General features: G+C 47.9%; 81 protein-coding genes and 1 pseudogene (1 of these 82 cut by a window edge). 49 read left to right on the top strand and 33 right to left on the bottom strand.

Features of this window, described 5'->3' with window-relative positions; translation table 11 throughout:
• Window positions 1–111: 111 nt before the first annotated feature.
• Window positions 112–819 (bottom strand): helix-turn-helix domain-containing protein, encoded by a 708-nt coding sequence (locus U2F10_RS21855; protein ID WP_499873278.1) that lies wholly within the window; start codon window positions 817–819, stop codon window positions 112–114.
• 974 nt (window positions 820–1,793) lie between these two features.
• Between U2F10_RS21855 and U2F10_RS21850 the strand changes: the two genes are divergently transcribed.
• Entirely contained in the window at window positions 1,794–3,164 is a 1,371-nt protein-coding gene (locus U2F10_RS21850) for a tetratricopeptide repeat protein (RefSeq protein ID WP_499873277.1), read from the top strand.
• Window positions 3,165–3,169: 5 nt separating this feature from the next.
• The gene (locus tag U2F10_RS21845; protein WP_499873276.1) at window positions 3,170–3,400 is read left to right on the top strand and encodes a hypothetical protein; all 231 of its coding nucleotides are present in this window, start codon (window positions 3,170–3,172) and stop codon (window positions 3,398–3,400) included.
• A gap of 255 nt (window positions 3,401–3,655) precedes the next feature.
• On the opposite strand, the gene U2F10_RS21840 is transcribed toward U2F10_RS21845, so the two are convergent.
• On the bottom strand, window positions 3,656–4,333 hold the full coding sequence (locus tag U2F10_RS21840; RefSeq protein WP_499873275.1) for a hypothetical protein: 678 nt from the start codon (window positions 4,331–4,333) through the stop codon (window positions 3,656–3,658).
• 1,021 nt (window positions 4,334–5,354) lie between these two features.
• Between U2F10_RS21840 and U2F10_RS21835 the strand changes: the two genes are divergently transcribed.
• Entirely contained in the window at window positions 5,355–5,987 is a 633-nt protein-coding gene (locus U2F10_RS21835; RefSeq protein ID WP_499873274.1) for a hypothetical protein, read from the top strand.
• Window positions 5,988–6,513: 526 nt separating this feature from the next.
• On the opposite strand, the gene U2F10_RS21830 is transcribed toward U2F10_RS21835, so the two are convergent.
• Window positions 6,514–7,122 carry a hypothetical protein gene (locus U2F10_RS21830; protein ID WP_499873273.1) on the bottom strand — a complete coding sequence of 203 codons (609 nt, stop codon included), beginning with the start codon at window positions 7,120–7,122 and terminating at the stop codon, window positions 6,514–6,516.
• 33 nt (window positions 7,123–7,155) lie between these two features.
• Window positions 7,156–10,095, bottom strand: a complete 2,940-nt coding sequence (locus tag U2F10_RS21825; RefSeq protein WP_499873272.1) for an nSTAND1 domain-containing NTPase — start codon at window positions 10,093–10,095, stop codon at window positions 7,156–7,158.
• A gap of 97 nt (window positions 10,096–10,192) precedes the next feature.
• On the opposite strand from U2F10_RS21825, the gene U2F10_RS21820 reads away from it, so the two are divergent.
• Window positions 10,193–10,546 (top strand): CU044_2847 family protein, encoded by a 354-nt coding sequence (locus U2F10_RS21820; protein WP_499873271.1) that lies wholly within the window; start codon window positions 10,193–10,195, stop codon window positions 10,544–10,546.
• 280 nt (window positions 10,547–10,826) lie between these two features.
• Here the strand turns inward: U2F10_RS21820 and U2F10_RS21815 are convergent, their stop codons facing one another.
• Window positions 10,827–11,402: a hypothetical protein gene (locus U2F10_RS21815; protein WP_499873270.1), complete on the bottom strand. Its 576-nt coding sequence runs from the start codon at window positions 11,400–11,402 to the stop codon at window positions 10,827–10,829.
• A gap of 193 nt (window positions 11,403–11,595) precedes the next feature.
• Window positions 11,596–11,937 (bottom strand): Pepco domain-containing protein, encoded by a 342-nt coding sequence (locus tag U2F10_RS21810; protein WP_499873269.1) that lies wholly within the window; start codon window positions 11,935–11,937, stop codon window positions 11,596–11,598.
• Window positions 11,938–12,719: 782 nt separating this feature from the next.
• Between U2F10_RS21810 and U2F10_RS21805 the strand changes: the two genes are divergently transcribed.
• A complete protein-coding gene (locus U2F10_RS21805; RefSeq protein ID WP_499873268.1) occupies window positions 12,720–12,893 on the top strand; it encodes a hypothetical protein in 174 nt (57 codons plus the stop codon).
• 79 nt (window positions 12,894–12,972) lie between these two features.
• Here U2F10_RS21805 and U2F10_RS21800 read toward each other — a convergent pair whose 3' ends face one another.
• Window positions 12,973–14,280 (bottom strand): SUMF1/EgtB/PvdO family nonheme iron enzyme, encoded by a 1,308-nt coding sequence (locus tag U2F10_RS21800; RefSeq protein ID WP_499873267.1) that lies wholly within the window; start codon window positions 14,278–14,280, stop codon window positions 12,973–12,975.
• A 311-nt stretch (window positions 14,281–14,591) separates the two neighbouring features.
• On the opposite strand from U2F10_RS21800, the gene U2F10_RS21795 reads away from it, so the two are divergent.
• On the top strand, window positions 14,592–15,965 hold the full coding sequence (locus tag U2F10_RS21795; RefSeq protein ID WP_499873266.1) for a hypothetical protein: 1,374 nt from the start codon (window positions 14,592–14,594) through the stop codon (window positions 15,963–15,965).
• 27 nt (window positions 15,966–15,992) lie between these two features.
• Here U2F10_RS21795 and U2F10_RS21790 read toward each other — a convergent pair whose 3' ends face one another.
• Both U2F10_RS21790 and U2F10_RS21785 read right to left on the bottom strand, forming a co-directional pair.
• Window positions 15,993–17,798 carry a CHAT domain-containing protein gene (locus U2F10_RS21790; protein ID WP_499873265.1) on the bottom strand — a complete coding sequence of 602 codons (1,806 nt, stop codon included), beginning with the start codon at window positions 17,796–17,798 and terminating at the stop codon, window positions 15,993–15,995.
• A gap of 128 nt (window positions 17,799–17,926) precedes the next feature.
• Window positions 17,927–18,004, bottom strand: a pseudogene (locus U2F10_RS21785) (helix-turn-helix domain-containing protein); the annotation flags it as partial.
• Window positions 18,005–18,382: 378 nt separating this feature from the next.
• Between U2F10_RS21785 and U2F10_RS21780 the strand changes: the two are divergent.
• Window positions 18,383–18,820 carry a hypothetical protein gene (locus tag U2F10_RS21780; RefSeq protein ID WP_499873264.1) on the top strand — a complete coding sequence of 146 codons (438 nt, stop codon included), beginning with the start codon at window positions 18,383–18,385 and terminating at the stop codon, window positions 18,818–18,820.
• Window positions 18,821–18,833: 13 nt separating this feature from the next.
• Window positions 18,834–20,894 carry an NACHT domain-containing protein gene (locus U2F10_RS21775; RefSeq protein ID WP_499873263.1) on the top strand — a complete coding sequence of 687 codons (2,061 nt, stop codon included), beginning with the start codon at window positions 18,834–18,836 and terminating at the stop codon, window positions 20,892–20,894.
• Window positions 20,895–21,003: 109 nt separating this feature from the next.
• On the opposite strand, the gene U2F10_RS21770 is transcribed toward U2F10_RS21775, so the two are convergent.
• The gene (locus tag U2F10_RS21770) at window positions 21,004–21,210 is read right to left on the bottom strand and encodes a hypothetical protein (RefSeq protein ID WP_499873262.1); all 207 of its coding nucleotides are present in this window, start codon (window positions 21,208–21,210) and stop codon (window positions 21,004–21,006) included.
• Window positions 21,211–21,921: 711 nt separating this feature from the next.
• Between U2F10_RS21770 and U2F10_RS21765 the strand changes: the two genes are divergently transcribed.
• From U2F10_RS21765 to U2F10_RS21750, 4 genes are all read left to right on the top strand, one after another.
• Window positions 21,922–23,052 carry a tyrosine-type recombinase/integrase gene (locus tag U2F10_RS21765; RefSeq protein WP_499873261.1) on the top strand — a complete coding sequence of 377 codons (1,131 nt, stop codon included), beginning with the start codon at window positions 21,922–21,924 and terminating at the stop codon, window positions 23,050–23,052.
• Between the two features lie 415 nt (window positions 23,053–23,467).
• Complete coding sequence (locus tag U2F10_RS21760) at window positions 23,468–23,935, top strand: hypothetical protein (protein WP_499873260.1); 468 nt, start codon at window positions 23,468–23,470, stop codon at window positions 23,933–23,935.
• Window positions 23,932–25,605: a hypothetical protein gene (locus tag U2F10_RS21755; RefSeq protein ID WP_499873259.1), complete on the top strand. Its 1,674-nt coding sequence runs from the start codon at window positions 23,932–23,934 to the stop codon at window positions 25,603–25,605. Before U2F10_RS21760 ends, U2F10_RS21755 begins: the two co-directional genes overlap by 4 nt.
• Complete coding sequence (locus U2F10_RS21750) at window positions 25,602–26,321, top strand: DNA-methyltransferase (protein WP_499873258.1); 720 nt, start codon at window positions 25,602–25,604, stop codon at window positions 26,319–26,321. The genes U2F10_RS21755 and U2F10_RS21750 overlap by 4 nt, the downstream gene beginning before the upstream one ends.
• Before the next feature lie 102 nt (window positions 26,322–26,423).
• Here the strand turns inward: U2F10_RS21750 and U2F10_RS21745 are convergent, their stop codons facing one another.
• Window positions 26,424–27,047 (bottom strand): XRE family transcriptional regulator, encoded by a 624-nt coding sequence (locus tag U2F10_RS21745; RefSeq protein WP_499873257.1) that lies wholly within the window; start codon window positions 27,045–27,047, stop codon window positions 26,424–26,426.
• 105 nt (window positions 27,048–27,152) lie between these two features.
• Between U2F10_RS21745 and U2F10_RS21740 the strand changes: the two genes are divergently transcribed.
• The 3 genes from U2F10_RS21740 to U2F10_RS21730 all read left to right on the top strand — a co-directional run bounded on the left by U2F10_RS21740 (window position 27,153) and on the right by U2F10_RS21730 (window position 30,710).
• Complete coding sequence (locus tag U2F10_RS21740; protein ID WP_499873256.1) at window positions 27,153–27,410, top strand: helix-turn-helix domain-containing protein; 258 nt, start codon at window positions 27,153–27,155, stop codon at window positions 27,408–27,410.
• Entirely contained in the window at window positions 27,361–27,669 is a 309-nt protein-coding gene (locus tag U2F10_RS21735) for a hypothetical protein (RefSeq protein WP_499873255.1), read from the top strand. Before U2F10_RS21740 ends, U2F10_RS21735 begins: the two co-directional genes overlap by 50 nt.
• 365 nt (window positions 27,670–28,034) lie before the next feature.
• Window positions 28,035–30,710: a DUF3987 domain-containing protein gene (locus U2F10_RS21730; RefSeq protein ID WP_499873254.1), complete on the top strand. Its 2,676-nt coding sequence runs from the start codon at window positions 28,035–28,037 to the stop codon at window positions 30,708–30,710.
• 388 nt (window positions 30,711–31,098) lie between these two features.
• Here U2F10_RS21730 and U2F10_RS21725 read toward each other — a convergent pair whose 3' ends face one another.
• The 3 genes from U2F10_RS21725 to U2F10_RS21715 all read right to left on the bottom strand — a co-directional run bounded on the left by U2F10_RS21725 (window position 31,099) and on the right by U2F10_RS21715 (window position 37,231).
• Entirely contained in the window at window positions 31,099–31,272 is a 174-nt protein-coding gene (locus U2F10_RS21725; protein ID WP_499873253.1) for a hypothetical protein, read from the bottom strand.
• A gap of 64 nt (window positions 31,273–31,336) precedes the next feature.
• The gene (locus U2F10_RS21720) at window positions 31,337–33,484 is read right to left on the bottom strand and encodes a ShlB/FhaC/HecB family hemolysin secretion/activation protein (RefSeq protein WP_499873252.1); all 2,148 of its coding nucleotides are present in this window, start codon (window positions 33,482–33,484) and stop codon (window positions 31,337–31,339) included.
• A 246-nt stretch (window positions 33,485–33,730) separates the two neighbouring features.
• Window positions 33,731–37,231: a CHAT domain-containing protein gene (locus U2F10_RS21715; protein ID WP_499873251.1), complete on the bottom strand. Its 3,501-nt coding sequence runs from the start codon at window positions 37,229–37,231 to the stop codon at window positions 33,731–33,733.
• Between the two features lie 557 nt (window positions 37,232–37,788).
• Between U2F10_RS21715 and U2F10_RS21710 the strand changes: the two genes are divergently transcribed.
• From U2F10_RS21710 to U2F10_RS21700, 3 genes are all read left to right on the top strand, one after another.
• On the top strand, window positions 37,789–43,704 hold the full coding sequence (locus tag U2F10_RS21710) for a HEAT repeat domain-containing protein (protein ID WP_499873250.1): 5,916 nt from the start codon (window positions 37,789–37,791) through the stop codon (window positions 43,702–43,704).
• Window positions 43,705–43,734: 30 nt separating this feature from the next.
• Window positions 43,735–45,291, top strand: a complete 1,557-nt coding sequence (locus U2F10_RS21705) for a pentapeptide repeat-containing protein (protein WP_499873249.1) — start codon at window positions 43,735–43,737, stop codon at window positions 45,289–45,291.
• A 171-nt stretch (window positions 45,292–45,462) separates the two neighbouring features.
• Window positions 45,463–45,687, top strand: coding sequence for an element excision factor XisI family protein (locus tag U2F10_RS21700; protein WP_499873248.1), 225 nt, complete (start codon window positions 45,463–45,465; stop codon window positions 45,685–45,687).
• A gap of 306 nt (window positions 45,688–45,993) precedes the next feature.
• On the opposite strand, the gene U2F10_RS21695 is transcribed toward U2F10_RS21700, so the two are convergent.
• Complete coding sequence (locus U2F10_RS21695) at window positions 45,994–46,437, bottom strand: carboxysome distribution maintenance protein McdB (RefSeq protein ID WP_499873247.1); 444 nt, start codon at window positions 46,435–46,437, stop codon at window positions 45,994–45,996.
• Between the two features lie 3 nt (window positions 46,438–46,440).
• Complete coding sequence (locus U2F10_RS21690; RefSeq protein WP_499873246.1) at window positions 46,441–47,205, bottom strand: ParA family protein; 765 nt, start codon at window positions 47,203–47,205, stop codon at window positions 46,441–46,443.
• A 624-nt stretch (window positions 47,206–47,829) separates the two neighbouring features.
• Here U2F10_RS21690 and U2F10_RS21685 point away from each other — a divergent pair.
• From U2F10_RS21685 to U2F10_RS21580, 22 genes are all read left to right on the top strand, one after another.
• The gene (locus U2F10_RS21685) at window positions 47,830–48,348 is read left to right on the top strand and encodes a hypothetical protein (protein WP_499873245.1); all 519 of its coding nucleotides are present in this window, start codon (window positions 47,830–47,832) and stop codon (window positions 48,346–48,348) included.
• A gap of 157 nt (window positions 48,349–48,505) precedes the next feature.
• The gene (locus tag U2F10_RS21680) at window positions 48,506–48,703 is read left to right on the top strand and encodes a hypothetical protein (RefSeq protein ID WP_499873244.1); all 198 of its coding nucleotides are present in this window, start codon (window positions 48,506–48,508) and stop codon (window positions 48,701–48,703) included.
• A gap of 235 nt (window positions 48,704–48,938) precedes the next feature.
• A complete protein-coding gene (ltrA, locus tag U2F10_RS21675; RefSeq protein ID WP_499873243.1) occupies window positions 48,939–50,672 on the top strand; it encodes a group II intron reverse transcriptase/maturase in 1,734 nt (577 codons plus the stop codon).
• 706 nt (window positions 50,673–51,378) lie between these two features.
• The gene (gene ltrA, locus U2F10_RS21670) at window positions 51,379–53,097 is read left to right on the top strand and encodes a group II intron reverse transcriptase/maturase (RefSeq protein ID WP_499870311.1); all 1,719 of its coding nucleotides are present in this window, start codon (window positions 51,379–51,381) and stop codon (window positions 53,095–53,097) included.
• A 281-nt stretch (window positions 53,098–53,378) separates the two neighbouring features.
• On the top strand, window positions 53,379–53,732 hold the full coding sequence (locus tag U2F10_RS21665; protein WP_499873242.1) for a hypothetical protein: 354 nt from the start codon (window positions 53,379–53,381) through the stop codon (window positions 53,730–53,732).
• Window positions 53,662–56,466, top strand: a complete 2,805-nt coding sequence (locus U2F10_RS21660) for a putative type IV secretion/conjugal transfer ATPase (protein WP_499873241.1) — start codon at window positions 53,662–53,664, stop codon at window positions 56,464–56,466. The genes U2F10_RS21665 and U2F10_RS21660 overlap by 71 nt, the downstream gene beginning before the upstream one ends.
• 15 nt (window positions 56,467–56,481) lie before the next feature.
• Entirely contained in the window at window positions 56,482–57,204 is a 723-nt protein-coding gene (locus U2F10_RS21655; RefSeq protein WP_499873240.1) for a hypothetical protein, read from the top strand.
• Between the two features lie 59 nt (window positions 57,205–57,263).
• Window positions 57,264–58,364 (top strand): hypothetical protein, encoded by a 1,101-nt coding sequence (locus U2F10_RS21650; protein WP_499873239.1) that lies wholly within the window; start codon window positions 57,264–57,266, stop codon window positions 58,362–58,364.
• A 24-nt stretch (window positions 58,365–58,388) separates the two neighbouring features.
• Window positions 58,389–59,126: a hypothetical protein gene (locus U2F10_RS21645; protein WP_499873238.1), complete on the top strand. Its 738-nt coding sequence runs from the start codon at window positions 58,389–58,391 to the stop codon at window positions 59,124–59,126.
• Window positions 59,123–60,667 carry a TrbI/VirB10 family protein gene (locus tag U2F10_RS21640; RefSeq protein ID WP_499873237.1) on the top strand — a complete coding sequence of 515 codons (1,545 nt, stop codon included), beginning with the start codon at window positions 59,123–59,125 and terminating at the stop codon, window positions 60,665–60,667. The genes U2F10_RS21645 and U2F10_RS21640 overlap by 4 nt, the downstream gene beginning before the upstream one ends.
• On the top strand, window positions 60,664–61,425 hold the full coding sequence (locus U2F10_RS21635; protein ID WP_499873236.1) for a hypothetical protein: 762 nt from the start codon (window positions 60,664–60,666) through the stop codon (window positions 61,423–61,425). Before U2F10_RS21640 ends, U2F10_RS21635 begins: the two co-directional genes overlap by 4 nt.
• A complete protein-coding gene (locus U2F10_RS21630; RefSeq protein ID WP_499873235.1) occupies window positions 61,418–63,127 on the top strand; it encodes a M23 family metallopeptidase in 1,710 nt (569 codons plus the stop codon). The genes U2F10_RS21635 and U2F10_RS21630 overlap by 8 nt, the downstream gene beginning before the upstream one ends.
• 9 nt (window positions 63,128–63,136) lie before the next feature.
• On the top strand, window positions 63,137–63,676 hold the full coding sequence (locus U2F10_RS21625) for a hypothetical protein (protein WP_499873234.1): 540 nt from the start codon (window positions 63,137–63,139) through the stop codon (window positions 63,674–63,676).
• Window positions 63,677–63,687: 11 nt separating this feature from the next.
• Window positions 63,688–65,421, top strand: coding sequence for a type IV secretory system conjugative DNA transfer family protein (locus U2F10_RS21620; RefSeq protein WP_499873233.1), 1,734 nt, complete (start codon window positions 63,688–63,690; stop codon window positions 65,419–65,421).
• 10 nt (window positions 65,422–65,431) lie between these two features.
• Window positions 65,432–65,833 (top strand): hypothetical protein, encoded by a 402-nt coding sequence (locus tag U2F10_RS21615; protein WP_499873232.1) that lies wholly within the window; start codon window positions 65,432–65,434, stop codon window positions 65,831–65,833.
• Window positions 65,818–67,365: a hypothetical protein gene (locus U2F10_RS21610; protein WP_499873231.1), complete on the top strand. Its 1,548-nt coding sequence runs from the start codon at window positions 65,818–65,820 to the stop codon at window positions 67,363–67,365. The genes U2F10_RS21615 and U2F10_RS21610 overlap by 16 nt, the downstream gene beginning before the upstream one ends.
• A 2-nt stretch (window positions 67,366–67,367) precedes the next feature.
• On the top strand, window positions 67,368–69,635 hold the full coding sequence (locus U2F10_RS21605) for a strawberry notch-like NTP hydrolase domain-containing protein (protein WP_499873230.1): 2,268 nt from the start codon (window positions 67,368–67,370) through the stop codon (window positions 69,633–69,635).
• Window positions 69,559–69,831 (top strand): hypothetical protein, encoded by a 273-nt coding sequence (locus U2F10_RS21600; RefSeq protein ID WP_499873229.1) that lies wholly within the window; start codon window positions 69,559–69,561, stop codon window positions 69,829–69,831. The genes U2F10_RS21605 and U2F10_RS21600 overlap by 77 nt, the downstream gene beginning before the upstream one ends.
• A gap of 144 nt (window positions 69,832–69,975) precedes the next feature.
• Entirely contained in the window at window positions 69,976–73,068 is a 3,093-nt protein-coding gene (locus tag U2F10_RS21595; RefSeq protein ID WP_499873228.1) for an NACHT domain-containing protein, read from the top strand.
• A gap of 491 nt (window positions 73,069–73,559) precedes the next feature.
• Complete coding sequence (locus tag U2F10_RS21590; protein WP_499873312.1) at window positions 73,560–77,654, top strand: strawberry notch C-terminal domain-containing protein; 4,095 nt, start codon at window positions 73,560–73,562, stop codon at window positions 77,652–77,654.
• A gap of 246 nt (window positions 77,655–77,900) precedes the next feature.
• Window positions 77,901–79,379 carry a type I restriction-modification system subunit M gene (locus U2F10_RS21585; RefSeq protein ID WP_499873227.1) on the top strand — a complete coding sequence of 493 codons (1,479 nt, stop codon included), beginning with the start codon at window positions 77,901–77,903 and terminating at the stop codon, window positions 79,377–79,379.
• Window positions 79,376–80,425, top strand: a complete 1,050-nt coding sequence (locus tag U2F10_RS21580; RefSeq protein ID WP_499873226.1) for a restriction endonuclease subunit S — start codon at window positions 79,376–79,378, stop codon at window positions 80,423–80,425. The genes U2F10_RS21585 and U2F10_RS21580 overlap by 4 nt, the downstream gene beginning before the upstream one ends.
• Before the next feature lie 10 nt (window positions 80,426–80,435).
• Here the strand turns inward: U2F10_RS21580 and U2F10_RS21575 are convergent, their stop codons facing one another.
• A complete protein-coding gene (locus U2F10_RS21575; RefSeq protein ID WP_499870216.1) occupies window positions 80,436–81,371 on the bottom strand; it encodes an IS5 family transposase in 936 nt (311 codons plus the stop codon).
• A 291-nt stretch (window positions 81,372–81,662) separates the two neighbouring features.
• On the opposite strand from U2F10_RS21575, the gene U2F10_RS21570 reads away from it, so the two are divergent.
• Window positions 81,663–82,256, top strand: a complete 594-nt coding sequence (locus U2F10_RS21570) for a Uma2 family endonuclease (protein WP_499873225.1) — start codon at window positions 81,663–81,665, stop codon at window positions 82,254–82,256.
• A 52-nt stretch (window positions 82,257–82,308) separates the two neighbouring features.
• Here the strand turns inward: U2F10_RS21570 and U2F10_RS21565 are convergent, their stop codons facing one another.
• On the bottom strand, window positions 82,309–83,511 hold the full coding sequence (locus tag U2F10_RS21565; RefSeq protein ID WP_499873224.1) for a hypothetical protein: 1,203 nt from the start codon (window positions 83,509–83,511) through the stop codon (window positions 82,309–82,311).
• Between the two features lie 274 nt (window positions 83,512–83,785).
• Between U2F10_RS21565 and U2F10_RS21560 the strand changes: the two genes are divergently transcribed.
• Both U2F10_RS21560 and U2F10_RS21555 read left to right on the top strand, forming a co-directional pair.
• Window positions 83,786–87,193, top strand: coding sequence for a DEAD/DEAH box helicase family protein (locus tag U2F10_RS21560; protein WP_499873223.1), 3,408 nt, complete (start codon window positions 83,786–83,788; stop codon window positions 87,191–87,193).
• Between the two features lie 258 nt (window positions 87,194–87,451).
• Window positions 87,452–88,885, top strand: coding sequence for a tetratricopeptide repeat protein (locus U2F10_RS21555; protein WP_499873222.1), 1,434 nt, complete (start codon window positions 87,452–87,454; stop codon window positions 88,883–88,885).
• Window positions 88,886–88,973: 88 nt separating this feature from the next.
• Here U2F10_RS21555 and U2F10_RS21550 read toward each other — a convergent pair whose 3' ends face one another.
• The 4 genes from U2F10_RS21550 to U2F10_RS21535 all read right to left on the bottom strand — a co-directional run bounded on the left by U2F10_RS21550 (window position 88,974) and on the right by U2F10_RS21535 (window position 95,376).
• Window positions 88,974–90,983 carry an McrB family protein gene (locus tag U2F10_RS21550; RefSeq protein ID WP_499873221.1) on the bottom strand — a complete coding sequence of 670 codons (2,010 nt, stop codon included), beginning with the start codon at window positions 90,981–90,983 and terminating at the stop codon, window positions 88,974–88,976.
• Window positions 90,976–92,295, bottom strand: coding sequence for an McrC family protein (locus tag U2F10_RS21545; RefSeq protein WP_499873220.1), 1,320 nt, complete (start codon window positions 92,293–92,295; stop codon window positions 90,976–90,978). The genes U2F10_RS21550 and U2F10_RS21545 overlap by 8 nt, the downstream gene beginning before the upstream one ends.
• 335 nt (window positions 92,296–92,630) lie before the next feature.
• The gene (gene mobF / locus U2F10_RS21540; protein WP_499873219.1) at window positions 92,631–95,048 is read right to left on the bottom strand and encodes a MobF family relaxase; all 2,418 of its coding nucleotides are present in this window, start codon (window positions 95,046–95,048) and stop codon (window positions 92,631–92,633) included.
• 10 nt (window positions 95,049–95,058) lie between these two features.
• Window positions 95,059–95,376, bottom strand: a complete 318-nt coding sequence (locus U2F10_RS21535; RefSeq protein ID WP_499873218.1) for a hypothetical protein — start codon at window positions 95,374–95,376, stop codon at window positions 95,059–95,061.
• 681 nt (window positions 95,377–96,057) lie between these two features.
• Here U2F10_RS21535 and U2F10_RS21530 point away from each other — a divergent pair.
• Window positions 96,058–97,662, top strand: a complete 1,605-nt coding sequence (locus U2F10_RS21530) for a DUF6399 domain-containing protein (protein WP_499870936.1) — start codon at window positions 96,058–96,060, stop codon at window positions 97,660–97,662.
• Between the two features lie 392 nt (window positions 97,663–98,054).
• On the opposite strand, the gene U2F10_RS21525 is transcribed toward U2F10_RS21530, so the two are convergent.
• The 3 genes from U2F10_RS21525 to U2F10_RS21515 form a co-directional block, all read right to left on the bottom strand.
• Window positions 98,055–98,630, bottom strand: coding sequence for a Uma2 family endonuclease (locus U2F10_RS21525; protein WP_499873217.1), 576 nt, complete (start codon window positions 98,628–98,630; stop codon window positions 98,055–98,057).
• Window positions 98,631–98,772: 142 nt separating this feature from the next.
• Window positions 98,773–101,469 carry a cyanophycin synthetase gene (gene cphA, locus U2F10_RS21520; protein ID WP_499873216.1) on the bottom strand — a complete coding sequence of 899 codons (2,697 nt, stop codon included), beginning with the start codon at window positions 101,467–101,469 and terminating at the stop codon, window positions 98,773–98,775.
• A gap of 555 nt (window positions 101,470–102,024) precedes the next feature.
• Window positions 102,025–102,858, bottom strand: a complete 834-nt coding sequence (locus U2F10_RS21515; protein WP_499873215.1) for a cyanophycinase — start codon at window positions 102,856–102,858, stop codon at window positions 102,025–102,027.
• A gap of 227 nt (window positions 102,859–103,085) precedes the next feature.
• Here U2F10_RS21515 and U2F10_RS21510 point away from each other — a divergent pair, with 227 nt between their 5' ends.
• Both U2F10_RS21510 and U2F10_RS21505 read left to right on the top strand, forming a co-directional pair.
• Window positions 103,086–104,156 (top strand): DUF3616 domain-containing protein, encoded by a 1,071-nt coding sequence (locus U2F10_RS21510; RefSeq protein ID WP_499873214.1) that lies wholly within the window; start codon window positions 103,086–103,088, stop codon window positions 104,154–104,156.
• A 213-nt stretch (window positions 104,157–104,369) separates the two neighbouring features.
• The gene (locus U2F10_RS21505) at window positions 104,370–104,723 is read left to right on the top strand and encodes a hypothetical protein (protein ID WP_499873213.1); all 354 of its coding nucleotides are present in this window, start codon (window positions 104,370–104,372) and stop codon (window positions 104,721–104,723) included.
• A 41-nt stretch (window positions 104,724–104,764) separates the two neighbouring features.
• On the opposite strand, the gene U2F10_RS21500 is transcribed toward U2F10_RS21505, so the two are convergent.
• Genes U2F10_RS21500 through clpS form a run of 3 tightly spaced genes read right to left on the bottom strand, consistent with a single transcriptional unit; the run spans window position 104,765 to window position 106,613 of the window.
• Complete coding sequence (locus U2F10_RS21500) at window positions 104,765–105,925, bottom strand: class I SAM-dependent methyltransferase (RefSeq protein ID WP_499873311.1); 1,161 nt, start codon at window positions 105,923–105,925, stop codon at window positions 104,765–104,767.
• Window positions 105,926–105,984: 59 nt separating this feature from the next.
• Window positions 105,985–106,281 (bottom strand): DUF2103 domain-containing protein, encoded by a 297-nt coding sequence (locus tag U2F10_RS21495; protein WP_163662197.1) that lies wholly within the window; start codon window positions 106,279–106,281, stop codon window positions 105,985–105,987.
• A gap of 2 nt (window positions 106,282–106,283) precedes the next feature.
• The gene (clpS, locus tag U2F10_RS21490; protein WP_006516073.1) at window positions 106,284–106,613 is read right to left on the bottom strand and encodes an ATP-dependent Clp protease adapter ClpS; all 330 of its coding nucleotides are present in this window, start codon (window positions 106,611–106,613) and stop codon (window positions 106,284–106,286) included.
• Window positions 106,614–106,950: 337 nt separating this feature from the next.
• On the opposite strand from clpS, the gene U2F10_RS21485 reads away from it, so the two are divergent.
• The 3 genes from U2F10_RS21485 (at window position 106,951) to U2F10_RS21475 (ending at window position 111,273) form a co-directional block, all read left to right on the top strand.
• The gene (locus U2F10_RS21485; RefSeq protein WP_163696853.1) at window positions 106,951–107,901 is read left to right on the top strand and encodes a 2-keto-4-pentenoate hydratase; all 951 of its coding nucleotides are present in this window, start codon (window positions 106,951–106,953) and stop codon (window positions 107,899–107,901) included.
• 319 nt (window positions 107,902–108,220) lie between these two features.
• Window positions 108,221–109,033: a DUF928 domain-containing protein gene (locus U2F10_RS21480; protein WP_499873212.1), complete on the top strand. Its 813-nt coding sequence runs from the start codon at window positions 108,221–108,223 to the stop codon at window positions 109,031–109,033.
• Window positions 109,033–111,273, top strand: a complete 2,241-nt coding sequence (locus U2F10_RS21475) for a CHASE2 domain-containing protein (RefSeq protein WP_499873211.1) — start codon at window positions 109,033–109,035, stop codon at window positions 111,271–111,273. Before U2F10_RS21480 ends, U2F10_RS21475 begins: the two co-directional genes overlap by 1 nt.
• 23 nt (window positions 111,274–111,296) lie before the next feature.
• Here the strand turns inward: U2F10_RS21475 and U2F10_RS21470 are convergent, their stop codons facing one another.
• The 5 genes from U2F10_RS21470 to U2F10_RS21450 all read right to left on the bottom strand — a co-directional run.
• Window positions 111,297–111,752 (bottom strand): peroxiredoxin, encoded by a 456-nt coding sequence (locus tag U2F10_RS21470; protein ID WP_163662201.1) that lies wholly within the window; start codon window positions 111,750–111,752, stop codon window positions 111,297–111,299.
• Window positions 111,753–111,892: 140 nt separating this feature from the next.
• A complete protein-coding gene (locus U2F10_RS21465; RefSeq protein ID WP_499873210.1) occupies window positions 111,893–113,089 on the bottom strand; it encodes an NAD(P)/FAD-dependent oxidoreductase in 1,197 nt (398 codons plus the stop codon).
• A complete protein-coding gene (locus tag U2F10_RS21460) occupies window positions 113,044–113,790 on the bottom strand; it encodes a methyltransferase domain-containing protein (protein WP_499873209.1) in 747 nt (248 codons plus the stop codon). The genes U2F10_RS21465 and U2F10_RS21460 overlap by 46 nt, the downstream gene beginning before the upstream one ends.
• Entirely contained in the window at window positions 113,787–114,890 is a 1,104-nt protein-coding gene (locus U2F10_RS21455) for a type III polyketide synthase (RefSeq protein ID WP_163696860.1), read from the bottom strand. The genes U2F10_RS21460 and U2F10_RS21455 overlap by 4 nt, the downstream gene beginning before the upstream one ends.
• A 120-nt stretch (window positions 114,891–115,010) precedes the next feature.
• Window positions 115,011–115,343: the 3' end of a class I SAM-dependent methyltransferase gene (locus U2F10_RS21450; protein ID WP_163696862.1), read on the bottom strand. 408 nt of this gene lie beyond the right edge of the window; the window shows 333 of its 741 coding nt (coding positions 409–741); its start codon lies off the right edge, out of view — the gene reads right to left on this strand; its stop codon occupies window positions 115,011–115,013.

Here is a 115,343-nt window from a genome sequence, read left to right as displayed (position 1 = left end):
TAAGAGTTTTAGGGCATAACCTGGTGTGTCTTCTTAGGCTCATATAACAATGGTGGATAAGTCGTTTTTTGCCTTTTTGATAGATCAGCTGCATGGGCTGTGATCGCAACCTTAATCCTTGCTAATACCCTCACCCCGATCAGATAGTGAGCTTACCGTTTTAACCAATTCAGAACGTGTTTTCTGCTTAGCATCACCTTCCAAGGTTTCACAAATACTATTAGCTAACAAATACCTTTGTGTTCGGTCTAATCTATTGTGAAAAGATGATAACTGTTGCGTAGTTCGACCATACAAATAAAAGTTAATTCCCGCAATAACTTCTATAAGAGCGCCACTTACCAAAGGAATAACTGCCTTATTTCGAGGTTGATTAGAGATGACAAATACAACAGCTGACAAAAAGAAAAACAAGCCTATAATTGAAGCCATTGAAGCTAAAAAGAAACTTTTCTTAGCTTGCCCTAGTACTTCCTTGTAATAAAAGCCTAAGATTTTTACTTGAGCTGAAGCAATAGATTGAATATCATCAACAGTGGCTTCAGATAACTCTTCAACAGCTCTATTAAAGGAAGGTGATTGATGAATTGGGCCATTGTTTTCTATGCCCACATACTCAAGATAATCGTCTAAATCGATACCCAATATACTCGAAATAATATCCCATGTTTTTTGTTTAGCTGGGGTTCCTTCAAAAAGCCCATAAGCAATACTTTCTGAAATTCTTGCCCTTACACTTAAATCATAAATTCTCAAGTGTTTTTCTTTTAACACAGAATGAAGCTTTGCAATTCCCTCTTGAGTGAGCTTATAACGCATATCAATAACTACAAAATCATTTTCTGGTATTTAATTTTTCATCTTGACTTACTTCATGTTTGGTTGTGTACGTTCTTAGTATTGCTCAACATAATGGAGTTCCAATAGCCCCTGGAAGTTTAGCCAGTTAAGCTAGGGAAAATTCCCAACACAGCTCAATGCGAACAGGAGAAATAATGAATGAGTGCGTGTCATCAAGCCTGATTAACCTTTGACTCTCCATTGGCTTAAATTAGCTCAAAATTACTGAGTAGTTGCTGTAATAAGCAGTAGCGTTCTCTCGTTTTTTGTAATAAGCAAACGGGGCAATCTGGCCTGAGTTCTACTGATAAATTAACTATAAGGGCAATCTCAACACTGAAATCAGCCCGTACTACTCACCATAGTCATCAATAAACCCATACCCCCCCTCCCCTCAGAGATAAAAATGACCTGCCTACTCAACTCCAGAGTCAATCGATTAAGTCATACTATTGGCCAGTAGCCTTATGGGTTTCCATAGGCTACTAAAAGAATATCTAATAAGGCCCTTGTGATTTCACAGGGGCTTTTCGTAAGGCTTTAAGGCTTACAAATCATCAAGACGCCTTGCTGAATCTGGATTAGGCAAGTAATAACAAGGGAAGATATTCTTTCATGCTTCCTGAATCATGTCTGATCCTTTAACTGCGGTTGAGATCGCACGAATCATCGGCATAGCGAGACCTTGATTTGAAGTTGAGATCGCATAAATCATGGACCGATCTATCAAATGCCAACTAGAACGTTGAGCACATTAGAATTCAAATAAGCTGAAACACGCTCTATATAAGTTTTGTCCCTTTTTACGCCTGCTCTAAAGAGGTGAGAGATACTATAGGCAAGAGCAATCCCACAATCATAGAGCTTTGGTATCCGAGTTCTAGGTGGTTTGTGAATGCATTCTTAGCCAGTTCAAGACTCTCCCTCAAGTAGAAAAAAGGAGGGGATGATCAATGAAACGGGTCAAAATTGGTTTATGTCTGACAGTTTTGAGTATCTTACTTAGTTCTGAAATTGCCAACGCTAACATTAACGTTATTGATACCGATCGGAACTCGTCTGATACCGAGCAAATCAAACTATCTCAGAGCAATACTGCGGAACTGATTGAACAACTTGAGCAAGAGGCTGAAGCCGCCTATCAATCTGGTAATTATGTCGAAGCTGAGAAAATCATACGGAGACTTCTACAACTCGACTTCGATAATGCGGATGCCTACTACCATCTGGGACTTGTCTTAGGTCATCAAGGCCGTTACGAAGAAGCTGAAGCAGCGTATCGCCAAGCCATCGAACTTGACCCTAATAATGCGTTAGCATATACCGCTTTGGGAGTTGAATTGGAGTATCAGGGCCGGTATGCAGAAGCTGAAGTAGCTTACCGTCAAGCTATTGAACTTAACCCTGAAGATGCAAATACTTACTACAATCTGGGCGTTGCTTTAAGTTATCAAGGCCGGTATACGGAAGCTGAAGCCGCGTATCGCCAAGCCATCGAACTTAACCCTAATGACGATTATGCTTACAACAACTTGGGCCTTGCCTTAGTGAACCAAGGCCGGTATACGGAGGCTGAAGCCGCGTATCGCCAAGCCATCGAACTTAATCCCAATAATGCTGCTTATTACAATAATCTGGGCCGTGTTCTAGGGTGCTTAGATCTCTACGAAGAAGCTGAAACAGTTTATCGTCGAGCTATCGCCCTAGATCCTAATTATGTAGATGCATACAGCAATCTAGGTGATACCTTAGTTGACCAAGGCCGATATGCAGACGCTGAAGTCACTCTGCGTCAAGCTATCGCCCTAGATCCTAATGATATTTCTATCAACAATACCCTTGTTAGTTTGTTGATGAGTCAAGAACGATACGCATCAGCCGAAGTTGCTCACCGTCGGGCACTTGAGCTTTATCCTGATGATGCTTACGGCAATTACATCTTGGCTAGTTTGTTAGAGAAGCAAGGCCGACCTCAAGAAGGCTTAGCTATTTTACGTCAGGTGATCGCCCGTAATCCGGATGATGTTTCTGCTTATTACTTACTAACGATTTTCTCAGAGAGTCAAGGGCATTATGAAGAAGCTGAGGTTGCCTTGCGTCAACTTATTGAACGCAAACCCGATGATGCTTCTTCCTATTACCTCCTGGCCAATTTGTTGGAGAGTCAAGGGCGAATGGAAGAAGCTGCAGCTGTTCAGCGCCAGGCTACTCAACTGGGCTCACAGCAATCCCTTTCTGTATTTTTTAAGAGCATGTTTACCTCTGTGTTTTTTGGGAACACGGTTCCTTTTCAGGTAACGCCCTTAACTCCTGAGAACCAGTAAAGTTTATGGGACTAGGTAGAGCTGGAGTGTTTGTCAATGTCCAAGCGAAACGCTCCTTTGTCCAATCCACTGCAGAAAAACAGGTTAATCCCCACGTTGATGAATGGAACCTAGCGTTGCCAAAGTGTGATGACGGTCATCGGATTAACATCGTGATCTCAAATCCTTCCTTGGCGATATCCCCAAACTCGCCCCAGCCATTATTTCCCTATCCGGCGGAGACACGAAAGCTTTAGAGTTAGTCGTCGAGGCAATGCGAGACGTTTGCCGTCAATGGCCATGAGACAGATCTCTGAATCGGAAGCCCCATGATCTTTTGCCTTTTTATCTGCCTCTAACTGTGTTCAGGCCATGAGTAGACTATGAGGCAGACCGGTGATCTAGTTGTCTTTCCGAGTGAGATCGCTACTATCCTTTGAAGCCGACTAATTTTCTCACCCCAAATGCACTCGGATGAACACTCACACTATCACCATTGGATTCGAAAAAAATTATTCTTCAGCTGCTTCTACTTCCTCTACTGTTACCCCCTCCTCTTCCTCTACTGTTACCTCCTCCTCTTCCTCCTCCTCCTGGCTTAGAAAAGGGAGCTGAATTACTTTCGGAGCGTCATGTATTAGACCAACTCGAACATTAAACACCCTGTATGCTGCATTATTGAACTCTGGAAACCGATAAAATTCTCCTGAGCTGTGGGTGATCTGCCCAACCTCCGCATCATAGCCCCAGGTATTTTGAGCATAGTTTTGCATACTCTCAGAACTATCAGATAAACACACCGCTCTTCCCCAGTAAGAATTCTGATAGTTGATTACTGAAACGCCAACCACAAAAAAAGGTGAGCATGCAACCGCCCTCTCGCCCCCATCTGTGATTAGCTGAATATTCCCGAATCTATTTTGCAGGTATCGATAGGCAAGCTGAGTTGCTAACCCAGAATTTTCAAACCACGGTGTTTTGCGATAATTGTACCCTGCTCGTCTAAGGCGGTTAAACGTTCCGCCGCCGACTAAAGTAATATCGTACTCTTCTTCATTTAGAGTGATTTTTCCAGCATAATTTTGATAGACATCCTCGGCGTAAGCTATCTTAAATTTTCCAACATCAACAAGAGATATTAAGCTGGTTGCAGCAACTAAAATTACTTTTAATAAGGTTTTATTTATCATTTTTTAGTCCAATAAATTTGGAATTAACTGGCTCAAGCTAACGCTTTTAGCTCATACTAAGCTAAATTTTGCGATGGGATTTAATTCCACATGTAAATCAATGAAGCAAATCTGAAGGAGTAAATCGGGAGTAGCGAGTCGATGAACTGGGGGTAAGGCTAAACGTTCAGAGCTGTCTGAAGTAGAACGTGTTCCTGAATTTTGGCGCGAGAACTCGGGAATGAAGAGACGCTGATATTAGTTGATTCCCATGAACCCGACTCTCCTGGACCGTTAGCCACACCTCCCAGTCTCCCCACCCCCTCTGTTCAAACATGACTAGGTGTCTGTAGAGACGGCGGGAGTAAGCTTCCCTCGATGAACCATAGGGGGATCCCAGAGGATTAACCATAGGGGGATCCCAGAGGATTAACCATAGGGGGGCACCCCAGAGGAGTGAACCACGGGGGGATACCCAAGGGGATACCCCAAATCCTGTGCCCAAGGAGAATACCCGCAACCTCGTTCGCACGAGAACGAAGTTGAAGACACTCCACCCTAATCTCTTGGTTTACCCCAGACCATCGCCATCACCCTACCCTCCTGGCTCACCTCACTCACCCTCACCCCCTATGCCCACCCTCTAGTTCAAATAAGGGGGCCTTCTCATCTCAGAGTGTCAAATTTTTTCTTGCTGGGTAGAATGGCTGAAAATACTCCTTTTTTGAAGCACGGTCACCACATGGCTCTTAGGGCATGTCTATCACCACCCACTCCATGGCTCTAGAACCGTGTCCACCACACGCATAAGAACAAAACACCGATATCAAACCTATATCAATGTGCTGGAACCAATGGGTTGGACGGCTGGAAGCATTCTCCCTCGTGCGATCACACTAGTTCTTGACTGCCAGCTATGATAGCTCCTTTAACCATAGATTAGAGTCTATTTTTAAGGGTTTTACATTTCACCATTTATAAAACTCAATAACTTTTCAGCATCTCTCTCCACCCCTCTATCCCTTCTCCTCTCCACCCTCTCATGAACAACCCTAAGGACTTAAGACGACAACTCGCACAAAAAATCTCAGAACAGGAACACCGTGAGCAACGGGCACAGCTCGTGTTTGATCATCGTCGTAGCGGTGGTCAGATCAACCGCGATTTTGCTCAACAGTTAGCAGACCAAGGCTTTGCAAATAAAGACGGTCGGCCCTGGTCGGTTGAGTGTCTACACCACGACTACCAGGAGTTTGTTAAACACCTAACCATCTTCCACAGAGACACCTACCAGTATCAACAAACGCTCCAGTTGATGCGGCTTGAGCATAACCTGAATTTGCTCAATGGGTACATCCAGGCGTTCACGCTTGATCCCGGCTCTGAGAAAGGACTTGCGGATCTTAAACCTAGCCATGTTCAAATGCTGACTCTTTTGGCTAAAGAAAGTCGTCAAACGGTTGAATCGATTTCCAAACTGACAGGTGCGAATGCCCCGGTTGAAGTGGTGGTGAATCAACGCCTACAAGGGGAGGTTGATAGTATCGTCAGTGTCCTCCGCCAGGGTCTTGATGACGACACGTTCCAGCAGGTAGCCCAGTGCTTAGCTAAAGGGATGGACCTTGTGCAGGAGAAGGCAAACGATCCTCTAGCTGAGAGAGCAGACTTGAATTAGGGTGTGCGGGTGCGGGGTAAGGGATGATCGCGTAACATGCTGTCCACGGGTTTAGGCTCAGGGAGTGGAGTGGTTTTGGCGGATGAGGAACGCCTAAAGGGACTGATATGGGTAGGGTGTTTTACTCCGCTTCCATAAGTAGGTGCCCAAAATAGTTTACATAATGCTTTTTCTAGAACACTTAAGCCACAGTGCTTTTCAATCTAGACATTGCGTAAAACATTTAGATTAGGGACTTAAAAAAGCCTATGACTGTTATCATGGGCTGGCTATGAGCGATACAAAAATATTTTGAGAAATGTCTAGCGGCTGTGGGTCAGGCAATATCTTTTTGTAAATCTCTAATATGAGATTTAGCGATTAGTACAATCCGGACTCGGATTGTACTAATCGATTGCCAGAGAAATCAGCATACCCACCGATTTTGATAGAATTGGGCCGCTGCAAGCCCCATTCCATATTACTCCATGGCTGTTGGATGAAATGGGGCAAAAAACGACGATCTTTGAAATTATCGTGAAAAGAGTTAAGTCATCGTCAAGTCACCGTTGAGACGATAATAACTACTATTCATCTTGCCCGTAACTAGCACAGTAAAATAAGTTGATTCTCCGGAAACAACTGACTTTGAGAAAACTGCCGTTTCTGAAGCTCCAACACTTTTACCACGGATCCATCGCGCTCCTTGATACATATCAGCAATAACTCTTCCACGATCAGAAGAAACATCTAATGAAGCATGGGATGCATCTCTAAAGTAATATCTATGGCTCACATTATGATTTATGGCCGGATCTAATCTAAAAATAATACCTAGATATGGCTTTGAATTTTTATCAGGAACGAACTTAAAACTTATTTCTAAATCATCACTGACTTCCTGAGGTATTGGTTCTTCAGTCGATGTTGGAGAACCTTGCTCCTCGGAATCATCTATTTGTTCAGTAGTTCTGTCCGATTGAATTTCTGTTATCTCTAAATCTAAAACCAGTTCTTCCAAGAATTGTTCTACAGCTGTTTCATTAGATCCGGCAACCTGGACACTGATATATCCTTGCCCATCAACGTTATATTGGGCGGTTCTCTGGTATTTAGTTGCTACCGATTCGAAATCAACTTTTGTTAACATAACCATCTTCGTTATATCTCCTAATTCAAAATGCCTCTATCAATCATCTGCACAACGAATGCCTGTGAATTCATCTGCATGTCCTAGACTTGAGCTAATCCGAACAGTCACGCGCTTAATATCTGTCATTCCACTACCACCACGTAAGACAATTGCTTTTATTTGGGAATCACCTTCCTTGTTGGAAGAATTACCATCCCAAGTAAGGTGTTGATTATAGGGAGGCGAATAACTGTCTTGATAGTAAGATGCAGTCCATTCCCAAGCATTGCCAACTAAATTAAATACTCCTTCTTTACTCACCCCCTTTTCAAAACTATCAACAGGTCGAAGAATTCTTCTGTCAATAAACCTGATATTTGCATGTTCTAGAGTAGGTGGTTCATTCCCCCATGGCCACTGCCTGCCATCAATACCACGAGCAGCTCTTTCCCACTCCAACTCAGTTGGTAACCGTCTACCTATCCACTGGCAGTAATCATATGCTTGATAAGCCGTAACACCGACGACGGGATAATTTAACATATTGCTGTCCTTTATCCGATCTGGAAAGAGTAAAGGAGCAGAACAAGCTCCAGCAGTTTCACATAGACGATATTGACGATTGGAAACCTCGAATTTATCAATGTAAAAAGCAGGCATAAAGACTTTCCATTCAGGTTTTTCTTCTTGATTTGCTTTCGGATCATCTGTGCCAATCACCGCTTCTCCAGGGGGGAAAGATACCATTTCCTCAGAAAGAATCACTCTTCGCCGTAATATTTGGTGCAATAGATATGGGTAGAGAATAATAATTGCCATTATGGCCAAAATAATTACTGCAATACCTAGAGCAAACTGGTTATTGCTTTGCTTTTGGATGCTACGAGCAATAAATTCTTCAGCCAGTGCAGATAATGGAGCGTCAGTTCGATACTTATTCTGAAATTTCCTAGCATCCAACAGTTGGCGTCCCCGGAGCAAATCACTTGCTTGCTTTCCATGGGTTCTCCACTCCTGAGCCGCCATCGCCAATTTTTGGGACTGTCGCAAAAGATCTCGTTTTTCAGCTAGCCAGTGGCGTAATAGAGGCCATTGTCGAATTAAAGCTTCGTGTGCTATGTCCACGACAACAGCTTCCTCAGTGGTAATATCTTCTGCTGTTGCATTATTTGTTACCACTAATTTTTCATCTGCCAGTTTTTTGACGACGACTTCCACCTCGGCAGCTGTATGCAGTGGTGTCACCAGGTCGGCTTGAAACATTCGGCGGCGAGTATCCTCAGCCTCTTCTCCCAGGTGAGTTAAGGATAAAAACACATGTTGTACAGTTGCCCTTTGACCTGTCAAGAACTGATTGTAGACTTCAGTAGCTCGCTGCCCTAGGGTTCCACCAACGCCTCCGATACGGCTATAGGTAGTCAGTCTCAGGCAGTTATCTAGTCGCCGTTTCCACAGTTCAGTTAGAGTGTACTGTAACAGTGGCAAGCTCCCCGGTGCTCCTTCTAATTCCTGAACCATCTTGTCTACTAGCTCAGGCTGTATTTTCAGGCCTACTCGTTCTGCAGGTTTGATGATCGCCTGTCGCAACTCCTTGTGGGACATGGAAGGAATTGTTACCAAGTGCTGCTCAATTTGCTTCGCTAGCCCACTGTATTCTTGTTCCAGGCACTTATTCAAGAAATCAGCTCGCATGGTAATTATTAGACAGAGTTTTTCCGTCAGAGGTAAAGAGTCCAATAGACACTGGAAGAACCGTTGTCGCTCGCTCACGTCCTGACACAAGGTAAAAACTTCTTCAAACTGATCTACTACCACCATTACCCGCTGCCGATCAGAAGTTTGTACCAGACGCCTAATTCCTGCAGAGCCCTGAGCAATCACTTCTTCAGCTTTGCCTAACTGTTCGGCCCGTTCTGGAGGAGGCAAGGCTGGGTCCACAAATGTCTGGGCTAAGTTTTGCAAAGGGTGCTGCCCCGGAAACAAAATGTGTATATCCCATTGGCCACTACCAGAGATGCGTTGACCTAACTTGAGTTGATGCAGCAGCCCGGCACGTAAAACCGATGATTTACCGCAGCCTGACGCTCCTACAATCGCCACAAAATTATATTTCCGCACTTGGTCTAGGAGTTGATCTGTTAGCGCTTCCCGGCCATAGAAATATTTTGGGTCTTGATCATTGCAGTCGAAGAACTCCAGCCCCTTGTATGGACAAATGCCACTATCTACCGGTATCTGCTTCGTTGCCTGGTCTTCAACTTGCCAAGCCCTTGTCAGATTAATCGCTTCACCAAAGTTGGTACAGACCGGCGTTTGCAATTCACCCTTAAGGGCCTGGTTCACATAGTCCACAAGTGCAAAAGTATCAATCCAGCGTCCTGGTAACCGGGATGGTTCCAGCCCTTCCAGCAAAGCTTTGGTCAGCACACTGTAGTGACTATTCAGGTCTTCCCAAGAGGTTTCAAAATCACGAGATGACGCGATAAAACAGCGGTCCCGACTTTCGCTATTGCCTGGATTAGCCGCTCCCACATTGACGATTAAAGACCCACTGTGACAGCAATCGAGCCAGATGATTTGCTGCTTGACCGGACTTTCTGATAGAAGCCACTGCAGCCAGCGCAGAGATAACCCTGCTCGTGGGGTATTAGAGTTTGTATCACTCGCTGCTAGATAGCCTTTGTCGAACCCATCTTTATCGGGGATGCCGTGACCTGAAAAATAAAATAGTGCCGTTTCAGGCGCTTGAGTACTATCAGGTCGAAACAGTTGCTTGAGAGCCTGCTCCAGCTGTACCTGTAAAACCTGCTGGGTCGATGACACCGTAGACCTGTTCCCATTAGCTGGGTCAATCTGCTCTGGCATCCGCTGCACTTTATTGAAATCGCCATCCTGCTCCAGTCGGTGTGCGATCGCTTCAGCATCTTTAGCCGGAGCTTTCAAGGAACTCAAATACTGATAGCGATTGATTCCGACGATCAGGGCATCGCGGCTCATAGATGGCAGCTAATGGCAGGATGTGGTGTCAGTGTAGTATCTGATTGCTGATATAGCAGTACCCGTACTGGTACTTATTCATTCTTCTTTATATGCCATGACCCAACTAGCCCCCATTCAACTTGAAGACGGCACGACCATTTATATCGAGGCTGACGAAACCGTTACGGCTCCACCGCTACCTGCTGATCATGGTCCTACTCGGACTCCAAAAGGTCCTGGTGAGCAAGCAGTCAGAAGTTTTCAGGCGATGCAAAGCACAATCCGCACCTACACAGCCCATACCCTGAATGCTTTTAAGGACATGGCCACTGCCAATGTGGATAAGGTGACGTTGGAGTTTGGCATTAAGGTAGCTGGCGAAGGTGGGGTGCCCTATGTGACGAAGGGCAGTGCTGAATGTAACCTCAAGATCACCGTTGAGTGTTCGTTTCCGGGAGAGGAAGGCTGAGGCTAGCTGTTGCTGTGGGGTGATGCTTGGCTAATTTATGTCAAAGGCTATTAGTCAAAAAATCCTGAACGCTCGAATATCAATATCTTCAGTTACTGTTTCTCAGATTCAGTATTGCTTATTACTGTGAGATGCAGGTGAATATATGGAGACGTATAAAAAAAAATCAGGTTCCTAATTCAAGAATCAAAGCGCTTATTTAAAGTAGTCTTTGTCATTCTTCTTGGTCAAGAAGCTATCCTGTTTTTGATATTTACTTGACTAGTTATTGTTTTTCTAACTAAGCTGGCCTCCCGGAGCTTGAAGAGCCAATATACTTGCTTCTTGCTGCAATGCTTTCCTGAGATTCTACTGTGATTAGATCCTCACCCTTGGACCATGCATCAGACAATTGTTCATCAATGCTTAGAGTAAGCCTTTTATTGGTTGCAGCATTATACTTTTTCCCGCGATGGTCTTTCCAAGAAAGTTTTAATTCATAAGTCCCTGGACGAGGAGTAAAAGATGCCTGAGAACCTGCATCAAAAGCGATATGCTTAGTAAAGCGTAACCTCGGTGGCACTAGAATTGTTTGGAATTTCTCAAATTGCTCTGTTTGAGATGTTGCCATAATCTTATAATCATCTTTCATAATGTAAGGATAAAAGGTGTAGAACTCTGAAATCTGCCTTCTATTCCCTCTCTCATCCATTGCTGAACCAGACTTATAATTAACAAGAAGTAGGACGTCAGTTATTGCTCCAGAGGTAGCTCCACGGTTGTAAGCATCACAGCCAATGATGATGGTGGGCAAGTTATCAAACTTAGTAAGTATTACTCGTGATCTAGCAAACAACTCTCCTCGAAAGCCAGACATCGATCTATATAGTGAAAAGCAGCTAATAGCGAACGCAAGAAAAGCTAAAATCAAGGATAAAGCTTCAAAAACGGACATATCTATTCCTCTGCTGATTTCATGTCATCGTTTTCGAATACTGTTGTTAATTCATATCCCCACATAGCCTTCAATACCGTCATACCGTATCCCTGATCTCTTTGAATGATTGTGACTAATCACGAGTTAGCTTAATCTTTATAGCGCCCACCTGTGTATCATTTTTCGCGCCAGAACCAATTAATGCAACTTGTCCTTCGGCATTGATATCGATCATTATCTCTAATTCATTGACACGCAGTGTGCCTGGCTCCTTATCTGGCTGATCGAATACTCTGCTCAGTAGAGATAAAAGACTCTGAATTTGTGATTCTAAGGCTTCTGCATGAAGCGGAACCCTTCTGCGTTTGCCTTTTGGAACAGCACTCCATCCACCACCAGTATCACGTCTGCCTTCCTCACTAGAAGTAGATGAACCTCCTTGTGCCTCGATCCATACATTTTCTCCTGCGCCCATAAAAGTTGCCTCAACTGACTACGCAAATTCGTTACTTTTCTATTTTGGCGAGAAAACCACAAATTACTCTACATTTATAACTTACGTATCATGTTAGCTAAATTTAGTTTGGCCATTATGTGTAAAGGTTTTCAAGTAGGCTCCAAATTAGGAAGCCAGACAATTTTTGACGTATCTAGGTCATTTCAGCGATCAGCCTTTACAAGACGTTCTATTAAAACCGATCTAAGTAGGGCAGGATTGAAACAGTCAACTAGGTTTCCTTCTGTTAACCAAGCTAAAAGCCTTTCCTCACATAGGATTTAACCGAATTTACATTTCGAAACTTACATCAGCCTTTCTACCCTTATCTACTTAATTGATACACCTTTTGGTCAGAGCATAGGGCAAATACATCTAGAATTGCGAGCGTTTTAGCCAGTCTATGGTCCAATTGTACAGATGATGCAGATGCCTGATAAGAAGGAAGACCTGCACAGTATCTAGCTAAAACAATCCATGTAAACATCGAATATCAAGGGTTTAGCTATTGCTGCTCAGATTCAATACTGTCCCAACATCGGGGCTTTCATTAGATCCCATATTCCGCCATTAAATTGGCACATCTGATAATTAATGACGAAGCCAATGGATCACAGCCTCTAAAGAGACAGAGATTCTCAATAAATCTTGACTATTGAGAATTGACTAAAAGTGATTCATATGAACTATCTAGGCGCTCAAAAGCTCTACAGAAAAGGCTTTTAGATTTAATACCTGATTGTGACAGTTGGGAGTGCGGAATGTCGGTTAGATGTGAGATTCCCACTTCTAAATGGATAGACGTCATTCAGGGCCATGGTGATGCGGTGTTAGCTGGATCCGGTTATACATGGATGCAACTCAACGAAGAGTCCATTGAACCCATAGAATTTACAGCTACCATTGCATCCGGGTCTACGACTTTGGATGCCTAGTGGAGTAGTTATAACTTGTGGCTATCTGTGACAGGTTGGGACAGTCTGTGGCAAATTACCAGCAGTGTCTAACAAAGGGCTACTGGAGAGTCCTCGGGGCAAGACATACCACCCGAAAACCGATAATGCTGAGCGCGAGGTCGGGACCGTTGAGGATGCGAGAGGCTGACCGACATATCCTAGGATAGTAGCACCAAGAACCGCCGCGTAGCGCTCGAAGAGATGAATTGCCACCTTCAGTCAACGCACTGCCATCCGTAGGGGCTCCGTCATAGTTACTATGCCAATGGTCTTGACACCACTCCCATACATTGCCGTGCATGTCATAAAACCCAAATCTGTTAGGGAAGAAACTACCGACCTTTGTTGTCTGCTGTCGATACTCTCCTTTTGGTCCAGAACCATAGACATTACTCGCAGCATAGTTAGCTAAGTCTGACGTTATGGTGCTACCAAAATGAAACGGACTGATGGTTCCTGCTCGGCACGCATACTCCCACTCGGCTTCGCTCGGAAGACGATACTCTTGGCCTGTATGGACGCAGAGGCGCTTACAAAACTCTATCGCCTCATACCAACTAACACACTCAACTGGGCGATTATCTCCTTTGAAGTTTGATGGATCGGGCTTTAGTGGGATGCCCACGTCATCTAGCAAAGAGACGGCTCGCCATTGGGCCTGCGTCACAGGATATTTCCCCATATAAAAATCAGGGACAGTTACCCTATGCTGTGGGCATTCACGCTCCATTCGATCTACTTCATTATCTGGAGCCCCCATCCAAAATCGACCTCCTGGGATTTTCACCAGGTCCAAATAAACAACATTACTAAGCTCTTCTCGGTAATATTCGGCTGTTCTTTCCTCGCGGCTATTAATTGTTCCCTTACTATCAACGGTGACAACCTCAAACGAGAACGGTGACAAGGTAGACTCAGCTGCCCCGGTTCTCGCCAGCACGTCAGCAAAACCTGTCTCAATTCCCTGTACCAAGCGCTCATACCCATCCGATTCAAATAAATCCACCCATTGGTAATCCGTAAGACTGATGCCATACTCCTCCTGACGAAGCGCAGGGATACGACAATCATCTAACCGCACCGGAATCAGAAAAATCTGACCAGGGGGGCGCTCCGCTATTTCATTGAGTGCCATTTTGAACTCACGCTGAATATAGCCCTGTTTCTGGCAAGACTTCTGCGATAGGCACGCGATAAACACATCACTGGTTTTGATCGCTTTCGGGATTTCGGATCGCCAACTCTGACCTGGCAGTAAATCGACTTTATCGAGCCACGGTTGAAATCCACTTTCCTTTAGGCGCTGGTATAAATCAGTTACCGCTTCTTTGTCCTCACTGGCATGCGCTAGAAATATGCGTATCATTGGGTATGATGGACAGCACAAAACATCACACAGAAAGCGACTCAGAACTTGGCGGTTGGGAGTCGCTTTCTATGTCTATACCTATTAAAGTCGCTTTATCTATTACAGACCAGACAGACTACTAGGTCATGCGTCAAAGGGATGACTGCCTCATCAAGACCCACGGTGCCAGGTAACGAAAGTGCTGAAATAGCCTAACTTTCAAATTCACTGTGAAATCTGAAACGCTTAATTAGTCTATCGAAGTGGAATAGTGTACTTAGCCTGGTAAAGTAGAAAGCTATTTTTAGACGTAATAGCGAAAAGCAGCTATGGAAGTAATTCAACAATTTACTTTTGCAGGTACTTTCCAAAAAACACATCAAAATGACGATAAACCTATCTCTGATGTAGTTGGCAATATTTTCTGTTATGACAATGGTCTAGTTTTACTTGAAGTTGAACCAAAAATAGCAGAAGCAATTAATGGAAAAGTTTTTTTTGACTCTGGCAGTTTATTAATAGGAAGCGAAATAAGACCGCCTTATCAAGGTGGTTATCAAATACAAGGAAGAACTGTAGAAGGTTTTGAAGTAGAAGCAACTTTCAGAGAAATCGATACTGCTTTAGTGGACGATATTAATTCAAAGTTAAATCCTGATAGAGGATACTTTAGCTTTGTAGATTTACAATTATTAAATAGGAATAACAATATAACCGTTCAAGAAGAAGGCGCTGTTTATGGGGTTTCATGTGTTGATATAAATCAAGATATTATTTTAAATAATGCTCAATTATACTTCTCTGTTAAGTGGCTACGCAAGGGTAATAGCAATAAACTAAATGCTGAATTTAGATTAAGTAAAATTCCAACTTTAGATGATAAATTATCTTATTACACATATTATTCATGGCTATCTTTATTGCTAGCATTTAGTTCTGGGCGTAAAGTTTATATAATCTACGAAAAAATAACTGATGTAGATGAAAACTGCATAAAAGTCATTTTCTTAGGTAGATTAGTTAAGCAAAGTGAGCCAAATTTTCAAGTTATTAAAAACTCTTACTTATCACCATTTTTCAAAAAATGTAGCAACCAGGTTTCATCTGATTTATTTGATGATAAAGGTTTAGGTTTAGCACTGTATTGGTACTCTACCGTGACTAATACTGAGCATATAGAAATAAGATTTTTAATTCTGTGTACTGTTTTAGAGATATTGGTAAAGAGAAATGCTGGATCAGTAAGTCAAAAGCTCATCTCTACAGCAATACATAGGAAAATTCGACAAGAAGTAGAATCCATTTTAGAGAATTATAAAAATAATATTGAAGAGGATTATTTATCTAACTACGAAATATACAGGAAAAAGGTATATCAACCTCTTGAAAGCGGCAATGCTAATCAAGTTGGCCCACTTAGGGCAAAATTACAAAACATGCTTGAAGTATATTGTGTCTTTTATAATGATTTATTTCCTGAGCTTGAATTTATTAATGTAAGAGATGATCTTATTCACCGAGGTTTCAGTGAAGTCGGTGTAACACCTTACTATATAGACTTACACAACCTTGTAATAAGGGTTTTATTAGCTTTCTTAGGTTACCAAGGTAATTATCAAGAATACGTAGAATCTATGGTGGAAGAAAAATCTACAGGAACCTACAAAGCTATTTCAAAAAAATTCCCTCTACCAATTGAATGACTGTCTCTAAATTTTCCGGAGAAGAAGTCAATCACCTCTAACCACTTCCTTTATTGATCTAAGTAAGTTAGCTAGGTTTACATTAACTCCCCAAACATCAATTTCAGTAAGGGAGACTATTGCATTATCTTGATTACCTATCACAGGTTCTTTATCCTTTTCTTTTTCAGCTTTAGATACCAGAAGAATTTGAGAATCATATCTCTTAAGTTCACGATTTAGACTATCAACTGTTAGCTGTAAAAATTGATTTTCTGCATTAGTTAAAGATAACTGACTTTCTAATTGCTTAATTTGACCATATAGTTTTTGTGCCTGTATACCCATTTCGGCATTTAGTTGATAGTCACTAACTAAAGTACCGTTAGGTAGATGAAGATATAAGTTAAGAAGGTGTTCTATTTTTTCTAGGGCATCTTCTTTATTTTCAGGAATAACAGTCAGGATAACGTCTTGATCTTCTTCAGTAATATTAGTAGAAACTTTAATGCCCACATCTTTTAAGAACTCTGCAAAATATAAAAGATATTGTTCACATGCTGTTTTAACTTCCGGTGGAAAGTTGAAGCGTTCAGTCAACAACTTATCAAGGGCACTGTTGTGGTTACCAGGTTTACTGGCAAGATAGCCATCAAACCCAGGCTGCATATATAAAATTGGCAGTGCCCAATAGCTATAGTTGGAATCGTGGGCCGAGATCAGCCCCTGGCGAGTACGGTTAAGACATAAATCGATGGGATTGCCTTGCTTTAAGTTGCGATAGAGCAAGCGGGTAAACGTAATGGCCACATCGTCAGGAATGCGCTCGGCCATAGCAATCACCCCAGGAATGCCACGATTGACCAGGGCATTGGCCAGGTTTTGCTCATGCCAACCCAACTCAGAACCTTGGCCCTGGGAATAGACTCCCCGACAGGAGTTGAGAACAGCTAGCTTCACACCATTGTTGGAAAGCAGCCCTGCTAGGTCTTCACCGCTGATGCGTTCGGTGAGTCCTGTCTGGCGGCTGACAAGATAAAGATCGCCACCAGCATTGCCTAAATTACTATGGCCGGCATAGTGCAACACCTGGTATCGACCATGTTCTAACGCCTGGGTCAGTTCACTGCGGTCAGGCTGTTCTAAGACTGTCAGCTGCACGTCCAGTTGCTGTTTTGGCAGCAAGCTATAGTCATCTCCAGAACGCATTGATAAGGGATGCAGCTCATTTTTCAGGTGATTAGCTTCACGGGCCAGTTCTAAACGATCCTGATCGTTGGGTGCAGCAATCACCATCAGGACGCGCAGAGGCTGATCAAAATCAGGCACCGTTGCCACCGGACGGTCATATCCCTGGCGTCGGCCTAGATGGTAACGAGAAAATGTGACATCGGTGCCAGTCCCCAGGGGCCGATCGCCTGCATGTAAGACTTCCCAAGGGAGCTTTTGCAGCTTTTCCCCCTTTAAACCAAGGCGCAGCCGCAGGGGAGAACGGCGATGTTGGGCAATCCCTTGGGCTGTCAACCAGCTATCGCGTAAGGCTTTATCAAAGACGCTGTTATAAAGAGCCTGGCCTAGACTAACGAGGGTTGGTGGCTGACTGCCAGACGAATCATCATCACCGTCTGAAGAAGAATGTACATTTGAACGAAATGCCCAGCGCTGACTCGACTCGCCCTTGAGGATCCCTAGCAACGGATCATGCATCAGGTTAGACGCCTCTGCTAGCCAGCTATCAATGGGCCAGTGAAACTGTTTTTGCGCCAAGGGGACACCTGGCGCAACTTGCTCTGTGCGCACCAGATATCGGTCATTGCCGACTTCTGTAATTGATATGTCAATCTCTTGTAACAACTCCAGTTTTAGTAGCTCGTATTAATTAGCCTTGGTTTGGCGTATAAAAATATTTCTATATTCATGCTTAGGCAGACTGAAACGGCCCACTAACACAGCATAAACCCTTACCAAGGAATTGAAGGTTTTCACGTAACAGTCCGATAGTAAGTAGCTCGGCTGATACCCACTTGCTTACAAATCTCCGTGATAGGCATTTCCCCAGCCTCAGCTAATCGCTTAGCCTCTAACTCCTGACCTTTGGTTACCGTTTTCTTGCGTCCACCTTTGCGACCACACGGGCACGGGCAGCTTTCAACCCTGCTTCGGTACGCTCTTTTAGGTCAATAACAGCATCCTTATCTTCACTGGCATGAGCCAAAAAATCCGAACCATCGACTACGATGGGGCTAACAACTGAACATCAGACACTTTGAAAGCGGCTCTAACTTGGCGGTTGGGGGCCGCTTTCTGCTCTCTATAGCTTATTAAAACCAGTCGGATTGATGGGTGTCATGATCCATAGCAACCCATAGAGTTGATTCAGAATAAGTATTTATATCTACTGATATATTTTGTAGAGAAGTCTTTATTGGTGGCTTGCTGTGACATCCGACCAGAATCCTTCTCAAAGTATCAATATCAGTGGTGGTCAGCTGTCTAACGTTCAAATCGGCGGTCAAGCAGGACGTAATCTGAACATTTCTCAAGCTCAGCAAATTGGGGATGGTGGTGAGGAGAAGCCACTATCATCTGCTGATGTCGTCACCTTACTGGACCAGCTAAAGACACTGATTGAGAGTGCTGATTTGCCAGCTTCAGAAAAGGAAAAAGCCGTTCGCAGCATTGATACCACTAAAGACGAAGTTCAAGCCAACGAGCCGGATAAGGAATTTGCGGCTAAGAATCTGCAGCGAGCGACCAAGGTACTCAAAGAGGCCGGTGAGACGGTCGAAGCTGGAACTAATCTGTGGCAAAAAGTAACACCCATTCTAGAAACGGTCAGCCCTTGGTTGGGGGTTGCGGCGGGCTTTCTAATTTAGGGGCGATCTCATCATGAGTACGCAACCGCCTCAGCAACCGAGTCAAGGCTTGAATATCTCAGGCAGTGTGCTTGAAGGAGTGCAGATCGGTGGCATCGCTGGGCGCGATATGAATCTAACTCAAATTCAAGGAGGTGTTCATGTCACCAATGTGTTTGGTGCGGTTCAAGTAGATCGAGAGTACACCCAGGTAGGTCAGCCTCAGAGTCAACAAGAGTATCGCTGGCGTCAAGTTCTCCTAGATAAGGTCAAACGATTTTGGATTGATGGAGTGCTGGCAAAATCGTTACATACAAAACTCTTCATTGAACTGGGTTTAGAGGACCGCAACGACTTTATTGAAAACCCATTGAGCAAGGTGCAGGAATTTCCTACCGACTCTGGGCAAACCTTTCAAACAGGAACCACAGCAACCGACATTTTTGATGACATTGGAGCAGGACGAACCTTATTAATTTTGGGAGAACCGGGTTCAGGTAAAACGGTAACCCTGCTGAAACTGGCTGAGAGCCTAATTACTCGGGCAGCAGAAAATCTGAGTCAGCCCTTACCGGTGGTAATGAACCTTTCTTCCTGGGCGAAACAGCGGAAGACTATGGCTGAATGGTTGGTTCAAGAACTACATGAAATCTATGGCGCATCGAAATCGTTAGGTAAAACCTGGGTCGCTCAAGAGCAATTAATTTTGCTGTTGGATGGATTGGATGAGGTTGAACCTCAATATCGCAATGACTGTGTAGAGGCCTTAAACCAATTCATCCGAGAACATGGCTTGACTGAGATGGTTGTGTGTAGCCGCATCCAGGACTATGAAAGTTTGACTGAGCGATTGAAGCTGCGTAGTGCCATTTTCGTTCAACCGTTAACCTCGCAGCAGATCGATCAGACCCTAGAACAAGCGGGGGACTCATTATCAGCCTTACGAATAGCGCTCCAAAAAAATGACGAGCTCAGAGCCTTCGCATCGTCGCCACTGATTCTAAGCATTATGAGCCTGGCGTATCAGGACAGCACTATTGAAGCACTCAACCAGACAGGTACTCCTGAAGCCCAACATAAGCAATTATTTGATGCTTACATTGACCGAATGTTTACCCGCCGGGGTACAACCCGAAAGTATTCGAGGGCGCAAACACTCTATTGGTTGACTTGGCTGGCACAGCAAATGGTGCGCGCATCTCAGTCAGTTTTTTTAATTGAACGATTACAGCCGAGTTGGTTGATATCCCGACGCCAAAGAGTGCGCTATCGGATAATAAGCGCTCTAACCTTTGGACTGATTTTCGGGCTAATCATTGGCTTAGCCAGTGGATTACAGGGGGCGATTAATGTATTGGGGAGTGGGCTGCTTTATGGAGTGGCGGGTGGTTTAGTCGTGGGGTTTGGAGGCAACATTGAGCCGGTGGAAACCCTGAAATGGTCCTGGCCCGAAGCAAGGAAAAATCTTCGTAAGTGGCTCATCATTATGGCCACGTTGGGACTAATGTTTGGAGTACCTATCGGCTTTATTGCGGGACTGATTGAGGATCTGGGGCTTGAACTCCGGTATGAATTACTGGCACAACTGCTTGAAGGACTGTTTGGGGGCGTAGTTTCCGGGCTGTTTTTTGGGTTAATGGGTGGGCTTTTGGGATCAATTGCTGGGTTAATTAGCGGATTCAGAGGCCCAGCAATTCAGACCAGTAATGGTGTTAATCAGGGAATATGGAAATCTGTGAGAAATGCTTTGCTGGCAGGACTCAGTGCAGGATTGATCTTTGGATTGATTGCAGGCCTGATTGCGGGGATATTCGGTGGACTCGTTAATAGTCTCAAGTACGGTCTGATATACGCATTGGGTACTGGTCTGGTCGGTGGGGTGATTTTCGGTGGTTCAGCCTGTTTTAGACATTTCATCTTAAGACTGTTGCTTTACCGTCAGAGCAATAGTCCTTGGAACTATGCCAGATTTCTTGACTACGCAGCTGATCGCCTATTCATGCAAAAAGTGGGTGGCGGCTATATCTTCGTACATCGGATGCTGATGGAGCACTTCGCTCAGATGAAATTGGAAAGCGAATCAAAAGCCACGTAGAGATATCCTTTTTAGATTTAGGCCGCTTCTTGTGACCTTATTTTTCTGAAACTATTGATATATAGAGATTTCCTTCTTTAGACGCTAATTCCCGATCCATTTGTGGCCTTCATACCAGAGACGGAAATGCCCCTTGCTCTGCGGGTTCAACCAGTTGCGGGGCAAAAAACACCGCAACCACTCCAGCGAAGTGAGGGCCAAAGGAATCCTGACGTCGTGATTTGGATAGTCGTGCAGAACTCAGAGACTGTAGCCGGTAGAGTTGCGATCGCACAGTCAGCTGTAGGAGCGGTTTCTTCAGTTGATCGACTGGCACCCTATATCTACTGACCCCTTCCTAACTGGGGCTGCTCCTTCCATAGCCGATACAGGCCCAGGGGGAATATTGTGACCCTTACTTTCCATCTGTTGGGGTCAAACCGAAACAAGCGTCAGCAGTTGGGGTCGAGTAGAGCGACGCCACCAATTTTCTAAGAGCGATTGAGGTCCAAACGCTCAAAATATCGTCCATGATGCTAGGTCCACATCCATCAAGGTCAGTGGCTTTAGTTTTTGCTGCCACATCCACGGTGTTTCTACAGCTATGTGTAGGACTAGAATCCGCATGGTGAAGGACTTTCAGTGATGTGTAGGACTTGAAAATTAGTGTGTAAGGCAATGTGTAGGGCTGAAACCTATAGGGTGAAGGACTTTCAGGGATGTGTAGGACTTTTCCTATAGACTAGTATGGCGATCAAAATTAAAAAAGAGCAATGCTAAATGATTGCGGTTTGTCGTCCCCTATAAAAGCTAGATCCTTGAAATAGCTAATATAAAAGGCATTTCAGAACCTAAGCTTACGCTTTGGGGTAGTAGGGGTCGTGGGTTCAAATCCCGCCGCTCCGATTTAATTGGAACCCGCTCATTGAGCGGGTTTTGTCATATCTATCAAGCCTTTTGAGCCTCGCTTTACAGGGTAGGTTCATCAAAATATTGGGTCACTTTTGGTCAGTTTGGGTAGCATTTGGGTATGAGTTGGGTATGAAATATGCCGCAAACGACCCGAAAAAAATCGCCCAAAGGCACCGTCTCGGTTGAGGAGTATCAGGGGCGATTGCGGCTTAGGTGGCGGCACCTAGGTAAGCGCTATGCCCTATCTATCGGGCTTCCAGACTCTAAGGTTAACCGCCAGGTGGCACGGCAAAAAGCGACGATCATTGAGCTGGATATTGCGTCGGGCAACTTTGACCTCACACTGAAAAAGTACAAGCCTCATACCCAAAATAGCGAAGGCCTTTCTGTGGTAAGCCTTTTCGAGCTTTTTATGGAGTATAAGGCGAAGCGGTTATTGCCCAGAAGCTTGGATAAGTACGATGCAACGCTGAAATATCTGGAGCGCTACTTTGAAAACCGGGTTGCAGCTGCCATTGATGAAAAGGCCGCAGAGCAATTTATGGAATGGCTGACGAAGCAAAAGCTATCGCCCATGGTTTGCCGGGAGCGGCTCACCTTGATCCGAGCGGCCTGGGACTGGGGTATTGCCGATGATCATTTAGAGGCAGGACAATCAAATCCTTGGGTGGATATGGTTTTGCGAGTGCGGGTTGAGCCCAAACAGATGCCGAAGCCTTTTACCCGTGAGGAAATGACTGCCATCGTTGAGGGGTTTAAGAAAAGTCGCTATTACAGCTACTACACGGATTATGTGGAGTTTTTGTTTGGCACTGGCTGCCGGACGGCTGAGGCGGTCGGTCTGCGCTGGAAGCATCTGACGGATGATTGCAGTTCTATCTGGATTGGGGAGTCGCTGACCCGTGGGGTGCGGAAAGCGACGAAGACCAATCGGGCGCGGACAATCTCGTCATCTGAAAAGCTGAAGCAGATATTGTTGCGGAGACGGCCTGAGAAGCCTGAGCCGGATGGGTTAGTGTTTAGGTCTGCGAAGGGGGGTGCGATCGATGATCATAATTTTAGGAATCGGGCCTGGACTTCGGTTTTAGCAGAGTCCGGGGTTGATTATCGGAAGCCTTATAATACAAGGCATACGTTTATTTCCCATGCGTTGGATATGGGGATGAATCCGGTGGAGGTGGCTCAGCTAACGGGCCATGATGTCCAGACGTTGTATGAGAATTATGCGGGTAGTGTAAATAGTCGGCCCCGACTGCCAGAGTTTTGAATATCTATCTTTGGATTAGGAAATAAAGCAAGATCTACAAAATGAACATTGGGTAATTGCAGAACTTCATCTTAATGTGCGTGGTAGTTCTGCAAGAAGTATCATATTAGATTAGTAGTATTTTTGATCTATACAATGCAAGCAAATCTTCCATCATTTTTGAATCGTGTAGGCATTATCAGGTCAAACAACCATATTTGGACATAATGTCTGAGTCATTTTAGATTTCTGCTAATCTAGCTTTTTCATCCAAATGACCTGAATTTGAATAAATTAAGAGCTGGTTGATGCCTAAGCGGTAATTGATGGCATTGATAGTCGCGTTATGTGATTAAATCACCGAATACGCTTTCAAATTCTTCTGATGGATAGCCTATTCACCTTGATACATTGACTATTCCCTAAAAACATAGAAATGACTAAATCCATTTCTATAGGAATATCAAACGGCATCAGAATATTGTACTTGGCGAGGCATCTAACCTTTTCTGATGAATATAAACATAGCAGAGAAAGCAATATGCCTAACTTAAAAGCTGCTTATCGTGGAGCAGTACAAGCTCAAGGGGATGACATCAAAAAAAAAGGTGGATATACCCGCTCTTGGGCTCAAGAATTGCCTGTTACAGCTGATGAGGGTATAGCATTTCTTTCTGATATTGAAGGGCAGTGCGATAAGAATCAGAAAAACCAACGTAAATCTGCCTTTGTTAAGGCAAAACGGTTCATCGAAAATGCTAGAAAGGCAGGTGGTGTTTTACCAGAAGCACAACCACATTCATTTCAGCATCGTCAACGTACTGTTAAAAATGCTCGTGTTGATATAGAAATTCGTGATGGGATTACCTTTATCCCCTTTCCAATAAGTAAGAGCAAAGAATGACAACTTTTCTCGAAAGTGTACAACAATTCTTAGACTCCGACGATATCGCTGGAGCCAGAGAGTTTATTGAGACAAAACTCTCTAATCTAAGAAGAATCAGTAATGATATTAGAGAAGTAGCAGCACTGTTTACTTTGGGGTCACAAAGTGCTCTGGAAGTTGGATTAGGGGTATTAGGACGTAAACTTCAGCAAACACAATCAATAGATGACAACATAGCTTGGTTGCTTCTTGCAGCAGTATTATCTCACAATGATATTGATGCTGATAGTCCCTCCAGGATTAGTATCCTTGGGCTTATATCTACCATTAGTAATTGGGACTCTCCCACTTTTGCCTTATTAGCTCCAGCACTAGACTCCTTCTTTAGAGTTAGTCTTACTACTCAAGGTAGCCCTTTAGTGGCTGAACAAACCTTAGACTTTCTGGCTACATGGGGTGATAGTTATGCAACGGCTCCTCGAACAAATGAACAACTTCTCGAATTGCATAACCTTGCACAGAGAGTGGCCAACGAAATAGATGATTCAGAATTAAAAGAGGAGTGGTGTGAAGGCCTAAACTGTTTTTTAGATACTGGACATACTAATATATACGTTGACCAACGCATTTGGTCAGCTGCTAGTGAGTTACTTCGCAATATCTATCCTACTAGAGTCCTCAATAGGGATAATGAATCAAATGACTTCAATCGAACCAGAGCAACAATAGTAAGGTTAATAACTTCTTCTCTTGCTGCAGTTGGCACAATACTTAGTGAGGATGGTCTATCAGTCGCTGTCCATATCGATAATCCTGAAGAGGATAATTTTTGGGCACTTGTCTCTGGTGCAATAGATAAATTAGAACGATTATTTCAAGAAGCGGCAGATTTAGCGTTTAGAAGAGTAACCAGGTTGCCCACCTTTAGACCTGCACAAGCAGTTCCAGGATCATGGACAGTTATACTTCACATTAACCTTAGTGAGAATCAAACGATTTCACTTGCCAATGCCATTTCCTCTCTTGCTTCGTCAGGGATTGAAGGTTTCGATCCAAACTCTCCTTTAGCCGAAAGTTGGATTGATTGTGCATCTAGGCTCCAAAAAGACAATCTGTGCGTAGATATGGCTGTTGCTGCCAATATCCCTGATTTATATATTGCTCCAGCAATTTCTACAGAAGACGTTCCTTCTTTTGAAGAATTTCCTCATCCTAATATAAGAATACTTTCTCGTGATGTGCCCCAGGCTAATAGTCTTGAAAGAGTTCTCGACCTTGCAGCACTCCTACTTGAATATCCTTCTTCTCCATCAATTGTCCGCGAAGAATTTTTAGCAGTAGATGAAATCACTTCCAGGCAATTTGCCTACTATCGCAGAGCAGCTGAGATTTTAGGCCTTTTGGACTGGCGTGGACGCCCAACAGCAGCTTGTTCGGTCCTTATGCGTCTACCGGAAGAATCGCAAATGAGATTTCTTGCCCATCAATTTATCTCATCAAGCATTGGAGCTGCATGGTTAGCTTGGGAAGATGTTCATGACCTTGCAGAAATTCGACCCGAAACAGCAGCTCAGTTCGTGATGGCAGTATCCCCATCCCTGTCAGAAGATACTGCTAGGCGTCGTGCTACTACCTTACAATCTTGGCTTGAGATATTTCTTGAATACTGGTACGGGAGCGAAAAGTGAATAATCAATACCATATTGAACACAGCGATGTCATCAAGTTCCTTAACCAGTTAGATAATGAAAGTATCGATCTGGTAATCACCGATCCACCTTATGAGTCATTAGAAAAACACCGTCGGATAGGTACAACGACACGACTTAAGAAAAGCAAGGCCTCCTCAAATGAATGGTTTAAGATATTTCCAAATTCTCAATTTCCAGAACTTTTCCAAGAATTATATAGAGTACTGCGTAAAAATAGACACTTTTATCTCTTCTGCGACCCTGAAACTATGTTTATAGCAAAACCAGTAGCAGAAGCGGCAGGTTTTCGTTTCTGGAAGCCTTTAGTATGGGATAAGGTTGCAATAGGCATGGGGTATCATTATCGAGCTCGATATGAATTTATCCTTTTCTTCGAGAAAGGAAAACGTAAGCTAGCTGATCTTTCAGTACCTGATATCCTTGAGCACAAGAGGATTAGAGGTGGACATCCAGCAGAGAAACCAGTTGAACTACTTGAAACACTTGTCAGACAGAGTACCTTGCCTAATGAGTTAGTTTGCGATCCGTTTATGGGTTCTGGAAGTGCTGGCATTGCTGCCATTCGGCAAGGACGCCAATTTATAGGTTGTGATTTAGCCATGCAATCTGTAACCTGGACCCAAGAAAGAATTGATATAGAACTGACCCAAAATATGCAAGATTTAAGCGATGACGTAATAACGAATCGCTAAAGTCACAAAACGCAATCGTGTTAATTCCTCCATCATGAACCTTGTTCTTACTGCTTTTCTCGTCAAGAAAGATTTTAGAGCAGACGAATAGAAGTTGTTTTTTCAATATTTACAGCCAACCCACACAACCTTGCCCATAATACTTAGACCACTTGAATTTTCTGATAGATCAATCGCAAAGTTTTTGTAGGTAGGGTTATCACTAAGCATTTGCATCTTGTTGTTAACCCAATATTGCAAACGCTTAATTAAAATTCTATCTTCCAACTTCAACAGATAAATTCCGTGATCAATTGCATCTAAAGCTCTATCAGTGGTGTCGACAAGAATTAAGTCTCCTCTTTTCAAGGTTGGTTCCATACTCTCGTCTTTGACCTGAGTTAGGAGAAGATTTTCAAACGAATTCGGGAACTCAGCCTGTAGCCAACCGGCTTCGAAGGCTAAGGTTTCCTTGTAAATGTATTTCTTTGCAAGTACGTCTGTTGCTGTCTGTCCAGCGGCTAACCACTCCAGGCTGACATCAGCGGCGCGAGCGATCGCAAGTAACACAGGTCGGGTCGGCTCACTATTCCCACTCAGATATTGACGCAGCACCGTATCCGAGAAACCACACTCCCGCGCAAAGCTACGAATGCTTTTGTCCCCCACCACTTTTTTCAACCGACTTGGGAAATCATCAGGCTCATCAACATTCGGCTGCATCTCTTCAGGTAATGGATCGCTCATCAGTAGTTTGCCACCTATATTTCTTATGACGAAACTTATAAGGCTTGACACACGCGTTATAAGTTGTTAGCCTCATCGTTATGTTGATGTAGCCACGTAGATTCTATGCATGTAGAAGACATTAAAGCAGCTTTGCGCAAGCAAGGCTGGACTTTGGCGAGCATAGCCAGAGAACTGGAGGTTGGCCCCTCGGCAGTCTCCCATGCACTCTCACGACAGCGCTCTCGACGGATCGAACGATTTATCGCCAGTAAAGTGGGGCTCGCCCCGCATGAAATTTGGCCTCAACGCTATAAGCGAGGAGTCATCCATCATGGACCAGTTTGTCAACAAACAAGAAGCTACCCAATGTCTAAAGCTTAGCGATAGTAAGCTTAAGCGTTACCGTTCTAAAGGGCTTTTGGTTGAGGGGCTGCACTGGGTGCGTATTAATAGTCGCGTTATCCGTTACAACCTAGAGTTACTGAAAGACTGGGCCATTAATCGTCATGATCCAATCGCCCATCAGCGGGCCATTGAGCGGTATCAGTCCCGGTTATTAAGTAACCAAAGCAGCACGTTCAAAAAGCCATTCAAAACCTCCGCTCGCAGACAAAGCCGGAGTCGAGTCAAACAGCATTAAGGTTTCATCTTTTCATCAAGATGTTGATGAGTTCCCTGCATAACTCATGGGATTAGGTTCCCAATAAAAAACACCCAACCATTTATTGGCTAAGGTGTTTGACTTTCAATCTTTGATTTTTTGAGCTGGGTTAATTTGAGTGTCTGGATGGTTTTGACCGAACCTTCCAGGCCATTAACCTGCTACTAAATTTGTGTTCTTCAACTATAGCAAACTGGATCGAAATGTCCAGTGGAATATAGTGTTAAACCCATGGCCCAGTTCAGCCAACTGCTGTGCACCAGACGCTATGGAGTAACCGCCCAAGGAATTGTGGCGGTATAGCTCTCTCGGCATAAATTGAGCCCTGTAGCAGGTTCAGATAGATGGCCCAGCTCCCTATCCATCAGGAGCTGACCATGGCACAGTACCAATATTCAGGCCGATCGAACCCCTGTCCGATTTGCGATCGCACCAAGGACAAAGACTGCCGCTGGAATGAGGAGGTGGTCTTTTGCCACTCCCACATTGACCAGGATGCACAGGTAAATGGCTATGTCTATCGGGGGGCAACTAACGATGGGCTGTGGGGGCAATACTTTGCAGCTGCGGCTCAGCCTACCAAGCCGGTGCGGCCACGCCGTAAACAGGATTATTTTTACCCTAGTCGGGACGGTCAACCGCTAGTGAAGGTGACTCGGGTGGATCAGGGGACTGGCTCAAAGTACTTTGTGCAGAAGCGTTGGGACGGTCAAGAGTGGGTTAAGAAGCTGACTCCAGAGGTGAAGCAGCAGGTACCGATTTATCGCTATCGGGAAGTGCAGCGTGCGATCTCAGCCGGACAAACCATCTGGATGGTGGAAGGAGAAGGTTGTGCTGATGCGCTCTGGCGTGTAGGCATTCCGGCGACCACTACCCTGGGAGGGTCCAAAAAATATCGCAGTTATGGAAACTATAACGCGGATCTCAAAGATGCGCGTCTGGTGCTGTGTCCTGATCAAGATCAGGTGGGGCTGGTCCATATGGCGGAGATCAATGAGGACTTTCCCCAGGCACAATGGTGCTATGTCTACCCGGATAGTTGGCGCTGGCATAACTTATCCAAGCATGGCGGGCTGGATATTGCCGACTGGATTACGGATGGGGCAACAGCGGAACAGGTTCGGGCAGCGGTAGGGGTGCGGCGACAGCTGAATTCTGACCCACCATCGACAAGCCAATCATTAGATGTGCCAGCACTTCAGGCCCAGATTCGCGACTATCTGGCCCAGGCTCCTTCTGAGCTGGAGCTGTCGGGGCAGGTGGTGCAGTGGCATCGAGAGGTGGGTCTCTCGGCCAAGGATCTGTGGAGTTTGATTAAGCCAATCCAGGCGGAACTGGAGCAGGTGGAGGAAAAGGATGAGCGCATGGCTGAAATCAGCCAGCTGCTGAAGATTGGTGACTATGAGCTACAGCTAGAGGACTATCTCCATGCAGACCTGGCGGAACCGCTGACCCAAATTGCCAACTGGATTGGGGCCACGCCTGCAGCTATGTTGATAACCCTGTTGCCGGTGGCGGCTTCTCTTCTCCAAATAGGAACAGAATTGGAAATTGATGCGGGGATGGGGTTCTATGTGCCGCCGATTCTGTTTACGGGGTTGGTGGCTCCCTCGGGGAGTAAGAAGAGTCCGATCCAGCGACAGATTCTTAAGCCGTTATCACGATTGCAGGAAGAGGCGGATCAGGACTATGACTGGGCGGTTTCGGAATATGAGGTGGACCTGCGGGAGTGGGAGGTGACGAAGAAGGAGGAGCGTTGCGATCGCCCTAGGAAACCAACGCCACGGGAGTATCACACTGCGGATGCTACACGAGAGGCGCTGGCACGGATTCAGTCGCAGCAGCCGACGCGGGGTCTGTTGGTGACGCCGGATGAGTTGGCGGGACTGTTTAAGGGACAGAATCAGTATCGCAATGGGCGGGGCAATGATAAGGAGTCGTTGCTGACGGCCTTTGATGGGTCGGGGTTGAAGGTGGATCGGGCTAGCGGTTTTCGCATCAGTATTCCGCGTACCAGTCTCAGCATTACGGGGACGATACAGCCGGATATTCTGCGGGGGATGATGGGAGACTTTTCTGATGCTAGTGGTCAGTGGGCAAGGTTTTTATGGTGTTTGCTGCCGTTGAAGTCTGCGCCGTTTCCGCGTAGTACGGTGCGATATGACATTTCGGAGCGGCTATATGATGTCTACCGGCAGTTGGCGGAGCTGACGCCCCGGTGCTACGGGCTAACTCCCGAGGCAAAGACTCTATATGCGGACTGGTATGACCAGTTGGATCAGCGGCGGGTGACGGAGACGCATCAGGGTTTACAGGCAGTCTATTCGAAGATGCAGGGGTACACGGGGCGGCTGGCGCTGATCTTGCATTGTCTGAATGCGTCAGTTGATGGCTGTCTACCGGCAGAGGGGGTATCGGCCCAGACGATGACGGCGGCGATTAAGCTGACGCGGTGGTTTATTGGCCAGGTGAAGCTGCTGTATGCGGAGGGGGATACGGTAGACGGGGCATTGGAGCCGGTCTATACGAAGTTGATCCGGTTGTCGCGGGTGCGGGGTTGGCTGCGGGCGAAGGATGTGCGGAATTATGAGCGGAGTTTACGGAAGGCGAGTTCGGATGTGATTCGCTCGCATTTTCGTGAGTTGGAGGCAATGGGGTATGGGAAGACCAGGGGGATGGGGAATCGGTTGCAGTGGCGGGCAACAGTAGATGTAGACGCTAATGAGGAAACGGTAGTCGGAGTGTCTCCTGCTGAAAGCAATGATTCATTTGGGTTTCAGGGAAAGGGTAGACAGGTTGACGGGGTTAAGAGTGTTCCGGATAGAGTGGTAGACAGGTTGACTGCGGTGGAAATGAGTCAGGGGGTCTACTTGTCTACCGAAATGGCTAAAATGATTGGTATGGAAGGAGTTCAGGTGGTAGATCGGGTGTCTACTGAAGGGTTAGGGGTAGATGGGATGTCTACTGAGGAAGGGGCACCCGGTGATGAAGCGTTAGACGGTGAGGAAGGCGAGCAGTGATTGAAGGTAGGAGATATCTCTCGATATGTGGGATCGGGGTTGAAAATGTTGAAGGGATTAAATCAGCTCAGGATTGAGGCTATTGAGGAAGAAGCGGCAATTGTGAAAGGGATTGGGTGGTATGTTACTCAAAAAGTCTCTCTCAGAGATTTAGAGCGAATATCATCATATAGTTAAAGAATCTATGCAATCCATGAGAGAGTAAAGAAACCAACATAAACACTCTCGACTCAGGTCACCACTCGTTTAGTCGTCACCTATTTCAATTGGATTTGACAACATAGTCGAACTAAAAATACAGCTTCAGCAGGCTGAATTAACCACACGGCCTTGGATATGACATGATGTAACCTATCCCACTTTTCACTAAAGCACGACCAGAATGTACCTATTTGGTCATACCGTAATTAGTATCTGTCTCAGTCTCATCAAGAAGGTTGATTAAAGCCCTAGCCTGCTGGAAGGGCTGATCTTGGTAAGCGTGGTCAGCAACAATATACCAATGCCTATGGTCAACTGGCTGGGGTTGAAACAACAGATAGAACAATGAGTCACGCCGCATTGTCCTCCTCAAATCAGATATTGACTCAGAGCAAGTGTACTGTATCGACAATTTAATAGCGTTATTAGTAGATAGGCTGAGTATAGTTAATACTGAAATGAAATCGCTGATCTTGTAGGTCATCGCCTGCATCACCCGCTCCCGAGAGAGGAATGCCATAATCTAACCGGAGCCTCAAATTTTTTGACTCTAGAAGATTAGCCTGCAGCCCTATCCCCACGCTGGCAATAAAATCTGGGTCTAAGGTTTGATTAGGGTTGCCATTATTATTCCAAACCCATCCCGCATCAAAAAATGGAATGAGCTTTAAGTCCAGCCAACTTTGCTCACCATTGATAAATATATTAATTCTATCTTCGACTGAAAGGACTACGCCGTTGTCACCAGCCCGGAAGTTTTCTCGATAACCTCTGACAGATTGCCCACCGCCCATCACAAACTGGTTGATCGGCAGCAGGCTATCAGAAGCCACTTGAGCAACAGCGCGGGCAAACAGGGTATGATTTTCGCTTATTGGCTTTAAGAGCTGCGCCTGACCATTCCAACTGAAAAACTGACCATCTGGAATAGGGGATGGATTATCGGTGGCATCAAATACCCCTATGCCCAGGTTGAACTGAGACCTTAACAAAAATAAGTTATTACGCCCTCGCTGGATATATTCTTGAGCAAATGAAAGGGTCGATGTTTTACTAATACCCGATTCATCTGGCCCAAACCCTACCCTAAATGGCAGGGTCTCACCCACAAAAGTCTTGCCTTCCTCAAAGGTGAAGCCGACTTCTAATGCAAATTCCTGGGCAAGTGTGCGACGTAGGGGATGACGGTAATTAATTGAATAACGTTCAGTCTCCGAGCGGAATCCAAATGATGAGAAATCTCCCTGAACCACATCTTTTTGATCGCGGGCAGCCTGTATGTTGATGCGGCCTAAGCTGCTCCCGATCGGAGGAGACGTATAATCTGCCAGCCAGGATGTAAGTATATCGTCCCCTAAAAAGTCATCATCATCAGAGTCAAAGCTAAAGCTAGGGCTGTCGCCTTCAATGCTATAGCGTCCTCTGGTGGCTAGGGTTGTCCCATTATCAGAATTATATATAGCTCCCCAATCAAATCCCACATCGCCCAGGCTCGGAGGTGCGTAATTATTTAAGGATAGGCTAAGTTCTGAGATGATTTGTTGCACCTCAATGTCCAGTACACTCGCACCTGGAGTAGAAGTATCTTCACCCCAAGTTTTCCGGGGTGCTCGCAAAACTGATAAGGTCAGATCGTTTTCAAAGCGAGGATCCAGCGACAGTAGCCGAACGTAGTCTTCTAAATCCGATATATTAACAGGGCGTTGATCATATGGATCCTCTAAATCTCCGGTAGCAGGTCTAAGATGAGCCCGAATATATTGACCCAGCGGCGTTCTTTCTCCGAGTCCTTCTATTTTTGATTCACCTTCTGACTGATGGGACTCTTCAGCAAATACTTCGCTATTAGCCACGGACATCTCTGTGGATATTTCATCCTCGTAGCGATACTCTGTAGAGCGTTGGCTACTAACTCTGACATCTTGAATGAACCCTTCAATTACATGGATGAATAGGGTGCCATCACTCCGGACATCAACTGCGCCTGCCCTAGAAGTGACATAGCCAGAAGTAAGATATTGCAAAGTAATTTTGTCTTGAATACCTTTGATCTGCTCAGGTAAAACTGTCTGGCCAAGATAAGGTGTCAGAATTGCATCAAGATTAGCTACAAATTCCCTGTCGCGTCTTGTATCTCGCCTTGTGTATAGAGAACGCTGGCTAAAGCAATAGTCTCGAATAAGAATAGTCTCGTAAGGTGTACTAGCTTCACGTGGTTCATCAACCAATTCATCAGACCCGAATGAACCATCTGCCTCGTAACTAATTATCTCATCTGCTGAAATATTTCCAATATCAATCTTTGTTCCCTGACTACAGACGAAACTATTTTCAGATAGGTCAGAGCCTGTGGAATTTTCTTCTAAATCTGTTGAATTAGAATTTTCTTCTAAGGTTAGCTGCCCTAAATCTGTTGAGTTAGAATTTTCTTCCAAGTCTAGCTGACTTAAACTGAACTGACTTACACTTTTATAATCTGTATTACCTGTATAAGTTGCCTCAGTCTCTATATAATCCAGGCTTCCAAAATCCAATTCAGTTATCACCTGATTCTCAAATAGTTCTAGACTCACTGAGTCTGGGGGAAGTAGAAATCTAGCTTCTGTCTGGACGGAGGGCAAATCCTCAGCTTCATTATTATAGGATTGGGCCTTTGCAAGAGAATTACTCGATATTGCCAAAAATAAAGCTAAATACAGTAGTGTGAATCCCCCTTTAAAGGGTTTTGGAGAGTCCTGATAAAATTGTCGAATAGAAAAAGATATTTGCCTATTCATCACATATATGCCTAGAAATGACTTTGCTTTTCAAGAAGTCTGTTACCAAGGGCTCCCTACCAGCGTAAATGCTGACCAGTAGAAAGGATGAGTAAGCTGTGAAATCACTTCACCTCTTTCACTTCGAAGTCTACGTAAGATAGATTCAATGCCCTGAATTTCTGTTTCTGTAAGTGAGCGCGAACTGTCCTCACTCGCCCATCGGGTATCGTTATTACGCAAGAGAGATTGAATAATCACTTCTAGCTCGTTTAAATTTTGTCGGAGCCGTTGCTCATCTAACATAGCCAACTGTGTTTTTCGAACAGCTTCTGCTTTGGTAGCAGATGTGCCTAAATTACGGTAAAACTCCATCATGTAAATCAACGTGCCCAGGTCGCTTACGTACCAGAGACTTGCCAGGGTAGATTTCACTTCAGCCTGAAGCGAGAGACCTGCAAATCCTAGTTCGGCGCTTTCATCCCCCAAAGCCGTTTGGCAAGCACTTAAAATCAGCAAATCTATGGGGGGATTATTCCAACTTAAGGTGTCTACCTGGAGTGGGTTAAGGGGTAGGGTAGAATCCCAGAGTTGGATTTCTGAGTCGCTCGCGTCGCCTGGGTTGAAATTGGCATGGGTCGCCAGATGCACAATTTGGAAAGGATGCTCACGACGGGCGCTACGTAAAGTCTCTAGAGTGACCTGCTCGTTGGATATAACCTTGGTTTGACTGCGCTCGTTACTGGTTGGTGTGCCATTTAGTTGATTTTCATCTCCTACCCAGATGTTGTTGATGAGCTGAAGCTCTAGAGGTACGGCACTGAGCGGTGGGTATGTATCTGAATCGGCAAATTCAGATATTCCCATTGCTAGCACATCTGCCTGCTGTAGGTCATTACGACGCAAATCGAGCGAGCTAAAGTTAGGAATAATACTGATTTTGTACTTTTCAGCCAAAAATTCGTCTGTTTCTGAATCATACAAAGCCGCTAGGGGAATTAACCTTAAACCACTTTCCATTGAAAACAGCAGCGTATCTACCTTGATGCCTTCTTCATCAAGCTTTCTTTCAATAGGCCTAATCAATAGATCATAGAGTTGTTCTGCATATTGCAAATAATCATCTGTGCCTGGTTGCTGAATATCTCTCCAAAGATTTTCAACCCCCAGCACTAGGGCGTCACGGCTGACAGATTGTCCTCTCTCTAAAGACAATCCACCGCCTGTACTATCATTGCCGTCATTGCTACCACCGCTTTCAGATTGACTATCTGGTTGATTGCCGGATTGAGCAGGCTGCGCTTGTTTGGTGCGATCAGCTTGAAATGGGCTGTTCCCTTTTGGTTCTGGTTGAAATAGACGCTCTTGCTCTGGTTCTTCCAGTTCAAACTCAGCAATACTTCGAATTTCTATCGGCAATGCTTGGGAAGTTTCTACCCGAATGAACACCCGATCTCTCCGAGACGATACATAAACAACGGCAGCTTTAATACTGTCTTCTTGTTTCTCCATTTCATGCAGGGCATACCGAAGATTTTTAGAATCTACGATCTCACGGGTAAAGTCGCGCCCAAAATATTGTTCAAACTCTCTGTCTATCTGACTTTCAAGATCTTCCGTACTAAGCTCAGATTCAATCGCTGGTGGGGCCGAAAAGGTGGAAGACGGTGGCGGATCAATCAGGGTCGGCGACGTAGTTGGGACCACATTAGAGTCGATAGCTCCTGTGGAGGTATTGGTACCGGCTGGCAAATTAATCACGCCCTCAGTGGCGTCGTTGCCAAACCCTTCAGTGCGAATATTGCCCAGACTCACTGTGGCCCCGATAGGTGCAGAAACATCAAGTATTCCTCCAGGCCCAGAAAATGAAGAGATGTCAATATTTCCAGTCGAAACATTACCCTCATCAGACTCAATAAAAACCGTACCCCCTCGATCTCTTATCGCAGTCGCAGAAATATTCCCAGTAGAGATATCACCAGCGGTTTCTATTTGAATGACCCCGCCCGTGACACCTTCAGAAAAGGGAGAAGTATCGAGGTTGCCTGTCGAAATATCGCCGTCGGCACTCAGAATAATGTTGCCATCTGCGCCATCGAACCCTGTATTGATATTCCCGACCGAGATGTTGCCTGGTTCAGTCGTATCTTGCTCTGGACTAAAGATGGTAGGGAAAAACTGACTACCTACCGTAGTCGGAACGTTACTGGCGTTCTCCAGAGTATCAAGACCTGCTCTAAGAATCACTGCGTGAGAACTGGTCAGAATGCCAATATCGGGGTCGGTACCTGTTAGCCCAATATCAGGAGAGGTAATTGTGATATTTCCCCCTTGGATGCTACCCAGCGACTCAATTTTTAGAGAAGCCCCCGTATAGTTGCCAAAGATAACGTCGCTATTGGCACTAATAATAGGGTCATAAAGGCTAGAAAAATCACCCGGTGCATCTTCTAAATTAAGAATTGAAAAAGTACCCCCGCTGGTGAAGTGAGCATCGGCTGAGACCGGTTGACCACTGACTAAGCGCAGGTCGCCACCGCTGCCAAGACTAGTCTCTGGATGGGTCAGTGCCAAAATATCTACGCGCTGATTGCCTTGTAGATGTAATTCTTCTCCTGACAATAAGGTGAGAGGTTGGGTGGTCGTATCGCGGAGCTGTAAGTTAGCATCCGCAGAGAGCTGAAGATCTTGCGTTGACTGAAAATCGCTACCCACAGCAGTCAGATTATTCGCTGCCGTTAAACTGACGGTGCCGCCCTCTACCTGTTGAGCGTAGATATCTCCAGGTGAAATTTGAAACTCGCTACCGCGAATCTGCGCCGTTTGGTTGTTGGAAGCTGCGATCGGTGCATTAGCCTGGGTTGGGGCACTGGTCAGCAGTTGTGGCAACGAGAGCACTGGCAGCACCCAATCTTGGGGGAGCGAGTCTAGCTGCTCGGGTAGTTCAATCTCAAGCTGCAGCATGCTTCCCGGTTGCCCAATGCGAATTGCTCGATTCCCCGGAACCGAAGTTATGGTCAGCTCACCCGCTGGAGCTGATAATGTGCCTGGGCTGGCAACCGTGCCGCCAATCAGGGCTAAGTCATACCCCGTTTGAGTGGATAAATCAGCCAGATTGAGAATGGCACCGGGCTGATCGACTGTGAAAATAAAGCCATCGGGAGCGCCCATTAGCGCCGAGTAGTCATGATTACCTATGGCCCCAAACCAGTCGTCCCCAAATCGAATGCCATCGGCGGTTGTCGCAACAAAATCCGCTGGCAGATTCAGCGTGGCGTGAGGGCCAAAGGTGATCCCAGATGGGTTCATAAAAAATAAATTAGACGAGCCACCGCTAACTTGTAGCACCCCGTCAATGAAGGAGGCTTCTCCACCGCCCACACGTACTAATATGTTATGGATTTGCGGGTTAGATAGAAAGTTGGCTATTTGCGCTTGAGTCAGCCCAAATTCTTGAAAACTATGGAATAGGTTACCTTGATCACCAGATAACTGCCCCCCGCTGATATCAAACTGATGACCATCAATGGTAACAATTGTGCCAACTTCGTCATTCGCAGGCACAGGGTTAGCGCTGGAAGGGGACGCAAATGTTAACGGAAAAACGGAGAACAGTAATACATTAGTAATAATCCATTTAATGATTTCTATTCTTCCCATCACTAGCAGACGTATCTTTAATGGCGTCACAAGCATTGCTGAATCGAGAAAACAGGTGTATGTGGTTAGAAGGAAGAAATCTAGATAGAATCCTGAGCTCTTCAACAGGATGCGCCATGGATTATCCAGTTTCGTATTACCGGTACTACTTTATTACGCTTAAGAAAAGAAATCGGCAAAATTACGTAAATTTTTATAGAATTACGTACGACGTCAGAGAACATCGTACTCTAAATTTTACTGAGGCTTAAAATAATAAGTCATTTGTGTTACATATGTGTAGCTCCAATAAGGAGGATGTTTGAGAAGTCCAATCATGCCTAGAAAACCGTAAAAGTTCCTTTTCAAACACTTTTTTTTTCAAACACCTTTATTAGAAGGGATGACTCAAGAACGTGGTGTCATCTCTTGGATTCTATAGAGATTCTTAAGTCGCTATTGCTCAAACACGAAACAATAAAATGGGGCAAAATATCTCTCGCCAACTATTGAAGCGTCTGATGTGGGGTATCGGGGTTGTACCTCTGATGATGGCGGATCTCTCGATTGCGATCGCGTCCAGCCAAATCCCTACGCCGAGACAACAACTTGCACAGTCCAATCCGAAATCGGTTGAAACCTGTCCGTCAGTGCAAGGGAGTTTGGATGCTCAAGCGTTTCGGCAGATAATCCAGCAGCTCACTGAGAATATCGATCAGTGTTCTGATGCTGAGCTTGATATCCTGCTGACGGATTTACAGCAGGCGATTGGCGCGCCGACAACAGAGGCGACCGCACTGGCCCAAATCACAGCTCTGCACAGCCTAAGCTGGCTGGTCAGTCAGGTGGATGCCCCCATCGTAGAAGAAGCTGAATTATTAACCTGGCTGCTTAAAATTGAGCCGTTACTAGCTGAAACTAGCCAGTTCTGGCAGGTCAAGTCAGCCGCCGTCACCCTATTTGAGGCTATAGCTATCCGTACTTTAGAAGTTGAGGGCTTGGATAGTGAAGGCATCAGCAATGCAGGGGGACTGACCAATGAAATCACCCGTATTTTCAGAGATTCAATTGCTTTAAACGCCCTCCAAATTGAGGATGCAGAGGCATTTCGTGAGCAGCTTAGTACATCTGACAATAGCCCCGAAAATGCTCAATCGGCCAGGGGCGCTGCCCAGTACCGGGCTCAGGTAGCTCACCACTTGGCAACACTGCGTATGATTAAGGCGGTTGGTCAAGAGCTACAGCAACAGATGGTTCGGGAAGTGGCTTTGCAAGTGCAGCTTATGCAGGAAGGCAAGCCTGTGCCTGAGTCTCCTTTTATAGAGCTCAGACAGTTCCTGGCCGCTGAAACGGCTGATCTTCTGAAAAAGCAGCTGGTTGAGATGCCTGAGGTTGAAGATGCTAACTCTGTGGCCGCAGCACTGTTAGTCGATATCAAAGTTGCCACAGTGGAAACATTAGCTGCTGTTGTTTTCCCTGATGATCCCAGCGAGGATGCCATGGCTTGCCCGCTGGGTGACTTTGAAGATTTAGACAAAGATCTTGACATCGAGACAATTCCCCCACTTTGTCTTTTAAACAAGCTGGCTGCTAAGGCCAGTGAATCAAATCAGGTGCGGGCGGCTGCGATCGCATCTTTAGAACAGCTCGGTAGCCTAAAGGAGCCGTTTCATAGCTTTGTTGTTGACAATCTATACAGCTTTGCTCAATTCGAGCCAACGGCTGATCAATCCGATCAAGCCCCTGATGACTCAACCCAGGCAGCTGAAAGAATTTTTGGTATTGATATTGCCAGCCGCATTGAAGGCCAACGGACATCGCAGCGCCAGCAAGTTCCCGCGAGACCTATTCTGGGCGCTATAACCCCCACTGAGCCCAACCTCGACGGGGCGCTTGCCCAGCGGACCGATGTCCAGACTCTATCTAGATTGTTGAGACCGGGTTTCGAGCAAAATAGCAACAATGAACTTAGGCAAACCGCTGAAACCGCCTTCAGGCAAATTTATGAAAATGATGTAGACAAGCTGGTGCAAGCTGCAAATTGGGCCATTAGGGAAAACGATCAGAGAACTCAGCTAGCTGCAGTGAAAGCCGCCGGAGGCATCAACTATCGGCGAATAGAGGCGATCCCGTCAGGCAATGAAGGTGTTAAGGATCCGCCAAAATCTCTCAAGGCCCTATCTATTTTCTTAGCCAAAAGTCTGGAATCTAACGAAGCCGACATTCGGCGGCGGGCTGCTTACGCTCTGGGGCAAATGGCAGCTTATTGGTCACCTGTATTTCAAGAAAGCTTTGATTCAAAGCTTCACAATGGCAATATCAGCGTATTAGAAGCCCTGCTGCTGGGGTTGAATGATAATAATGCTAAAGACGAAGCCACCGAAAATGTCATAGCATCCGTTGCCTTTGCCCTCAGTCGCTATGGCATCGCCCTTGATCAGACCCAAAAGCGGACCGAATTAATCCAGATAACCACGGGCAAATCTGGATTAGCTCAACCTGGCTCTGGTGACTTAGATACCCTGAAGGCGTGCCTCATGGCCACGATGGCCCCGGTTGAGGATGACCTCAACGGCTTTAATATCGCCAAAAGGCTGATAGAGTTTAACATCACCACAGACGAACAAACAGCCCAGGCCATTAAAAACGAATGGCTTGCCACCAGTCGGCGATTAGATCCGACAAAAGACGATCATAAAGAGAACAGCGCAGTCCCCTGCACCCTCCAAATTATTGAAACCAGGGTTCCTGAAAATCTAGATAGACTGCCCGACACAGATCGAACCTCGGTAGCAGCCGCCTTTACCCTCGGGCAAATCGGCATCAGCGATGGCGAAAAATCTGCCAGTTCAGAAGAACAGCAAACGATCAAGGATCTACTCTGGATTTTGCAGGTTCGGGATGTGCTAGCAACTAACACTGTCTCCAATCGCTACGCCCCAGACAGCGTACGAGATAGTATCGCCAACTATACCTTTGGCCAAATTAACCACAGAGAGCACGAGCTGATCATCAATTGCCTGCTCCGACCCGTTTCGTTCCCCGGTGATTTAGATATTGAAGCATCAGATAACGATGAACAGGTCTTCTCCAGCAATGTTTGTGAAGATACGATTTACTTACACAACCCCTTTACCCGCGCCGTAGTTATCGAAGCATTTGACCAAATTGGCCTAAAAGCAGACTCACTACGGGCGTTTGTCCGACGTACCAGGCGATTACTGGCTCAAGATGAAGATGAAAGTAATCGGGTGCAAGCAGCTGTGGCCAGGGTCATCCAAAGAAGTAACGATCGGGCCGATGAAGATCTACAAACTCTGCTAGAAAATCTACAGGCAAACCTACAGGAACTCGATGAAAAAGAAGCACAGGGCGGTGCCCAGGAACTTGAGGTTGGCTTTAGTCAAGCATTAATGGATCAAAGCCTCTTTTTCCTTAACAGACTTAATAACCTTGAGAATAATCCTGCTGGGGATGTCCTATTTGATGCAGCTCAAGACCTCACTCACGTTCGCCGTTTGCTATCGCTCCCCTACAACTCACTCCTGGCCTGTGCGGGGGCAAATTACGGTCTAGAAAGTATCGGCATCAATGACGATTTCACAGTTAAAGAGCGCTTGGAGCAGATATACGTTTTTCCCAAGCCCTATGCCCATATTTGTGCCTCAAACCGCTGGTCAGTTTCCAATTTAGAGAACTCCGGGCCGAGGCCCCCCGTCGTTGAAGAACCCGCTCTAGTTGAGCAGCTAGTTTTGATGAAAAGTGGAGCCATTGCTGCCCTGGGGCAGATTGACCCTAATTACAAAAGGTTATCCGAGGTTGTTAATTGTTTAGCTTCCTTAGCACAGGATAGAGGTAGCCTGATCCCAACCAATAACTGTCCAATCAATTTGGAAAAAGAGGGCAGTGCCAATGAGCTGCGTAATCGAGCTGAGGATTGGTGCCTCACGCCGTTCCAACTAGAAGAATTTCGTAAGCATGAATATTATTCGACCTATCAAGCTTTTGATTCTCTCGAATATGGGCTGACCTCATCCGAGCGTTTGGGAGATCGCCTTACCGAACCAGGTTGCCCGGAAGAAGCCCTAATTAAAGAAGAGCGGCTCCCTGAGCGATTGCCCGATGAAGAGCAATTCCCTGCTCAATACCAGGCAGAAGGTTGGGGCTTGAGCACCACCAACGCTGCTGAATATCTATATCTGCGGCAAGAGTTACGCAGGCCAGCCATGGAAGCACTGGGTCAGATTGCTCTGAGGGAGTCAGGGAATGATGCGCTTAATGCTCTCATTGAGCTTACCCCACCTAAGCGAGATAATACGCTTGAGAGCAGCCAGGATGAAAGCAGCCGGGATGAAGGTAGACAGCAAGACCCCAGACTTTTGCAGATAGATTTGCTTGCCTCGGTTGCCTTTGCCCTGCAATCCTCAGATCTATCTAATGGCTACAGTCAGCAGCAGCTAGCCAACAAAATAACGCCTATTGTGAATTTTCTGGTGGGGTTAATTAATCCAAAGTTAGAGAATCTAGACGATATTAAGGTAAGCGATGCTGCGGTTTATGCGCTGGCCAGGATAGAGCCATCTGCCTTTGCCAGTAGAGCAGACCTCGTCACTATTCTCGGAATCACATCAGAAAATCCAAGTAGCCCCGCCGCTGTTTGTCTCAGCCAAAGTCAGAAAAATAAGCCTGCCTCAGACGAGGATGAGGAAAACGAAACTAGAACACCGCCAGAAAATGCTTTCCTCCGGCGAGAAAATCTCTGTTTAGGTCTAGTTAACGTCCTTAGCGGTATCTCAAACTATCAGCCAAGAACTCGCGCATCGGTCGATACGTTCCTTGCTAAGCTTGCCAAAGATCCAGAAAGCGCCGTAATTCAGTCCAACGCAATTCAGGCAATTGGTGAACTTAATCGCGATGTATCTGGTAACTATAGACTTTTGTCCGAGCGTCTCGGGAATGATGAACCTCGCGTTATCTATCAGGTCATCCAGGCTTTTCTGAATGCAGACCCTAATGAAGGTGGCCAAGTTTTGGGTAATGCTTTAGATCTAAGAGACGGAGATTTTGCCTGGCAAGCAGCCCATGCGATCCGGCTGCTGGGTCAAGTCACTTTCTATGGCATAGAAGCCGCCGAAGAGTCCGGCCTTTCTAGTAACGATCCCGACTATGCCCTGTATTTATCCTGGCAGACAGCCTTAACCTCGCCTGACCTAACCTTAAGACTGGTAGACCGACTTAATGATGAAGTCAGCATCCCTGGACCTACTGACAAGAGCATAAAGCTAATCAATCAGATAATTTACGCCCTGGGTGAACTACGAACTCGTGATAGTGCCATACAAACCCTGGAAAGACTCTTGAACAATCGCAATACGGATCCCTCAACACGGGCTGCCGCTGCCTACGCCCTGGGCAAAATTGGCAACGAACATTCTGACATTGGCAGGGATGTCCTCCCCTCACTGCATAGAATTGCAGTAGATGAAAATGGTGCAGAGTCCATCGAGTTACAGGCCACAGCTGCCTACTCGATCTCCCAAATTGGCAGAAACGCTTACCAAAATCTGGCAGGAATTGATCCCACAGAGGTACTAGACGCCCTGCTAACCACTTACCACAATGCTAAGACCGAAGGCTCTGACACACTCAGAGCAATTTTGCTCTATGCAATGGGTGGCATCGGGTTTGAGGATAACCGCATTCTTGAAGCATTCGCAGAAAGCCTAGATCCTAATCAGCCCTCTAATATTCGGGTAATCGCGGCCACCTATGCTAATCGTTTATTCAATCAAGAACTAGCCTGTGAACCTGGCGAGTTCCAACTGGGCAGTGTTGACAACTATGATTGCACTCTACCAAGGTGGAACGAAAATCTAACGAACGCTTTGATCAGTGCAGCAACAAGCGATAGGGATGTCACCGTAAGACGCAATGCCGCCATCTCGCTAGGAAATCGAGTTAATTTCGTCTCAACCGAATCAAATCAATACTACCAGGATAGAATTCTAGAAAACCTGGCCGAAGTTTTTTGGAATGAACGGGAATACCCGTCAGTGCGGACAGCAGCAGGTGCCTCAATTAAAACACTTTCGAGCGGTAATAAACTGACAGTCGCTTTTGAAGCAACACTTGAGGATCTTGAACTTGTAGAACAACTGAGAGCGGGTTTGAGATCTCCTGAACTGAGAAGTCCCGATCAAGCTTTATTTTCCATTAGGAGCTCTACTTTGATTAATGCACTGGATGCAAATTTACGAGCAGAAATTCTACTAATCATATTAGATGAAATTCGCACTGGAGTACGTAATATTCCAGTAGGTACAGGAACTGTTGCAATCAGTAGTAAACCTTTCTATTGCAAAATTCGTGGCACTGGTCGTTTACCTAGATGCAGATAATTTCAGGATTATTCAGAGGAAAAACGCAGGATGCCTATCAATCATAAAAAAGATTACAGAAAACATGTCTTTGAAAAAGGTCAGGACATGTCTCAGTATAAATTTGACAAGTTCGAAAACGCAGACTTGCGTGGGGTTGACTTAAGTGGGCAGGACCTAAGTGGATTCAACTTCTCACATGCAAATATTGGAGGCACAAAATTTGTTCGTGCTAATCTGAAGGAGGCAAATTTCACTTCGGCCTACTGGCAGCTATCTGATAAATGGAAGAATATCAGTAGAGTCATATTTTTCTCATTATCTTTCTTTTCTGGATTGATCTTATGCTACTCAGTCTCTTTGATGCTAGTAGTTCTTGATCCGCCTGTTGAACAAATAAGGGAGAATGGTGGTGAACTCTTTGAGAACTTCAAGCGATTTCCCTTAGAAGTTAGCGCCCCTTTTGCAATCGCTTTATGCTTATCGATTGGAATAGAGCGTTCCATGGGAATAGATATATTCTTTATTCTAATCATAGCAATTACAACAGTTTTTGCTATCTTGATAATGTCATTATTTGATGGAATATCTGCTGCTGCATCTTCATCATGCTTGATATCATTCTTAGGAACAACTACTAGTTTGTTCATAAGGGCTCAAGCTGTGTCTTTAAGGATAGCAGCTGAAGATATCCATCCTCAACTTGTTAAGGCAATTGACTGGTTTCTTTGCTTTGTAGGGATTATGCTCGGCGCATCTTCAAGCGTTGAATCACCTGCACTAGGTGGCCTACAAATCCTCCCAATTGTGCTATCTATTTTCGTGAGCCTTAGAGGAGGCAAGATAGGTTATAAATCTGAGAAAGGTGATTTAAAGTACTCTATTTTTCATCAAAATTCTATCAAATTATTAATAAGGAAAAACTTGACTGCTTTTACTTATGCAAATCTAGAGGATACAAATTTCAGCAATGCTAAACTTAGGGAACAATATATTGATGCTAGAGAAGCAAACATTAAAGGCTCAACATTGCTAAATTTACTTGGTCGTAATGACAAGGAAATTACTGAAGGCGTAGAAGAAAAATTATATATGTCGGAGCCTAATGGAGTAAGTTTTACCACTCAAATGTTGTTGACAATTGTAAGGAATATGTCTGAAAATTCTGGCTTCACTCAAAATTTTAATGCGCCTGTAGGTAGCGTTGCCGGCATTAACAAAGGCAATATGATTACCTACTTTGGTTCTCAATCCGCAAATGAAATAGTTGAGATAGTTGAGAAGCTAGGGAAAATTGCTTCTGACTCATTCCCGTCTGAGCAACGTGAAGATGTTCAGATGCAGCTTGAAGGGTTAGCGTCTGACACACAGCAGCCTGAGAAACCTAGTCCATCCAGATTAAAAAGGCGTATAGTTGCTTTGTTCAAGATACTAGTTGCTGTAGGAGTCGGTGTTGCTGGCACAGCTGACTTTGCTAACAACGTGCTCGATCTATCTGATAAATTACAAGTCTCTAGAACCGAAATCCAAACCCAACTACAAGAAGTTAAGCAGTTTTATCCTGAGTTTAAGTGGCAACCTCTCGCCATCCCTGAAAGCAGAAATTAGAGTGAAGCAATATTTTGAGCGTATTCATGAGCTAATTCAGCGATGGATGCCATCAATTTATGACAAAGAAGAGACATTATTGAGCAACTACTGACCGAGTATAAAGCCGTTCCCTATTCCTAAAGCTCGGTCAAAAAAGAAACTGCCTTCAATTGACGGTGAGATCGCTACTTGATCGTGATCTTAGGTGGGAAAGGTTACCGCTATGAGCATAGCTGCACAGTCAACATTGACATCATCGACGACAAAATCTGGATACAGCGAGACGGCACTGAAGACGACTTTGCCATAGATTTAGAAAATGCAGGCATCCCCAAGGAGCATATCTTCTTAAGCTTTAAGCCACCCGAGCTACGTCCAACTACTGACTACGCAACCTGCACAACTCATTATTAATTAGCTCCTGGCCAGACTGAGGCAGAGCATCTCCTATCGAATGCTGATCCAACCAAGACAGTAGGTCTGAAAACGCTCTGAAGGCTATGAACGATAGCTTTGCTGATTTTATATTCGAACCGTGCAAGAGCTGTTAGACCACAAGGATATGGAAACTACGATGATCTGATCTACACCCATATGCTTTATCGGGATAGACGTGATGTACTACGGAGTCCATGGGATGCGTAAATGGAGGAATAACCTCACAAAATTCTGGCTACTCTCGTGGTGGATCAAATAACCGTCAATAACCCCATAGAGCAGCTAACGCTTTAACCTTTTCTGCATAGTTTCCAGCTTCCTCAAATCTGCCGCTCGCTTCCGCCGCTGATATCGCTTCTTCGCCAGTCCATTCACCACCTTCATAGCCTTCGGATGCTCCACTAGATAAAGGTAGGCCGCCTCAAACCAGACCTCCTTCGTCACCTTCTCATCCAGACAAAGATGGCGTAACGACTTATCAATATGTTCTTCCAACCGCGTCGTAGTACGTACCAATTGCGGTAAGTCCGTCTCATCATGCTGTGTAGACATATTGACGTCAACACCTGTAGACACACCAGCGTCAGTATATCCTGGGGATTCGTGTGCGATCGCAACCGGTTGACCAGACTTCACAACCACTGGATTCGGCTCCAGCTCATCCGTTCGAGGAGGCACACTAGGCCGCTTCCGCTGCATCAACCGTTTCAGAGCATCCTCATTCATCACCTATGCCTGCCTCAATAACTCAATAATCTGGTGCAGCGGATATTCCAGGTCAGCATGGCCCATCTCCGACAGCAACCGCCCTAATCGAATCGCCTGCTTGTATCGCTCACTTTCCAAAATCGAAGTTAAGACTGGGATATGACCGGCTACCTGCCGCATGGCTGAGATCGCCTCCCGACTATCCGTCGCTTGAGATCGGCCAAACCACTTATCCCGAAACGGTAGCACCCCCAACACCTGCCCCCTAAAGGCCCGGATCGCCCTCAACTCCTCTAGCAGGTCCAGGCTGAGCAACAGCGAATTTACCCCCTTCGTGGAAGCCTCCGCTGGTATCAACACCAGGTCAGATGCCCCCACCACCGACAGACAAATCTGCGTGCGCTGGGGTGGTGAATCAATCACGCAATAGTCAAACAATGCTGCCACCGTTTCCAGGCAATACCGCAAGGCCAGGGCTCCCATGCCACTGGTAGCCAGATACTCCTGCACTTTGTGCAATCCCTCATCAGCCGGTATCAAGTACAGATTCTCGTAAGTCAGCGGATAAATCCCATCCGCCATTTCCACCTGCCGCTTCAAAACCTCCAGCAGCGTAGGCGCATCCGGCTGCACCTCATGGCCCAGATAAAACGTCAGATTCGCCTGGGGGTCAGCATCCACCATCAGCACCCGATAGTGCTGATGCGCCAGCAATCGGCCCAACAGCAACGCACTTGATGTCTTTCCCTGTCCCCCCGATAGAGACAGACAGCTCAATGTCTTCATAGCACTTGCTTCCAGTGCGTTTTTTCAAAGCTGTCTCAACTACTGAATGTTTTGACCGAGGCGGGAACAGACATGCAGACATTAAAGCCTTTGCACTATAAGACGTCAATACGTTCTGACGTCAACACTTAAATCATTTCTGCTTTTACACTTTCGAAATCTAGCTAACTTCTACAGGGTTAGTACCACAAATTTTGGCTATTTCTGAGGTTTAAACCCATTAGCAAGCTGGATTTTAGATAGTCAGGATAACTATACAAAGATTGACTTTTGTAGTAAGCGTAACAATCTACCTGCTGACACTATTTAGTGATTAATTTTTCGCAATCTGTTGTGGTTATTTTTTGATTTTAGATATATAAGCAGCTCGATATAAATGGCCATTTTCATTAAGGGCTCAATATCGTGATTAATATCCCAAAAAGTTAAGGATTAAGGTCCTAAACTCATTTTTTGCCTAGCCTGAAAGACAAGATTTATCGATTTATATGTCTGTATCTATAGGCGTTGACAGTCAGTTTTCAATTGCTATATTGAATAAATCCTGTGGATGAATGATATTTTCAATCGCTCTTTTAAATTTCTGTAAATCGCTTCACACTGATCTGATTTTAGGAGGTCTAAATGATCAGTCATGCCCAGAAAAAATGGCCTAATAAATCAAATAAGCTAACCCGATTTATCAATTGGGTTTCTAACAGAAACCGGCAGCCTCCGATTGTGCTTTTGGCAGCAATGTCTGTCAGCTTTCTCTGGGTAGATGCGCTCCTGCATAGTCTGATGTGGCTGCCGACATTCACCGTCGTTTTGGGCAGCAGTTTCACCTGGCGTAGGACATTTACCCACCGATATCCCCTGGCTAGACAGCATATCCGGCGTCGGAATTTTCGTGCCAGAGTCCTGCTGGCAATGGGGCTGGGACTATTGATATCCATGACCTTGATGGCCCATCCGGCCCAGGCTCAGTTCTTTGGTGATGCTGAGAGCTGGATGCAGACCAACTTCGGGGCTGACACGGGCGACGCCATTCCGCTGGTCTTTAACGTACTGCGAGGCCTATTTCTACTGTATGTGGGGATTTCGCTAGTACGGGTGATCAACTCCGCCCGTCAAGATGAGGATTGGGTGCGAGCCGTTGCTTAGAAACTGAATCTTGTTTTAGGTTCAGAGGATTAAGCGCAAGGTAAACAATTACCTTGACAACTGAATGGCCATGTAGGTGAAAGTCCTACCCTGCAGGTGCAGCAGTGAAAGCACTTCCCCCACCTGGGCGACTGGCTCTCAATCGGGTGAAGCGGGGATGAACGGCAGACTTCCGAGAACCGTACTCGGCAACCTGTCTAGCAAGAATCTATGGGTAGCGAAAGCAAAGATGCGGTTAACCATCGTCACGTCTAGTGGGCTACGACGGTTATTAGCCCAAGCCAAAATGGCAAGGATAGGAGCTGGCGATTCCAGTCTCGACCAGCCTGCACTTCCCTTAAACCCGGTGGAGTAGCATCACCCTACGGATTCAACCAATGGTTATTCGGAACGGTTTAATCCGCTTATGTGCTCTTTGTAAGACACTTTCTTAAGACGTTCTCTTAAGACGCTCTCTTAGCAAAGTAGGCAGCCAAGCTGGATGCCATAAGCGGAAAGGATTGTATCAGAAGCAAAGGCCTGGGGTAATGCCCAGGATACGCCGACAGATACACGATGGATTGATGGTAATGAATCAAGTCGCAGTGAACATGTCCAAAACTGAGCTTAACACTACAGTGGAATGGAAGGCATTGCCCTGGCGCACGCTAGAGGCCAAGGTCTTTAAGCTGCAAACGAGAATTTACCGTGCTGAACAAACGGGGGATACCCAAGCAGTACACCAATTGCAAAAGACCCTGATTCACTCATGGGCGGCAAAATGTCTCGCCGTACGTAAGGTTACTCAGGATAATCGAGGTAAGCAAACCGCTGGCATTGATGGTGTCAAATCCCTCAAGCCAAACGAACGCTTACAGTTGGCGCAACAACTCGCTCTCTCGGATAAATCTATGCCTGTCCGACAGGTGTTGATTCCAAAACCGGGAAAATCAGAGAAACGTGCCCTCGGTATTCCAACGATCCACGAACGAGCGCGGCAGGCTCTGGTCAAACTGGCCTTAGAACCTCAGTGGGAGGCAAAATTTGAGCCTCATTCTTACGGGTTTCGGCCAGGTCGTTCTGCTCACGATGCGCTTAAAGCCGTGCAGCACTCGATAAAGCAAAAAGCCAAGTATGTGCTCGATGCTGATATCTCCAAATGCTTCGACCAAATTGACCACACCAAACTGTTGGATAAACTCAACACGTTTCCATCCCTTAGACGTCAGATTCGAGCCTGGCTCAAAGCAGGCGTCATTACGGGCAATACCTGGTTCCCCTCGGAGCAGGGTACACCCCAAGGAGGCGTCATTTCTCCTTTATTGGCTAACATTGCCTTACACGGGATGGAAGAGACGATTCAACAGGCATTCCCACGACGTTACTTCAGAACAGAAGGCAAACGCTGGGATGTTCGCCCGCCCAAACTGGTTCGATTTGCAGATGACTTTGTAATTCTGCATGAAGACCTGAGTGTCATTCAGGGGTGCCAACAGCAAATCTCTACTTGGCTAAACGACTTGGGGTTAACGCTCCATCCGACTAAGACCCTCATCTCTCATACCCTAGTTCCGGTTGAGGGGACTGTCGGCTTTGATTTTCTGGGATATCATTTCCAGCAACATTCAGTCGGAAAACATCGTACTAGCCATGTGACGATCGGCAATCCCAATGGAAACCAACAGGTAAAACCCTTGGGGTATCGGCTCTTTGTCACACCCAGTAAAGAGAGTCTGAAACGGCACATGGCCCGGATCAAAACGGTCATCCAGCAACATAGTCATTCACCCCAGGATGCTCTCATTCGGGTGTTGAATCCTATCATTCGTGGATGGGCGAAATACTTCGGCTATTTCAATGCGAGATCCCAGCTTACGAAGGCTGATTATCAGCTTTATCTCAAGCTTAAGGCCTGGGCAACGGCCCGCTGTACTGGCCGAGGAGCCACTAAGATTGCTGAAAAGTATTGGCATTTTCAAGAGTTAGGTCGTTGGCAGTTTTCAACGGATACTGTTGTTCTTACAAAACACATTCAGCACCGTACAGCTGTCTACACGCCTTTGAATAGTCAACGGTCTCCCTTTGATGGAGACTGGACGTACTGGGCCAAACGCATGGGTCACTATCCGGGTGTTTCATTCCGGGTAGCCACACTGCTTAAACGACAGAAGGGCAAATGCACCCGCTGTCACCTGACATTCACCACCGAAGACCGCATCGAAGTGGATCATATCCTACCCAGAGTTCTGGGTGGCGCAGACACATTCGATAATCTACAGCTGTTACATGGGCATTGTCATGATGCCAAAACAGCCACAGATGGGTCACTTCAGCTTGCTACGTAATTGGCCTTATCCAAACCCTGGTGTTCATTTGGATGAGGTTTAGCAGTCAATCTATTGAGGAGCCGGATGAGGTGAAAGTCTCACGTCCGGTTTTGGTGCGACGTGAAAGTCGTGCGTTCAGCGCCACTGGCGCATTTTGATTAGGAAGCCGTCTTCCCCAGGGGAGCCTTCCTCCCTGTCCCTACGTAAAAGAGTCACTGACTCCGCTTACGCCAGGAGTAAGTAATGAAACTAGCGGAAAGCAAAGCACGAAAGCTCACGATATTGGCAGCCCAAGTTGATATGGAGAGCAAAGGGAAGACTGAAACGGGTTAACGCAAGTGAATCATCATAAGTCTCGTGAGGCGTGAAAGGTGAAATCAGGCTGATACACCTTAACCAAACTGGTAAGTGGGTAGGCAATGAGTCTCAGAACGCTCAAAGCGAAAGGACAATAATCCCACCGGGGTATAGATGGAACCTAATTCAGTCGCAGATCAAACGCACGGAACACGGTAAGCCCTATAGGTTCTCTGGCAAAGGTCGATAACCAGAGTAGGTCAACCGCAAGGACGACACAACTACCTAGAGGGTAAGGGAAATTGGAAAAAGCGAACGCTCCTGGTAATGCGGGAGATACGGGTTCAAAAATTTGCCCGATACCGAAAAGGTAGCTGACTTCCAACAGGTCTTCAACGATAAATCAACGTGAAGAAATCTAACCAACGTGAAAGATAGAGTCAAAATAGACATCGGAACGGTGGGCCGTCTTCAAGTATGGGCTTCCATCAACTGGAAACGCGTCAAGAAGAAGGTACGAAATCTAAGGCAGCGAATTTATCGTGCGACTCAGGAACATCAATGGAATCGGGTGAGAAGCCTGATGAAGTTGATGCTCCGCAGTTACTCTAACCTGCTGCTAGCAGTGCGACGGGTGACCCAGCAAAACCGAGGAAAGAAGACGGCTGGCATTGATGGCCAAGTTGCCCTGACTCCTCAAGCCAGGGTCAATTTGGTTAATGAGATGCAGGCTTACTGCTTATGGAAAGTTCACCCTGCTCGAAGGGTTTATATTCCCAAGGATAATGGGAAAAACCGTCGTCCATTAAGCATCCCCACACTCAAAAATCGAGTCGCACAAGCAATTGTTAAAAATGCACTAGAACCGAGCTGGGAAGCTCGATTTGAGGCACATAGTTACGGTTTTCGCCCTGGCCGCAGTTGTCAAGATGCCATTAAACAATGTCATTCTCGATTGAGGAAAGGCGTGGATACTTGGGCTTTAGACGCCGATATAAAAGGTGCATTTAACAATATCAGTCACGATTATATCCTCAATGCCATCGGGCTAATTCCTGGCAGAGGACTCATTAAACAATGGCTGAAAGCAGGCTATATTGAAGCAGAGGTGTTTTACCCGACAGAAAGCGGAACCGCGCAAGGTGGAATCATTTCACCTGTACTCGCAAATATTGCACTGGATGGAATAGAAGAACTTTTATCTCAATTCAAAAAGGTAAAAGAATATCGAAGTTTCAACCAGAAAACAGGGAGATATCAAACCAAACGCGTATGGAGCAATAAGTATGGATTTATTCGCTATGCGGATGACATTATTGTGACTGCGCCTTCTAAGGAGGACATTGAAGCGGTCAAACCCATCTTAGAGGATTGGCTAAAACAAAGGGGCCTGACATTCAATCGAGAAAAGACGAAAATTGTTCATATCGAACAGGGTATCGACTTCCTCGGATTTACTGTCAGACAATTCAAAGGCAAATGCCTGATCACCCCAGCCAAACAAAAGGTGAAAGATTTCCTCCAGCGCATCAGAGACTGGCTCAGAGCCAATCCCTCGCACAAGCCGGAAGTTGTCATCGGACATCTCAACCCAATTCTCAGAGGATGGGCCAATTACTACAGACATGTTAACAGTGCAAAGGTCTTCTCTTCCCTCGACCATTACATCTGGAAAGCCCTCTTCCAATGGTGCAAGAGGCGGCATCCCAGAAAAGGGAAGCGATGGGTTGTGGATCAATATTTCAAAGTGTTTCGGGAAAAGAAATGGTACTTTACGGCCTCGGCCACAAGCCGAGACGGTCGAGCCATTCACTACTCCCTGACTCACTTGGCAACCATTCCCATCGAACGCCATGTCAAGGTTACTGGCAAGGCATCACCAGATGACCCAACGCTCAGAACATACTGGCAACAGCGTCAAACCCGGCAAGGTAAAATTTACTGGGCCAAAGGCTCGAAGTACTACCAAGTAGCTGAGAACCAAAATTGGCAATGTCCAGCCTGTGAAGAGCACCTGTTTAACGGAGAGCAACTGCATACCCACCATGTAATTAAGGTGGCAGACGGAGGGACAGACCGGGTTGAAAACCTACTCCACCTTCACAAAGTGTGTCATCAGCACCTACACATGGAGACAACCTTCTGAGTTGCAGAAGGCTTGAGCCGGATGGCATGTAAGTGCCACGTCCGGTTCTAAGGGGAGGGAGATGAGGCGACTTACTCTCCCTTACCCGACAAAAAGAGTTCATTTGGAGTAATTCAATGTTCGACTTTACCCAGACGATTGCGCGGACGCCGCTAATCATCATCATTGCAGTCACCGCTGGTGATATTCTCACAACTCTAATTACCGGTTAACGCTTGCATAGTGCTGATTGTCGCTCAGGGTGCAGAGCCAATCGTACTTTCAGGGATGCTTGAGCGGTTATGCCATCCAATTTTCGTCCAGTTAATACCATTCTGGGGTCTCAACCCCGTCTGGGACCAATTCCTGCCGATCAGATTATTCCCTGGTTTTGCATTACTGGGGGAGCGTATCTGGTGGGGCGCGGTTTCAATCTGAGCTGGGTGTCGATTGGGTTTATTACCGCCTGGGGCGTGTCTACCTGGTGGATTCTCACCGGGGGCAAAAGCTGGAAGTTTACGGCCAAATTTGTGCCGACTCCTACCTGGAGTCGTGGCTATGCCCGATATCTGAGGTTTACCAGCGATGAAACAGAAAATCGGCAAACACCGGCTAAAACTCGGCAATCAATTCGTCGGTTCACTCACTCCATTTGAGGATGCTCTCCACCTGGCGGCACTGCTGCGAATCGAGCTGCGGGGGCGACAAGTGGGGGCCTATGTCCTGACCAAAGGAAAGAATCGTGAGCATCTGTGCTTCGTCTTTGGCTTTGACTGCAAGGGTATCCATAACACTCTGACGGAGGAGCAGGTTGAAACAGCGTTCAGTCAGCTGGAGTCGGGGTTAAAGGATTTGCCTGGGAATGAACGACTGACGCTACATCTGGGTTCCTTTTCGTCGGATGCAGAACGGCAGATAGATTTGGCTGGGTTGGGCGATCATGCCCCCAGTCAACCGTTACGTTTTTTGCTGACAGCCGACCGTGCCAGAGTCCAACAGCTGACCCAGCAAGGTCTACGCAAACCTAAATTTCTGCGGCTCTATGCCACCTACACCGTTGAGAGCGGGTCAGAAGGGGCACAGGATCTGATTGAGCGCCTGATCGCCAAGGGCGAAACTCTGTGGAAATCTTTTACGGGTGAACTTCGTCAGGCTAAAAATCAGCGACTGCAAACGTTGATCACCAAAGCCTTTACCGATGGCTTTTTGCTGTGGGAGCAGGTGCTCTCCAACAAGATGGGGCTGAATGTCAGACCACTGGGCGAGACTGATCTGTGGAATCGCCTGTGGAAACGGTTTAATCACAGTGAGCCCATCGACATTCCCCAGCTGATTATCCTGGATGACCAGGGCCTGCATGAGCAAATTAATTCTGAGGTTCACAGCACCACTCTAATCACCCGTGCCGGAGTCCCCACCGCTAATCAAAAATGGGTGAAGGTCAACGGTCAGTATGTTGCGCCCCTCACCTTTATGGAGAAACCAGGCGGTTGGGCCAATGAGTTTTCCCAGCTGCGCTACCTCTGGGAAGTGCTCTCCCGCGATACGGTGGCAGATACTGAGATCTTTTGCCAGCTAACCCGCGCCAACGAAATGCTGGTGAAAACAGCTGTCCAGCGGATGCTGAAGCAGTCCAATATGACCGCCACCCTGGCGGAAGAGGGCAACTCGGTCGATGTGGCAGCAGAACTAAAGGCCAAGCGCTCCATCGAAGCCCAGGAAGAACTTTTCGAAGGAGCCCTGCCGATCCACACTGCCGTAGTTTTCCTGGTTCATCGTCCTAACCTGGAGCAGCTCGACGAAGCCTGCCGCTATCTCCAGAGCTGCTTCCGCCGTCCGGCCTGGGTTGAACGGGAGCAAGATTATGCCTGGAAGGTGTGGCTCCAGACGCTACCCATCGTCTGGGAAACCCTTATGGCCACGCCCTTTAAGCGACGGCAGCTTTACCTGACCGGGGAAGTACCAGGCCTGATGCCTCTGGTGCTGACTCAGCCGTGCGATCGCAGCGGTTTTGAACTGATCGCAGAAGAAGGCGGCAGCCCCATCCATTTGGACCTGTTCAATCAGCATAAAAATCTGGGGCTGTTCGCCACCACCCGCGCTGGTAAATCTGTGCTGGTGTCCGGCATTCTTACCCAGGCGCTATCCCATCGTTTTCCAGTGGTCGCCCTGGATTTCCCCAAACCGGATGGTACGTCCACCTTTACCGATTACACCCAGTTTGTGGGTGGGGCATATTTCGATATCTCCCGCGAGTCCAACAATCTGTTCGAGCAGCCAGACCTGCGTCATCTATCCCCTGATGAACGTAAGGAACGCTATCAAGACTTCCAGTCATTTCTAGAATCTGCCCTGCTGACCATGATCGTGGGCTCAGCGGCCAACGGCTCTGTTATGACCCAGACCATTCGCTCCATCCTGGTGCTGGCCCTCAATGCTTTCTTTGAAGATGCGCAAATCCAACGTCGTTACCTGGCTGCTATGGAAGGTCGCCTGGGCTCTGCTGCCTGGCAACAAACGCCCACATTGGCTGATTTTCTAGACTTCTGTACGGCAGAACGTTTGGATTTCCATCAGGTGGGCGGCAATATCGAAGCGGCCCTCAACATGATTGAGCTGCGGCTGCGCTTCTGGCTCACCAGTCGGGTGGGTAAAGCGATTTCCACGCCATCCAGTTTTCCCACCGATGCCCAGCTGCTGGTCTTTGCCCTGCGCAATCTCGCCAACGAAGAAGATGCAGCTGTCCTGGCCCTCTCTGCCTATTCAGCCGCCTTGCGCCGTGCTTTGGAAGCCCCGGCCTCCATCTTCTTTATCGATGAAGCTCCGATTCTGTTTGAGTTTGACGAAATTGGTGCTCTGATTGGCCGACTTTGTGCCAATGGTGCCAAGGCTGGGATCCGGGTGATTCTCTCGGCTCAAGATCCTGACACTGTGTACAAATCTCCCGCCAGCTCCAAAATATTTCAGAACCTGACCACTCGTCTGATTGGTCGGATTCAACCGATGGCAGTGGAGAGTTTTGAGCACATCCTCAAGTATCCAAAGTCAATCATCAGTCGTAACGCCAGCGACAGCTTTTTTCCGAAACCTGAAGGCGTTTACAGTCAGTGGCTGCTGGATAACAACGGTATCTACACCTACTGTCGCTACTATCCTGCCTACGCCCAACTGGCAGCGGTCGCCAACAATCCCGATGAGCAGGCTACCCGTGCCCTGGTGCTGCGCCATTGCCCGGATGACTTTACCGGCCTGGCCGAATTCTCCAGGCTGCTGGTGGCTGCGATCCAATCTGGTCAGCCTCTCTCAGTCATGACAGAACGCTGGGTTGCTCAGCGTAACCCCCATCCTGAAATGCCCATATCTCCCCTTAATTCTCTTGAAACTTTCTGAATTGGAGACTTTGTTATGAAACCTCGATTTCGTCTATTGTTCGCACCACTCCTGACGGCCACATTGTTGCTGGTCCCCGTGGAGTCTGCCTCTGCCTCGCAGGTGGACACTCTTTTTGAAGATATCTTTGGTATTTTCCGTCAGGCCTTTAAGGATGCCAAAACCTACATCGACGAAACTATCTCAGAACAACTGGACTCTCTCCCCGGAGAGATGGATGTTGTTATCCAAAATGTTCAGGGTGATTTAGGCCTGATCGATCCTAACCAGGCTCGTTCCGAGATTGCGGATACCTTAGCCCAGTCACTAGAAGGCGATCTGGCCCAGTCGGATCGGATATATGCCGCAACGGAAACAGCTAACGAAGTGGATCGACAGCTTACCCGTGCTCAGATTGATTCAATTCTGAGTGAAGAAGGTCAGGCGGCCACTCGCGAGAAGATTACTTGGATTGAAGACACCATCGGTCAGGTCCAACAGCATGGCGATTCTGCTCAGGTAGCCGTCTCCACCCAGGAAGCCATTAAACACATGGCCCAGCAAAATTCCCGCACATCAGAAGTCCTGGGTGCAGTCCAATCTGAACTGCTGCAATCTCGCCAGGATAACCAGCTGGCCAACCTCAATTTGAGCAATATTTCCCAAAGTCTGGATCAAGAAACCCGTGCCCGTCGCCTCCAGTCCATGGGTAACGCCATGGACACCCTGCAAATCAGCGCCCAGGCTCACCTCTTCTAGTCTTTGCCTCTCGACGTCAATCAGTCATGACGTCAGTCACTTTAAGAACCCTTGCCCCTATGTTCTCCAGTTCGCCACTGCCCTGGCTTGCCCAGGTTCCTCGCGACACCGCCGACATCATCGAAGGCGGTCAGATCGCGTCGGAAGCGGTGGCTGAAAGTTGGAATCAGCTCTGGGACAGTGTTCTCCAGGGAGGTCTCTACTTTTCCCTGGCACGGGTCGGTGTCTTGTTTGCGGTGGCCACTCTACTTCTGTTTCTCACTCAATGGACCCGACAGATGGTGGAAGGTGAAAGCAGTCGAGCCTACACCGATTTCATCTGGCCGCTATTGGTGATTGTGCTGCTCTCCAACAACGGTAATCGCTTAGCGGCGATCACCCTTACCCTGCGGGACTACATCAATCAGGTCAATCAGGAAGTTCTAACCTACACTGCCGCCGATATTCGTCTGCAGGAAGCCTATCAAATTGCCATCCTGGAAGATTCTGTTGAGCAGACGATTGTCCAGCGCCGCAACCAGTGCTACGAACTCCAGAACCCAGAAGAGCGGGCCAACTGTATCCAGCTGGCTGCTACCGAAGCCCAAACCTTTATTGAAGACTACCGATCTAGAACTGGTAACCCCAATGCCCTTTCCCGTGCCTGGGAAGAAGCCCAAGCCGGTGGGAATGCAATTGAATCAGGGCTGCGGTTTGGGGGAGCCTTAATCGGTTCCGGGTTTCAGACCGTGACCCGAGGCATTTTGATGGCGCTGCATATCGCCTTTCAGTGGTTACTGGAAGCGTCAATGTTATTAACGGCCACCCTGGGACCGATGGCCGTTGGGGGCTCCCTTTTGCCAGTGGGAGCCAAACCAATGTTTGCCTGGTTAACGGGTTTCTTCTCCATTGCCATTGCCAAGCTGAGCTTCAACATTCTCTCGGGGTTGGTTTCCTTGGCAGTGCTCAACGCTGAAAACTCTCATCCGTTGATCGCTCCTTTCTTTCTGGGGCTGCTGGCTCCAATTCTCTCCTTAGCCCTGGCCTCTGGGGGTGGCATGGCGGTTTTTGGATCACTCACTGGGGCCGCAGGGGCAATTGCGGGGGCTGTTGCCATGGGAGGCGTCGCTCGGTCTCCCCGGCACTGGCGTGGCCGCAGAATGTATCGTCCACGTCGCTAAGCTGACTCGATAAGGAAACTCTCTATGGTGCAACTAATCGAGAAACGTAACACCAACTATATGCCGCTCTTTGTCCTTGGCAGTGTGGGACTACAGCTGGTCATTCTGGTGATCTTGTTTCTGCAGGCCGGTGCTCTGAGTCGTCTTAGCCGTCAAGCGCCCCCTACCCTGGTGCAAATGCAGGATGGTCAGGCCGTTCGAGTGGCAGCGATGGACGCCCAGGACCGCTCCCCCGAAACCATTCGTCGCTTTGTCAATGACACCCTGGTGCTGATGTTTAACTGGAGCGGCAGCTTACCGGCAACTACCGCTGAGGAAGCCAGTCAACCCAAAGCCGATCCGGGATTGGCGATCGAAGGTGAACGCGGCAAACAAAAAGTGGCAACTGCCAGCTGGCAGGCCAGCTTTGCTTTCTCCGAAGACTTTCGCCAGGAATTTCTGCAGCGGGTAGCAGACCTCACCCCACCAGATGTATTTACCGGGGGCACCCAGGTAGTTATTGCCATTAACCATGTTTCAGATCCAGCAATAGCAGGCGACGGGCGCTGGAAGGTCGATGTGGTGGCCCATCTCTATGTCTTTAACGAAACCGATGCCCTGGGAAAAGCCATTCCCTTTAATCGGGAGGTGTTTGTCGAAGCCGTCACTGCCCCAGCAGTGCCCGCTGGTGAGACGGCCCTAGAAAAAGCCATCTACAGCATCCGTCAGGCAGGGCTGCAAATCTATGCCATCCGCGAACTTCAACGGGAGGAGTTGAAATGAGTACCCAAGAAAACCTCTGGGATGAACAGGGCATGGCAGAACTGGTGGGTCTCCAGCTATCGGAGCCGAGCGAAGATCCTGACCAGGAGACTGTTCCTACTGCAGTTGCCAGTGATGAGAGTTCTCCATCTGAACCGCTCCTAGATCCGGAAGACTTGGCGGATCCATCACCTGTGGCAGACCATCCCAAAGGCATGTTGTCCCTAGCCACCAATCCTTTCACCAAGCTGGGTGTAGTCGGTGCAGGAACGGGGTTGGTGATTGGATTTCTGGCGGTGTTTACCAACAACATCATGGACGGGGACAAGCCCCAACCAGCTAAAGAAACCCAGGCAAATTTTGAAGATCCGATGGTAAAGGCTACTGAGGACTCTGCTACCCAAGACGATCGAGGGAAACTGCTGACCGATCTAGCCATGGGAAACCAGCAAGCCGAGCTTGAGGCCTTGTCAGAGGAGCCAGAAGAAACTGAAATATCTGAGCCTGCACCTGAAACGACAAACGAGATTCCCAAGTTTTCATCTGCCCTATCACCGGAACCTCGTCCTCCTCAGCGAGTGGTTGAACGCTCTATGCCTGCACCGGCTCCCAGGGTGTCCACTCCTGCCCCCAGAATGGCACCGACACCGCCTCCCAGAGAGCAGCCTGTTGCCCCAGAGCCAGCTGTAAATCCAACCGAACAAAGGATGGCCCTATCTCACCTTGGCAGCTATGGTCGGCCACCAGTTAATAGTTCTGAAACTACATCTGAAAGGGAAAGTCCTCTTGATCCAGCAGAGAACAACATCCCATCATCCGGCCCTGTGCAACTAGTGCGGGCAGAAACATCATCGCCAGCCCTTGCCATCAACCATGCTGAGGAAGCGGCCATTCTCCAGGAAGACGCGACCCTTATTCAGGAAGATCCAGCCTCTGCCCCAGTGTTGATAACGGGTACCCAAGCCGCTGCCGTACTCGTCACACCATTGATCTGGGCAGAAACCACAGCAGTCGATGGTCTTCAGTTTGTGGTGCAGCTGACAGAACCATTGCTTACCCCTGATGAAGTGGTTGGCCTACCTATCGACACCCAACTGGTGGTGCAGGTGCAGTCAGTTGACGACAGTGGCCTTAGCCAATTGGCAGTGGTCTCGTTGATCCAGGACGGTGAGGAGATTCCCTTACCAGAAAATGTTATCCACCTGAGAGGACAAGACAGCACACCGTTAATTGCTGAGAAATATGGTGGACAGGGGGCAGCGATGCTCCGTCGAAATCTCAACAGTGCCCTGATCGCGGGGGTGGCCAGAGCTGCGGAACTGATCAACCAACCAAAGTCTTCCTCAGTGGTTACCAATGCTGGAGGCAGCACCATTACCCAAGACAACGGCGACCCCAATATTCTCGCTGGAATTTTAGAAGGCACATTTGGTGAACTAACAGACCAAATGGCTGAACGTAATCAAGCCGCCTTGGACGAGATTCTGGATCGGCCCACGATCTGGTATCTCCCGCCAGGTACTGAAATCGAAGTGTTTATCAATCGGACGGTGATGCTATGAAACATCAATGGATTCCCCTGCTCATCACCGGAACCGTTTTTCTGGTGGGAATATCGCATCAACAACCGGCTCGCGCACAGTCGGCGTATCCGATTTCGGCGGATCACGCCCAGGGACTGACCGGCAGCACCTCTCCGGTGATCAAAATCTGGCCTGGATACGGTACCAATCTCAGTTTCCTGACTGTTGAGGAAACCATTCTCCGCGTCTGGATTGACGATCCCGGCAGAGTCGCCCTGGATTTCGATGAACCGCTCTGCCCAATGGCAGCAGAAACCGAATGCGAAGCGGGTAGTCCATCGGTAATCCATTTACGCCGAATTCAAGGGCTGGAGTTTGAGAATCTCACCCAGGCAGAGGGGACATTGCTAACGGTCATTACCGAAACAACAAATGGTGAACGACAACTCTACGAGTTTCGTGTTGAGTTGGCCGCTGGTGCGCCAGACTATCACACCGTTGTTATTAATCCGACTGTTCCCATTCATCCCCTGCTGGGTCTGGTGCATGTGGAGCGTGGCCTGCGAGTGGCTGAATCCAGGGATTTAATCCACCGAGACCAGGACCTGTGGAACCGGCTGCAAACCTTTCTCACCCTGGCGCGAAGCGGTGTAGACATGCCAACGGCTGCAACCCAGGCGGGTGTTTCCCTACCTCTGATTACTCGCCTGGCGGAGTGGGGTGAGCAGGCCAGAGAGTCCTCCATTTTAGAAACCACAAATCGTCAACCCCTCAACTCAGGTGAAGACCATGAATAACAACTATTTCGGACACAGACGACGACTGTTGCCAGTGCTCGGACTGATGGCCCTGGCACTGGTGATCACCCTTCATAGTTTCTGGGCTCGTCCTGCTCACTCCAGCTTGCAACCGGGTTCGCCTTTACCCGTGATTCAAGACCAGCTCCTGGGTACCAAACCTAACTGGGCACAAATTACCCTGCGGTCATTGCCCAACATTCTGGAGTCTGGCTCCTTCGAGGCTCCTGGCGATCTTGTCCGGGAACTGGGCTATGACCCTTCACGTATCTGGGAAGCGGGACAATCCGCTGACCAGTATATGTTTCTGGGAGATTTTCAAGACAGTTTTCAGCTCCAGCGATTTTCTCTTTACGAGATTATGGCCCTGGTAGGTCTGGATGTGGACGCATTGCGGCTGGCGGATCTGGCTCTGGTCAACTGGCAAACAGTGGGTGATCTGCTTGAGGCCATTCCCGATCTGGCTAATCGTCAGCTTCAAGAGGTCAAACCCATTGCTGACCTGCTGACGGGAACAGCAAACCCCCAAGACACGATTGCCGAAGTTCTGCAAGAACAGGCCATCGTCGATCTCAGTTTGGGCGAATTGGATCTGGAGCAGTACGACCTCACTTCCATTCCCGGAATCCTGGAGACTCCGTTAGAAAACTTCCGTGACTGGCAACAGACTGTCATTGAAGATATTCCTGGCTTAGCCGAGGTGCCCTTTTCCAGCTTTCCCAACCCCATTGCAGAACAGGGTGTGGTGGTGGGCATGGTGGATATTGTGTTTGGTCCCGCAGAACGCGATCGCAAAAATGCCATCAGCGGCAGCTACGTCGAAGGGTTCAACGTCCCTTGCAATAATGACTGTGCCCATCTAGAAATGGGTCAACCCCAGCTGGTGGAAGGCATCCAATGGATCTCCGGCAAATACCAGCAGGTACGGGGCGGACGGGGTGTGCTCTCTAGGGTGAACGGTGGACTGGAGCCGACCGGCAGACATCCCTTTGGCAATGCCTTTAAAGTCGTTGTCTTGGAAACTGATGAGGCCTCTGGCACCGCTGAAACCGGACTCTATTTCCGCATGTGTGCCCGCAGTGCCTTTGTAGACCTGGGCTGCACCCCCTACTTTATCGGCCCGATTCCCTGGTTGCCCGTACAGGAAGAAGGCATGATGTTTCTCGGCCAGGTCAAGGAAGGTCTGTCCACAACTGCCGCCGCTGAAGTTGCTGCCGCCAAAGGCATTGACCCAAAAACGGGACAGTCCAGCCCTGCACCAACACCCGTGGAAAGCAACCCCGGTGAAGTGGGTGTCGCTACAGGCGAGTTTACTAACCCAGCACAGGGCTATGGCATCACTAGCGGGTTTGGCTATCGCACCCATCCCATCCATGGTGATCGCCGTCTCCATGCCGGTGTGGATTTAGGCACCCCCACCGGCACCGTTGTGGAAGCTGCCGATGGCGGACAGGTCACCTTTGCAGGCATCAGCGGTTCTCTAACAACCGGCTACGGCAGGCTGGTCATTGTCGATCACGGCAATGGTTATGAGACTTACTACGCCCACCTGCAAGGTTTCTTTGTACGCGAAGGCGACATTATTGCCCAGGGCGATCCGGTTGGTCGGGCAGACAGTTCCGGCTATTCGACTGGTCCTCACCTTCACTTTGAGGTACGCCAGAACGGACAACCTAAAAACCCTATCAATTACCTTCGCTAGAGAGTTGCCATGAGACATAATCGCACCGTTTTAATCATCCTGGCAGGTATTTCTATCTGTCTAATCGGGCTGATCACCCTGGTTGGATTTAACCTGGCTCGGGCTTCCGAGAACATTCCCGATGTGGCTTACACCTGCTTACCTCAGCCCACCCAAACAACCAAGCTCTGGGGGCTGGTGGAAAATGCAGACGATCGCTATTACCTGATCGGAGCGGCCTGGGAAGATAACGAATCTGGTGACTCAGGCGGCTATCAGGAAGTTTTGGTTTATGTCAATTCCCAAGAGACTTGTCAATCGTTGTTGCCAGAGGATGACCCGGTTCTCAGCCACTATATCTCTCTCAATGTTGCCAGGGAGTTGGCACTGCAGCGCTATACCCGCGTTCTTCGCGAACAAGGTGGAAAAGAAGCCTATCAACAACAGTTGAGTGAGTACCTGACATCAACCGCAGAGGGGACTCGCAGTGAATTTCCCCAGGAATACATTTGGGCATTTGAGCAATTGGGCATTGAGTTGCCACCCGACAGTTACGAGGTCCTGCGCTAAGGAGTCAGCCGATGACGCGCTATTACACAGAACATCCCTCTACCCCAGGGCAGCTAGATTCAGCATCAACCCAGTCCCTGTCCCAGCTATTCTCGACACTTCAGTCCAAGAATGGCCTGGTCTTGTTGGGATGTGTCGTCATCATTGCAATCTTCTCTCTACGGGGAAATCGCAAGCAGGGCAAGCTGGCCACCAGTCGTTTTGGCGGTGGAAAAGAGAAATCAGCCGCTCGTAAACGGGCACTTAAACAGCTAAAAGAACGTAAACGAAATGCGGTTTCACTCTACATCGGTAAGCCTACCCGCGAGAAAGATCCTAAATCCCTTTACCTGCCCGATCTCCAGCGGGGTGTTGCCGTTTGTGGTGGGCCTGGGTCTGGGAAAACCTTCAGCGTTATCGATCCACTGATTCGCTCTGCCCTGGATCAGGAACTGCCGGTCGCTCTTTACGACTTTAAATACCCCACCCAGAGCGCTCGCCATGCCGCCTATGCTGCCAAGTTGGGCTACGAGGTGCGTGTCTTTGCCCCCGGCTTTCCCGAGTCGGATGTCTGCAACCCGATTGATTTTCTCCGCAGTGAATCTGATGCCGAGATGGCCAGACAGATCGCCACCGTGTTGAACAAGAACTTTCGGCTAATGACCCAAAGTACAGAAGACGGGTTCTTTGCCGCTGCAGGCGATCAGCTCACAGAGGCCCTGTTGATGTTGGCCAAGTCCACCAAATATCCCGATATTATGACGGCCCAGGCGGTGCTGGGACTAACCAACCTGGGCAATCGAATTGCCACTGCCGAAAAACTAAACAAGTGGATTCGGGTGTCATTTACCCAGCTAATCGGCGTTAAAGATGCGGAGAAAACCGCCAGCGGTATCGTGGGTAGCGCCAGTGAAACCTTTACCCGGTTTATGAAGGCAGGGGTACTGGGGGCGTTCTGTGGCCAAACGTCTATCCCGCTAGACCTGGAAGGGAAGCAGCTTCTGATTTTTGGCATGGATCGGGAACGACGGGACGTAGTGGGTCCATTAGTGGCCACAGTTCTGCACATGATTGTGACGCGCAATGTCGCAAAGCGTCGGAAAGATCCCCTGGTGGTCGCCATTGATGAGTTACCCACCCTCTACCTGCCTACGCTGGTGCAGTGGCTCAACGAAAACCGGGAAGACGGTCTGGCGGTCACCCTGGGGTTTCAAAACCTGGTGCAGCTGGAGAAAACCTATGGTCGAGAACTGGCCCGTGCCATTTTGGGAGCCTGTGCCACCAAAGCTATCTTCAACCCCCAGGAATATGAGGCGGCTCGAATGTTCTCGGATTTCCTGGGAGATGAGGAGATCCAGTACAAACAAAAATCTCGCAATCGTGGGGGCGGTAAAGCCAGCACTACCATCTCGGAACAGGATCGGACTCGCAAACTGTTTGAGCCCAGTCAGTTTCTACGCTTGCCTCCTGGCAAGTGCGTTTTGATTAATCCTGGTTTTGTCTCCCAGGGGGAAGCAGCCATTCCCATTCAGCAAACCATCAAAATTCCCAAGGCCGATATCCAGACAAGTGAAGCCAGCGAGGCCCTATGGGACAAGATCCATGAACGCCTGGTGCAACGCAGTCCCCAACATATCCCCACCACAAAAGATTTAGAAAAACGACGTGACCTGGTTGAGGCCATGCTGCCTGAACCAAAAGCACCCGTTAACTCAGCATTTCCCGACCCATCGGGTCTAATCGACAAGTACAGCAGTTTACTTTAGGAGATTACCTATGACCGCCACTATCCAAGCGACTGACCAATTTTTGTCCCAGTCTCTGGGCGATAAGCTGCCCCCCAACACGGTTGCCGCCTTGCTGGAGTATCCCCAGATTGCAGCGGATTTAGTACCTGTTCTTGACCAGGCACCTTTCTCAGCAGAATACGTTCCCCGTGCGATTGAGCTTCTCTTTGATGACGTGACGGTGTTGTTGTGGAAAGACGGACAGATACAACAACAATTACCCGCGATCGCAACCGACTACCAACCCGACCTGCTGGAATGGGCAGTGGATGGTGAAACTGCCTTTTTCTCAATTCGGGGCATGACGGTGATTAATCGCATAAAGGCCATGCCCCTGCTGGATATCAACGTTTTGGAATCCCTCAAGGAGGACCTATGCAAGCAACCGTAAACCCTGGCGAAGCCAAACAAATTGAACAGGACTATGCCCACACCACGCTGGCCTCCAGCGAAATGGTTGTAGATACGGCCCAGTCGACGGCAGAGGCTATTCAGGCCTTTATCCAAATGTTGCGCGATCGCATCCGAGATGCACGACAACAGGAAAAGCAAACAGAGCAGGTCGATGAACAGACTGCGACAGATTTTGAACTACCCGTGGAACAACCGGAACCCATCGAAATCAAGATGGGGCGGGAAATTGTCTATCGAGAGGGCTATGCCAATAAAGATCCGGTCAACAAACTGAACCCCAACAAGCTGAAGCTTTTACAGGCGGCTGTGGATACTCCTCAACAGTCGGGGGCAGAAACGACAACAGATGTTAAAGGCACCATCAATATTAAGGCCGGTGATGAGCTGGTCTATCGCATGAGTAAGGGGGCAGTGGAGACCAATCAGCTCCAGTCGGAGCAGGTTAAACAGTCTCTGGAAACTCAGGTTAAATCTGCTGAGATATCTCCCGAGGTGCCAACTTCGCAAGATGTCGAGTTGGAAAGCTCTGATAACCAGGAAGTCTCTACTACTGCCCCGACCTCAGCAGAACCGGCTTTGGAGTCAACTGTTGGTGGGCAGCAAGCGATCACAACCGAGCAAACACCTCAAGAACCTCAATCAGTTGCTCTTCAAACTACGCCACAACCCACTGAACGAGTAGCTTCCATCTTCGATACGTTGGAACGCCAGACTCATCAGGTGACGGATCGTGCTACCCAAAAATGGATGCAGCAGACAACCCGTGTTATGCAGCGATCCTCCCAGCATGTAGCAGATCGGGTGGTTGCCATTGCTGCCAATATCCGCAGCCGTCAGATTGCGGCTACTGCCATCAATCTGTTGCAGAAGTATGGCGTTTCAGACAGTCCTGGTCGCGGTCTTTACCAATCTGAGAAATATACTCTCAGTTTCAGGGGGCGGATGGTCACCATTGCCGATCGCGAGGGCACTGACCTGATGATGTTCCGTAAGACCCGCTGGGGATTGAGCATTGTCAAAAACGATATGGTGGCTTCCCAGGAAAACGACTTTATGAAAGCTCGCCAACAGATTCAGATTATGGGTCTGGAGGGGCTTTCGTCAGAGCCTCCCATGCGAGTGCGGCAGTTGGGTAATCTCTCACCAGCAGGGGATGCTGGCCTGACCCGAGATTTAACGGCCCTGGCCCTGGCGAGAATTGCCCGTAAGCTGCTGGATGTCACTGGCAGTCGGCCCAATGTACAGGGCAAGCGGGTGTTTCAAGGGGGTAGTCAATATCGAATTGAGGAAACTCCTAACAGCTTGAAAATCCAGGCGGCTGAACGGGGACAGATTCTCAGTATCGACAATGGCAAGATCACGTCGAACCTGGGGCCGAGGGATATCGCCCATTTCCGGTTTATCGATCGGGAGCTGAGTCGAGATTTGCAAATGGCTCAACCGGCCACGGTAACGCCCCTGCATAACCGGCAGCGGGAGCGGTCCACCGGTATAGCCATTGGTGAGTAACCATGGCAGGGCCGCAACCAACGTTGGTGAACGCCTTTACCCATCACTTTTTGACGGGTGGAGGCTTTGCCACGATTAATGCAGCCAGAAATCATGCGGCTGATATTCTGGCAAAAAAGGTAAGCCCTGGCACGGCTCTGGCCAAGCAGGTGGACGAGGCGATTGAAGCCAGTCTGGTGCGGGCTGCTCGCAACCTTGTTCAGGCGTCCTTGACTACCCACGAAGCCTATGACCGCCTGGTGAATTTGCACGATCGGCAACCGGCACTAAATGTGCGTTCTTCCACCAGTGTTCTGCAGCAGGCTTACAGCACACCTGTTCCAATCGCTTACCTGGCCTCTACCCTGGCGGGGATTACGCTTGAGACCACAGTTTATGAACCAACGGCTGGCCATGGAGCATTGCTGCTGGCCACTGATCCAGCCAGGGCAACGGTGAATGAGCTGAATCCTGAGCGGGCTGAGGATCTGCGATCGCAGGGCTACCAGGTCACCCAACACAATGCGGTGGTCTATCAACCAGACCAGCTGCATGACATGGTGATTGCCAATCCTCCTTTTGGTGTGGTTAGAGATGCCCAGGGGCAACGACAACGATTTGCGTTACCAGGGAATCGTCGAGGGACAACCCAGATTGATCATGCGATCGCATTCCAGGCTTTGTCAGCCATGAAAGCCGATGGCAAGGCGGTTCTGATTCTGGCGGGCAAGTTGGGTACCGATGAAGCATTGCGATCAGAGCGTTACAACACCCTGGAAAGTCGCGGGTTCTTCTATGCCCTCTACCAGCAGTACACCGTTACCCAACACATCACCATCTGGGGAGAGCTTTACCGCAAACAGGGGGCAGGATTTCCCATTGACCTGATTGTTATCTCAGGCCGAGGGGCGTCTGAACGATTGTTACCAGCAGCAACAGTCCCTCCGATTTACAAGTCTTTTACTCAACTCAAGGAGCTAATTCCCCATGAGAGACTACACCACTCAACCACCGACCTACTCGGAATACGAGATCTACTCCCAGGTCTGGAAACCCAAGGAAACGGGAGATCAGGGCATGTTTCTGGTGCGGGTACCTCCGGACCTGCAGGAGATGACCGACGAGATTTATCTACAGCTGATACAGCTACGGGTTCAGTGGATGATTTGTCACTGGATGACAGAAACCAACGAGCCTCAGGAAACAACGGCCCGTCAATTAGCCCAGGCCCTGAGCAAACTGTCTTCCCAGCAAACTCCGCCAGCCCTTCACACTCCAGGGACTGGAGAACTCAGCCCCATCGACCTATGGGCAGAGGAATGGAGCGAAACTCTGGTGCATCACAACGAGACGCTGACCACCAAGTTCGAACTCCGAAACAGCTGGGTCTTCCCGATGTCCGTGCAGCCCCCCAGCGATCTAGCAATTCAAAAGGACTGGCAGAGCGAACACGACGACGAGATCACCCTGGAGATTTGGCTGAGCTACCTGACTGCCGAGATGAGCTGAGGCTATTGCCCATGGTCACCCCTGAGATATCTCTTGAGCAAGAACAACCCATTGATGCTCAAGCCCATAATGTGGCCTATGTTCCCCGCAGTCAGGGCACCTCACCGGGCACGCTGATTCCTGCCAACATGGCTGCTGCTGCCCAGACTGCCCTCGACAATGTGGAACAGCACCGGGGAAATATCGATGAGTTTGTCTGTCAGCGGTTGGGCTATGACTCGACTGAGGCCATGTGGCGCGTACTCTATGCCGAACAAATCGACTCTCTTGCCCTGGCTTTTGAGCAACGGGACCAGGGCAAGATTTTTCTCAATGGGGACCAGACCGGCAATGGTAAGGGGCGCTTTGGGGCGGCTAATATCATCGATGCCCAGCGGCAGGGTTTGATTCCCATTTTTGTGACCCGTCAGCCCGATCTCTACAACGCCATGATCAACGACCTGGCCGATATTGGTAAGCCAGGGTTCACGCCTTTTTTGACCAACAACAGTTTGACTCTGGAGCTGGATGACGGTCGCAGACTCAGGACTGCCAGTAGCGGAGAGCAGGAAGCAGAAATGCTGCGGCTGGTTCAACAGGGAAATTTGGGAAAGGACTATGGGGCTGTGTTTACCACCTACAGCCAGCTGCAGACCATCAAAAACAAAGAGCCCTTTCGCCGCCAGTTCTTTAGAGCCCTGGCCCCCAGCGCCGTCTTTATCTTTGATGAATCCCACGAAGCCGGGGGCAGTACGGGGCAATCTCAGTCCTGGAGAACCCAGTGGCCCACCCAATCGGGCTGAGTTTGTGCGGGAGTTAGATGAATCCCACGAAGCCGGGGGCAGTACGGGGCAATCTCAGTCCTGGAGAACCAGTGGCCCACTCAATCGGGCTGAGTTTGTGCGGGAGTTAATCGATCACTGCGCGGGTGCTGTTTTCTTAACTGCTTGTCTCAAGAAATGTTTGAGCATAGTGCGTTTCCAGAACTTTATTCGTTGAGTGATAAATTTTGCATGAAGGAACGCACCTTACAAGATCGAGATCGCACTTATGTTTTTGGTATGAAGGCGATCCCCAAAGACAATTCTTGAGTTGAATGCCATAGTGATGAACAACAGTACGCTGAGCTGAGGATTGGGAACGATGGTAGACTGGCTGACGGTTTGGGGCGTGGTACAGGCCACTGGGTTTGTGTTTAAGCCGATTCTCGAAGACCTGGCAAAGGAATCCACAAAAGATTACGCCAAAGACTTTTTCAAAGACTGCCTCAAAAAGGTAATTCGCCTGCCTGAGCCGGATGTGCAGAAGGAAGCCTATGGTAAGGCACTGAAAGAATTTCTCCAGCTCGCGCAGCAAGAGCTGGAAAATGCGGGCTACCAAGACGCACAAATTAAGTCGTTTAACCAACCGCTGAAGCAATTCATCCAGCATCCCGATGTGGCGACTACCCTGGGACAGGCATTTGAGAGCGATTGTCGGGCAATCGCCAACTCCCAACTCGCAAAAACCTGGAAAGACCTGGATCTGCCCTACCTCCCCGACGACTTTGACTGGGATTTGGTCGGCAAGCTTTATGTGAGAATCATCCAGAAAAAAATCATTCAAGAGTCCGAGACGCTGCGACTTATTTTTTCAGCCCAGGCCCAAGCTTCTACAGCAGCAGGGGTGCAAGAGCTGGTTGGCATTGCCCCTGATTTTAATCTGCGTCAATATGCCGAAGGGCTGCGAGAAGCATACGGGACATTGAAACTGGATTCGCTTGATACTAACGGAGTCTATTACAGTGAGCTGAAGCTCTGGAAGATGTTCATTCCCCAGAGCGTGCGAGAATGTCAAGAGTTTTCGCCCCAAGTCTATGAACTGCCAAAGGAGCATGTGCGACGGTTACAGGAGAGTGGGCAACTGGATGAGACTGAGATTGCTGAAGCAGAGCTAGAGCACTATCGCAAAGTATATGCAGAGCAACCCATTCGCCCCTTATTGGAGGTGGTGGGTGATTCGACATCTTCTTCTACGCCGACAAATCGTCGTTTGCCCCTTCGGTACGATGGGACGATGCGCTATGACGGTACCGTGATATATAGCGATTCGCCTGTGCATTATGCCGTGATTTTGGGCGATCCGGGGTCTGGCAAATCGTCGCTGCTGCAATACATCGCCCTGGTCTGGGCCGAACGTTCCGTCATTGAACTGTCGCTGTATCCGATTCCACTTTTGATTGAGCTACGCACCTACGCCCGTGATAAGCAGAAGCAAAGGTGTCAGGATATCTTGTCGTTTATCCATTCCGGCAATGTCACCTGCCGGCTCAACCAGCAGCAGCTTCACGAACGCCTGCAACGGGGAGAAGCGATCGCCCTCTTTGACGGCATTGACGAAGTCTTTGATCCAGTCCTGCGGGATGAGGTAGTGACGGATATTCACCGATTCACCAACAGATATCCCAACGTGCAGGTGATTGCTACCTCTCGCTGGCTGGGATACAAAGCCCAACGCCTACGCGATGCCGAGTTTCGTCACTTCATGCTGCAAGAGCTGGATGAGGAGCAAATTGAGGCGTTTATCCAGCGGTGGCACGACCTGACGTTTCCCGAAGGAGCCGACAAAGTTCGCAAGCGAGATCGCCTCCAAAAAGCCACCCAGGACTCCAAGGCTATTCGAGAACTGGCTGGAAACCCTCTGCTGCTGACGATGATGGCGATTTTGAATCGAAATCAGGAACTACCGCGAGATCGCCCCGAACTTTACAGTCAAGCGTCACTAGTATTGCTGCATCAATGGGATGTGGAGCGCAATCTAATTGAGCATCGGCTCGACCCAACGGCGATCGACTATCGAGATAAGCAGGCAATATTACAAAAAGTAGCGTATTACATGCAGTCAAGTGAAAAAGGACTGGCGGGTAACATCATTAGCGCTAGTGATCTTGAGGGAATTTTGACGGATTACCTGAAGAGAATTGAGATAGAGCAACCAAGAACTGTTGCTCGCTTGCTGATTAATCAGCTCCGCACGCGAAACTTTATTCTCTGTTATGTAGGTAGTGACTCTTATGCTTTTGTGCATCGTACTTTCCTGGAGTACTTCTGCGCTCGGGAATTTATAAATAGATTTGAGAAGCATACTCTGACAGAATCACAATTGATAGAACTAACTTTTATAGCCCACTGGAAAGATGAAAAATGGCACGAAGTTTTATGCCTAATAGCAGGAATGGTTGGCGAAGAAACTGCGGGGAAAATGATTAGCTTCTTGAATGCTCAAGATGGAAATCAGCATTATTTTATAAATTTAATTCTAGCTACCCAATGCCTATCGATAGTGCGAAATCAATCTCTTATTAAGCCTGTATCTTACCAGCTACTTAAATCTATGAAGGAGTTAACTAAAAAATATGAAGGTCAAGTAGGTCCAGGGGAAGAGGTTCGAAATAGTGACATATTTCATAAAGCAATCTCAGGTATCATATCTACTTGGAAACAATATCCCGAAACATTGACTTGGTTAAAAAGCTGGATCCAAGAAAGCAATGATCCTTTTACTTCAAAAATAATTCTTGATGAAATTATACGTAATTGGAGTAATGACCCAAGAATATTTACTTGGATAAAGAGTTTACTTTCTAAAAGTGAAAACTTAAATAACTCTGTTGATTCAATGATAAGAGGTTTTGCCTTTGAGAAACTCTGTAATCTATGTAAGGACGATCCGGAAGTGCTGCCTCTACTTAGAAAAAACATTCTTCTAACTACAGATGATGCATATTTAAGCTCATTGAGTATTACATTATTTCAGCATTGGAAAAACGATTCTGAAACTTTAGACATATTGATAGGAAGACTAAAAGATAAAAATGTAGCGATTCGATTTGGCATCCTACAAGGAATAGTTGTTGCAAGAGAAAACATAGACTCTTCTTACTTAAAAGTCAAAGAAATAGCAAGTTTAGATGAGGATAATGAAATTAGATGGCTGGCAGTTAGGTGGCTCAGCAGATGGAAAAATGAACCCGATTTGTTTGATTTCTTGTGTGATTTGGCTCTTCATGATCCATTTAAAAGAAGATATGGTGAGGATAACAATCCTCGACAAGCCTCTCTGAAAGTGATGATTAAAGCTTACCCTGATCATCCTCAAACGCTAGAGCTTTTGCGAGATCGCGCCACCAATGATCCCGATGAGCAGCTCCGAGAATGGGCACAGCAGCAACTCACAACGCTGAAGCAAAAGACCTAACGTTTCTATTAGACCGCGCTGTTTACGGGCTAACCCCTCTGCATTTACATCTCGTATCTTGGCGTTACTAACATTACTTCTTCTAATTAAGCAATTGTTCCAGCACTTAGTTGACCTAACCTCCGAATCAATCGAGTCTTATTCAGGACTAGAATTTGAAATCACAATGCGACTGAATTCCGTGATAAGCTACCATCTCCTTGGTTTGCTCAGCAAACAAGTTGGTAATGAAGCGCGACGCCAGTTCGTCGTTGAGGAAGTGACTATAGTTGTTGAGAACTGAGAAACAATATTATTTTATAAAATGATGACAGCACGTACACCTGCTTGCTCAGAACCTTGAGTCGGACAAGGTTTGCCGACCAAACTTTATCAACGCTCAGGGGATGCTTAACAGCAGATCCTTGTCCCCTTAAAGCACTATGTCACCAATTTTCTTAAGATCCTGACGACTGTTCCTAACTGCCACTGCCACCAAAGATCCTGCTGTGATGGATCTCTATGCCCGTCGCAGTGATGCCATGCAGGCCGTTTCCAGCCTGAGCAGTCTGGAAACCATTCTCAAGTCTGGTGGTATCCCCCTTCAGCAGATGATGGCCACCAAGTTTGTGGCCTCAGGGCAACTGTTGCGGCGAGAGCGATCCTTTGAAAATATCTCTTTTGAAGCCCAGGTGGTGCCGGTGGATAGGGATGTGGCGGATGGGATTTCCGCAATTATGCGAGCGGTGGATGCCTTTGACCGCACCAAAGCAAAAGCGCTGACCACTCTACGAAAAGAACTCAAGCAGGAAGCCAAACAGCTCGGCCAGGATAACGCCATTGGTCAGATTGGGGTGCATTCGATCAATTTCACCTCCCTGATGCACAATGCCATTGATCAGGGGCTGCTATGCCAGAAAGCGGAAGCCACGGTGCAAACGGCGATCCAGGCCTTACAAAATGGCGAAAAGCCCTTGATTGCAGTGGCTTCTACCATGGATGCCTTTATCGATTGGTATGTAAAGGACAACAGTCTGGAACTCGGTGAAGCTATCGACATTTCCTTTGGTGACGTCCTGGGGCGTTATCTGGAGCGCTCCCGCGATGTTGTGCTCAAAGACCATGAAGGGCTGCAGACACGACGACGGTTAACCGATGACGAGTTAGGAGCCGATGGTATTGCCGCCTATGACGCTGCCCGTGAGCTAATCGCAGATACCGATCTCTCCACGGTGCCCCTCAGCTCCATCGACTACATCAAATGGCGACTGCGCCAGGAAGGACATTCTGTAGATGAAATCACGGGGCGTAAAAACATTATTGACTATGGGGCCGATGCTCAGATGAGCTATGGCCGTCGCTCCAGCCGTGAGACTCGCCCCCAGGGCAAGATTGAGGTGGTGAATCGGTTCAATGGTGGTGAGCTGGATGTAGTGATTCTCAACCGCTCAGGCTCCACTGGCATCAGCCTCCATGCCTCAGAGAAGTTTACCGATCAGCGTCCCCGCCATATGATCGTGGCCCAGGCCGAGCGAGATATTAACCAGGTGATGCAGATGTTGGGGCGGGCTAATCGGTTTGGTCAGGTGGTTGAGCCCAAATTCACGCTGTTGATGTCTGACCTGCCTGCAGAGAAACGGTTGGGGGCATTGCTGGCGAAAAAGATGGCGTCTCTTAATGCCAATACCACCGCATCCCGTGACTCTGATCTCTCCGTCACCAATGTGGTGGACTTTATGAACATCTACGGTGAAGCGGTCATCACCGAGATTTTGGAAGATGATTCAGAGTTAGAAGCCAGACTGGCCTATCCCTCTGATAGCTTGCAGAGCAGTTCTGATATTGAGCTAATCAGTCGAGTGACGGGACGCATTCCTCTGTTGCCAATTGAAGAACAAGAACAACTGTATGGACTAATTGAGTCGGAAACAACAGATTTGATTGCCCGGAAACAGGCCATGGGTGAGAACGTGCTGGCAGCGGAACAGCTGGATCTAGATGCCCGCACCATTGCTCGGATGGAGGTAATTCCAGATGAGAGTGGTCTTCGCAATGAGTTTGTAGGGCCGGTGTATCTGGAGGTGGTGGATGCCAAGATTCCGATAAAGCCGTTGACCCAGCTACAGGTGATCAATGCGGTACGGGATAAGCTGGGGCTGGAGTCAGTCCGCTCAGCGGAGGCCCATGATTTTGACCAGGCTGAAACTATTGCAGTTTCTCAAGCTCAGCAGAAAACTGCTCAGGTGAAGCAGGAGCTGGCCGACTATCGCCACAGAATGATGGCGAAGAAGAAAACGCCGGAAGCAATCTCAAGACTGACTGAGCGATTGGATCAACAACTGGCGCATATCACCTCAACGCTGGCAGATTTTCCATCGGGTACAACCGTCCAGGTGATTTCTGAGCAAGGTAATATTGCCTATGGTGTTGTGGCCGATGTCTGGCAAAGAGGCCAGCAGGGTAGTCCTGCTGCGCCCACTAACTGGCGGCTTCAGGTGTTGACTGACAACCATTCTCGCCAGATTACGCTGCCACTGTCTAAGGTGAATACTCAGAAGGAGAGTGCGGTCAGCATCACACCCCAGGATCAAAACTGGGACGGAGTGGAAATTTATGAATCGTTTGATCTCAAACAGAGCCAGCAGCGGCGAGAAGCCCAAATTTTCACAGGCAATCTATTGCGGGCATTTGAGAAATATCCGAAAGGACAGTTTCTCAACTACACCGACCACCAGGGGTGCATTCGTCAAGGGCTGATGATGCCTGCCGGATTTGATATTGAAGAATCCCTACGGTCAGAGCCAGTGGCGTTTCGTGAGCCTTACCAGGTGAAGGCATTTCTGACGGAGCTTACTCAGAATAAGGGGGTGGTAAAGTCCCTGGATGAGGTGCTGGTGATTAAAACCCAGGCCGCTGCTCGACTATCGGGCAGTCAGGCGGATGGATTTGTAATGCAAACGCCGAAGGCTACCAGCGTAGGGGGACGATATTTCCTGGATCAGGACATTCTGGAAGCGGTGGGGGCTGACTTTTATTCTGTGGCTGATCGGATGGAAGTGGTGGTATCTGCTGAGCGGATTGAGCCGGTGTTGACTGTGCTGATGAAGGAGAAGCAAATCACGCTGGCGGCATTTGATTTTAAGGATCAGGCACGGGAGTATCTGGGGGAAGCACTGCCATCATTGGAATTGGTGGAGTCAGGCAACTATGCAGCGCAGGGGGATTATGTGCCCTATGTGCCTGAGCCGACCCAGGTAAATCGTGATCAATTGGAGAGTTTGTTAGCGGATGAGAGAACAATACCCCTGACTTCTTCTGGCTCGGAGATTGGTGTTAGTCCATCACAAGTACATGATGTGACGTCAGCTGACGTGCCGATGCCGGAAAGCGTCTCTCTTCCATCAGAGGCTTCTTCAGAATCTCCTGGTGTTGTTTCGCGGATTGCATCTGCTAAGGAACAATCGGGTGGGGCTGAGAAACAGGTGGCGAAGTTTCTTGAGAATGCGGGGTTGGCTGAAGCTGTTTTGCAGGGGGAAGATTTTCACCTGCGGATTGAGAATGAGCCTTATATTCCTCTGGTGGTGGAGCGGCATGGGGACCAGCTCTATCTGACGCACTATCTGACCCAGAACGGAGATATGTTTATTGATACTGAGATGGTGTTGGGTATTTCTGATCAGGGACTGCTGACGCTGCAGGAAACGGCAGTGCAATCGCTGGGGGGAGAGTATCGGGGGTATGACCGAGGGTTTGCTCAGATGTTTGCCCGGAATATTAATCACCAGGGGTTTGCGGAGGCAGCGCAGCAAAGTTTAGAGGCGAATAATGTTGAGGTTTCACAAGCAGAGGCTGAGGCAAAGGAAGCCAGTTTGTTTGATTTGGAGCCTTTTCAGCAGACTTTGCAGTTAGATCAGCATAGGGATGGGGGCGATCCGACCTGGGATGTGGCATCGGCTGAGGCTGCATCAGTGCCAAAACAGGATATGCAGGCTGAACCAAAGCAGGCTCAGACGAATGATGCGGCTGCCCATGGTCCTGATTCAGAGCTTCATGCTACAGGGCCACCTGCTAACGAACTGAATGGTCACTCGGCCAGATCCTCTAATGAGGTCACTGTAGATTTGGATGCGCTGCGGGGATGGTATCGAGCGGCCCGTGATATGGGGCAAGGCTCAGAGCGGTTGGAATTCATTGAAAAGCTGGGGCAGCTGGCTAAAAGCTATACGGATCAGACGTTGACGGTTCCTCAGGAAGTTCAACGGGTAATGGCCCAGGATTTGGATCGCTATCAGGTGCAGCAGCAGCGGGGTAAGTATGTTGCTCAGGCTGCTCGGTTTATTCTGGCTGCTGTAGGAAGCCCCAATAGGCAGGGAACTCGGTTTCAAGGGAAAATTTATGATCTGCGGCAAACGTCTGAGGGTTTAATGGTTCGGAGGCTGAAGCCTTATCCGCAGACTATTCTGGAGGTTGCCCAGGGTAAGGTACAGCGCACGGTGGTTACTGCTGAGGATTGCCAGCGATTTAAGGCATTTGTGCAGCGATTGGAACGAGATCGTATCAGTATTCGCAACCAGGCATCGTCTGGAGCAGCGACAATTGAACGATGAATGTGTGCTGAAACTCATCTACAAAAAGCGCACCATATTCGTCGATGACCCCGAACTCTTGGAATGTTTAATTCATCGGGCAAAAAAAATCCTTAGCCCCACGGGCTAAGGAAAACATCAGGGTGCATCTACCGGCCAGGTTTACAGGGGGTAAAGCTTTTTTTCAGGATGGGTTTGGTGATTATCTGCTGATGTAGGATGGATTGCTCCAGCCTACAGTTACGAACCATCTAGAGGACGCTGTACATGATCACAGGGGAAATGAAGTCAAAGGTTGACCGGCTATGGGAGACCTTTTGGAGCAATGGCATCAGTAACCCCATTTCGGTGATTGAGCAGATTTCTTACTTGCTATTTATTAAGCGGTTGGATGATCTGGAGCTGGTGAAGGAAAAGAAGGCTGCTCGGTTACGTCGGGCGGTGAAGAACCCGTTATTTTCTGAGGAGCAGCAGCATTGCCGGTGGTCGTATTTTAAGAATCTGACGGATTCTGAGGAAATGCTGTGGGTGGTGCGCGATGAGGCGTTTCCGTTTATTAAGGAGCTGGGCCAGGCAGGTCAGAAAGGGGCCTACGGTCGCCATATGAAGGATGCGGTATTTCTGATTGCGTCACCGGCTTTGCTGACTAATGTGGTGGATCAGCTGGAGCAGATCCCGATGGAGGATCGGGATACGAAGGGTGATTTGTATGAGTACATGCTGGGTAAGCTCAGCCAGGCGGGTCAGAATGGGCAGTTTCGGACGCCGCGCCACATTATCAAGATGATGGTGGAGCTGATGGAGCCGGGACCGCGTGAAATTATTTGTGATCCGGCCTGTGGGACGGCGGGGTTTCTGGTGGCAGCGGCGGAGTATATTCGGGAGCTGAAGGACAGCGATGGGAACCGGGTGTTAAATGGGCCAGGGAACTTGGATCACTTCAATGCTGAAATGTTCCACGGGTTTGACTTTGATGCCACCATGTTGCGGATTGGCAGCATGAACTTGATGCTGCATGGCATTGAGGACCCTAAAATTGAGTCTCAGGATTCTCTGTCGGAAGACCATGCGGGTTTAGAAGAAGCCTACACGATGATTCTGGCAAATCCGCCATTTAAGGGATCGGTGGAGAAGGCCACCATTGCAAAAGACCTGACCAAGGTGATTTCAACCAAGAAGACAGAGTTGTTGTTTGTGGCGTTGTTTTTGCGGTTGTTGAAAGTTGGCGGTCAGGCAGCGGTGATTGTACCGGATGGGGTGTTGTTTGGTTCGTCAAAGGCGCATAAAGGTATCCGTGAAATTTTGGTAGAGGATCACAAGTTGGAGGGAGTGATTTCAATGCCCTCTGGGGTGTTCAGACCCTATGCTGGTGTTTCCACAGCAATTTTGATATTTACTAAAACTGGTGCTGGTGGGACTGACCAGGTCTGGTTCTATGACATGGAGGCAGATGGCTTATCCCTGGATGATAAGCGTCAGCCAGTGGGAAAAAATGATATTCCCAACATTTTAGAACGATGGAAAGAGCGAGATCCGGAACAAGATTCTAATCGTAAAAGCAAGACGTTTTTCGTGCCAAAGAATGAAATTAAGGCGAATGGGTATGATTTGTCGATCAATCGATACAAGGAAATTGAATACGAAGAAATTGAGTATGCACCGCCCAAAGTCATCTTGCAGCAACTGAGGACACTGGAGGATGAAATCCGTGCGGATCTAGATGCACTGGAGGGGATGTTGGAATGAAGTTAGGAGAGTTATGTGAGGTTGTGCGAGGCAGTAGCCCTCGTCCTAAAGGAGATCCTCGATTTTATGGTGGTTCGGTGCCACGATTAATGGTTGCTGATGTCACGCGGGATGGCAAGTACGTTACTCCGAAAATTGATTTTCTTACTGAAGAAGGTGCTACTCGAAGTAGACCAATGAAGCAAGGAGACCTAGTGATTGCGGTAAGCGGTAATCCAGGGTTGCCTTCTATTTTGGAAATCGATGCATGTATTCATGACGGATTCGTAGGTCTTAGAAATCTAGATAAAACGAAAGTTTTAGTTGATTACTTGTATCGTTATCTGCTGTTCTTCAAAGAGAAAATCAAGAATCAAGCTGTAGGAGCAATCTTCAAAAATCTTACTACTCATCAAATTGCTGCTATAGATCTCCCACTTTTGCCCCTAGAGGAGCAGCGGCGGATTGCGACTATTTTGGATAAGGCGGATGCAGTGCGGCGGAAGCGTCAGGAGGCGGTTCGGCTGACTGAGGAACTGTTGCGATCGCAGTTTCTGGAGATGTTTGGCGACCCCGTAAACAACCCCAAAGGCTGGGAGGTTCTCCCACTAGGCGAAATCTCCAAAGTTCAAGGTGGATTACAAGTGACGAGCAAGAGAAAGCCAAATCCGCTTGAGGTTCCATATCTCCGCGTTGCTAATGTCTACAGGGATAGACTGGTGCTCGACGAAATAAAGATGATTCGTGTGACACCCTCAGAAATTAAACGTACTCAATTAGAAAAGGGAGATTTGCTAATTGTAGAAGGGCATGGAAATAGTGAAGAGATTGGTCGTTCTTCGGTATGGGATGGCTCAATATCAAACTGTACTCACCAAAACCATTTAATTCGTGTCAGAGTCAACCCCACAAAAGCAGAGCCTAATTACGTTAGTGCATTCCTAAATTCATCTGGTGGTCGTCGGCAGTTAAAGCGTTTTGGAAAGACAACTTCTGGCCTCAATACAATTAGTGCATCGAATGGGCTTTGGTGCGTGAATATTTTGGTAGACAGATCGGTCCTCTAGGATATCGATCTTAGGCTTCAATAGGATAGCTATCGGGCATTCCTAAGTGGGTGAACTGATTGAGAATAGAACATTCCAACAGTAATTCTGTCGTTTGATTTTCAATCCCTCGTGCAGACACCTCACCTGTGAACATAGTTTTGAGTCGATACATCATGGTTTCACTCAAAGACCGTCGATGATAGTTTATCTCTTCTTTCCAGGTAGACCGTCCCTGTTTGCGAATCGCTCGTAAGTTTTCATCTCGTGGATGCGGGGCCTGTTTGCGATTGCCATGAAACCAAATTTTGGCATCTTTGCGAGGGGGAATCGCTGCCGTTGCATCACGCTCATCAATGGCGTCATAGCAGTAGGTGCGGTCATACGCCCCATCGGCACTCACTTGGTCAATCTCATCGGGAATTTGGTCGAGGATGTCCGGGAGTATCTCGCCATCAGTGATGGCGTTCGAAGTCACTACGGCAGCCAGAATCTCTCCGGTTTGCTCATCGACACCCAAATGGAGTTTGAGCCAAGTGCGACGTTTGCTCACCCCATGCTGCCGGGTTTTCCATTCCCCGTCTCCGTACACTTTAATGCCCGTACTATCAACCACCACATGACGACTGCCAGAGGTCGGCTGAATCGGTAAATCAATCGGTAATGTCTGTTGACGACGTGACAATGTTGTATGCACCGGTAAGTCTACCGATACATCCATCAGTTCAAAGATAGACCCTGCAAAGCCAATGGTTTGACGTAAGGCCAGTCCATAGAGCACTTTGAAGGTCAAGAGTGTTTGGATGGCTAAATCGCTATAGTCTTTCGATGCCCCTGGTTTACCAGTCTTTTGAGTGTTTTTCCACTCGGCAATCACCTCATCACTGAGCCATAACGTCAGACTTCCTCGCTTTACCAGAGCAGCGTTATACTCAGACCAGTTGCGGAGTTTGTAGGTGCGTTTCATCGGTACCGTGTTTGTGTGGTAACTACACTTTACCGGCACCTACGGCTCCGCAACTTCTTTATTCACGCACCAAAGCCCATCGAATGTCAAAAGCATGAAAATTATGCTCCCTCCACTTTCTAAACAGAATGACTATTTTTCGACCAGAAAAATAGTTCAGAGAAAAATAGGGCATTATCAAAAACACCTTCAGAGTCTAAATACCCTCTTCAACTCCCTTCTCCAACGCGCATTCCGAGGCGACCTATGAAGCTACCGCTATAATTAAGACCTAGCCAATGGGCCAAACCCATGACTCAAGCCAAAACCAAGCCACTCACCTTCGCAGAATTTATAGAACGCAATGACACTGATGGCATTCGCTATGACCTGCTGGCCGATGGGAGCCTGGTAGCCGTGCCCAGTGAAGCGGAGATCAACAGCGCCATCGTTATGATGTTGCTAGAAAAGCTGATGCCCTTCATTCAGCTACGATTGGCAAAAATCGGTGTATTAGAGCTAGAAGTCAACCCCGTTGGCGATGAAAAACGCAATCGCCGCCCTGACCTGGCAATCCTAGAGCCAGCTCACTTAACCATCGAAAGCCTCAAAAAACGTACAGCCCTATTTTTAGGCTCACTACCGCCCCGGTTTGTCGTCGAGGTCGTTAGCCCTGGCAATCCTGACACCGACAATTACAAACGCGACTACGTCTGGAAACGCCAGCAATACCAGGATTGGGGCATCCCTGAATATTGGATAGCTGACCCCCACCGGTCACAGGTAACCGCGCTATCGCTTGTAGACGGCATTTACCAAGAAGAGACCTATCGCGGCTCTGAGGCTATCAATTCCAGGGAATTTCCCGACTTAGTGCTCACTGCCGACGCTTTATTAAGCATTTGAGCACTTTTTGCGATCGCTGATTTAGGTGATGGACCTGTCAGCAGCCATACCTTTATAAACTCAAGGGGCTAGGGGGCGTCACAAAAATAAGGCTTGAATTTTCAGGCTGTAGCGCTGCAGGCTTTGCGTTGTACCACTTACTAAATGGAACTTTTGTTTTTTCTAGGAGTTTTATTTCATATTCGTAAGACTCAAATCGACACGTCGTTTCAATCATTTCTTCCATTTCGTCAACGGCCTTGGGCAATTGCTCAAAAATAGCTTCGCGCCCCTCATCCTTTAGACCGAAGAAGCCTCGCTTAATATCCTCCTGTTCAATGATTGAAGACGGCAACTGTTTAGACCAATCTTCAATGTCTGATATATCGCCCAAGTTTTCCCGCAAGCTCTCAAAGACTGAGTTCTCAGTCGCAGCAGGATCTTTCCATTGATAAATGCGTGTCAGGCGAGATAAATCTACTGCGCCCATTAGTTGTGGATGAAGATACATCAAGGGAGTTGGCGTTAAGAGCAAATCGACATACTTAACCATTCTCGATTTAACTTTGTGCTTCCCTTCTTCAAAGCGGCTGCGGGCAAGACCATACTCACCCAGCTCCAGATAGCAACGTGTCTCGGCTATAAAGGCAAGGCACAACGTAAGTAGATATTCATCACCAATTTGGCTATGACGCTCTAGCTCCTTATCGGTTAAGTCTGCATAGACATGTTCGGCTTCCAGAAATCGATCAATTGCCTGCATTGCACTGCTGCGCCGATTTTCAGGATCGCTCATTTCAAAAGCGTTACGAGCAAGGTCAAGCGCAGCACGAAAGTTCGCATAAAACGCCAGATCTATTTTCTCGTCTATTTCCTCTAGCTTTTTCTGAACTTGTTGCAATCGTCCTTCAAGTTTTTGAATTTTCTTATATATGACCGCAAAGCCAATTGCAGTCATCCCAAGTGTCAGAAAACTTGCAGCAGACTGAAACATCACCATATTCTGCAATTGCCCAACCTGTTGACTGATGGCACCTAAACGCCGCTGTGTAACAGCAGAGTCAGTGGCCTGGACAAGCAAGCGTAAAGCACCTGTTGGATCAACACCGGTAATCGCATCAGCTGGAATATTGGAATTTAATGCTGCATCTTTTAACCAAGTTACAACTCGGCCACTCTGATCTTGAATGACACCGCCATTACGAACAAAATCCCCAGCCCTGATTCCATCAGCAATGTATTTGGGCATGTCAAACGTCAGTGAAATCGGTGCCATAATCAACTTCAGCTAATAGGGACAAACTTCCTAGTTTTCACTAATGGTCTCAACATCTCCGGAATAGCATCTGGAGTAAGTAGAGTGTTAGATAACCAAGGTCAGCCATACACGCAGCCAGGTCCTCTGAATTTTGTATCAGTGATTTAGGACCTTTGTACTACATGATTTTTTTGACATAGATATCAACAGCTTTCCCTGATGGATTTAAAGACAAAACGTAGATAATAAATTGAGCCGAAGTTCGATCGGGCAGACATCCGGGGGAGCCGCAATGGCGTCCAATTTCGATTTCCTCAGCAACCGTTATCCCACCCTTCACGAGCATGCCACCCATGCCGAGCGGTTAATCCTCTCTGCTCCCCGTGCCAGCTGCTTCTATAGTCGCTTCACCCTAGAGCAAGCAGTCCAATGGCTCTATGCCAACGATCCATACCTGAGGCTGCCCTACGCCAATAACCTGGGCGCACTGATCCACGAGCAAACCTTTAAAGAAAACCTCAGACCCGGCCTCTTCCCAAAAATCCGCACCGTCCACAAAGTGGGCAACCTGGCCGTTCATGACTCTAGCAAAATTAGTCAGAGAGACGCCCTGCGAGTCGTTGAGGAGCTGTTTCATTTCCTCTACTGGCTGTGTCGCTACTACGCCCCAGACGGCAAAAATCTAGGCACCCTTACCTTTGACCGCAACCTAATCCCCAAGCCAGCTGACGACCAGGCAGATCTCACCCTAAAGCAGCTGCAGGAACTTGAATCGCGCCTATCCCTGGCCGATGAAATGCGGCAAATCGCTGAAGCTAAGCGACAGCAGACTGAACAGGAGTTGGAAAGGCTAAAAGCCGAACTGGATGCCCTCAAACAATCTAACGAAGCCGCTGACGACACCCACGACTACAACGAAGCCGATACCCGCCATTATCTAATCGATGTCCTGCTCAAAGAAGCAGGCTGGGACATTCACCAGGATGGCTGGACCGAGGTGGAAGTCCAGGGCATGCCCGCAGCCACAAACCCCACTGGCATTGGCTATGTGGATTACGTTCTGTGGGGTGACGACGGTAAACCCCTGGCCCTGGTGGAAGCTAAACGCACCAACCGCAACCCTGTAGAAGGGAAACGCCAGGCCGAACTCTATGCCAACTGCCTGGAGCAGCGCTATGGCCAGCGCCCGATTATTTTCTACAGCAACGGTTACGAGACCTGGATTTGGGATGATGCCACCTATCCTCCGCGAGCCATCCAAGGCTTTCTAAAAAAGGACGAACTGGAGCGCCTGATCTTTCGCCGCACCCATCGCAAACGGCTGCATCTGGTGCAGGTCAACTCAGCTATCGTGGATCGCTCCTACCAAACTGAAGCCATTCGCCGCATTACCGAAACCTTTGACCAGGAACGGGGTCGCAAGTCCCTGCTAGTGATGGCCACTGGTACCGGTAAAACCCGAACTGCGATCGCCCTGGTGGATGTTTTAATGCGGGCCAACTGGGTCAAGCGCACCCTATTCCTGGCGGATCGCAATGCCCTACTCACCCAGGCACTACGAGCCTTCAAGCGCAACCTGCCCACGGTGACACCCATTGACCTCACCAAGGACAAAGTCGCCGATAGTGCCAATGTGGTGCTCTCCACCTATCCAACCATGCTCAACGCCATCGACCGGGTAGCAGAAGCAGAACGGTTCTTTGGTCCTGGTCACTTTGACCTGGTGCTCGTTGATGAAGCCCACCGCTCCATTTACAAAAAGTATCGTGCCCTCTTCGACTACTTTGACTCCCTATTGGTAGGCCTGACTGCCACTCCCCGCGCTGAGGTAGACCGCGACACCTATCGCATCTTTGAGCTGGAGCAGGGTAACCCATCCTTCGCTTACGAGTTAGACGACGCCATCAAAGACGGTTACCTGGTGCCACCCAGGGGGGTGGACGTGCCCTTTAAATTCATGCGTAAGGGTGTCAAATTCTCAGAGCTATCTCCCAAGGAGCAGGCCGAATACGAAGAAAAATTCCGAGACGAGGAAACCGGAGCCGTCCCTGACCAGGTAAATGCAGCCGCACTCAACCGATGGCTATTCAATATCAGCACCGTTGACCAGGCACTGCAGCTGATGATGGAACAAGGCATCAAAATCGACGGGGGCGATCGCCTGGGTAAGACCATCATCTTTGCCCGCAACCATAACCATGCCGAATTTATCGTTGAGCGCTTCGATGCTAACTATCCCAAGTTCAAAGGCAAATTCGCCCAGGTGATCGATAGCCACGACAACTATGCCCAGAGCCTGCTCGATGACTTCTCAGATCCAGCCAAGGAACCCACCATCGCCGTCTCAGTAGACATGCTCGATACCGGTGTAGATGTACCTGAGGTGGTCAATCTGGTCTTTTTCAAACCGGTCTATTCACTGGTGAAATTCAATCAGATGATTGGACGGGGTACCCGCCTCTGCAAGAACCTGTTTGGCCTGGATGAGCATAAAACCGAGTTCCTTGTATTTGACCTCTGTGGCAACCTGGAATACTTCAACCAGCCCATCGAAGAGAAGAATCAAAAGCTTCCCGATAGTCTCTCCACACGACTGGTTAAGACCCGCCTGGAATTAGCCCAGACATTAGGGGATAAAATAAAAAACAGTTCTGACACGGTGGACTTACGTCAGAACCTGCTGGATACCCTTCACCAGCATGTAGCCACCATGGAACCGGATAACTTCCTGGTGCGCCCTCACTTAAAACAGGTTGAAGACTTCTCCAACCGAGAACGCTGGGATCAGCTCAGCGAGGAAGACACCGAAACGATTGCGGATAACCTGGCATCTTTACCTAACGGCATCCCCAGCGAAGACCGATTTGCCAAAGAATTCGACCTGCTCTGCCTGAAACTCCAGCTAGCCGTACTCAAACAGTCCGCTGATTTTGTCCGCTTGCGAGATAAAGTGCGGGACCTGATGGCCAAGCTGGAGGATAAGAAAACCATCCCCATGGTCCAGGCACAGCTCACCCTAATCGAAGAACTTCAACCCGAGGACTGGTGGACCAATGTCACTCCCGCCATGATTGAGCATGTGCGCCGCAATCTCCGGGACCTGATTAAGTTTGTAGATCGCCAGTCCCAAACTATTGTCTACACAGACTTTGCCGACCAGATGGGTGTAGTACAAGAGGCGGAGGTGCCTGTTTATCAACCAGGCTTTAGCCCCTACCAGTACCGCAAGAAGGTGGAAGCCTATATCCGTGAGAATGAAAGCCACGTTGCCGTAGCCAAGCTCAAGCGCAACCTGCCCCTGACCGATGCCGATCTGGAAGCTCTAGAAATCATGCTATTCGGCGCTGAGGAAATCGAAAGCCGGGAGCGGTTTGAGGAAGTCTATGGCAAGGACCTGAGCTTGAAGCTATTTATACGGAAGCTGGTAGGTTGCAATCGAAATGCCGCCAAAGAAGCCTTTTCAAAATACCTGGTAGACGATAACACCATGAGCGCCAACCAGATCCGCTTCATCGAAAACATCATCGACTACCTCACCCAGAACGGCATCATGGATCCTGGCCTACTCTACGAGCCACCCTTCACCGAATTGCACGACGAAGGTTTAGACGGCATATTTCAGGATGATGACGCCGATCAGATTATTGGCATCGTGCGGTCCTTCAACGAGACCGTAGAAGCAAACTTTGGTGCAGCATAATATAACTTGAAGTCAATTATTTTTTAAACACTATATCTATCTTGGGACAATTGTTTCAGGCCTTTTTTTGAACAGATATCTCAAAATCTATGGTTGTTAAAATTTTGTTGCTTATGACTTCGCCTAGGGAGTTTGGAGCACTGAATTCGGCAAATAATTTATCAGTGATTCAGTGCTAAAAAACGGGCATACTCTTTACATGTTAAGGGTTCGGTCACCTAAAAAATAACGAGCTAACAGGTAGTTTAGGAGTATTTTATGACTGCTTGGAATATCAGTTTGGATAACATCTCTGACACCCTCAGCCAAGAGGACGTATTCAACCAAATTCCAGGCTTTAGTCGGATAGGAGCATTGCTTCAGAATAATATTACTCAGGTTATTCTGAAAGAAATCTCAAGGCCTGTTCTTGAGGCGTTCCAAGAGGTCGCAAAACAAGATTTAATTACCTTTATTCAAACAATTCAAAAAATTCGCTCTGGCAAGGCACTTAAAGAACTGGAGGAGTATTCAGAAGCCATCAAGCTTTTTCAAGAAGTGATAGCCGTGCAACCTCGTAATCAGGAAGCATGGCTGATAAGAAGTATTTGCTTAATGCTTCTAGGAGAACTTGAAAAAGCGGATCGATCTTTTGATAGAACTCTAGACAAGAAAGATACTTTTGAACCCTATTATTACAAGGCACTTATCGCATTTGTACAAAGCAACTATGAGGATGCGTACTATCATATCGAAACAGCACTTGAATTTAAGGATTGCCAATTTTCTGAAATTTGGTTCGATAAAGCTAGAATTTTGGAAAAGTTAGGTTATTTTGACGATGCTATTGAAGCCTATGATCAAGCAATCAAAATCCAGCCAAGCAATCATGCCGCGAAGATTAATCGCTCACTCTTACTAACAGATGAACAGGAAAATTCTAGTGAGTTGGTTGGCCGTGCCTTTGCATTAGCATTGCGAAAAAGAACAAAAGATGCAATTGCTTATGTGGATCGTGCCCTTGAATTAGAACCCCAAAATCCTATCACCTGGCAATTGAGGGGGAATTTAATGCAAGCTGACAAAAATTATCCTGCCGCAATTCAGGCTTATCAAAAGGCTCTGAGTATTGATGAAAACTTAGAAGAATCCCATTATGGCCTTGGGATCTCCTTTTTTAAGGTCAAACGATTTCAACTAGCTAGTAAGGCATTCAATAAAGTTATCGAACAGGGGTCTGAACCTGAATTAATCTGGCTTTATCTTGGATTGGCCAAGTATAAGCTCAACCACCACCACAAAGCACTTGAAAGCTTTGAAAAAGTAAGTGAACTATATCCCAAAAGTATTTTAGGTGATTTACTGAAAGGACATACGCTTAGGAAACATGGTGATTTTGAGGATGCGATAGCAAGTTATCAATTAGTACTTAAAAAACGCCCTCATCATTCTGAGGCACTACTTTGTTCTGCCAAGCTGTACCATCAATTAGGTTCTGAAGAAAAGGCGCTACATTTTTATCAGCAGGCTCATGAACAGAATCCTAATGACGATAACATTTGGGCCATGAAACGTGTACTAGAGGATAAAATTAGTCGTAGAATAGATAAAGAAAAGGAGATGCAAAAAAACAACACATTTGAAGCTACACTAGAACAGCAACATTCTAGAGGTAATTTTCTCACAGATTTGTTAAGTGTATTCGTCAGATAATAACCATTTTCCAATAATTCAAAAATACATATAACCTGCTTAGAATCTAACATTTAGAGTTCCTTGACTTCCTGATATTTAGTAAGATTCAAATGCTCTGTAGTGCGCCAAGAAATTCGGAACCAACTTGATAAATTTTAAGTTCAAAATTGTTCTCAGCCTCATAGAGATCGCCTAGTGCCTGGCGAGTTCCCTCATCAACTTCTGTTGGTTGCACAAAGTGATCACTAATCACAACCTGTAAACGTTCCCAGTCATTGTAGAAATATTCCTGTAGTAGAGGAAGTATTTTTCCATACCAGGCAAAATGGAGTGATTCAAGATCATCCAGCCCCATAAAATAGCTATGCCCAATCTGATAGTCTCGTCCTAATAAAGCTGTAATCCGCCGGTTCAATTGATCAAGCAAGCTTGCTAAGCTTAGACCTTCAATGCTACCCAATAAAGCAGGGTTGGGCATTTGCTCCACAAAGGTAAACCGCCGTCGCAGAGCAATATCCAGTAGGGCAATAGAACGATCCGCCGTATTCATAGTTCCAAGAATGAGCAGATTCTCAGGAACCCCAAACGTCTCTTTTGAGTAGGGGAGCTGGACGGTAATTTCATGGTCTTCCTCTAGCCGTTTATCGTCTTCAATCAGAGTGATCAGCTCGCCAAAGACTTTGGCGATATTGGCTCGGTTAATCTCATCAATGACCAACAGGTACTTATGATCGGGGTCATTCTGTGCCCGACGGCAAATATCCTTAAAGATGCCATCCTCTACCCTGTACAGAACTTGCCTATCCTCGGTAAATGGTTTCAGTCCTTCAACAAACTCTTCATAAGCAAAAGACTGATGGAAGGTAACAAAACGCATATATTCCGATATGTCTGGTTGAGAGTCTTCTGGATGCTCTAGCTCGTCTAAGACATTTGCCAACTTGACTTCGATATAGCCTTCGCCCTCCTCAGTTAAACACCACTCACTTTTCTCTGTCTTTTCAAATAGGAAAGGAGGTTGCCGATTTTTATACTTTACTGTCTCAACATCAGGAGAAGTATGAATTTGGAGCATTGCCCAAATCTGGTTACTCAGCTTTTTAGTTTGCGTAAAAGCCCAGTAATCCTGCACAAGTGAATCTTCAGCGATCTCTGGTACTTTAAAGAGCGATTTTTGAGATCGCTTCATGTACATCGCTAACGCAATCACCTCAAGCCAGGTTAAAGGGCGAATCAAGTCTCGCCGTCGTTGCTCTGGGGAAATAGGTGCACTTAATTGTTCATCCAAATAAAATTTAGCAAAGCGATTAACAGCATAAGTTTTGCCAGTTCCGGGAGGACCATACAGAATCAGGTTGCGGGTATTCTCCGCCAAGGTCGCCAGTTGCACAATTTCCTCGGGCAGTTCTACTCGGCCATCCTCCCCATTCTCAACAGGCTTGGTAGTGCGATCTCCAGGAGGAATGGCAGTGTATAAAAATGCCATCATTGAATGAGTATCCATACCCTCAAACTCTGGTTGGTCTTTCAGATACTTGAGTAACTGTCGGTTTTTAGTGTGCAGTCCACCTATAGGTTTCTGTCCAAAAAAGTTTAGGAAATGGGTCAGGTGATAAGGATTAGAAATTGGCAAAAATTTATCAGGAAAATACAGACATAAGGGCTTGGCTCTGAGAGCGTTACGGTTAGGACCAAGCTGATTACTACCAATGACATCCAACTGGTCCAACTGGTCGTTAGCAGCAGCCTCAACCAGATTCACAAGACCTGTCTTCAACTTTTGAAGGGCTTCCTCAGCGGAATTACTTTTGAGGGCCTTATTCCATTTCCACACCTGGTCGCCCTTGCTCCAGAAGACGCCCCATTTATGAGAGCTGCCCCCAGATACACTACCCAAATCACGGGTCTTGAATTCAATCCAATAGCAAAAGCTGTCTGGTTTCCCGATAGCATAGGTATCCAGTGTCAACTCAGGTAGTCGCTCTCTTGGAAAATGCTGCTCAAAGTCAGCCCGGAGTTGGGCCAAATGAGGCGACATCTTGGGGGAATTGCCTGCATTGCGCCAATTGTGCAGTTCTACTCGCCAGTCTTTGACTTGAGCCTGACTCTCACCCATTCGCTTCCTGCTCCAAGATCTGCCTTAGCTCTACTATCAATTCCTGTTTTGCCCCTTTTGCCGTTAAATCCTTCAGCAAATTGACTGTCGCAACCTGAATTTCACCTTGCCTTCCTTCTAAAATGAAGCGGGATCGAATGGGCTCTAGTAGTCTTGCAGTCTGAGGATACATGAGTGTGACCTGCGGACAATCAAAGCGGCTGAGATAGGCGTACATCTGGTAGAAGTCCGCTTCAGCAATGCCAAGTTTGCGATCGTTGGGGTTAAGGTGCTTGTATTTGAAGTCCATCAAGAGGGGGTACTGCTCGCCATGGCGAAATACTAAATCAGGCTTTAGCCTGAAAACTCGTCTCTCAGCATATCGAGCTAGATAGCAAACGGCTTGACGCCTCTGAGGCAGTAGCTGACAGGGCTGTAAAGCTTCCGGTAGAACGGAGCCCTTGTGCCTCTGCATAAACCCTGTGATAAATCGCTCAAAGAGCTGGTTCATATCAAAGACGAAGGCAAAGGCTGTCAAATTATTAGCAGACAACTCCAGTCCCAACCGCGCTAGAAACAACCTGGCCAGAGTCAAAAGCGGTTCATACTGCCGATTCAGTCGGGTTAACTGAATGTTTTGAGCTGCCTGTGCTGTCATCGTGGGCAGGAGCGTCACCTCATCCATCCAATACCGTAGTTCTGCTAGCAACTGACGATTCTGATGATCGCGGGTTACTTGCCAGAGTCCCTCGACTACATACCTGAAAACACGATTGAGCTGGTTATCCAGCGTAAATTCGTCATAGGTTACAGCAAACAAATACTTCTGTTCAGGTCGCCTCATCTGGGCAGTAGTCCGCCATTTCCCCTTCAAAACAGGTAAGACAGCATCTACTGGTTCATAGCTTCGAGAAGCCCCTTTTATCCACTGGCACTTGAGATTGTGAGCAAACAGGTAAATCAGGATCTCACACCAGTCCTGTGCTTGCTTCAGATCAGCCAAATTACTTTCGCGAATATTGAGATAACCTGCATAATCTATCATCCAGAGCAGGTTCCGAGTGGCCTCTTGCTCACTCTGGCACCGATCCTTTGAGTCATGAATTTTGGGCAAAATTTGCAGTGTACGTCGCCCCAATCGAAGTACACCAACATACTGCCTGGCCTGGTAATATAGCCTTCCTTGACGGATTCTAGGCCTGAGAATTTCAACGCCCATGGATCGCGAGAATTGATCAATGGCTTTCATTTCTCGCTCTTGGAGCGCATCGGTCATCTCATACTCAAAAAGTGTGAGCACCTCAGTTGCATTGGCACTTCCTTGAACAGGCATACTGTTGGTAAGCAGGAACTTTTCCCCACAATGCCGCCTTTTTCAACATAAGGAAAGCGTAACGTTTCATCTAAGAGGGTACCTAAAGTTCCAGTCCAATTTCCTTATGGCTTGGGAGAACCAGATTTTGCAGTTGTTGGGCTGTTATGGTCAGGTCTGCTGAATTTACTGATTGCCTCAAATAAGGCCAATTGGAGTTTTTTCCCACTGCCCCCAGTATCTCCCTTGGATTTTCCTTGTCTTTGGACTTTTCAATCCGCTTAATGAGGCTATCTAAGTCCTCCGAAGCATACAGTCTTAATTCATACTTCACCCGACTAACAGCCACATAGAAGCTATCTCGGCGAATGTAGTGGTCCAATGGCCCCAATTATCCTCTCTGCTGATTTGCCTTGAGCGGCGTAGGTGGTACTGACCAGCGCATGGTCTAAATGGATCAGCTCCGAACTGCTCAGACTGTCCAAATTGCCATTGCGGTAGCGGATCAGGATTTGGCCATCATTGATATCAGCTACCTGGAATTCCTGACCATTGCGCCGTCCAAGTAGGCGATCGTTTCTAGTCCACTTGAACCGATCGCCCACAGCCAGTTCTATTTCCTCCACCTCATATACCGACTTCTTCCTCACCCGAGCCGGATCAACCACCAAAGCAGCCTCCGCAGCAGCCTGAAGAGTAAGGACATTTTGCCGAGTATCAATCGCCAGCACCTCATACCGCTGCCCCTTCTCCAGCCCCAATCGCTTATAAGTCGCATTAGGAATCAGCACATTCCCAGGCCGAAAATGATGCGCATACCCTCCCTGCACCTCAGTCAAATCCCTCGCCTTCAGCCGCTTCACCATCACACTTTTACCCAGCGCCCCCTCAGCCTTTAGCCCCTTCCGAATCAGCTGAGTAATCACCAACCGCTCCTTGTTCGTGCCCGCCAATACCAGCGTTTTAGCCCGCTCCTCCGGAGTCAGCGCCAGATAATCACGAGCAATCGCCTGTGCCCGCTCCTCCCCACTCGCCACCTGATAAATAAACGGCTTCAACCGCTCAATCCCTTCCGCAATCCTGCCTTCCGCAATCAGATCCACCCCAGCCTTAATCTGCCGATTCTTCTGCCGCAGTGATTGAGTCAAGTAAGCCGTAGCAATGCCCGCCTGCTGCAAACTCTTAAACGGATTACCCGCCTCCACCGCCGACAGTTGCTTCGTATCCCCCACCAGAATTACCCTGGCACGCTGGTCCCTAGCACGCTCAATCAGTGCCTGGGCATCCTTAGCACTCAGCAACCCCGCTTCATCCACCACCCAGATTTCATCATTGTCAGGTTCCAACTGCTGTTGAGAATGGATCAGCGCTGCCACCGTTTCAGTCTGCTGAATCTGGGCAGATTCCCCTAGCGTCTTGGCCGCTTCCGCACTAGGAGCAAAACCTCGAACCCGATATCCCTGGGACTCAGCAATCCGACGAAACAGATTGAGCGCATAGCTTTTACCCGCTCCGGCTACACCCTGCCAGGCAATAAACGCATCACTGGTAGTGGCCGCTAACCTGATGTCCGCCTGCTGCCCGGCGGTCAGTCCCTGGTCTTTCAGAAACTCATCCATCAGGGTGGTAGAAGCCACTGCCCCAACCGTGCCTCGTCCCTCCAGCACCATACGAATTGTATCCAACTCTCGCAGGACCGCAGCTTGCGTCGTGATCCGCTGGTCCGGCGTATGAATCACCTGTGGATCATGGTCAAGCGTCTGCTCTAAATCCTCAAACAACTGTTGACCCAGATGATTCTCCAGGGCAAAGCGTTCCACCTTTTCCCGTTTGAATATCGCATCTTGCTCAGCACGATGATCCAAACCAGCCTGAACAGATCGCTGGGGTAGACTTTGCCAGTTCAATGGCTGTGGCTGGGGATGCTGAAGATTCAATACCTGAGCCTGCTGCTGCCAGTAAGCCTGAAGTTCTGCACGGGGAATTTCCCTGCCTTTAGGCGTACGGGTCATCAGGGTAGCCAGCTCTCGTTCCTGGGCAGTGGCCTCTTCTCCAGCCGCTTCCAGAATTTGTTCTCGACGTTTGGAAAAAGCCTGGAGCTGTTTGGGTGAGTATCCTTTGAGTTCAAACTGACCATGGGCTCTGGGCTCAATAGCGTAACCCAGGCGCTGCACCTCGACGGCCAGCTCATTCTGATAAATCATGCCTAACAATTTTTGCTGCTTGAACAGCACATCATTATGGAGAGACTGCCAGCGACCATACTCCAGCTGAGTGGCATTAATCACCACACAGTGGGTATGCAGCTGGGGGTCTTTCTCACGGGAGGTGTCGTGATGAAACTGAGCAACAATTAGATTGCCGGTGCCGATCACCTTTCGCCCTGTCGAGGTGCGAACACGGGTTTGGGCATAGCGTTCTTCAATAATCGCCAGGGTACGATTCACCGCAGTACGATGGGCCTGCTCCAGCGCTTCATTGCCATCGACCAGAGCCGCCATAATGTTCTTGGGAGCACTAAAGGTCAGGTCCAGACCCGCTCGCCGGGTGTCAGGATTGATTTTGCGGCCCGATAGAGTCTTGGTGCGGCTGGGACTGTAGCCCTGCAGAAGGTTCTTGAAAGCCTTGCCTTGAATCTGCCCGGACAGCCCCAGCTGATGGGCTCCCTTACCAAACCAGTTGGAATGTTGTTGGTTCTCCTGGGGAGAGTAGTAGTTCTCGGCAGTGTAGTAGGTTTCACCCTGGTTGGCGCTGATAACCGTGAGGCTGAGCATGAGACACCTCCTAACCGCTCACGAAACCCTGGCGCTTACGGATTTCTTGAATTAGAGCTTTGCGATTTTCCAGAATTTGGGGACCTCGGGCATTCGCCTGCTCCAGGGCAATAGTCTCCAACAGAATCTGCAGCCCCTGAAACTGCATCTGCAATGTCTCAATGCGGGCCTTCATATCATCCATTTGTTGTTCCAGCTCGCGACGCTGCTGACCATCGCGCATCATCAAGCGAATGATGCTGGCAGCTGGCAGTCCCAGGCGACTGGCCTCTTTCTCGACCATGGCTGCCTCTTCGAGGGGCAGCGATACGCTAAATCCTTTACCCATAGGTCTTTGCTCGAATACTATTAATGAGAGATGATGCACGCCGATGGCTGGAACGATTGCTATGCAAGGTTTTCAGAATCCCCTAGTCCAGGGCTGGGCGTGGTGTGTGGAACCGCGAAGCAACGAAACGGAGTGGAGTGGCGTAGCCTGCCTATTCGATCCACTAATGCTGCTTCACCAGAAGAGAGTACTTGGCCCTGGCGTGAGACTATGCCTTCTGTTGTAACTCAGTGAGAATTCTGAGGATATACCCTATCCAGGGTGTACAAAATTGTTATTGAATATCACTGACTTGATTCACGAAAGAGATTTTGGGCAGAGATTAACGACAGAAGTCGTGATGGAGTCATTCAAGTGTCGTGGCCCAGTCGTGAACTGGCTATCAATTCCAGGAGCCATTGCCCTGGAAAGACCAGCAGTCGTTTTTCTAACATGCAAAAGTCGTGAATAAGTTGTGATTACCAGCGTTCTCAAGGATAGACATGAGATAACTTTAGTGATTTATTTTGCCAAAGATAACAATCAAGTCGTGAAGGTGTCGTTGGGTAACTCTTTAAGGCGGGAAATAAATACAGCTTTCAGGTGTGTATAAATAAACACCTCAGTCAAAGACCAGAAAAAGAGCTCTGCAGCAATGCTCAGAGCCATGTATCGTACCCATGCAAAGTAAAGTTGGGAACGATGTCTCTTACTATACGAGAGCGCAGTCAAAAAGTCGCCGATTGTATCAAAACGAATGCAAAGCAAGGGATAGAGTCGATAGCAACCACCCTTGGCATCAGCAAAAGTAGTGTGCATCGTCATCATCAGGCCATTGCACGTCGCAACCAGCATCCGGAATCAGGTTTGTGGGAAACTGCGGCTGGGACTGCCTGGCTATTACGTCTGGTGGTGGGGGTGATCTATCACTTTGGCATTAAGCACGGGGTAGGAGCCGAGAGCCTATCGGAGTTCTTCAAAGCCGTTCACCTCGATACCCATGTGGGGAGTTCTGCGAGTGCGCTACGTCAACTCAAACACCGTCTCTATGAGGCCATAATGGCCTACGAAACGGCGCAAGCCGAGCAGTGCCAACCGGTCAACAAACCTGGCATCTGTCTCGGAGGGGATGAAACCTTTTTTGGCCTGCCGATTCTGGTGCTGGTGGAGTTAGCCAGTGGGTTCATTTTTACAGAAGTGGAATGTGAGAACCGCCGTTATGACACTTGGCTCAAACAGACTGAGACCTGGTGGCATCAGACCCAATGGCAGTGTCACTTTATGGTCAGTGATGGAGCTCGTGCCTTGGTCAAACTAGCGCTCTGCGGTCTGGGAACAGCCAGTGTGGCGGATCTATTCCATGCGATGCGGGCGCTCGGACGTCCTATCGGCAGTGCTCTGGGACGTCAACTCGCTCAGCTTGAAAAACAAGTAGACACCCTTCACCACCAATTAGGCCAAACAACAGACAAGGCCAAGCAACAGGTCTTGTCTTCGCAGCTAGAGTCCCTCTCTCACCAACACCAACAGCTTGAACAAGATCAACACATTTACCATCAGGCCTTGGCAGACATTAGCCAAGCGGTCCATCCCTTCACGCTCGACACGGCCCAATGGCAATTCTTCGACGGCTTAACCACACAACTGACCGTTCCCTTGAGCACCTTGAGCAAGTTGACTTGTCTCTATGGGGGCGATACGGCTCAAAAAGCGATTGCCACCTTTCAAGCTCAGATCCCCCATTTTGCCACGGGGATTCATGCCTGGTGGCAGTGGGTGATCCAGGCCTTAGCCACTGAAACTCAGGAGGTTGACCTCCAAAATTGGGTACTGACAGCCTTGTTGCCCTGGGTCTACTGGTTACAACAAGCTGATAAAACTCGACAGCCTCACCTCAAATCTCGCTATCAACAGGCCGCTAGCGATGCCTATGATCAGCTCATGGCCCAGACGATGACCCTACAGATGGATGCCCCTCAACACCAACACTGGGTGCAGTGGTGTCAGTGGATGTGTGCAAAGTATCAACGCACCTCCTCTGCTGTCGAAGGGCGCAATGGCTATTTGTCGCAGCGCCATCATGTCAACCGAGGCTTTTCTCATCAGTCGTTGAAGGTGCTTACCATTATTCACAATTTCGACCTGAAACGACCCGATGGCACCACCGCCGCACAACGACTCTTTAGACAGCCTTTTCCGGACCTATTTGAATGGATTCTCAGTACGATTGATGAGCTGCCAATGCCTAGACGGTCATATAAAGCACATCAGATACAACCGTTACACGCAGAACTTTTCCCGGCTTAAGTTGTTACCCTCTAAAAGCTTTAAAATAGGAGGCTCAGACAATCGTCACCTTGCACCGAGATATTATGTTGAATTCGAAAATTGAGTCCCTGCAATGCCAGGATCAAATTAGTGCGCTAGAACAAATTGCTTAATGATTTTGTTCACCTCATCGAGGGGGTAACTGCATTCCTTCCAAAGTTTTTTTCTAGTGCCCAGCCTCCGGCTGAGCACTACGATTAAGGTTGGAGCCTCAATTTAGTGGCAGAGCCATAATAGTCTTCTCCAGGATGAGACTGGAAACGAGGAGATAGGTCTAAAGTCAAAAAATCAACCTTCTTGCATACTGGCAGCCCTGGGGTTGCCAGTATGCAGCACAGTGGGGTTAAGTCTCACTCAAAACATCCATAGCCTTATTGAGATAACTGTTCTAGGTTCTCGTAAAGAGTTTCAATGTTGCACATAAACCCAATACTCTCAAACTCCACCTGCTCACCAACTCGATAAACCTGAGGCAACCAAAGATTATCTGACTTACGTTGAAATCGTTCAACCAAAACCTGTTTTTGGTGAACCAGAACATACTCTTCTAACTCTGCAACAGATTTATAGTCAGAAAACTTATCTCCCCGATCAAACGCCTCAGTCGAATCTGACAACACCTCTATAATCAACTTGGGATGCAGAATAAAATCTTCATCGGAAACGCGATCGCGATCATCACAAGTCACCGCTAAATCTGGATAATAAAAGAGATTCAGTTCTGGTAGGCGGACCTTCATATCCACCGCATAGGAAATACAGCCCGTACCACGTAGGTGATTTACCAGTAGCGCTGACAGATTCCCCGTAATAATGACATGGGCTTTTGTCGCCCCAGCCATAGCCACAATTTGCCCTTGCAAATACTCATGCTTAATCGGGCTTACCCGCTCAATTTCCAGATACTCCTCAGGAGTAAAGTAAGCATAGCTTTTACTAAGAGCCATTGTTCTTGCCTGAACTTCGCTATCTCTAGCTTGCCATAGGCATGATGATTCTGATGATTTCTCATCAAAGAGCAGAGGTGCGTTGGACTAATGCCACAACACACCCCATAGAAAATCAACGTGGTTAAATCAGATATCGATTTTACTGACCACCTACCGCCATTGGCTCTAAAGTTGATGGGTCCTCCACCAGTAAAGCCGCTGCGTCCGCTTCTGGAGCATCCACAATCGGATTGCGTGCTTGAATCAACTCAATAGCTCGATTAACCTGTTCAGGAAAAATCACCACCAGCGAATCTTCAGGAGCATGCTCCAGCGCACATTCAATCGCCGCCGTTTCATCCAATTGCACCACATGGGATGCAGAGGAATCATTAGCTTGAGCAATGCCTTGAACAATCAGCCCAGCTGCATTACCCGCAGGGCGACCCCGACCATCATCATCCTCTTTAACAATAATGTGATCAAAGAACGTCGCTGCCAGCTGACCTAAGCCAATCAGATCCTGATCACGACGATCGCCCGGTCCGCCCACAACACCAATGGTTGGCCCCGACCAGTTCTTCACAAAGCCACCGACTGCTTCATAGCCAGCAGGATTGTGGGCGTAATCCACTAACGCATGGAAATGGCCCAGATTGAAAAGATTCATGCGTCCCGGTGTCTGCTGAGCCGAAGCCTCAAAACTACGCAACGCAGCCCGGATTTGCTCCACCTTAATGCCCTGCACAAAGGTGGCTAAGCTAGCCGCCAGAGCATTGGCAATCATAAACGGTGCCCGTCCACCCAAGGTCAGGGGCACCCGTTCAACATGCTCAATTCGGTGCACCCATTCATGCTGCAAGATAACAATATGACCATCATCGTAGACAGCAGCAATGCCTCCATCCTGAACATGATCTCGCACTAGAGGATTCTGCGAATCCATCGAGAAATAGGCCACTTTGCCAATTACCCGATCCGCCATCGCAGCTACCCGCTCATCATCGGCGTTGAGAATCGCATAGCCGTCAGCATGGACGGCTTCTGCAATGACCCCTTTTACCCTAGCCATTTGGTCAATGGTGTCGATGTCTCCTAGACCCAGGTGGTCAGCGGCCACATTTAGCACCACACCGACATCACAGTGACGAAACGCTAAACCAGAGCGCAGAATACCACCTCGGGCAGATTCCAAAACCGCCATCTCCACAGTGGGATCCTGCAAAATCATTCGGGCACTTTGGGGTCCAGTAGTATCACCTTTTTCAATCAGGTGATCTCCAATGTAAATGCCATCGGTGGTGGTAAAGCCCACTGCGTCATAAACCTGTCTCGCGATATGGGCAATGAGACGGGTTGTTGTGGTTTTACCATTGGTGCCCGTCACGGCCACAACCGGCACATGTGTGGGGGTATCAGGTGGGAACAACATCTGCAAAATCGGAGCCGCCACATTACGGGCTACACCCTGACTAGGAGCTAAATGCATTCGCAATCCCGGTGCGGCGTTTACTTCAACAATCACCCCATCCGCCTCGCACAGCGGCTTGGTGATATCGGTGGTAATTACGTCGATCCCCGCAATATCTAGATCAATAATTCGTGAGACTCGCTCCGCTAACCACACCGTTTCTGGATAAATCTCATCGGTACGATCGATAGCTGTTCCACCTGTACTCAAATTCGCCGTTGCTCGCAGATAGGCCACTTGCTCTGGTTCTAGCACCGTATCTAGGGTGAAACCCTGCCGGTTCAGCATCTCATCAGTGGACACATCCAGCTTAATTTGGGTGAGTACATTGTCATGGCCATTGCCACGACGTTCGTCCTGGTTCTCTTGCTCCACCAGCTCAGCGATGGTGTCATGACCATTGCCTACTACATGAGCTGGCACCCGCTCTGCAACAGCAACCACCTGATGATTCACCACTAAAATGCGATGGTCGCGTCCGGCATAGAAATGTTCGACAATAACACCTCTAGAAATCTCCTTAGCTCGGTCATAGGCCTCTTCTGCCTCTTCCCATGAGCCAATATCCGTCGTGATCCCACGCCCATGATTACCGTCTAATGGCTTAATCACGATGGGATAGCCACCAAGGCGTTCAATAGTCTTTTCCAGCTCATCAAAATGATAAACCAGCTGTCCTGCAGGCACAGGTGCACCCATACTTTCTAGAATTGATTTAGTGCGCTCCTTATCACAGGCCAACTCTACACCGAGCACATTACTCGACGAGGTCAGGGCTGCCTGAACACGCTTTTGATATTTGCCGTAACCCAGCTGGAACAGATCACAGTTTTCCAACTCCATCCAGGGGATGCCACGGGTTTCAGCTTCGCCCACCAGGGCTTCAGTAGTAGCGCCCAAAGCTGCCTCAGTACGCAGTTCTTTCAGATCTGCCAGATCCGTTTGCAGCTCATCTACAGGGTAAGTCCCCGTTTCAACAATGCTTTGGCACAGTCGAACAGCAGCACGTGTGGCATAGCGCCCAGCTGCCTCATGTTTGTATTCAACAACGACTTGATAGATACCAGGGGTGCTAGTCTCACGGGTACGGCCAAAGCCAACGGTCATACCAGCCAACACCTGTAGCTCAAGGGCCACATGCTCCACAATGTGCCCCATCATGGTGCCTTCTTGCACACGACTTAAAAATCCACCTCGACACCCTGGAGAACAGTAGTGCTCTTCAAGACTCGGTAGCACCTGTACTAACCCATCGTAAAAACCGGGCAGGGTATCAGAAGGGCTATCCGCCAGATTTTCTAAATCTAGACGGACAACAATCAGCTTGGAACGACGGATACTCCAATAGTTAGGCCCGCGAAGGGTTCGAGTGTGCAGAATTTTCATAGGCGACAATAAGGTGTTTATGTAGATGCCAACAGAAATCAAACGAAGCCTTTCATTTCATACGCAAGGCTTACAAGCCCTTTCTCTTGAAAGAGTCTAGAAAGTAAGGAATAAACGCGCCTGCAAAGAAATTAGGCCCAGGCTGGTCAACTAAGTTTTTATATTTTTGTTAATTCAGCTACAGATGTATCTGATTTTAAGTGAATGATCTGAGATTTTGACTAGAATATTTCTTGAAAAGCTCCCATTTTTCCTCAATCTTTGCAACAAACCTTCAGCTTGAAAAGAGTGCCAAGTAGGCTGATTAGCTTTGCTTAAAGGGCATTGAGTAGCTGTATTGAATGATACAACACGGGTTAAACAACATCACAAAGACATGCATTTTGTTATAAGTCCATGACATACTAAAAAACAAATAATGCAATTTATGCATTTCTCGCATGCAATTTTCGGAAACAATAGATGAGATCGGAGATTATCTATTGATCTTTAAAGCTATTAAACGGGTTGCTAACACTCCATTTTGGCGTTAAGCAAACATGCTTCAGATAATCGCTAGAGCTTGGATACCATTTCAAGATTAGGTGTACAAACTGAGCGGCACCTACAGTCGTATTGGTCGCCCTCACTTAAGATATGGACTCTTAAGTCATGGAGGCTCAACGGGGAATTGTCACCAGAGTCACGATAGTTTGTATGGGTTAGTTCCCTTGGATCAATGATGGTGACAGAGCCTTTGCCGATTACTTGAAAGGTGCCATCGCCTTTGAAAGCAGCACAGGTGTCTTCGTCAATGCCAATACCTAGTCGGTCAGGATTAGCTGCGATCGCACTCAACAACCGAGCCATGCGATTACGGTTATGAAAGTGCTGATCCACCAAAAGCTCAGGGATAAGACCCAAACCATCCATCAAATCCACCAGTGAGCGGTTGGGTGATTCCCCACTACTGCCCCCCGAGATCATCTTTTCACCCATCACTGCAGCACCCGCACTGGTTCCAGCCACGACTAACGTGCCAGTTTTAAGGCGCTTCTTAAGTGTCGTTATAAACTTACTACCCTGAATAAAGTTGAATAGGCGCACCTGATCACCACCGGACAAAAAGATACCGGTACAGCGATCTAGCAGCTCAAGCCAACGGTCTTCATCACACTCGCGGGGACGTCGAATATCAAGGACATGAACGTCTTTGACTCCTAGCTGAGTGAAAATGCGGCGGTAGCGATCGCCAACGACACTGGGCTCCTGAGAGGCACAGGGAACAATGCCAATTACGGCCTGAGTCCCGCCGGCACTATTAAAGAAGTTCGTCAATATCTTGCGTTCACCGACCTTATCTTCTGCCCCTCCAATTACCATGACGGGGTACTGGGTCGGAATTACCATAGCTTAACGAACAAGAAGAGATTTTTACTAACGCATAAATGCATTCCTAGATAGTAAATCATATTGTTGTAGAGTTAACACAATCAGATTTTTCCTCCTCCACAAAATAGATTTAGCCCCTCTATTTAATGCCTTAGCGCTTGGCCTCAGAGGTGCAGTTGCAAATCTTCAAAAACTTAAGTTGACCACAGTATACTCAAACAGATCTTGAAGGAGCACAACCCTCTATGGCTGACAGCTTTTTGCTAAGTCGAGTTTTACTACAGTTTGGCGAGCAGGCGGAGAATGTCATTGCTGATTTATCAGCCGTCGCCATGACTCCCGATGGCAGCCTCTGGGTGGGGTCAGATGAATGTTTAGCCGTTGAACGACTACAGCGTTTAGAAAGCTGTGTCTATGGCGATCATCAAGTCTTTCAGATCGGGGACTTTGTAGAGTTATTTGATAACGAATCAGAAATTGATATTGAAGCTCTAGGTTATTCAGAAGGCTATCTTTGGGTGATCGGCTCCCATAGTAGCAAACGTAAAAATGCCAAGGGGAAAGACCCCCAAAAAGATATTCAGCGCCTGGCAAAAATCAAGCACGATATCAATCGATACCTGTTGGCCCGTATCCCTGTTATCAAAGGGAAGCTAGTTAAATCGTGTGAGCTATCTGACGGCACTGAACTCACTGCTGCAGCCTTACAAAAAACAAAAGAAAACAATATTTTAATTCAGGCCTTAAAAGAGGATGAACACATCGGTCCTTTCTTAGACATCGATTTACCCTCCAAAGACAACGGCTTAGACATTGAAGGCATGGCAGTTGCTGGCCATAGGGTATTTTTAGGTTTAAGAGGTCCTGTTTTAAGGGGCTGGGCAATCATTTTAGAGTTAGAACTACAGGAGAAGAAACCAGGTGTGCTTTCTTTCAAAAGTCTAGGGACAGACAAGCTCTATCACAAACACTTTTTAGATCTAGATGGCCTGGGGGTTCGGGATCTATATTTTCACGATGGTGATTTATTAATCTTAGCTGGCCCCACCATGACACTCTCTGGAGAACAACAAATCTTTCGCCTCAAAGATGTGTTAAACCATGGTGATGACTGCATCTGGCATAAAGATTCTGACAAATTAGAAGCTCTATTTGATATTCCCCTCACGATGGGTAGTGATTTTGCTGAAGGCATGACCTTGTTTCCCTGTTTGGGATATAAAGACAGCCTAATGGTGGTGTACGATCGACCGGCTGAAACGCGACGGGTGGGAACGGATGCTGTTTTTGCTGATGTTTTTCGATTACCCACTTAAGATTAACGCCCAAACCCTGAAACAGGCCGAGACATCTGTATAAGTTACTCCCATAAGACTTGGCTAGCAACCCTATACCTTTATTCTCTGGAGGAACTAATATCACCATTGAGATGTCTCCTAAAAGGAGCAAACCGCCTTCCATCAGAAGAATCAGGGTGTATACAATACTTGGATTTTGTCGAGCTTCATTTTATACACCAGATTTAATACATGACATCTAATATCTCCGATATTCAAAAGACCATAGATAATAAATCAGATGCCTTGAACTTTCTACTCGTGGCTCTCATCGCCTCCAATAGTCGTTTCCAACGATACTATCCGTTATCACAGTTGTTTAACTATCAGCTAGGTTTGTTTCCTGATTTGCTAAACACGCTTAAGCACCTGGTTAACCAAGGTTGGCTCAGACACACTTCAGAGCCTGAGAAACCAGCTATCTATCAGATCACACCGCTTGGCCAAGAAGAGCTCAGTCAAGTGGATATGGATTCAGTATTTCAACAGCTAGAAGAGGATGTAAAAAATACAAAACTTCTCTCTGCTTTGCAAAAAATGCTATAGCATTTTTTGTTCTCCCACGTTATACGCCATGGGAGATATACCTATTTATTTTGCAGGCGTTTCGCAATGTCCAAACACACTGCTAATGGCGCATTGGTCTTAATGGCTTGGGCATCAAGATGCGTGCGAGTAGCACAATAATTGTTACCAGTTGAGCGATCGCAAATTCCCCTAATCAATCGATCCCTAGCAGGAATATCCATCTGCCCTCGCCGACCAATCTCCGCCAGTGGATAGTAGTAGGGGGGCATCGCAGCTTCTTGTAGCATCACCGCCAACCATCGTTGAATCCGCTGGGGCCAATGCCATTGGGTGGCTAAGACGGCCATTTGGCCCACATAGTCCACATCATGCAGCGGTCCCAACCACATGGGACCGCTGACCACAGGCGGTGCCCCACAGGCCCCACAGTTGAGTTGGCCTAACTGTCGCCAGTTGGCTGAACGAAACTGCCCACAGCTATGGCAATAGGCTAAAAACCCATAGTGTTCATCTTGCCAGGAGCCCGTGACAACTCGCACCATCACTCGGTGGATAAAACCGTTAAAAATAGAAAACACCGGCTCAATGTGAAACCCCCTAGAGGTCGCTTGCTGAGCCGCACAACCAATCAGCAGCCGCAGACCTTGCTCGTGCACCGCAGGATGGTTTCGAGCACAGGCTCCATAGATCTGCACACTTTTCGTCAGGGCATGGCCCCCGGTCGTACGGCCATCGGTACTGGTGAGATAGAGCAGTCCCCCCAGCTTAATTGCCCACAGTGCCGTATTGATAAATGGTGTGGGGCTACCAAAGCTGTCAATATCAATGAGGTCGTAATAGTCTTGCTTTTGCGCACAGCTAAAAAATAGCTGGTTGGCATCCTGGTGGGTAATGCAGTAAGCCTCAGGTGCCATGCCATGGCGCAGGTTTTTGCGCAGTACTGCTTTGAGTTCAGGGTTACCTTCGTTGGCCCAAACCCAGTCAGCCCCAGCTTCTAGATGGTAGCGTAGCGGGCGGACACCGCAGCCGGTCATGGCATCAATGACGCGCAATTGCCCCTGCTGTTGACGATAGATAGCGGCGGCCAGTACAGCTAAATCGCGTCCTATTTGGCTGGAGGAACGATAAAAGGCGTTTGCGATCGCAAATCGTGCTTTTCCTTCCTGTTGATAGTCAGTATTAGGGTGTTCGGTATGGGATAGGCAGTGCCCACCCTGCATTTTGGGGTTCACGATTGACGCCTGACGATTCACACCGCCCTTTAACTTACCATTACCGCTTAAATTACCGCCTCGATGGCTGCGGCTAACTGCTCAGCGCTTAGATCGGTAATCACAAATACTTCTTGAATCGACTTGCCTTTGCGGGCAATCAGCTTAAACCCACCGCGAATCGGGACCGATGACTTTAAGCGAAACTTTGGTGCATTGGAGCGACCGCAAGTAATCACAGCCGGAGTTAAGGTTTTAATTTGAGGATGGGTGGAAAGCTTTTGCAGGATAGGAATCAGCCCAGGGATGTGGGTGGAGTGGTTGAGGACAACCCGCCCATGGTTAGTGCTGTGGGTAGAGCCCATGCCTAAGCTTTCTCCAAAGGGGCCATGGTCAAGCCAGCTCGAATCAATTGACTGTGGTAAAGCTCCGCCTGCTCCAGCGGACCGACCCAAACAGTCGCTTGCCCTTCGTAGTGTACTTGATTCGTCAGCTTCCAAGCCTGATCTGGCGTCATGTGGGGAATATATTTTACTAACGTCTCCGCCACATGCTGAAACGTATTGAAATCATCATTAAGCACAATAACTTTGTAGTTAGGATACGGCTGCCGAGTGATTTGCTTTGCCTTTTCTTTTGTCACCGCAGGTGACGCAGAGGCCGCCTGAACGGTCGCATTCAAAACTACCGCCTTCATAAGTTATGACTTCTCTAAGACAACGGACATAACGGTCGAACCATCGCCTATGGGAGTGATCGTAGATGTCTTTATATACATTAACAAAATGCCTGTGAGGATTGGTAGACGCAATGGAGAGGGCATAGCAACCAATTGGAAAGCTACAGGGCAAGGGGCGTCAAGCCAGTTAGTTAGGCGTCACCCCTATGGGTACCATGGTGGCAAAAGCTTTGTATTGTAGGTAATCTTCAAGAAATAGCTGTCACAGCCGCTATCTTTGCAAGAAACTCTACTCAAACCCATCCAAAGCAACAAATCAACCTCACTTCTACGCAGTTCACTAAGGGCAAGAAATATGAAAAACTGGCGCTGGCTAAAGGGTATTGGCCTTGGTATTTTCATGGCTGGCGGTGCAACCGCAATCCATGCAGCAGAGCCCTTGCCTCAGACTCTACAGCCTCTGCGCTTGGCCCAAAGCTATACCGACCTAGTGGCGGTTTCACTATTTCAACATTACTCAGCTGGCTACCCAGCCCCGATTTTGACGGAAGGTTTATCATCGCGACAAATTGATTCGATACATCTCAGTTTTGTCCGGCGTCTAATCGGCGACGCTGGTGATGAAGGCTCTGTAGTCGGCTATAAGGTGGCGTTGACTAACACTAAAGCGCAGTCCCAGCTAGGGATTAGCCATCCTTTGTACGGTTTTTTGCTAGAAAATATGTTGCTTGAAGATGGTGCTACCCTCCCTCTGGAGTTTGGCAGCCGCCCCCAAGCAGAAGGGGATCTGATGGTGCGTGTGGGGAGTGCCGACATTAATCAGGCTGACACAGATTTAGAATTGCTGGCTGGGTTAGACGCTGTCATTCCATTTCTAGAGCTACCAGATTTGGTTTATGAAGAGGATGCCGTTGTCAATGCTGGAGCCCTAGTTGCTGTGAACGTAGGGGCTCGCTACGGTGTGATGGGAAACCCAGTTGAACTTGAATCGGGAGATAGCGGCCTGGATCAGCTGGCCAATATTCGAGTGGTGTTGAACAACGATCGGGGGCAATTTTTAGTTGATGGTGAGAGCTCGGCACTCTTAGGTCATCCGATTAATTCGGTGCGGTGGTTGCGGGACACACTACTCACCCAAGGTGTGGAATTAAGACCCGGAGATCTACTGTCTCTAGGCTCGGTTACTTCCCTGGTGTCCCTGGATGCTGGCACGGATATCATGGGTATCGAGGCTCGGTATTTTGGCCTTCGGGACAATGAGCGCTCAGTTGATCTTGAAGTATCGTTTGAAGTAGACGACGACTAACGGCTTCTGCGGTGTTTTAGGTGTCATAACGACGACATGGGTGCCTGGCGAATTTACAGGGTACCTTGAGTTAGTGATCACTGTTTATGGGCTCTGCACTAAGCTCCTGAGCTACGTACAGACACCATTACAACAGTTTACTGAAGAGATTTTAGTTAGAGATTCTGTCATCTCCTTTGACAGACAGTTTCCCGACTGGTCTACGCAAAAGTTACCGAAACAAGTTCTGAAAACCCTGTAGCTAATCGTAAGAACAGTTAAATGGTTAAAAACACTGATTAATTTCCGCTTATTTAAGGTTGTCAGAAAAGAAGTCGTCATGTTTATTCGCTTGCGTTTTATTCAAGCTTTGCTGGCCACCCTCATGGTGGCTGCCGCCAGTCCCAGCTATGCCCTCAACTTTCCCCAGACTCGTGATCGGGGGGCCCCTGCCCGGGGTCCATCTCTGGCTACCCGGGGTCAAATTTGTCTCGATCCACAAAATCGTCCTTCTCTAACATCATTGCTACCTCACAATGCGATCGCAACCGCATTTGGCGCTGACACCGATATCCCCATGGCTCTCTGGTTCTACATTCCAGAAACGGGAGCCGCAGCGGCAGAGTTGACCATTGTGAATGAACTAGGGGATGACGTGTATCAACAGACCCTTCAACTTCCTGATACCCCAGGCACCATTCAAATCGACTTACCTCGGTACCAGGCAGACGGAGTGACCTCTACGTTTGAGTCCGGCAACCTTTACTACTGGGACTTTGCCCTAATTTGCGATCCAGAGGATCGCGGTGACGATGTGCTATTGGGCGGGGGTATTCAGCGTGTGGATGCGAGTCCAGATTTCTTGGCTGAACTGGACACTGTAGCAGACAATCCGCTGGCCCAAGCTGAACTGTATGCAGCTGCAGGCGCATGGCAAGAGACCATTGCCTTAGCCGCCGCCATGCATCCCCAAAACCCCAATGCCTGGACTGAACTTCTCACATCAGTGGATCTTGCTGCCATAGCAGAGAAACCCATTTTGGGCCAGGATGAGCCGGTCATTGATGTACCCACACCTACGGCTATGCCGAATGGTGGTGACTCTGGTAACCTACAGCGACTGCTAGAAGGCATCAATCGCAGCGCTGACTAATGAACCTGAAAAAGCTCTGGTGGCAATGGCGAGGGGTGGCCATTGCCACGCCGACTGTAACTTTACTTGTAGTTCTAATTAGAGCTGTCGGTATATTGCAGCCTTTAGAATGGCGGACATACGATCAGTATCTACAGTGGCGACCTGAGGAAACAGATCCGCGCATCGCCATTGTTGGCATCGACGAACAAGATATTCGGGAACAGGGGCAGGCCATTCTCTCCGATGCCGTTTATGCGGAGGTGATTACCAAACTGGCTCAACAAGAACCTAGGGCCATTGGGTTGGATATTATTCGGGATGTCCCGGTAGAGCCAGGTCATGCCGAGCTGGATCAGGTTTTTCGTAACACCCCTAATCTGGTCGGTATTCGCACAATCTTAGGAGACAACGCCGATCGAGATGTGATTGATGCGGCCCCAACCCTGGAAGCATTGGGGCAAATCGGCATCAATGACGGCATTGTTGACAACGACAACACCATTCGGCGCGGATTGTTGATGGTGACCACACCCGAGGGAGATCAGGCCCCGAGCTTTGCCCTATATCTGGCTTTGCTTTATTTAAATGCTGAAGGCATTGGGCCTGAACCCGTCGGTGACACAGAGTTTTGGCAGCTTAATGGCGCAGTCTTTCGCCCTTTAGAAAAGAATGATGGTGGCTATGTGCGAGCCGACGCAGGTGGGTATCAAACCCTAATTAACTATCGCGGTGGCAGCGAGCTGATTGAAACGGTTCCCCTGAGGGACGTGCTCAATAATGAGTTGCCCGACGATTGGGCAAAAGATCGGGTGATACTCATTGGTTCTGTTGCCGAAAGCCTTAAAGATCGATTCTTTGTACCCCACAGCAGCAAAATGCTGGCCCTGCCGAAAACCATGGCCGGTGTGGAAATCCATGCCAACCTGACCAGTCAAATTATTAGTGCAGCCTTAGAGGGTCGAGTTTTGATTCGCACCTGGCCAGAACCGTTGGAAATTCTCTGGATTTTTATATGGGCCGCTCTGGGGGCTACGGTAACCTGGGTGCAGCGGAATCCAGGCAAACGAACACTGCTAAGACAAATGGTTCTGCTGGTAGCCATTGTCTCTATTCTGATTCTTGGGGCCTATGCTCTGATGCTGGCAGGTTGGTGGGTACCGGTGATGCCACCGCTCATGGCATTAATTGGAGCAGCCTCTGGGGTAAACACGTATTTGGCCCGCAGTGCTAGTCAGATTCGCCGCACGTTTAGCCGGTATCTGAGCGACCAAATCGTTGCCAATCTGTTGGAAAACCCTGACAATCTCAAACTGGGTGGAGAAACCCGTAAGATCACAATTCTCACCTCCGACCTGCGGGGCTTTACAGCATTATCGGAACAGCTACCCCCAGAACAAGTTGTCAAAATTTTGAATTTGTATTTGGGCTACATGTCGGAAGTTATCAATGATTACAAGGGCATCATTGATGAGTTTATGGGGGACGGCATCTTAGTGATCTTTGGAGCCCCCAATATTGTGGCCAATGATAACCATCCGGATCGGGCCGTAGCATGTGCGATCGCAATGCAACAAGCCATGGTTCAAGTCAATGCCGCTATGCGGGCCAAAGGATTTCCTGAACAGGAAATGGGCATCGGCATTAACACCGGTCACGTCGTAGTCGGCAATATTGGCTCTGAAAAGCGTACTAAATACAGCGTCATTGGTAGTGCCGTCAACCTCACCTTTCGCATTGAGTCCTACACCACAGGGGGCCAAATCTTTATTTCTGAAGACACCCACCAAGAAATTGACTTGATCAACAAACATCGTCTGGCCACCCAAAGCAAGGTTGAAGTCTATCCCAAAGGGATTAAGCGTCCCATCACCATCTACGATGTGACCGGCATTGGCGGTGACCTCTACAACCTATCCCTAACGACAGAAACGTTTCACCTGGAGCCTCTGCGCGCACCCATTGCAGTCGAATACGTTGCCTTAGAAGGCAAACAAGTTGGCGCACAACATCACGTTGGTAAGCTCTACAAACTGTCTGCCAAAACTGCCCTATTGCACATTGAAGACACTGAACCCCTGAGCCTGCTGACCAATATCAAACTTATCCTACAGACGCCATCAGCCCCTACAGAAGTTCGAGGAACTGACATCTATGCCAAGGTGCAGCAGCAGGGTGCAACCAAGCAAGAATATGTCATCACCTTCACTGCTCGGTCACCGGCTATCATTGCATGGATGACCCAACAAATTGCCCAGTAGCAACATGCTCGACCAACAGTCTGCTAGCTGAGGCCTTTCAACACGGTCAGGGCTTCGTCAACATGCTTTTTAGGGTTGAACTGGGAATTGAACAGATGACGCACGGTCCCAGTTTTATCAATCACGTAGGTAACGCGCCCCGGTAGCAGCCCTAAAGTAGCCGGTACACCGTAAGCAGAACGGACCTTCGAGCCAGTGTCACTAACGAGGGTAAAGGGGAGACTGTACTTGCTAGCAAACTTTTGATGGGAGTCTGGTGAATCACTGCTAATGCCAATCACCTCCGCTCCCAGGTCTTGAAAATCTTGGAAACTATCGCGAAATGTACAGGACTCTGTAGTGCAGCCGGGGGTGTCATCTTTTGGATAAAAGTACAGCACCACAGCTTTTTGCCCTTGAAAACTAGATAGCGTTACCGACGCTCCTGCTTGGGACTGCAATGTAAAGTCTGGAGCCGCGTCACCCACTTTAATCGCCATCGTTTTCGTTCCTTGTGCTTGATATTGTTAACATTTATTTAGCATACTGCGTCGGTAGAAAAATCAATAGTCCACTCAGTCCCTCCATCTACTGTTATGTCAAACACTTAAAATTCGACAATAAAAACTCTCGCTGTTAGCTATCCTACGATTTGCATAGTCGGCTGTTCTTCACTGGTAGCCCCCCGAGTATTGCGAATCACCCATGCAGCCATGGTAGGAAACATCTGGCACAGGCCAACGCTGATGTGCGCTAGCTGAGGTTGAATAAAACCGGCATGGAGCATACGCCCTAACTGCAAACGACTCTGAAACTCTCGCCGCCAAAGGGTTTGATATTGTTGTTTGAAGTGAACAGCTGTTAACTCTCTTTTTAAGAAAGTGTCCACCAGTGGGGTAGCTAATTCAGCCGTGCGTAACGCCATGGCCATGCCATCGCCACACAGGGGGGTAATCATGCCTGCCGTATCGCCGAGCATACAAATGTCGCCGTCAAAATTACCTTTGAGGGCAAAGGAGATCTGACGTAGACGATGTTTTTGAGCATGGCCATAGCTCAAATGGCTCAGTCGCTCATGTAAAACAGGGTTAGCGTGAAGCACATCAGGCAGGTTTTGATCGTCAGCATCTTGGAGAATTTTGCGATGGCCAATCCAACAAAGGTTAATTTGTCCTGTCTCGATGGCAGAGAGTCCGCAGTACCCTCCAGGGAAGGCGTGGAGTTCAATGGTTCCAGGTAGGTCTAACCCGGTGCAGTGGGCTTTAAATGCAACCCAGGGGGATGGCCGATGGGTAAAGGGGCGATCTAGCTGGGTGTCTAACGTTGAGCGCTTACCATAGGCAGCCAGTACGGCCCGAGCTTGAAAGGTGCCTTGGGTGGTACGCACAGAAAAACCAGTGTCTAAGTTCCCTTCGATTTGACGGACCGTTGTGCGATCGCAACAGATTGCCCCCACAGCAGCAGCACGCCTAAACAATATTGAATCTAGCTGAAATCGACTTAATCCGAGGGCTGTGCCAGGTAAGTCCTGTGCAAAATTGGCCCCAGCTGCTGTGGTCACCAATGCCCGATGTATGGGATGCGCTCCAATCTGTTGCACCGCCTCTAAAACCCCAAGACGGGCAAAATTGGCAATCACTTCAACCGACAAAAATTCACCACAGAGCTTGTGGGCAGGATAGCGTTGCTGCTCTAATAGCAATACCTGCCAGCCTGCTTGAGCTAATTGAATAGCGGCACTACAGCCCGCCAGCCCCGCCCCAACAACAATAACGTCATAGATCATGCTCGCTAAACCTTGAGCGTCGTCAATAACCAACGGAACGGCCAATACCAACGGACTGTGAATGCTGGCAGTTCAGCCTTTTGAGCGATCATGTCTAATTCCTGGGCACGAAAGCCGCGCAACACCGAAATCGGGCCATCATTTTGCATCATTTCCGATGCCTGAAATAGTCGAGTCAATGTATAAATACCAAAGTAGGCCAGGGGATGACGATGCAAGTCATTGATCAGCACACCACCACGGGAAACCCGCTGCATCGCCTTGACAATCTTCGTTGCTCTTTCTTCAGCAAAGTGATGCAAAAACATTGCACCCATAGCAACATCAAATTCATCATCATCGTAAGGTAAATTCAAGGCATCTGCCACTTCAACTCGAATTCTGTTTTTTAAAGCATCCGGCAATCTTTTTGCCAAAGCTTGGTTAGCGTACTCAACAGTGACAGGATTTGCATCAATGGCAACAATTTCTAGATCAACAGCAGGATTCTGTTGATCAGCCCAGCGCACAATATACTCAGGAAAATCAGCAATGCCCGTGCCTAAATCCAAAATGCGAATAGGTGCAGCCGATGACTTGTTCGCCGCTTTAAGCCAGGGAGCAAGCACAGCCATGGTGGTACCATAACCGCCTAAAAATCGATTCACGAATCGCAGCTGTTCAAGGGCCGTTGTCAAACGACTGTCCGTAATGGAAAAATCATCCATTAACTCGTCTTCATCGGTACGGGTTTCAAAAGAAATCATCGTCATGCACCCACCTGTTGAAAGAGACACCCCTCAATAGTTAAACCAGGACCAAAGGCCATGGCAATCCCATTTTTCAAATTAGTCTGCTGTGACAGAATCTGTTTCAATACAAATAAGATGGTGCCAGAGCTCATGTTGCCGTATTGTCGTAATACCTCATAGGAAGACTGAAGAGTCCCTTCAGCCAGCTGTAGTAAATCATGTACCTGATCAAGAATCAGTCGCCCACCCGGATGAACGGCCCAAAAGTCGATGGCTGATTCTGTCAGGTTATTTCGATCTAACAACGTTGTGAGATACGCCGGTAGATACCGAGCAATCGCCTGAGATACCTGAGGGGACAGAGTCATCAAAAATCCTGTGTTTCCTATGGTCCAACTCATCAGCTCTAGGGTGTCATTGGTTAATAGGCTATAGCCATCGACATAGGCCAGCTTACCAACCGCTTCAGTATCTGACTGCGCCGATATAATCGCTGCTGCTGCACCATCGCCAAAGAGGGCATTAATCACCACACTTTCTAGAGAATCGTCTGGCTGGAAATGCAAGGTGCACAGTTCAACACAAACCAATAGCACACGAGCATGGGGATCACTCTGACAGATAGCATGGGCTGTCTTCAGCCCATTAAATGCGGCATAGCAGCCCATAAATCCAATGATGGTGCGATCAACATCTGCCCGCAGGCCTAACTGCTGAATCAATTGCACATCCAGCCCTGGCGCTGAAAAGCCAGTACAACTGATGATGATCAGATGGGTTATTGACGTGGGATTTAACCTTGCCTGCTGAATAGCTTGGGAAGCTGCTGATTCGGCAATCTTTGGTGCATAGCTTTGGTAGAGCTGATTACGAACTGCAGTGCTTGGAAGTGGAGTAAGGTGCCAGTTATCTGGGTAAAAACTGAAATTAGGAGGTGCTGTTAAATAATCTTGAATACAGGTATAGCGGCAGTCGATGCCAGATTTCGCATAGATTTTTTTAAGGCGAGCACGTACCGGTGGTGAAAGGCCCTCTAGCTGGGACATAAACGTCAGCGAGTCAGCTTGGGACAGTCGAAAAGGCGGATTAGCCGTTGCAATCGATTCCAGAACGGTATGCATACAGTAAATCCCGCAACGTAAGAATGAAGATCAGAACGCCCCCTCACTCTAGCGAGCGTAAGAATTTTTTGCATAACGAATAAAGCGTTCTCAGAGCTTTCTTATCAATCACCTGTCAATTTAGTCGGATGCTGATGGTTTAAAGGCAATAAAGGCAGCATGAGCTTTAGGGAGTTGATAACGGCCATAGGAACGCATAGTTTGAACTTTAAAACCAATCCGTCGCAACTTATGGGCAATATCTGTTGACCGGTATAGTTGCAAACGATGAACTTCATCATCCCGTCGATAGTGCTCATCCACTTTTCGCAGGGTAATGATGCGGCGGGTCAAGATTGATTTCTCTGCATTTTCTTCTTTCTCCACCAGCACAAGCCAGTTGTTACCTTCGGTAAAATGTTGCTCGTCGTTTTTGTCTATCTGTCCAGGTTCTGCAATATCAAAGATAAAAAC

Source organism: Leptothoe sp. EHU-05/26/07-4 (assembly GCF_043421015.1).
GTDB lineage: Bacteria > Cyanobacteriota > Cyanobacteriia > Phormidesmidales > Phormidesmidaceae > Leptothoe > Leptothoe turfae.
This window is presented reverse-complemented; position numbering and strand designations above follow the sequence as displayed.

Coding starts and splice junctions, on each gene's coding strand:
- U2F10_RS21855 (WP_499873278.1), bottom strand. CDS start 819: ATGCGTTATAAGCTCACTCAAGAGGGAATTGCAAAGCTTCATTCTGTG.
- U2F10_RS21850 (WP_499873277.1), top strand. CDS start 1,794: ATGAAACGGGTCAAAATTGGTTTATGTCTGACAGTTTTGAGTATCTTA.
- U2F10_RS21845 (WP_499873276.1), top strand. CDS start 3,170: ATGGGACTAGGTAGAGCTGGAGTGTTTGTCAATGTCCAAGCGAAACGC.
- U2F10_RS21840 (WP_499873275.1), bottom strand. CDS start 4,333: ATGATAAATAAAACCTTATTAAAAGTAATTTTAGTTGCTGCAACCAGC.
- U2F10_RS21835 (WP_499873274.1), top strand. CDS start 5,355: ATGAACAACCCTAAGGACTTAAGACGACAACTCGCACAAAAAATCTCA.
- U2F10_RS21830 (WP_499873273.1), bottom strand. CDS start 7,122: ATGGTTATGTTAACAAAAGTTGATTTCGAATCGGTAGCAACTAAATAC.
- U2F10_RS21825 (WP_499873272.1), bottom strand. CDS start 10,095: ATGAGCCGCGATGCCCTGATCGTCGGAATCAATCGCTATCAGTATTTG.
- U2F10_RS21820 (WP_499873271.1), top strand. CDS start 10,193: ATGACCCAACTAGCCCCCATTCAACTTGAAGACGGCACGACCATTTAT.
- U2F10_RS21815 (WP_499873270.1), bottom strand. CDS start 11,402: ATGTCTGGCTTTCGAGGAGAGTTGTTTGCTAGATCACGAGTAATACTT.
- U2F10_RS21810 (WP_499873269.1), bottom strand. CDS start 11,937: ATGGGCGCAGGAGAAAATGTATGGATCGAGGCACAAGGAGGTTCATCT.
- U2F10_RS21805 (WP_499873268.1), top strand. CDS start 12,720: ATGTCGGTTAGATGTGAGATTCCCACTTCTAAATGGATAGACGTCATT.
- U2F10_RS21800 (WP_499873267.1), bottom strand. CDS start 14,280: ATGATACGCATATTTCTAGCGCATGCCAGTGAGGACAAAGAAGCGGTA.
- U2F10_RS21795 (WP_499873266.1), top strand. CDS start 14,592: ATGGAAGTAATTCAACAATTTACTTTTGCAGGTACTTTCCAAAAAACA.
- U2F10_RS21775 (WP_499873263.1), top strand. CDS start 18,834: ATGAGTACGCAACCGCCTCAGCAACCGAGTCAAGGCTTGAATATCTCA.
- U2F10_RS21765 (WP_499873261.1), top strand. CDS start 21,922: ATGCCGCAAACGACCCGAAAAAAATCGCCCAAAGGCACCGTCTCGGTT.
- U2F10_RS21760 (WP_499873260.1), top strand. CDS start 23,468: ATGACTAAATCCATTTCTATAGGAATATCAAACGGCATCAGAATATTG.
- U2F10_RS21755 (WP_499873259.1), top strand. CDS start 23,932: ATGACAACTTTTCTCGAAAGTGTACAACAATTCTTAGACTCCGACGAT.
- U2F10_RS21745 (WP_499873257.1), bottom strand. CDS start 27,047: ATGAGCGATCCATTACCTGAAGAGATGCAGCCGAATGTTGATGAGCCT.
- U2F10_RS21740 (WP_499873256.1), top strand. CDS start 27,153: ATGCATGTAGAAGACATTAAAGCAGCTTTGCGCAAGCAAGGCTGGACT.
- U2F10_RS21735 (WP_499873255.1), top strand. CDS start 27,361: ATGGACCAGTTTGTCAACAAACAAGAAGCTACCCAATGTCTAAAGCTT.
- U2F10_RS21730 (WP_499873254.1), top strand. CDS start 28,035: ATGGCCCAGCTCCCTATCCATCAGGAGCTGACCATGGCACAGTACCAA.
- U2F10_RS21725 (WP_499873253.1), bottom strand. CDS start 31,272: ATGCGGCGTGACTCATTGTTCTATCTGTTGTTTCAACCCCAGCCAGTT.
- U2F10_RS21710 (WP_499873250.1), top strand. CDS start 37,789: ATGGGGCAAAATATCTCTCGCCAACTATTGAAGCGTCTGATGTGGGGT.
- U2F10_RS21705 (WP_499873249.1), top strand. CDS start 43,735: ATGCCTATCAATCATAAAAAAGATTACAGAAAACATGTCTTTGAAAAA.
- U2F10_RS21695 (WP_499873247.1), bottom strand. CDS start 46,437: ATGAATGAGGATGCTCTGAAACGGTTGATGCAGCGGAAGCGGCCTAGT.
- U2F10_RS21690 (WP_499873246.1), bottom strand. CDS start 47,205: ATGAAGACATTGAGCTGTCTGTCTCTATCGGGGGGACAGGGAAAGACA.
- U2F10_RS21685 (WP_499873245.1), top strand. CDS start 47,830: ATGATCAGTCATGCCCAGAAAAAATGGCCTAATAAATCAAATAAGCTA.
- U2F10_RS21680 (WP_499873244.1), top strand. CDS start 48,506: ATGAACGGCAGACTTCCGAGAACCGTACTCGGCAACCTGTCTAGCAAG.
- ltrA (WP_499873243.1), top strand. CDS start 48,939: ATGTCCAAAACTGAGCTTAACACTACAGTGGAATGGAAGGCATTGCCC.
- U2F10_RS21665 (WP_499873242.1), top strand. CDS start 53,379: ATGCCATCCAATTTTCGTCCAGTTAATACCATTCTGGGGTCTCAACCC.
- U2F10_RS21660 (WP_499873241.1), top strand. CDS start 53,662: ATGAAACAGAAAATCGGCAAACACCGGCTAAAACTCGGCAATCAATTC.
- U2F10_RS21655 (WP_499873240.1), top strand. CDS start 56,482: ATGAAACCTCGATTTCGTCTATTGTTCGCACCACTCCTGACGGCCACA.
- U2F10_RS21650 (WP_499873239.1), top strand. CDS start 57,264: ATGTTCTCCAGTTCGCCACTGCCCTGGCTTGCCCAGGTTCCTCGCGAC.
- U2F10_RS21645 (WP_499873238.1), top strand. CDS start 58,389: ATGGTGCAACTAATCGAGAAACGTAACACCAACTATATGCCGCTCTTT.
- U2F10_RS21640 (WP_499873237.1), top strand. CDS start 59,123: ATGAGTACCCAAGAAAACCTCTGGGATGAACAGGGCATGGCAGAACTG.
- U2F10_RS21635 (WP_499873236.1), top strand. CDS start 60,664: ATGAAACATCAATGGATTCCCCTGCTCATCACCGGAACCGTTTTTCTG.
- U2F10_RS21630 (WP_499873235.1), top strand. CDS start 61,418: ATGAATAACAACTATTTCGGACACAGACGACGACTGTTGCCAGTGCTC.
- U2F10_RS21625 (WP_499873234.1), top strand. CDS start 63,137: ATGAGACATAATCGCACCGTTTTAATCATCCTGGCAGGTATTTCTATC.
- U2F10_RS21620 (WP_499873233.1), top strand. CDS start 63,688: ATGACGCGCTATTACACAGAACATCCCTCTACCCCAGGGCAGCTAGAT.
- U2F10_RS21615 (WP_499873232.1), top strand. CDS start 65,432: ATGACCGCCACTATCCAAGCGACTGACCAATTTTTGTCCCAGTCTCTG.
- U2F10_RS21610 (WP_499873231.1), top strand. CDS start 65,818: ATGCAAGCAACCGTAAACCCTGGCGAAGCCAAACAAATTGAACAGGAC.
- U2F10_RS21605 (WP_499873230.1), top strand. CDS start 67,368: ATGGCAGGGCCGCAACCAACGTTGGTGAACGCCTTTACCCATCACTTT.
- U2F10_RS21600 (WP_499873229.1), top strand. CDS start 69,559: ATGAATCCCACGAAGCCGGGGGCAGTACGGGGCAATCTCAGTCCTGGA.
- U2F10_RS21595 (WP_499873228.1), top strand. CDS start 69,976: ATGGTAGACTGGCTGACGGTTTGGGGCGTGGTACAGGCCACTGGGTTT.
- U2F10_RS21590 (WP_499873312.1), top strand. CDS start 73,560: ATGGATCTCTATGCCCGTCGCAGTGATGCCATGCAGGCCGTTTCCAGC.
- U2F10_RS21585 (WP_499873227.1), top strand. CDS start 77,901: ATGATCACAGGGGAAATGAAGTCAAAGGTTGACCGGCTATGGGAGACC.
- U2F10_RS21580 (WP_499873226.1), top strand. CDS start 79,376: ATGAAGTTAGGAGAGTTATGTGAGGTTGTGCGAGGCAGTAGCCCTCGT.
- U2F10_RS21575 (WP_499870216.1), bottom strand. CDS start 81,371: ATGAAACGCACCTACAAACTCCGCAACTGGTCTGAGTATAACGCTGCT.
- U2F10_RS21570 (WP_499873225.1), top strand. CDS start 81,663: ATGACTCAAGCCAAAACCAAGCCACTCACCTTCGCAGAATTTATAGAA.
- U2F10_RS21565 (WP_499873224.1), bottom strand. CDS start 83,511: ATGGCACCGATTTCACTGACGTTTGACATGCCCAAATACATTGCTGAT.
- U2F10_RS21560 (WP_499873223.1), top strand. CDS start 83,786: ATGGCGTCCAATTTCGATTTCCTCAGCAACCGTTATCCCACCCTTCAC.
- U2F10_RS21555 (WP_499873222.1), top strand. CDS start 87,452: ATGACTGCTTGGAATATCAGTTTGGATAACATCTCTGACACCCTCAGC.
- U2F10_RS21550 (WP_499873221.1), bottom strand. CDS start 90,983: ATGGGTGAGAGTCAGGCTCAAGTCAAAGACTGGCGAGTAGAACTGCAC.
- U2F10_RS21545 (WP_499873220.1), bottom strand. CDS start 92,295: ATGCCTGTTCAAGGAAGTGCCAATGCAACTGAGGTGCTCACACTTTTT.
- mobF (WP_499873219.1), bottom strand. CDS start 95,048: ATGCTCAGCCTCACGGTTATCAGCGCCAACCAGGGTGAAACCTACTAC.
- U2F10_RS21535 (WP_499873218.1), bottom strand. CDS start 95,376: ATGGGTAAAGGATTTAGCGTATCGCTGCCCCTCGAAGAGGCAGCCATG.
- U2F10_RS21530 (WP_499870936.1), top strand. CDS start 96,058: ATGTCTCTTACTATACGAGAGCGCAGTCAAAAAGTCGCCGATTGTATC.
- U2F10_RS21525 (WP_499873217.1), bottom strand. CDS start 98,630: ATGGCTCTTAGTAAAAGCTATGCTTACTTTACTCCTGAGGAGTATCTG.
- cphA (WP_499873216.1), bottom strand. CDS start 101,469: ATGAAAATTCTGCACACTCGAACCCTTCGCGGGCCTAACTATTGGAGT.
- U2F10_RS21515 (WP_499873215.1), bottom strand. CDS start 102,858: ATGGTAATTCCGACCCAGTACCCCGTCATGGTAATTGGAGGGGCAGAA.
- U2F10_RS21510 (WP_499873214.1), top strand. CDS start 103,086: ATGGCTGACAGCTTTTTGCTAAGTCGAGTTTTACTACAGTTTGGCGAG.
- U2F10_RS21505 (WP_499873213.1), top strand. CDS start 104,370: ATGACATCTAATATCTCCGATATTCAAAAGACCATAGATAATAAATCA.
- U2F10_RS21500 (WP_499873311.1), bottom strand. CDS start 105,925: ATGCAGGGTGGGCACTGCCTATCCCATACCGAACACCCTAATACTGAC.
- U2F10_RS21495 (WP_163662197.1), bottom strand. CDS start 106,281: ATGGGCTCTACCCACAGCACTAACCATGGGCGGGTTGTCCTCAACCAC.
- clpS (WP_006516073.1), bottom strand. CDS start 106,613: ATGAAGGCGGTAGTTTTGAATGCGACCGTTCAGGCGGCCTCTGCGTCA.
- U2F10_RS21485 (WP_163696853.1), top strand. CDS start 106,951: ATGAAAAACTGGCGCTGGCTAAAGGGTATTGGCCTTGGTATTTTCATG.
- U2F10_RS21480 (WP_499873212.1), top strand. CDS start 108,221: ATGTTTATTCGCTTGCGTTTTATTCAAGCTTTGCTGGCCACCCTCATG.
- U2F10_RS21475 (WP_499873211.1), top strand. CDS start 109,033: ATGAACCTGAAAAAGCTCTGGTGGCAATGGCGAGGGGTGGCCATTGCC.
- U2F10_RS21470 (WP_163662201.1), bottom strand. CDS start 111,752: ATGGCGATTAAAGTGGGTGACGCGGCTCCAGACTTTACATTGCAGTCC.
- U2F10_RS21460 (WP_499873209.1), bottom strand. CDS start 113,790: ATGACGATGATTTCTTTTGAAACCCGTACCGATGAAGACGAGTTAATG.
- U2F10_RS21455 (WP_163696860.1), bottom strand. CDS start 114,890: ATGCATACCGTTCTGGAATCGATTGCAACGGCTAATCCGCCTTTTCGA.